General features: G+C 45.0%; 112 protein-coding genes and 2 pseudogenes. 101 read left to right on the forward strand and 13 right to left on the reverse strand.

Features of this window, described 5'->3' with window-relative positions:
• Positions 1 to 88: 88 nt before the first annotated feature.
• The 6 genes and pseudogenes from OCV54_RS04820 to OCV54_RS04845 form a co-directional block, all read left to right on the forward strand.
• Positions 89 to 1,396 (forward strand): annotated as a pseudogene (locus OCV54_RS04820) (VirD4-like conjugal transfer protein, CD1115 family); the annotation flags it as partial.
• Positions 1,389 to 1,556, forward strand: a complete 168-nt coding sequence (locus OCV54_RS04825) for a hypothetical protein (protein WP_002610319.1) — start codon at positions 1,389 to 1,391, stop codon at positions 1,554 to 1,556. The pseudogene OCV54_RS04820 and the gene OCV54_RS04825, both read left to right, overlap by 8 nt.
• A 199-nt stretch (positions 1,557 to 1,755) precedes the next feature.
• Positions 1,756 to 1,914 (forward strand): Maff2 family mobile element protein, encoded by a 159-nt coding sequence (locus OCV54_RS04830; RefSeq protein ID WP_070099084.1) that lies wholly within the window; start codon positions 1,756 to 1,758, stop codon positions 1,912 to 1,914.
• A gap of 136 nt (positions 1,915 to 2,050) precedes the next feature.
• Positions 2,051 to 2,260, forward strand: a complete 210-nt coding sequence (locus OCV54_RS04835) for a helix-turn-helix domain-containing protein (protein WP_015514784.1) — start codon at positions 2,051 to 2,053, stop codon at positions 2,258 to 2,260.
• A gap of 221 nt (positions 2,261 to 2,481) precedes the next feature.
• Positions 2,482 to 3,009, forward strand: coding sequence for a hypothetical protein (locus OCV54_RS04840; protein WP_007884079.1), 528 nt, complete (start codon positions 2,482 to 2,484; stop codon positions 3,007 to 3,009).
• Positions 3,010 to 3,184: 175 nt separating this feature from the next.
• Positions 3,185 to 3,478: a hypothetical protein gene (locus tag OCV54_RS04845; protein WP_006859269.1), complete on the forward strand. Its 294-nt coding sequence runs from the start codon at positions 3,185 to 3,187 to the stop codon at positions 3,476 to 3,478.
• A gap of 44 nt (positions 3,479 to 3,522) precedes the next feature.
• Here OCV54_RS04845 and OCV54_RS04850 read toward each other — a convergent pair whose 3' ends face one another.
• The gene (locus OCV54_RS04850) at positions 3,523 to 4,344 is read right to left on the reverse strand and encodes a helix-turn-helix domain-containing protein (RefSeq protein WP_006859270.1); all 822 of its coding nucleotides are present in this window, start codon (positions 4,342 to 4,344) and stop codon (positions 3,523 to 3,525) included.
• A gap of 535 nt (positions 4,345 to 4,879) precedes the next feature.
• Here OCV54_RS04850 and OCV54_RS04855 point away from each other — a divergent pair.
• The 23 genes and pseudogenes from OCV54_RS04855 (at position 4,880) to OCV54_RS04965 (ending at position 28,394) form a co-directional block, all read left to right on the forward strand.
• A complete protein-coding gene (locus tag OCV54_RS04855; RefSeq protein WP_033118356.1) occupies positions 4,880 to 5,065 on the forward strand; it encodes a hypothetical protein in 186 nt (61 codons plus the stop codon).
• Positions 5,066 to 5,398 carry a hypothetical protein gene (locus tag OCV54_RS04860; protein ID WP_006859272.1) on the forward strand — a complete coding sequence of 111 codons (333 nt, stop codon included), beginning with the start codon at positions 5,066 to 5,068 and terminating at the stop codon, positions 5,396 to 5,398.
• The gene (locus tag OCV54_RS04865; protein ID WP_006859273.1) at positions 5,395 to 5,697 is read left to right on the forward strand and encodes a DUF3847 domain-containing protein; all 303 of its coding nucleotides are present in this window, start codon (positions 5,395 to 5,397) and stop codon (positions 5,695 to 5,697) included. The genes OCV54_RS04860 and OCV54_RS04865 overlap by 4 nt, the downstream gene beginning before the upstream one ends.
• A gap of 287 nt (positions 5,698 to 5,984) precedes the next feature.
• Positions 5,985 to 6,344 (forward strand): SdpI family protein, encoded by a 360-nt coding sequence (locus OCV54_RS04870; RefSeq protein WP_006859274.1) that lies wholly within the window; start codon positions 5,985 to 5,987, stop codon positions 6,342 to 6,344.
• 152 nt (positions 6,345 to 6,496) lie between these two features.
• Positions 6,497 to 8,086 (forward strand): MobQ family relaxase, encoded by a 1,590-nt coding sequence (mobQ, locus tag OCV54_RS04875; RefSeq protein WP_006859284.1) that lies wholly within the window; start codon positions 6,497 to 6,499, stop codon positions 8,084 to 8,086.
• A gap of 64 nt (positions 8,087 to 8,150) precedes the next feature.
• Positions 8,151 to 8,792, forward strand: coding sequence for a CHC2 zinc finger domain-containing protein (locus OCV54_RS04880; RefSeq protein ID WP_014081132.1), 642 nt, complete (start codon positions 8,151 to 8,153; stop codon positions 8,790 to 8,792).
• Positions 8,793 to 8,805: 13 nt separating this feature from the next.
• A complete protein-coding gene (locus OCV54_RS04885; protein ID WP_007884071.1) occupies positions 8,806 to 10,098 on the forward strand; it encodes a virulence-associated E family protein in 1,293 nt (430 codons plus the stop codon).
• A gap of 242 nt (positions 10,099 to 10,340) precedes the next feature.
• A complete protein-coding gene (locus OCV54_RS04890; protein WP_006858666.1) occupies positions 10,341 to 10,538 on the forward strand; it encodes a hypothetical protein in 198 nt (65 codons plus the stop codon).
• 6 nt (positions 10,539 to 10,544) lie between these two features.
• Positions 10,545 to 12,209, forward strand: a complete 1,665-nt coding sequence (locus OCV54_RS04895) for a recombinase family protein (protein ID WP_007884068.1) — start codon at positions 10,545 to 10,547, stop codon at positions 12,207 to 12,209.
• Positions 12,210 to 12,298: 89 nt separating this feature from the next.
• Positions 12,299 to 12,382 (forward strand): annotated as a pseudogene (locus OCV54_RS04900) (Maff2 family mobile element protein); the annotation flags it as partial.
• 16 nt (positions 12,383 to 12,398) lie between these two features.
• Positions 12,399 to 13,268: a VirB6/TrbL-like conjugal transfer protein, CD1112 family gene (locus tag OCV54_RS04905; protein WP_002610323.1), complete on the forward strand. Its 870-nt coding sequence runs from the start codon at positions 12,399 to 12,401 to the stop codon at positions 13,266 to 13,268.
• Positions 13,269 to 13,289: 21 nt separating this feature from the next.
• Complete coding sequence (locus tag OCV54_RS04910) at positions 13,290 to 13,694, forward strand: PrgI family protein (protein ID WP_055222875.1); 405 nt, start codon at positions 13,290 to 13,292, stop codon at positions 13,692 to 13,694.
• Entirely contained in the window at positions 13,642 to 16,077 is a 2,436-nt protein-coding gene (locus tag OCV54_RS04915) for a VirB4-like conjugal transfer ATPase, CD1110 family (protein ID WP_055222877.1), read from the forward strand. Before OCV54_RS04910 ends, OCV54_RS04915 begins: the two co-directional genes overlap by 53 nt.
• 49 nt (positions 16,078 to 16,126) lie before the next feature.
• The gene (locus OCV54_RS04920) at positions 16,127 to 18,163 is read left to right on the forward strand and encodes a C40 family peptidase (RefSeq protein ID WP_055223216.1); all 2,037 of its coding nucleotides are present in this window, start codon (positions 16,127 to 16,129) and stop codon (positions 18,161 to 18,163) included.
• 31 nt (positions 18,164 to 18,194) lie between these two features.
• Positions 18,195 to 18,452 carry a DUF4315 family protein gene (locus tag OCV54_RS04925; protein WP_055153476.1) on the forward strand — a complete coding sequence of 86 codons (258 nt, stop codon included), beginning with the start codon at positions 18,195 to 18,197 and terminating at the stop codon, positions 18,450 to 18,452.
• A complete protein-coding gene (locus OCV54_RS04930) occupies positions 18,442 to 19,170 on the forward strand; it encodes a DUF4366 domain-containing protein (RefSeq protein WP_002610332.1) in 729 nt (242 codons plus the stop codon). The genes OCV54_RS04925 and OCV54_RS04930 overlap by 11 nt, the downstream gene beginning before the upstream one ends.
• The gene (locus OCV54_RS04935) at positions 19,167 to 19,355 is read left to right on the forward strand and encodes a hypothetical protein (RefSeq protein WP_002610333.1); all 189 of its coding nucleotides are present in this window, start codon (positions 19,167 to 19,169) and stop codon (positions 19,353 to 19,355) included. Before OCV54_RS04930 ends, OCV54_RS04935 begins: the two co-directional genes overlap by 4 nt.
• Before the next feature lie 67 nt (positions 19,356 to 19,422).
• Entirely contained in the window at positions 19,423 to 20,091 is a 669-nt protein-coding gene (locus tag OCV54_RS04940; RefSeq protein ID WP_055222878.1) for a hypothetical protein, read from the forward strand.
• Positions 20,092 to 20,157: 66 nt separating this feature from the next.
• The gene (locus OCV54_RS04945) at positions 20,158 to 22,248 is read left to right on the forward strand and encodes a DNA topoisomerase 3 (protein WP_055222880.1); all 2,091 of its coding nucleotides are present in this window, start codon (positions 20,158 to 20,160) and stop codon (positions 22,246 to 22,248) included.
• Positions 22,249 to 22,489: 241 nt separating this feature from the next.
• Complete coding sequence (locus tag OCV54_RS04950) at positions 22,490 to 26,875, forward strand: antirestriction protein ArdA (protein ID WP_139352966.1); 4,386 nt, start codon at positions 22,490 to 22,492, stop codon at positions 26,873 to 26,875.
• Between the two features lie 3 nt (positions 26,876 to 26,878).
• Entirely contained in the window at positions 26,879 to 27,823 is a 945-nt protein-coding gene (locus tag OCV54_RS04955) for a hypothetical protein (protein ID WP_055222883.1), read from the forward strand.
• A 2-nt stretch (positions 27,824 to 27,825) separates the two neighbouring features.
• Positions 27,826 to 28,032: a transposon-transfer assisting family protein gene (locus OCV54_RS04960; protein WP_055222885.1), complete on the forward strand. Its 207-nt coding sequence runs from the start codon at positions 27,826 to 27,828 to the stop codon at positions 28,030 to 28,032.
• Positions 28,029 to 28,394: a cysteine-rich VLP domain-containing protein gene (locus OCV54_RS04965; protein ID WP_055228079.1), complete on the forward strand. Its 366-nt coding sequence runs from the start codon at positions 28,029 to 28,031 to the stop codon at positions 28,392 to 28,394. Before OCV54_RS04960 ends, OCV54_RS04965 begins: the two co-directional genes overlap by 4 nt.
• A 144-nt stretch (positions 28,395 to 28,538) precedes the next feature.
• Here the strand turns inward: OCV54_RS04965 and OCV54_RS04970 are convergent, their stop codons facing one another.
• From OCV54_RS04970 to OCV54_RS04990, 5 genes are all read right to left on the reverse strand, one after another.
• Positions 28,539 to 28,928 (reverse strand): hypothetical protein, encoded by a 390-nt coding sequence (locus OCV54_RS04970; protein ID WP_231299101.1) that lies wholly within the window; start codon positions 28,926 to 28,928, stop codon positions 28,539 to 28,541.
• Positions 28,879 to 29,148: a helix-turn-helix domain-containing protein gene (locus tag OCV54_RS04975; RefSeq protein WP_055222887.1), complete on the reverse strand. Its 270-nt coding sequence runs from the start codon at positions 29,146 to 29,148 to the stop codon at positions 28,879 to 28,881. The genes OCV54_RS04970 and OCV54_RS04975 overlap by 50 nt, the downstream gene beginning before the upstream one ends.
• 60 nt (positions 29,149 to 29,208) lie before the next feature.
• Positions 29,209 to 30,558, reverse strand: coding sequence for a relaxase/mobilization nuclease domain-containing protein (locus OCV54_RS04980; RefSeq protein WP_055222889.1), 1,350 nt, complete (start codon positions 30,556 to 30,558; stop codon positions 29,209 to 29,211).
• Positions 30,519 to 30,848, reverse strand: a complete 330-nt coding sequence (locus OCV54_RS04985; protein WP_021421432.1) for a plasmid mobilization protein — start codon at positions 30,846 to 30,848, stop codon at positions 30,519 to 30,521. The genes OCV54_RS04980 and OCV54_RS04985 overlap by 40 nt, the downstream gene beginning before the upstream one ends.
• A 248-nt stretch (positions 30,849 to 31,096) precedes the next feature.
• On the reverse strand, positions 31,097 to 31,450 hold the full coding sequence (locus OCV54_RS04990; protein ID WP_016728880.1) for a helix-turn-helix domain-containing protein: 354 nt from the start codon (positions 31,448 to 31,450) through the stop codon (positions 31,097 to 31,099).
• Positions 31,451 to 31,611: 161 nt separating this feature from the next.
• Here OCV54_RS04990 and OCV54_RS04995 point away from each other — a divergent pair, with 161 nt between their 5' ends.
• From OCV54_RS04995 to OCV54_RS05100, 22 genes are all read left to right on the forward strand, one after another.
• Positions 31,612 to 31,800 (forward strand): MerR family transcriptional regulator, encoded by a 189-nt coding sequence (locus OCV54_RS04995; RefSeq protein WP_009905249.1) that lies wholly within the window; start codon positions 31,612 to 31,614, stop codon positions 31,798 to 31,800.
• On the forward strand, positions 31,793 to 32,485 hold the full coding sequence (locus OCV54_RS05000) for a response regulator transcription factor (RefSeq protein ID WP_016728879.1): 693 nt from the start codon (positions 31,793 to 31,795) through the stop codon (positions 32,483 to 32,485). The genes OCV54_RS04995 and OCV54_RS05000 overlap by 8 nt, the downstream gene beginning before the upstream one ends.
• Positions 32,486 to 32,491: 6 nt before the next feature.
• Positions 32,492 to 33,409 (forward strand): sensor histidine kinase, encoded by a 918-nt coding sequence (locus OCV54_RS05005; RefSeq protein ID WP_021434669.1) that lies wholly within the window; start codon positions 32,492 to 32,494, stop codon positions 33,407 to 33,409.
• A gap of 136 nt (positions 33,410 to 33,545) precedes the next feature.
• A complete protein-coding gene (locus OCV54_RS05010) occupies positions 33,546 to 34,472 on the forward strand; it encodes an ABC transporter ATP-binding protein (RefSeq protein WP_055222891.1) in 927 nt (308 codons plus the stop codon).
• Positions 34,465 to 35,250, forward strand: coding sequence for an ABC transporter permease (locus OCV54_RS05015; RefSeq protein WP_055222893.1), 786 nt, complete (start codon positions 34,465 to 34,467; stop codon positions 35,248 to 35,250). The genes OCV54_RS05010 and OCV54_RS05015 overlap by 8 nt, the downstream gene beginning before the upstream one ends.
• Positions 35,251 to 35,261: 11 nt before the next feature.
• Positions 35,262 to 36,080 carry an ABC transporter permease gene (locus tag OCV54_RS05020; protein ID WP_021434678.1) on the forward strand — a complete coding sequence of 273 codons (819 nt, stop codon included), beginning with the start codon at positions 35,262 to 35,264 and terminating at the stop codon, positions 36,078 to 36,080.
• Positions 36,077 to 36,535 (forward strand): hypothetical protein, encoded by a 459-nt coding sequence (locus OCV54_RS05025; RefSeq protein WP_009904720.1) that lies wholly within the window; start codon positions 36,077 to 36,079, stop codon positions 36,533 to 36,535. Before OCV54_RS05020 ends, OCV54_RS05025 begins: the two co-directional genes overlap by 4 nt.
• Before the next feature lie 19 nt (positions 36,536 to 36,554).
• A complete protein-coding gene (locus OCV54_RS05030; protein WP_009904718.1) occupies positions 36,555 to 36,818 on the forward strand; it encodes a hypothetical protein in 264 nt (87 codons plus the stop codon).
• Positions 36,819 to 37,274: 456 nt separating this feature from the next.
• Entirely contained in the window at positions 37,275 to 37,715 is a 441-nt protein-coding gene (locus OCV54_RS05035; protein ID WP_055222895.1) for an RNA polymerase sigma factor, read from the forward strand.
• On the forward strand, positions 37,696 to 37,953 hold the full coding sequence (locus tag OCV54_RS05040; RefSeq protein WP_055222897.1) for a helix-turn-helix domain-containing protein: 258 nt from the start codon (positions 37,696 to 37,698) through the stop codon (positions 37,951 to 37,953). Before OCV54_RS05035 ends, OCV54_RS05040 begins: the two co-directional genes overlap by 20 nt.
• A 418-nt stretch (positions 37,954 to 38,371) precedes the next feature.
• Positions 38,372 to 38,575, forward strand: coding sequence for an excisionase (locus OCV54_RS05045; protein ID WP_009905235.1), 204 nt, complete (start codon positions 38,372 to 38,374; stop codon positions 38,573 to 38,575).
• Between the two features lie 79 nt (positions 38,576 to 38,654).
• Positions 38,655 to 39,848, forward strand: a complete 1,194-nt coding sequence (locus OCV54_RS05050; protein WP_021388559.1) for a site-specific integrase — start codon at positions 38,655 to 38,657, stop codon at positions 39,846 to 39,848.
• A gap of 326 nt (positions 39,849 to 40,174) precedes the next feature.
• Positions 40,175 to 41,704 carry a glycoside hydrolase family 32 protein gene (locus OCV54_RS05055; protein ID WP_082431264.1) on the forward strand — a complete coding sequence of 510 codons (1,530 nt, stop codon included), beginning with the start codon at positions 40,175 to 40,177 and terminating at the stop codon, positions 41,702 to 41,704.
• Positions 41,705 to 41,965: 261 nt separating this feature from the next.
• A complete protein-coding gene (locus OCV54_RS05060; RefSeq protein WP_242859629.1) occupies positions 41,966 to 42,778 on the forward strand; it encodes a glycine zipper domain-containing protein in 813 nt (270 codons plus the stop codon).
• 50 nt (positions 42,779 to 42,828) lie between these two features.
• The gene (locus OCV54_RS05065; RefSeq protein ID WP_055222898.1) at positions 42,829 to 43,038 is read left to right on the forward strand and encodes a helix-turn-helix transcriptional regulator; all 210 of its coding nucleotides are present in this window, start codon (positions 42,829 to 42,831) and stop codon (positions 43,036 to 43,038) included.
• A gap of 37 nt (positions 43,039 to 43,075) precedes the next feature.
• On the forward strand, positions 43,076 to 43,873 hold the full coding sequence (locus OCV54_RS05070; protein ID WP_262563262.1) for a DUF3169 family protein: 798 nt from the start codon (positions 43,076 to 43,078) through the stop codon (positions 43,871 to 43,873).
• A gap of 222 nt (positions 43,874 to 44,095) precedes the next feature.
• Entirely contained in the window at positions 44,096 to 44,554 is a 459-nt protein-coding gene (locus OCV54_RS05075; protein WP_055147620.1) for a ferritin-like domain-containing protein, read from the forward strand.
• Positions 44,555 to 44,811: 257 nt separating this feature from the next.
• A complete protein-coding gene (locus OCV54_RS05080) occupies positions 44,812 to 45,963 on the forward strand; it encodes a DNA/RNA non-specific endonuclease (protein ID WP_055222903.1) in 1,152 nt (383 codons plus the stop codon).
• On the forward strand, positions 45,935 to 46,135 hold the full coding sequence (locus OCV54_RS05085; protein WP_071849520.1) for a hypothetical protein: 201 nt from the start codon (positions 45,935 to 45,937) through the stop codon (positions 46,133 to 46,135). Before OCV54_RS05080 ends, OCV54_RS05085 begins: the two co-directional genes overlap by 29 nt.
• Before the next feature lie 249 nt (positions 46,136 to 46,384).
• On the forward strand, positions 46,385 to 47,014 hold the full coding sequence (locus OCV54_RS05090; protein WP_055147614.1) for a TetR/AcrR family transcriptional regulator: 630 nt from the start codon (positions 46,385 to 46,387) through the stop codon (positions 47,012 to 47,014).
• Positions 47,015 to 47,137: 123 nt separating this feature from the next.
• Positions 47,138 to 48,901 carry an ABC transporter ATP-binding protein gene (locus OCV54_RS05095; protein WP_055222906.1) on the forward strand — a complete coding sequence of 588 codons (1,764 nt, stop codon included), beginning with the start codon at positions 47,138 to 47,140 and terminating at the stop codon, positions 48,899 to 48,901.
• A 1-nt stretch (position 48,902) separates the two neighbouring features.
• Positions 48,903 to 50,636, forward strand: coding sequence for an ABC transporter ATP-binding protein (locus OCV54_RS05100; RefSeq protein WP_055222908.1), 1,734 nt, complete (start codon positions 48,903 to 48,905; stop codon positions 50,634 to 50,636).
• Positions 50,637 to 50,725: 89 nt separating this feature from the next.
• Here OCV54_RS05100 and OCV54_RS05105 read toward each other — a convergent pair whose 3' ends face one another.
• On the reverse strand, positions 50,726 to 50,962 hold the full coding sequence (locus tag OCV54_RS05105) for a hypothetical protein (protein WP_015533578.1): 237 nt from the start codon (positions 50,960 to 50,962) through the stop codon (positions 50,726 to 50,728).
• 103 nt (positions 50,963 to 51,065) lie between these two features.
• Positions 51,066 to 51,752 carry a Crp/Fnr family transcriptional regulator gene (locus OCV54_RS05110; RefSeq protein WP_055222910.1) on the reverse strand — a complete coding sequence of 229 codons (687 nt, stop codon included), beginning with the start codon at positions 51,750 to 51,752 and terminating at the stop codon, positions 51,066 to 51,068.
• A gap of 145 nt (positions 51,753 to 51,897) precedes the next feature.
• Here OCV54_RS05110 and OCV54_RS05115 point away from each other — a divergent pair, with 145 nt between their 5' ends.
• The 16 genes from OCV54_RS05115 (at position 51,898) to OCV54_RS05190 (ending at position 66,021) form a co-directional block, all read left to right on the forward strand.
• Positions 51,898 to 52,737 (forward strand): ATP-binding protein, encoded by an 840-nt coding sequence (locus OCV54_RS05115; RefSeq protein ID WP_055147605.1) that lies wholly within the window; start codon positions 51,898 to 51,900, stop codon positions 52,735 to 52,737.
• A gap of 34 nt (positions 52,738 to 52,771) precedes the next feature.
• Complete coding sequence (locus tag OCV54_RS05120) at positions 52,772 to 53,320, forward strand: hypothetical protein (protein ID WP_015533581.1); 549 nt, start codon at positions 52,772 to 52,774, stop codon at positions 53,318 to 53,320.
• A gap of 207 nt (positions 53,321 to 53,527) precedes the next feature.
• Positions 53,528 to 54,970 (forward strand): MATE family efflux transporter, encoded by a 1,443-nt coding sequence (locus tag OCV54_RS05125; RefSeq protein ID WP_055222912.1) that lies wholly within the window; start codon positions 53,528 to 53,530, stop codon positions 54,968 to 54,970.
• A gap of 60 nt (positions 54,971 to 55,030) precedes the next feature.
• Positions 55,031 to 55,741: an ABC transporter ATP-binding protein gene (locus tag OCV54_RS05130; RefSeq protein ID WP_055222914.1), complete on the forward strand. Its 711-nt coding sequence runs from the start codon at positions 55,031 to 55,033 to the stop codon at positions 55,739 to 55,741.
• On the forward strand, positions 55,738 to 57,336 hold the full coding sequence (locus tag OCV54_RS05135) for a putative ABC transporter permease subunit (protein WP_055222916.1): 1,599 nt from the start codon (positions 55,738 to 55,740) through the stop codon (positions 57,334 to 57,336). Before OCV54_RS05130 ends, OCV54_RS05135 begins: the two co-directional genes overlap by 4 nt.
• Positions 57,337 to 57,458: 122 nt before the next feature.
• The gene (gene trhA / locus OCV54_RS05140; RefSeq protein ID WP_055222918.1) at positions 57,459 to 58,205 is read left to right on the forward strand and encodes a PAQR family membrane homeostasis protein TrhA; all 747 of its coding nucleotides are present in this window, start codon (positions 57,459 to 57,461) and stop codon (positions 58,203 to 58,205) included.
• 369 nt (positions 58,206 to 58,574) lie between these two features.
• Positions 58,575 to 59,219, forward strand: coding sequence for a sugar O-acetyltransferase (locus OCV54_RS05145; protein WP_055222920.1), 645 nt, complete (start codon positions 58,575 to 58,577; stop codon positions 59,217 to 59,219).
• Complete coding sequence (truA, locus tag OCV54_RS05150) at positions 59,213 to 59,956, forward strand: tRNA pseudouridine(38-40) synthase TruA (RefSeq protein ID WP_055222922.1); 744 nt, start codon at positions 59,213 to 59,215, stop codon at positions 59,954 to 59,956. The genes OCV54_RS05145 and truA overlap by 7 nt, the downstream gene beginning before the upstream one ends.
• A gap of 14 nt (positions 59,957 to 59,970) precedes the next feature.
• The gene (locus OCV54_RS05155; protein WP_262563263.1) at positions 59,971 to 60,633 is read left to right on the forward strand and encodes a DUF6709 family protein; all 663 of its coding nucleotides are present in this window, start codon (positions 59,971 to 59,973) and stop codon (positions 60,631 to 60,633) included.
• Between the two features lie 42 nt (positions 60,634 to 60,675).
• Entirely contained in the window at positions 60,676 to 61,488 is an 813-nt protein-coding gene (locus tag OCV54_RS05160) for a threonine/serine exporter family protein (RefSeq protein ID WP_055222927.1), read from the forward strand.
• A 13-nt stretch (positions 61,489 to 61,501) separates the two neighbouring features.
• Positions 61,502 to 61,966, forward strand: coding sequence for a threonine/serine exporter family protein (locus OCV54_RS05165; RefSeq protein ID WP_055222929.1), 465 nt, complete (start codon positions 61,502 to 61,504; stop codon positions 61,964 to 61,966).
• 46 nt (positions 61,967 to 62,012) lie between these two features.
• A complete protein-coding gene (locus OCV54_RS05170) occupies positions 62,013 to 62,291 on the forward strand; it encodes a hypothetical protein (protein ID WP_015533590.1) in 279 nt (92 codons plus the stop codon).
• Positions 62,292 to 62,464: 173 nt separating this feature from the next.
• Positions 62,465 to 63,943, forward strand: coding sequence for a DUF6034 family protein (locus OCV54_RS05175; protein ID WP_055222931.1), 1,479 nt, complete (start codon positions 62,465 to 62,467; stop codon positions 63,941 to 63,943).
• Positions 63,944 to 64,013: 70 nt separating this feature from the next.
• Entirely contained in the window at positions 64,014 to 65,456 is a 1,443-nt protein-coding gene (locus tag OCV54_RS05180) for a DUF6034 family protein (protein WP_015533592.1), read from the forward strand.
• 116 nt (positions 65,457 to 65,572) lie between these two features.
• On the forward strand, positions 65,573 to 65,779 hold the full coding sequence (locus OCV54_RS05185) for a hypothetical protein (RefSeq protein WP_015533593.1): 207 nt from the start codon (positions 65,573 to 65,575) through the stop codon (positions 65,777 to 65,779).
• Between the two features lie 26 nt (positions 65,780 to 65,805).
• On the forward strand, positions 65,806 to 66,021 hold the full coding sequence (locus OCV54_RS05190; protein ID WP_015533594.1) for a hypothetical protein: 216 nt from the start codon (positions 65,806 to 65,808) through the stop codon (positions 66,019 to 66,021).
• A 121-nt stretch (positions 66,022 to 66,142) separates the two neighbouring features.
• Here OCV54_RS05190 and nrdD read toward each other — a convergent pair whose 3' ends face one another.
• Positions 66,143 to 68,338 (reverse strand): anaerobic ribonucleoside-triphosphate reductase, encoded by a 2,196-nt coding sequence (gene nrdD, locus OCV54_RS05195; RefSeq protein WP_022216859.1) that lies wholly within the window; start codon positions 68,336 to 68,338, stop codon positions 66,143 to 66,145.
• Between the two features lie 422 nt (positions 68,339 to 68,760).
• Here nrdD and OCV54_RS05200 point away from each other — a divergent pair, with 422 nt between their 5' ends.
• The 14 genes from OCV54_RS05200 to OCV54_RS05265 all read left to right on the forward strand — a co-directional run bounded on the left by OCV54_RS05200 (position 68,761) and on the right by OCV54_RS05265 (position 84,484).
• On the forward strand, positions 68,761 to 69,636 hold the full coding sequence (locus OCV54_RS05200; protein ID WP_015533595.1) for a phosphoribosylaminoimidazolesuccinocarboxamide synthase: 876 nt from the start codon (positions 68,761 to 68,763) through the stop codon (positions 69,634 to 69,636).
• Positions 69,637 to 69,945: 309 nt separating this feature from the next.
• Positions 69,946 to 71,937 (forward strand): NAD(+) synthase, encoded by a 1,992-nt coding sequence (locus OCV54_RS05205; RefSeq protein WP_055222933.1) that lies wholly within the window; start codon positions 69,946 to 69,948, stop codon positions 71,935 to 71,937.
• A gap of 22 nt (positions 71,938 to 71,959) precedes the next feature.
• Complete coding sequence (locus tag OCV54_RS05210; RefSeq protein ID WP_015533597.1) at positions 71,960 to 72,301, forward strand: phenylpyruvate tautomerase MIF-related protein; 342 nt, start codon at positions 71,960 to 71,962, stop codon at positions 72,299 to 72,301.
• Complete coding sequence (locus OCV54_RS05215; RefSeq protein WP_015533598.1) at positions 72,301 to 72,813, forward strand: phosphatase PAP2 family protein; 513 nt, start codon at positions 72,301 to 72,303, stop codon at positions 72,811 to 72,813. Before OCV54_RS05210 ends, OCV54_RS05215 begins: the two co-directional genes overlap by 1 nt.
• 33 nt (positions 72,814 to 72,846) lie before the next feature.
• Complete coding sequence (locus OCV54_RS05220) at positions 72,847 to 73,848, forward strand: helix-turn-helix transcriptional regulator (RefSeq protein WP_015533599.1); 1,002 nt, start codon at positions 72,847 to 72,849, stop codon at positions 73,846 to 73,848.
• A 117-nt stretch (positions 73,849 to 73,965) separates the two neighbouring features.
• Complete coding sequence (locus OCV54_RS05225; RefSeq protein ID WP_055222937.1) at positions 73,966 to 75,486, forward strand: hemoblobin-interacting domain-containing protein; 1,521 nt, start codon at positions 73,966 to 73,968, stop codon at positions 75,484 to 75,486.
• A gap of 313 nt (positions 75,487 to 75,799) precedes the next feature.
• Positions 75,800 to 77,551: an ABC transporter ATP-binding protein gene (locus OCV54_RS05230; RefSeq protein WP_055222939.1), complete on the forward strand. Its 1,752-nt coding sequence runs from the start codon at positions 75,800 to 75,802 to the stop codon at positions 77,549 to 77,551.
• Positions 77,552 to 77,611: 60 nt separating this feature from the next.
• Positions 77,612 to 79,528, forward strand: a complete 1,917-nt coding sequence (locus OCV54_RS05235) for an ABC transporter ATP-binding protein (protein ID WP_201309366.1) — start codon at positions 77,612 to 77,614, stop codon at positions 79,526 to 79,528.
• 144 nt (positions 79,529 to 79,672) lie between these two features.
• Positions 79,673 to 80,176, forward strand: a complete 504-nt coding sequence (locus tag OCV54_RS05240; protein ID WP_055222940.1) for a DUF2798 domain-containing protein — start codon at positions 79,673 to 79,675, stop codon at positions 80,174 to 80,176.
• A gap of 305 nt (positions 80,177 to 80,481) precedes the next feature.
• Complete coding sequence (locus OCV54_RS05245) at positions 80,482 to 82,614, forward strand: TaqI-like C-terminal specificity domain-containing protein (protein WP_055222942.1); 2,133 nt, start codon at positions 80,482 to 80,484, stop codon at positions 82,612 to 82,614.
• A gap of 39 nt (positions 82,615 to 82,653) precedes the next feature.
• Positions 82,654 to 83,472: a pyridoxamine kinase gene (locus OCV54_RS05250; protein WP_055147575.1), complete on the forward strand. Its 819-nt coding sequence runs from the start codon at positions 82,654 to 82,656 to the stop codon at positions 83,470 to 83,472.
• The gene (locus OCV54_RS05255) at positions 83,469 to 83,747 is read left to right on the forward strand and encodes a TIGR04076 family protein (protein ID WP_055222944.1); all 279 of its coding nucleotides are present in this window, start codon (positions 83,469 to 83,471) and stop codon (positions 83,745 to 83,747) included. The genes OCV54_RS05250 and OCV54_RS05255 overlap by 4 nt, the downstream gene beginning before the upstream one ends.
• Before the next feature lie 120 nt (positions 83,748 to 83,867).
• Positions 83,868 to 84,287 carry a hypothetical protein gene (locus tag OCV54_RS05260; protein ID WP_055147572.1) on the forward strand — a complete coding sequence of 140 codons (420 nt, stop codon included), beginning with the start codon at positions 83,868 to 83,870 and terminating at the stop codon, positions 84,285 to 84,287.
• 35 nt (positions 84,288 to 84,322) lie between these two features.
• The gene (locus tag OCV54_RS05265) at positions 84,323 to 84,484 is read left to right on the forward strand and encodes a hypothetical protein (protein ID WP_022216273.1); all 162 of its coding nucleotides are present in this window, start codon (positions 84,323 to 84,325) and stop codon (positions 84,482 to 84,484) included.
• Between the two features lie 85 nt (positions 84,485 to 84,569).
• Here the strand turns inward: OCV54_RS05265 and OCV54_RS05270 are convergent, their stop codons facing one another.
• A complete protein-coding gene (locus OCV54_RS05270) occupies positions 84,570 to 85,931 on the reverse strand; it encodes an MATE family efflux transporter (RefSeq protein ID WP_055222946.1) in 1,362 nt (453 codons plus the stop codon).
• 255 nt (positions 85,932 to 86,186) lie between these two features.
• On the opposite strand from OCV54_RS05270, the gene OCV54_RS05275 reads away from it, so the two are divergent.
• From OCV54_RS05275 to OCV54_RS05290, 4 genes are all read left to right on the forward strand, one after another.
• Positions 86,187 to 87,233 carry an SGNH/GDSL hydrolase family protein gene (locus tag OCV54_RS05275; protein WP_055222948.1) on the forward strand — a complete coding sequence of 349 codons (1,047 nt, stop codon included), beginning with the start codon at positions 86,187 to 86,189 and terminating at the stop codon, positions 87,231 to 87,233.
• 68 nt (positions 87,234 to 87,301) lie between these two features.
• Complete coding sequence (locus OCV54_RS05280) at positions 87,302 to 88,456, forward strand: SGNH/GDSL hydrolase family protein (RefSeq protein WP_055222950.1); 1,155 nt, start codon at positions 87,302 to 87,304, stop codon at positions 88,454 to 88,456.
• Between the two features lie 210 nt (positions 88,457 to 88,666).
• Positions 88,667 to 89,146: a cyanase gene (locus OCV54_RS05285; RefSeq protein WP_015533612.1), complete on the forward strand. Its 480-nt coding sequence runs from the start codon at positions 88,667 to 88,669 to the stop codon at positions 89,144 to 89,146.
• 109 nt (positions 89,147 to 89,255) lie between these two features.
• Entirely contained in the window at positions 89,256 to 90,608 is a 1,353-nt protein-coding gene (locus OCV54_RS05290; RefSeq protein WP_055222952.1) for an MATE family efflux transporter, read from the forward strand.
• Between the two features lie 92 nt (positions 90,609 to 90,700).
• Here OCV54_RS05290 and OCV54_RS05295 read toward each other — a convergent pair whose 3' ends face one another.
• Genes OCV54_RS05295 through OCV54_RS05305 form a run of 3 tightly spaced genes read right to left on the reverse strand, consistent with a single transcriptional unit; the run spans position 90,701 to position 93,128 of the window.
• Positions 90,701 to 91,579, reverse strand: coding sequence for a YitT family protein (locus OCV54_RS05295; RefSeq protein WP_055147563.1), 879 nt, complete (start codon positions 91,577 to 91,579; stop codon positions 90,701 to 90,703).
• A 38-nt stretch (positions 91,580 to 91,617) separates the two neighbouring features.
• The gene (locus tag OCV54_RS05300) at positions 91,618 to 92,277 is read right to left on the reverse strand and encodes a TatD family nuclease-associated radical SAM protein (RefSeq protein ID WP_055147560.1); all 660 of its coding nucleotides are present in this window, start codon (positions 92,275 to 92,277) and stop codon (positions 91,618 to 91,620) included.
• 23 nt (positions 92,278 to 92,300) lie between these two features.
• Positions 92,301 to 93,128 carry a pyridoxamine kinase gene (locus OCV54_RS05305; RefSeq protein ID WP_022216280.1) on the reverse strand — a complete coding sequence of 276 codons (828 nt, stop codon included), beginning with the start codon at positions 93,126 to 93,128 and terminating at the stop codon, positions 92,301 to 92,303.
• A 192-nt stretch (positions 93,129 to 93,320) separates the two neighbouring features.
• Between OCV54_RS05305 and OCV54_RS05310 the strand changes: the two genes are divergently transcribed.
• From OCV54_RS05310 to OCV54_RS05390, 16 genes are all read left to right on the forward strand, one after another.
• Positions 93,321 to 96,440: a diguanylate cyclase domain-containing protein gene (locus OCV54_RS05310; protein WP_055222954.1), complete on the forward strand. Its 3,120-nt coding sequence runs from the start codon at positions 93,321 to 93,323 to the stop codon at positions 96,438 to 96,440.
• Positions 96,430 to 98,139 carry a histidine kinase N-terminal 7TM domain-containing protein gene (locus OCV54_RS05315; protein WP_055222956.1) on the forward strand — a complete coding sequence of 570 codons (1,710 nt, stop codon included), beginning with the start codon at positions 96,430 to 96,432 and terminating at the stop codon, positions 98,137 to 98,139. Before OCV54_RS05310 ends, OCV54_RS05315 begins: the two co-directional genes overlap by 11 nt.
• Complete coding sequence (locus OCV54_RS05320) at positions 98,136 to 99,389, forward strand: hypothetical protein (RefSeq protein WP_055222958.1); 1,254 nt, start codon at positions 98,136 to 98,138, stop codon at positions 99,387 to 99,389. The genes OCV54_RS05315 and OCV54_RS05320 overlap by 4 nt, the downstream gene beginning before the upstream one ends.
• A 76-nt stretch (positions 99,390 to 99,465) precedes the next feature.
• Positions 99,466 to 100,095: a response regulator transcription factor gene (locus tag OCV54_RS05325; protein ID WP_055222960.1), complete on the forward strand. Its 630-nt coding sequence runs from the start codon at positions 99,466 to 99,468 to the stop codon at positions 100,093 to 100,095.
• 170 nt (positions 100,096 to 100,265) lie between these two features.
• On the forward strand, positions 100,266 to 101,108 hold the full coding sequence (locus OCV54_RS05330) for a hypothetical protein (RefSeq protein WP_055222962.1): 843 nt from the start codon (positions 100,266 to 100,268) through the stop codon (positions 101,106 to 101,108).
• Positions 101,109 to 101,162: 54 nt separating this feature from the next.
• The gene (locus OCV54_RS05335) at positions 101,163 to 101,810 is read left to right on the forward strand and encodes a TM2 domain-containing protein (RefSeq protein ID WP_055222963.1); all 648 of its coding nucleotides are present in this window, start codon (positions 101,163 to 101,165) and stop codon (positions 101,808 to 101,810) included.
• Positions 101,811 to 101,910: 100 nt separating this feature from the next.
• Positions 101,911 to 102,435 (forward strand): DUF3592 domain-containing protein, encoded by a 525-nt coding sequence (locus OCV54_RS05340; protein WP_022216286.1) that lies wholly within the window; start codon positions 101,911 to 101,913, stop codon positions 102,433 to 102,435.
• A 15-nt stretch (positions 102,436 to 102,450) separates the two neighbouring features.
• On the forward strand, positions 102,451 to 103,746 hold the full coding sequence (locus OCV54_RS05345) for a zinc ribbon domain-containing protein (protein WP_055222964.1): 1,296 nt from the start codon (positions 102,451 to 102,453) through the stop codon (positions 103,744 to 103,746).
• A gap of 82 nt (positions 103,747 to 103,828) precedes the next feature.
• Positions 103,829 to 106,537, forward strand: a complete 2,709-nt coding sequence (locus OCV54_RS05350; protein WP_055222966.1) for a fibronectin type III domain-containing protein — start codon at positions 103,829 to 103,831, stop codon at positions 106,535 to 106,537.
• 197 nt (positions 106,538 to 106,734) lie between these two features.
• Positions 106,735 to 108,378 carry an InlB B-repeat-containing protein gene (locus OCV54_RS05355; protein ID WP_242849702.1) on the forward strand — a complete coding sequence of 548 codons (1,644 nt, stop codon included), beginning with the start codon at positions 106,735 to 106,737 and terminating at the stop codon, positions 108,376 to 108,378.
• Positions 108,379 to 109,521: 1,143 nt separating this feature from the next.
• Entirely contained in the window at positions 109,522 to 110,859 is a 1,338-nt protein-coding gene (locus OCV54_RS05365) for an aspartate kinase (protein WP_055222970.1), read from the forward strand.
• 209 nt (positions 110,860 to 111,068) lie between these two features.
• Positions 111,069 to 112,028 carry a hypothetical protein gene (locus OCV54_RS05370; protein ID WP_055222972.1) on the forward strand — a complete coding sequence of 320 codons (960 nt, stop codon included), beginning with the start codon at positions 111,069 to 111,071 and terminating at the stop codon, positions 112,026 to 112,028.
• Entirely contained in the window at positions 112,013 to 112,759 is a 747-nt protein-coding gene (locus tag OCV54_RS05375; RefSeq protein ID WP_055222974.1) for a hypothetical protein, read from the forward strand. Before OCV54_RS05370 ends, OCV54_RS05375 begins: the two co-directional genes overlap by 16 nt.
• A gap of 270 nt (positions 112,760 to 113,029) precedes the next feature.
• Entirely contained in the window at positions 113,030 to 113,884 is an 855-nt protein-coding gene (locus tag OCV54_RS05380) for an endo alpha-1,4 polygalactosaminidase (RefSeq protein ID WP_082431270.1), read from the forward strand.
• Positions 113,885 to 114,075: 191 nt separating this feature from the next.
• A complete protein-coding gene (locus tag OCV54_RS14700; protein ID WP_330377946.1) occupies positions 114,076 to 114,231 on the forward strand; it encodes a tyrosine-type recombinase/integrase in 156 nt (51 codons plus the stop codon).
• A 223-nt stretch (positions 114,232 to 114,454) separates the two neighbouring features.
• On the forward strand, positions 114,455 to 115,276 hold the full coding sequence (locus tag OCV54_RS05390) for a hypothetical protein (protein WP_022216295.1): 822 nt from the start codon (positions 114,455 to 114,457) through the stop codon (positions 115,274 to 115,276).
• Positions 115,277 to 115,343: the final 67 nt, after the last annotated feature.

Here is a 115,343-nt window from a genome sequence, read left to right on the forward strand (position 1 = left end):
ACGCTGAGAGGTGTACGTCCGGTTTGGGAGGCGGCTCCCTGAAACCTACTGATGAAAGTCAGCAAGGCGCAGGGTGCCTACCTCATACTTAATGCAAATGCACTCAAGCTACGTTGTAACTGACCCGAAAGGTACGGTTTTAGTCGAGTGTGGGAAGCTCTTACAGCGCGGCGGGTATCGGATAAAGGTGCTGAACACGATAAATTTTAAAAAATCCATGCGTTATAATCCCTTTGCCTATATCCGCAGCGAAAAAGACATTTTGAAACTGGTAAATACCTTGATTGCCAACACCAAAGGGGACGGGGAAAAAGCCGGGGAGGATTTTTGGGTAAAATCGGAACGGCTCTTTTACTGCGCCCTTATCGGCTACATTTGGTACGAAGCCCCGGAGGAAGAAAAGAACTTCACGACGCTGCTTGAAATGATAAATGCCAGTGAAGCCCGCGAGGACGACCCGGAATTTCAGTCCCCCGTTGACCTCATGTTTGAACGGTTGGAGGAAAAAGACCCGGAACACTTTGCCGTCCGGCAGTACAAGAAATTCCTGTTATCTGCGGGAAAGACACGAAGCTCTATTCTCATTTCCTGCGGTGCGCGGCTTGCCCCTTTTGACATTAAGGAGCTGCGCGACCTTATGGAAACCGACGAAATGGAGCTTGACACCATAGGCGACCGCAAGACCGCCCTGTTTGTTATCATCAGCGACACCGACGATACTTTTAACTTTGTCGTGAGTATTCTTTACACGCAGCTTTTCAATCTGCTTTGCGACAAGGCAGATGATGAATACGGCGGCAGGCTGCCCGTCCATGTGCGCTGTCTGTTAGACGAGTTTGCAAATATCGGGCAGATACCGAAGTTTGAAAAGCTCATAGCCACCATACGAAGCCGGGAAATCTCCGCGTCGATTATCTTACAGTCGCAAAGCCAGTTAAAGGCAATCTATAAGGACAACGCCGATACCATAGTCGGCAACTGCGACACCACCCTTTTCTTGGGCGGCAAGGAGAAAACCACCCTCAAAGAAATGTCGGAAATCTTGGGGAAAGAAACCATTGACAGCTTCAACACTTCCGAGAACCGGGGGCGCGAGGTATCGCATGGGCTGAACTATCAGAAGTTAGGCAAGCAGCTTATGACGGAAGATGAAATAGCGGTTATGGACGGCGGGAAATGTATTTTACAGCTACGAGGGGTGCGCCCGTTCTTCTCTGATAAGTACGACATTACAAAGCACCCCAACTATAAATATCTTTCCGACTATGACAAGAAAAATACTTTTGATATGGAAAAGCATTTAAGGCGCAGACCCGCCCTTGTGAAGCCGGACGAAGTATTTGACTACTACGAAATCAGCGAAAGCGATTTGCAGGAGGACACCGACCATGAATAGACGTATCAGAAAGAAAAAGGACAAGAAAATCACAGAAGCCATAAACGGGCTTGTTTCGATTGCTGAACGACGGGAACAGCAGCGGCAGGCTGCTATCCGGCAGTTTGTGAAACGGTGTGAAGCCCTGTATGAGCAGCAGCGAAAAGAAAGGAGGAATTGACGCAGTAACAAAGAAAAAGACAACTTGCATGATACGCGCCCCTACAAAAATTCCTATCGCCCACACTGACAACTGAATACCGCCGCGCAGCAGACATTTAGGCAGCGCGGGGACTTATGACCGCGGCAGTTTGAAAACTGACCGCCGTTTTTTATGCCCTTTTACGGGGCAAGCCGCATTTGCGGCAGAAAGGAGTTTTATGGAATTTTTCAACAGCGCAATCGGCGTATTACAGACTTTGGTTATCGCTCTTGGAGCAGGACTTGGCATTTGGGGCGTTATCAATCTCTTGGAGGGCTACGGAAATGATAATCCGGGCGCAAAATCACAGGGCATTAAGCAGCTCATGGCTAATTAGATGTAATAAAAGCGGAGAAAGGAAAAGCACAATCCAGACGGAACCGGCGGTGTAGTCAAGAAATATTGTGGAAACGCAAGATTTCTGCTATAATGGGTATAAAACACTTGACGATGGAAAGAAAGGCGGGAAGCCTATGCACATTAGTTATCAGCCACTATGGAACACACTGAAAGAGCGTGGCATGAGGAAAGAGGATTTGCGGCTTGCCGCCGGTCTTACCACAAATATGATTGCCAACATGGGCAAGGGAAAGAATATCAGCATGGAAACGCTGGTTCGCATTTGTGAAGCCTTGAATTGTGGTATTATGAATGTGATTAAATTAGAACAGGACAATATCTAAAGCGATATAATTTTATATTTGATTCGATTTGCACAAAAAATTAAATTTTAATGGTGTATATTTTCTATTGTACCCAATGTAAATAAGTGCTATCATAAAATAAAACAAGTACATTTGAAACATTTTATGATTTGAGAGTGTGCTTGCAGGTTAGTAGCATATTGCCAATAACTGAATACAAAAAATGTAGGTTCTGGTCATTTTAGAAAGGAGCATTGTTTATGAAAAAATTTAGTAAAAGATTGTTTACCTCGTTGGTAGCGTTTTGTATGCTTTTTTCTGTGAGTGCGGTTCCTGCTTTTGCAGCGGAAACAACAACGGAAATAACGGATACTCAACAGCCGGTAGTCATTGGAGAATATGACGGATACTTAACCGATGTTATGATTTCCGATGGTGTCACCAAAAGAGCAGTCGCTAATGTTCGTATTAACTCTTATGCAACTTATGATGAGGATGATGGGATTCAAGTTCATGTGAAGTTGTATGTACCGTGGTATGAATCTCCAAAACCGGAGTTCACTGGTATGACTGGTACAGTTAATGTGCTTATGAACAAAAAATCCACCAATACGGCATTTGCAGAATTAGCCGACGGTGAAGAAACAATCGAAACTGATGTGGATACTGGAAGAACAGGTAATAGCGGAGATAAGGGAACGGTTTCTGTTTCTGGTGTTGCTACCGCTAATAATGCCTTGGCAGGCGGTGGAGCTTTCGCTATTTCTTACCCTGTGACACTTCCCTAATTAAATGCAAAACAGTTGTGAATTAAGGTTGGTAATAGGTAAAATGAAACGGTTATTGGCAATATGCGTATGTTTTTTTATGTGTGTAGGCTTATGTTCGTGTGATTCTTCCCAAACTCGGTCGGTATCATCATATAACTGGTCTTTAGAATTTATTACTGATTTAGATGGTAATATGTTATTCTCAGGTTCAGTGCATGATGACATACCAGTATTGGATTTGACATTGAGTTTTGAAGAAAAAAGTTTTATCTTAACAGATAACACTCATAAACAAGAATGGACAGGTACATATTCGCTTGAAAAGATTGACAATTCTTCTTCGAAACTCGGATTAACTTTTGAAAATTTAGAGGAGCCTGTTACAGGCGTATATGGAACAAGAGTTTATTCTGATGATTCAGAAAGCGCAACAATTACATTACAAACTGATGAAAATATCCTGTCTTTTGTTGGAGAAGATTCATAAATAAAAACAGCCGCTGTAGGAACAAAATCCTACAACGGCTGTTTTTATTTCCACGGCCTGCGCCGGAAGTTCATACCAGACTGTTTTATCAGCGGGGATTTCTTGAACAGCTTTTTCAAAAGGCTTCGTTCCTCTTGTGAGAGCCGCTTGTATTTGAGCCGGAACGCCTTGCAGAATATCTCCGTGAATTGCTGAACCCTGTCCCCCGGAGATTGCATGGCCTTTTGTACTTCCCGTATAAGTTCATCGGCAGGCGTGGTATCCGGCGCACTTTCGCTGTCATTTTCGTGCGCCTTGCGTATATCATGGAGAATGACGTCCCATGTTTTGTGCGTCACATGGCAGAAAAAATCTTCTTCCTCTATCTGACAGGCTTCCAACACTTTGATTGCCCGGTCTGCCGCAGCTTCGGGGTGTTCTTCCAGTACCATAGCCCGTAAAGCAGCCAGTGAGCTGTTTGTGTCATGGAAGTGCATGGTTGCTATCCCGTCCACATAGATTTCTGCGTCTGCCAGCAATTCCTTAAATTTTTCATGGGAGATAATCTCACACAGCAGCCGGTTATTGAAGCGTTCACTTTTCAGCAGTTCCACGACTTCATCACTCAAATGTAATTCTTCTATCGGGGTGTTTTCATATCTCCGATTATTGGTAAGGCCGAGCAGATAGTCAACCGACACCTGATAGAAGTCTGCCAGCTTCAACAGGCTGCCGTGGTTAATTTCCTTGTATTCGTCGTTGTCGTTTTCATAACTGCCGAGGGCTGATTTTGAAATGCCGGTTTCCTGTGCCAGTTCTTCCAGATTCAAGCCCCGTTCCACCCGTAAATCTTTCAGGCGTTCCTGTACGGAAATGCGGGTTTTCATAAACACATCGCTCCTTCCTGCGGCTGGCTGCCGCTGTTATTCCTTATTATACCATATACCGTTCCGAAATCGTGGAATTTTTCGATTTTGGGGCGGTTTTCCTATTTTATGGACATACGGGAAAGGGTTCAAAAATGAGCTATGATTAAGTCAGTTCATCGATGGATTATTTCCAATCGAATGACCGGCCTGATGGGATATGCTCCCCGGCGATGTAGCGCAACGACCTGCGGCAAGGAAATGGAGGAACCTTGACCGCAGCGAGCGTACCAACGGGAACGAAACGCCGCTGTGAGATTCAGGGGCAGGAACGACAGCAGGACAACCCGGCAGAACTGATACCAAAACGCTACCCAAACACGACAAATCGGCGGGGTGTAGTCTGCCCCGTCCGTAATACTATGGGGCATTTCAAAGCGGCTCTATGGCCGTATTTTCCTTGAAAATCGCCCCGAAACATGACACCAAAAACCTTTATCCGCCTGTTCCCGTTGTTACGGCTGAAATGGGCGGATTTTCTATGATAGGAGGCACTATGCCGAGAATGAGCAAGAAACGGAAGTTGGAGCTTTCCTTCTTCCTCAATGACCGGGGGCGTGTGGCCTACAACGACCTGTGCCGGAAGTGCCAGCATAAGTGCAAGCAGAGTTTCCGGGCTGTCGTGATAGACTGCCCCCATTACCTGTCAAAACGAGCCAAGCGAAAGGAGAAAATCAGTTAAATGGAATTTGAATTTATGAGCGCAGACACGGTTCTGCCGCCTTGTATGCCGCTACCCGCCGCAATGCTTCGGCTGCCGATCAGCAGCACAGCAAAAGTCATGTATGCCCGTCTGCTGAACACCACCCTTACGGCAGGGATAGAGGATAGCAACGGCATTTTGTTTGTCCGTTTTCCTATCATGGAATTAGCGGCAGCCCTCTCCCGCAGCCCCGTCACTGTGAAGCGTTCCCTGAAAGAATTGGAGGACATCGGGCTTATCCTGCGGGTGCGCCGGGGTGTGGGAGAACCAAACCGCATTTACACGCTGCTTCCCAAAGGAGGGCTGCCATGATAAATGAGAAGCTGGAAAAGCTGAATCAGGAGATTGCCAAAGGCGAAGCCAGACTGCGGCGGGCGCAGCATGAAGAAAAAATACTGGAACACCAGGTGAAGCAGCTTACCCGGAAGGAACGGACGCACCGGCTCTGTACCAGAGGAGCTATGCTGGAAAGTTTCCTTTTAAGGCCGGAAGTGCTGACAGACGAGGATGTGATGGACATTCTGAAACAGGCATTTTCTCAAAGTGGCATGAAGGAAATAGTTGCAGAAAGCGTGAAAGGGCGGGTAGCCGGGGAATCCCTTACGGAGTAAGGGCGCAACTATACACCGGTCAAGCCGGTGCGTTGCGCCCTGCCGGGGGCTTCCTGCGGAAAGTGGATGATTTTCAGCACCGTTGCGGCTGCTTCCAATCATCACAGGGGACGCTACACTTCCCCTGCGCTGGCTGCGCCAGCTACCCCTTTGTGGACTTGCCGCCCGGGAACACCTTGCGCTGCAAGCTGTTCCCGTCCAGCAAGTTTACAATTTATCTATTCCAAAACAGGACTGCCCGTAGTATAATAAAGCTAATGACGAACACTATCTAAGGAGATGGTTTTATGTATGGATTGATTGCTTTGAATTTCATCATACCCTTTGTTATGGTTTTTGTAGGATATATCTTAAAGAAGCACCCGGTAAAAGATATGACATCCGGTAACGGATACAATACGCCTACATCTCGGAAGTCACAAGAGCATTGGGATTATGCACAAAGCATAGCACCTAATATTTTTATTGGTATTGGCAAAACATTAGGTTTGGTAGAAATCGTTTTGTGTATATCCTTACTTCTTCTTAATATTTCTACACAGACTACCGTATTTGCAGGAGTAGTTGTTGGAATTATTTTTCTGATTTTTGGATTTTATAAAACAGAAACTGGAATTACAAGTAAATTTGCGAACAAAAACTTTTAAGCTATTAGACAGCTTTCCATCATCGAGCCAACCTGACCCGAACCTTCAAAACTGAATACTAATCGCCTACCAGCGACACCACTAAGCAGGAAATCAGAAACGGTTTCCTGCTTTTCTTTTGCCCAAAATCAACCACAGGAAGGAGGAACGCTATGCCCTGTCCACACCATGATATAAAAATAATCCAGCGCAGCAACCACCAGTCAGCCGTTGCGTCTGCCGCCTACCAGAGTGGGGAACGGCTGTTTTCCGAGTACGACCAGAAGCAGAAATACTATTCCCATAAAAGCGAGATTGTCCATACAGAAATCATGCTGCCGCCCCACGCCCCACCAGCGTATGCAGACCGCAATACTTTGTGGAACGCCGCCGAAGCTATCGAGAAGCAATGGAACTCCCAGCTTGCCCGGAGAATCGTGCTTGCCATACCGAGGGAAATCCCCCCGGAACAGCACGCCGACCTTATCCGGGACTACTGCCGGGAGTTTTTTGTTTCTAAAGGCATGATTGCCGATTTTGCCATCCACGACAAAGGGAATGGGAATCCCCACGCCCACATCCTGCTGACCATGCGGGCAATGGACGAAAACGGGAAATGGCTTCCCAAGAGCCGGAAGGTTTATGACCTTGACGAGAACGGCGAGCGTATCCGGCTCCCGTCCGGGAGCTGGAAAAGCCACAAGGAGGATACCGTGGACTGGAACGACCAGAAGTACGGAGAGATCTGGCGGCAGGGCTGGGCGGCTACCGCTAACCGCTATCTGGAAGCCAACGGACGCCCGGAGCGCCTTGACCTTCGTTCCTATGAACGGCAGGGGCTTGATAAAATCCCCACCGTCCATATGGGGCCAGCAGTCAGCCAGATGGAGAAACGAGGGATACAGACCAACATCGGCAACTTGAACCGGGACATCAAAGCCGCCAATTCCCTTATGCAATCTATCCGGCAGATGGTACGCCACCTGAAAGGCTGGATTGCAGACCTGAAGGAGAAAAAAGCCGCCCTGCTGGAAGCCTTGCAGGAATCGAAGGAACCCACCCTGCCGGAGCTGCTGGGGAAATATCTGGATTTGCGCCGGGAGGAACGTACAGGCTGGACAAGCAAAGGCCAGCTTACAGGCAGCGTTGCCGATTTCAACAAGGTTATGGAAGCTATCCGCTATCTGCGGGAAAAGGAGCTGTCCACTGTGCAGAGTTTGGACGCTTATCTGGATACCGTCAGCGGGCAGGCCGTTTCCATCCGGGCAGAGATGAAGCCGAAAGAACAGCGTATGAAAGAAATCAACACCCTGCTTTCCCATATCGCCAACTTTGAAGCCCATAAGCCGGTTCATGTGGAGTATGCTGCCATCCGGTTTAAGAAGCCACGGGAACAGTTTGCCGCCGCCCATCGGGACGAGCTGGACGCCTATAATGCCGCTATCCGTTATTTCAAGGTGCATTTGAAGGAGAAGAAGTACAGCATTAAAAAGCTGAATGAGGAACAGACACAGCTTGCCGGAGAAGTTGCCGGATATAAGGAACGGTTGTCCGCATTACAGGAGGATGTGAAGATTCTCCGGGATGTGCGTCACTGGCTCAATCAGGTTCTTCCGTCTGAACAGTACCGCCAGACCGCCGAGCCGGGAAAGAAACCGTCCATCCAGCAGGCAGTCAAAGGCCGGACGCAGCGTATCCGGGAAGAACAGGCCGAGAAACGGAAGCAGCCCCGCACAGAGAAAAAACAGGATATGGAACTTTAATAGGCGCTTGCTATTTTCTTTTTCGAGAATGACAGGCGCTTTTCTTATTTTCAGGAGGATTTATTTGAATGTATTTAAAGCTGTCAAGCAGTCTGTTACCACCCGGCAGGCTGCGGAGCATTTTGGAATCCGGGTGGGACGAAACGGGATGTGTGTCTGCCCCTTCCATGCTGATAAAAACCCCAGCATGAAGGTTGACCGGCGCTTTCACTGTTTCGGCTGTCAGGCAGACGGGGATGTGATTGACTTTGTTTCCCGTCTGGAAGCTGTCAGTCCGAAGGAAGCCGCCCTCATGCTGGCGCAGGAGTTCTCCATCCCCTATGAGGACAGGGAACCACCCGGCAGGAGAAAACCCAAACCCCGGCAGGAAACCCCGGAACAGCGGTTTTGCCGCATGGAGCGTTACTGCTTCCGGGTGCTGTCCGATTATTACCATCTTCTGCGCCGCTGGAAACGGGACTATGCCCCTAAGATGCCGGAAGAAGCATGGCACCCGCTTTTTGTGGAAGCCTTGCAGAAGCAATCCCATGTGGAATATCTGCTGGATGTGCTGCTCTCCCCGGATATGGAGGAACGGGCAGTCCTTATCGTTGACTATGGAAAGGAAGTGAGCAATCTTGAAAGACGAATGGCAGAGCTTGCCGCCCAAGATACGGCAGGCCGCAGAACAGACCATACAAGAAGCAGCCCCGCCCCGGAGCATTGAGGAAGTAAAGGCCATGCTGGAAAGCACCGAGAAAGGCAGCGTCCGCAACAGTATCCGCAACTGCCTGACCGTCTTTCAGAATGACCCGCTGCTTTCCGGGGCAATCGCAAAAAATCTGCTGACCGAGCGAGTGGACATTGTAAAGCCCATCGGCTACCACCGCATCGGCACCGCCATCACGGACACGGATATGAACTATCTGCTCCTGTATCTGGAAGAAACCTATGGGCTTACCAGTGAGAAAAAGATTACCGCCGCCATCGGGATTGTTGCCAATGAAAACGGCTACCACCCCGTCCGGGACTACCTGAACGGCCTTTCATGGGATGGGCAGGAGCGTATCCGCTATTGCCTGCGCCACTTTCTGGGAGCCGACACCGACCAGTACACCTATGAAGCCCTGCGGCTGTTCCTGCTGGGAGCCATCCACCGGGCATTTTGCCCCGGCTGTAAATTTGAAGTCATGCTCTGTCTGGTGGGCGGTCAGGGAGCCGGGAAATCCACCTTTTTCCGGCTGCTGGCAGTAAAAGACGAGTGGTTTTCCGATGATTTGCGGAAGCTGGATGATGATAACGTGTACCGCAAGCTGCAAGGCCACTGGATTATCGAGATGTCGGAGATGATTGCCACCGCCAATGCCAAGAGCATTGAGGAAATCAAGTCATTTTTAAGCCGACAGAAGGAGGTCTATAAAATCCCATACGAAACCCACCCGGAGGACAGGCTGCGGCAATGTGTGTTCGGCGGCACTTCCAATGCCCTTGACTTCCTGCCCCTTGACCGTTCCGGCAACCGGCGCTTCCTGCCGGTCATGGTGTACCCGGAACAGGCCGAGGTTCACATTTTGGAGGACGAAGCCGCTTCCAGAGCCTATCTTGCACAGGTCTGGGCAGAAGCCATGACGGTTTACCGCAGCGGGGATTTTAAGCTGTCTTTCAGCCCGGAAATGGTGCGCTATCTCAAAGAACACCAGCGGGATTTCATGCCGGAGGACACCAAGGCCGGGATGATACAGGCATACCTTGACCGCTATACCGGCGGCATGGTGTGTTCCAAGCAGCTTTTCAAGGAAGCCCTGAACCACCCCTTTGACGAGCCGAAGCAATGGGAAATCCGGGAAGTCAACGACATCATGAACCATTGCGTGACGGGCTGGAATTACTTTTCCAACCCCCGTGTGTTCCCGGAATACGGCAGGCAAAAGGGCTGGGAGCGTGAAACGAAAGCAACGGACATCAGCAACGGAGCTGAAAAAATCCCGGAAGGATTTGAGGAAGTCACGGAACAGATGGAGCTTCCCTTCTGAAAAATGCAGCCGGTTGCCGACCCTGTTGCACTCCCGTTGCCGAGCCGGTTGCCGGGAAACCCCCCGTAACTGCGGGCTTTTCCCCTTATCAGCAACCAAAACAACAGAAAAATAAAAGAAAATAAAAATAAGAGCCAAACTGCCAGACAGAGATAGTTTTCAGGTTTTTTGAAGCCCGTTGCCGGACTTCGTTGCCGACCTTCTCCTTGTCTGGCTTATTCTATTATGGAGGATAACTGCCTATGGCAAAAACGAAAACAGAGATTCATGTTACCACAGTTTTTGACGGCGAACTGGACGCCACAGACGTCTTTGTGAGCCTGATTGCCCAAAAATATGGGCAGAATACCAGCAAAGAAAATCTTGCGAAAACACAAGATTTAGAGTATAATAAGGATGAGGTTCAGAAGAACCGTGTTCCGTCTGGATTGTGCGGGTAAACGGTTATGATGAACGGATATGAATATACAGACATGGACGCAATACTGGCAGGCAGCTTCCGGGCAGCCATCTATTGCAGGCTTTCCAAAGACGATGACCTTGACGGGGAGAGCGCCAGTATTGCCAACCAGCGGGATATGCTGGAAAAATACTGCGAAAAGCAGGGATGGGAGGTTGTGGCAGTCTATCAGGACGATGGCTACACGGGGCTGAACATGGAGCGCCCCGACCTGAAACGGATGCTCAAAGCCATCGAGCGCAGGCAGATAAACCTTGTCATAACGAAAGATTTATCGAGGTTGGGCAGAAATTATTTGCAGACCGGCACACTCATTGAGGACTTCTTTCCCCGCCACGGCGTCCGCTATATCGCCATGAATGACGGTATCGACACCATGCGGGAGAATAACGACATTGCGCCGTTCAAGAACATCCTCAACGAGATGTACAGCAAGGATATTTCCAAGAAGGTACATTCCTCTTACCTTCTGAAAGCCCAGCAAGGCCAGTTTACCGGCTGTATCGCCCCTTTCGGGTATCAGAAAGACCCGGAGGACAAAAACCATCTGCTGGTGGACGAGGAAACCGCCCCCATTGTCCGGCAAATCTTCCGCTGGGCGCTGGAAGGACACGGCCCGAACTTTATCCGGCGCAGGCTGGAAGAACAGAAGGTGCCTTGCCCTACATGGTGGAACCGGGAACGGGGCTTCCGCAATGTCCGCACTAAATGGGAAAAGAAAGACCCGGTAAACGGGCGGTATATGTGGGATTTTTCGGTAATCAAGGACATCCTGATGAATCCCGTCTATACCGGGGCTATCGCTTCCCAGAAGAAGGACTACCGCTTCAAAATCGGCACCATCGGGGAAAAAAAGCCGCAGGACTGGATTGTGGTGGAGGAACGGCATGAGCCGATTGTTGACCGCAAGAGCTTTGACATCGTGCAGGACAAGCTGAAATCCCGGCAGCGTTCCCGCCAGACCGGGGAAATCAGCCTGTTTGCGGGGCTTCTCAAATGTGGCGAGTGTGGGAAATCACTGACTATCCGCTACACCAACGACAAGCACCCGAAGCAGATTTATTCCTGTAAGACCTATAATGCCTATGGGAAACAGCACTGTACCCAGCACCGTGTGGAGTACGAAACCCTTTACCGCCTTGTGCTGAACAAAATCCGGGAATGTGCGAAGGCCGCCCTGATGGACGGGGAAGCTGTTGCCGGACGGCTTACCAACACCTGTGAAGCCGAGCAGAAAGGCCAGCGGGAAGCGTTGGAGCGTTCCCTGACGAAGCACGAGGAACGGATTGAGGTACTGGAAAAAATGGTGCTGCGGCTCTATGAGGACATGGTTGCCGGACGTATCAGCGAAGCAAACTTCAATCTCATGCTGGATAAGACGCAGAAGGAACAGGCTGAACTAAAGGAACGGGTTGAACAGGGGCGCAGGAAGCTGGCTGATGAAATCCGCCTTGCCGTGGACGCCAAGCAATGGGTGGACGCCATTCAGGAATACGCCGACATCACGGAGCTGGACGCTGCCACCCTCAACCGTCTGATTAAAGAAATCGTTGTCCATGAACACATCGACAGCGATAAGACACGACACATTTCTATTGAAATTCATTTTAATCTCAAACCCATCCCGGAGGTGGAACAGGTCACGGCCTGACCTGTTCCCGCCGGGGCGGTTCTAAAAAAATTCCATAAATTTCTTGACACGCCGCCGCCCGCCATCGAGCAGAGTTTTACACCTATTTTGGTATGAAACAGCTCATGGCGGGCGGCGGCGTTGCCCTTATCGGCACTATCCTTGTACCTCTGCTTTCCGGCTTGTTCGGTTAAGCGCGGGTAGCTGCCTATGCAGAGCATACTTGACGCGATTAACGAATGGATAAAGGAAATCCTTATCGGAGCGATAAACGGTAATCTGTCAACTATGTTCGGGGACGTAAACGAAAAAGTAGGGACTATCGCAAACGAGGTAGGACAGACCCCGCAGGGTTGGAACGCAAACATTTTCAGCATGATACAGACCCTTTCTGAAAATGTAATCGTCCCGATTGCGGGGCTTGTCATTACCTATGTCCTATGCTACGAGCTTATCAGCATGGTAACGGAAAAGAACAATATGCACGACATAGAAACATTCATGTTCTTTAAGTGGATATTCAAAGCCTTTGTCGCGGTGTTTATCGTAACCAACACGTTTAACATCACAATGGCGGTCTTTGATATGGCGCAGCATATCGTTTCCGGCGCAGCGGGGGTTATCGGCGGCGATACGAATATCGACGTTGCCGAAGCCCTTGCCGCCATGCAGGAGGGGCTTGAAGATATGGAAATCCCCGAACTGCTCTTACTTGTGCTTGAAACAAGCCTTGTGAGCCTTTGCATGAAAATCATGTCCGTACTGATAACCGTTATCCTCTACGGCAGAATGATAGAGATTTACCTTTACTGTTCGGTATCGCCTATTCCATTTGCAACCATGACCAACAGAGAATGGGGACAGATTGGAAACAACTACCTAAAAGGGCTGTTCGCTCTTGGTTTTCAAGGCTTCCTCATTATGATATGTGTCGGCATTTACGCCGTACTGGTAAACGACATGATAATTGCAGACAATCTGCACAGCGCGGTATTTTCCCTTGCCGCCTATACGGTTATCCTCTGTTTTTCTCTATTCAAATCCGGCACACTGGCAAAATCCATATTCAACGCCCACTAAGGGCAGAAAGGAGGTTTTTTCTTGGCGTATGTACCTGTACCCAAAGACCTATCCAAAGTCAAAACAAAAGTCGCTTTCAATCTGACAAAGCGGCAAATCGTTTGTTTTGCGGCGGCACTCTTAATCGGACTGCCGCTGTTTTTTTTGCTCAAAGGCAGCGCAGGGACAAACCTTGCGGCTATGGCGATGATTGTCGTCATGCTCCCCTGTTTCCTGCTTGCCATGTATGAAAAACATGGGCAGCCCCTTGAAGTGGTGGTTAAGAACATCATTCAGACAAAGTTTACCCGCCCAAAGGAGCGACCTTACAAAACCGAAAACCTATACGCTGTCTTGGAAAAGCAGCGAAACTTAGAAAAGGAGGTATCAGCGATTGTCAAAAGGACAAACAAAAAAGACGCGGGAAGCCGCAGGAAACAGGCGTAAGCTGACCCGCGCCGAAAAGAAACAGATTGCCGAAGCTATCCGAAAGGCAAAAGGCGACGGCAAAGCCCGCACCGCACAGCAGACCATTCCCTACCTTGCCATGTACCCGGACGGTATCTGCAAGGTTACGGAAAAGAGATATTCAAAGTGCGTCGTGTTCGAGGACATCAATTATCAGCTTGCACAGGCAGACGATAAGACCGCCATTTTTGAAAACTGGTGCGATTTCCTCAATTACTTTGACGCGAGCGTGAGCGTGCAGCTTTCTTTCATCAATCAAGGGACGCAGCGGGAACAGGCAGAAAAAGCTATCTCTATCCCCGCACAGGAGGACGCTTTTAACTCTATCCGCACCGAGTATTCCGATATGCTGAAAAATCAGCTTAGTAAAGGCAACAACGGGCTTGTGAAGCACAAATACATTACCTTTACCGTTGAAGCCGATAACAAGGCGGCTGCAAAGTCAAGGCTTTCCCGTATCGAAACCGACGTGCTTAACAATTTCAAAGTGCTTGGCGTAACCGCCCGCCCCTTATCCGGCTATGAACGCTTAAAGGTGCTGCATGGGGTATTCCACCCGGAGGGCGAGCCGTTCTCCTTTTCCTTTGACTGGCTTACCCCGTCGGGGCTGTCTACAAAGGACTTTATCGCCCCGTCCTCTTTCCGTTTTGGCGAGGGCAGATATTTCCGCATGGGTAAGAAAATCGGCGCGGCGAGCTTCCTTGAAATCCTTGCACCGGAACTCAACGACCGTATGCTTGCCGACATACTGGACTTGGAAACGGGTGTAATCGTCAACTTACATATCCGTAGTATCGACCAGTCGGAAGCAATCAAAACCATTAAGCGCAAAATCACAGACCTTGACAAGATGAAGATTGAGGAACAGAAAAAAGCGGTTAGAAGCGGCTATGACATGGATATAATCCCGTCCGACCTTGCCACCTTTGGCAGCGAAGCAAAGAACTTGTTGCAGGACTTACAGAGCCGCAACGAGCGAATGTTTCTCCTTACATTCCTTGTGGTAAACATGGCAGACACGAAGCGGAAACTGGAAAATGACATTTTCGCTGCGGCGGGTATCGCACAGAAATACAACTGCCGCCTGACACGCCTTGACTATCAGCAGGAAGCGGGGCTTTTATCCAGTGTGCCGATTGGGAAAAACCTTATCCCGATACAGCGGGGGCTTACCACATCAAGCACCGCTATTTTCATTCCCTTTATCACGCAGGAGCTTTTTCAGACGGGGCAAGCCCTGTACTATGGCTTGAACGCCCTTTCTAACAATATGATACTCTGCGACAGAAAGCAGCTCAAAAATCCCAACGGGCTTATATTGGGAACGCCGGGAAGCGGAAAATCTTTTGCGGCAAAAAGGGAAATGACAAATGCTTTCCTCATTACCGACGACGACATTATCATCTGCGACCCGGAAGCCGAGTATTTTTCCCTTGTGCAGCGTCTTAATGGGCAAGTGATACGTCTTTCCCCTACGGGCAGGGGCATTGACGGCAAGCCCCAGTATGTAAACCCTATGGACATAAACCTTAATTACAGCGAGGACGACAACCCCCTTGCGCTGAAAAGTGATTTTATCCTTTCCCTTTGCGAGCTTGTTATCGGAGGCAAGGAGGGTTTGCAGCCTGTCGATAAGACCGTCATTGACAGGGCTGTAAGAAATGTGTACCGCCCGTTCCTTGCAGACCCCGACCCGGCAAAAATGCCTATCTTGGGCGACCTTTACGACGAGCTGTTAAGACAGCCGGAGCCGGAAGCTGCCCGTATCGCGGCGGCATTGGAGCTGTATGTTTCCGGCAGCCTTAACGTATTCAACCACAGAACCAACGTGGAACTTTCTAACCGCCTTGTCTGCTTTGATATAAAGCAGCTTGGAAAGCAGCTTAAAAAGTTAGGTATGCTCATTGTGCAAGACCAGACATGGAACAGGGTAACGATAAACCGGGCAGAGAAAAAGGCGACCCGCTACTATATGGACGAATTTCACTTGCTCTTAAAAGAGGAACAGACCGCCGCTTACAGCGTGGAGATTTGGAAGCGTTTCCGTAAATGGGGCGGTATCCCAACAGCCATTACGCAGAACGTCAAAGACCTTTTGGCAAGCCGCGAGGTGGAAAATATCTTTGAGAACAGCGATTTTGTCCTCATGCTCAATCAAGCGCAGGGCGACCGTACTATCCTTGCAAAGCAGCTTAATATTTCCCCGCAGCAGATGAAGTATGTTACCCACACCGAAGCGGGCGAGGGGCTTATCTTCTATGGAAATGTGGTGCTGCCTTTTGTAGACCGCTTCCCGAAAGATACCGAGCTTTACAGGGTAATGACAACGAAGCCGGAGGAAGTTTCCGAAAGCGGAAAGTGAGGTGCAGACCATGAAGCAATATAAATCCCGCGATAAAATCACACAGAAAATGACCCGCGACGGGCTTATTGAGGTAAACGAAACACAGCAGACCGCCGAGCGTATCAGTAAACGGGAACAGGACGCGGATTTTCAAAAGTCCCCGGAGCAGCAAGCGGCGCAGGACGGGACGCAGCTTCAAGGTGTAGCGTCCCAAACTTCCCCGTTACCCCACGCACCGGGAGCTTCCCCCGCAAGGGACACCGCCACAGCAGAGCGCGTTATGGAGCATATCGAAGCAGCACAGACCCGCAGAGCCAGTAAAAAAGCGGTACATAAAGCACAGGAGGAAGTTACCGTACAAACAACATCTTCCCGCTTGCAGTTTACCGAGGAAGAACTTGCCGTCCCGGAACTGGAATGCTATATTGAGAAATCAAACAAAGCCGCTGACCGACTGGACGCAGCAAAGGCAGCTATCCCGAAGCAAAAGAAACTGGTTAAGGAGCGCACCTTTGACGAAGCCGCAGGAAAGGCAAAGACCCGACTTCACTTTGAAGAACAGGAAAAACCGATACCCGGCGGCAAAAAAGGAAACCCGCTGTCCCGCCCCGCACAGGAAGCAGGGATTTTCGTCCACAACAAGATACATTCCGTTGAAAAGGACAATTCCGGCGTTGAGGGGGCGCATAAATCGGAGGAACTTGCCGAGCGCGGCGCGAAATACGGGGCGCGGAAGTTAAAACAGGGCTACCGCAGCCATAAGCTGAAACCTTACCGGGAAGCGGCAAAGGCAGAAAAGGCAGCATTTAAGGCAAACGTCAACTTCCAGTATCACAAAACCCTGCACGACAACCCGCAGCTTACTTCTAACCCGCTTTCCCGTTTCATGCAGAAACAGCAGATAAAACGCCAGTATGCAAAGGCGGCAAAGAAAGGAGGGGCAAAAGCCGCAGCGGAAGCCACAAGAAAGACGGCGAAGAAAACCGCCGAGGAAACGAGGAAAGCCGCCGCATTTGCGGCAAGACACCCGGCGGGCATTTTGATTGCAGTTGCCGCGCTGCTTCTCTTTATTATGATTTCCGCAGGGCTGTCCTCTTGCGGGGCTATGTTTTCGGGCTTGACAAACGGGGTGCTTGGCACTTCCTACACATCCGAGGACAGCGACCTTGTGGCAGTTGAAAACAACTATGCCGCATTGGAAAACGGGCTGCAAAGTGAGATTGACAATATCGAAAGCACCCACCCCGGCTATGATGAATACCGCTACGACCTTGACAGTATCGGGCATAACCCCCACGAACTTGCGTCTTACTTGACCGCCCTCTTGCAGAGCTACACCCCGCAGAGCGCACAGGCAGAGCTTGAACGTATCTTTTCCATGCAGTACACCTTGACGCTGACCGAGGAAGTGGAAATACGCTACCGCACCGAAACAAGCACCGACCCGGAAACCGGGGAAACCACCACCGAGGAAGTCCCTTATGAGTATCACATCTTAAATGTGAAACTGACAAACAAGCCGATTTCAGAGCTTGCGGAGGAACTTCTTACGCCACAGCAGCTTGAAATGTACCGGGTGTATTTGGAAACAAGCGGCAACAAACCGCTGATTTTTGGCGGCGGTTCTCCCGACGGAAGCCCGTCCGAGGATTTAAGCGGTGTGGAGTTTGTAAACGGTACGCGCCCCGGAAATCAAGAGCTTATGGAGCTTGCAAAGCAGCAAGTCGGAAATGTGGGCGGCTACCCTTACTGGTCTTGGTACGGCTTTAACAGCCGCGTGGAATGGTGCGCCTGTTTTGTATCATGGTGCTACAATCAAGCCGGAAAAAGCGAACCGCGCTTTGCGGGCTGCGAATGGCAGGGTGTCCCTTGGTTTCGGTCAAGGGGACAATGGGGCGCACGCGGCTATGAGAATATCGCACCGGGCGACGCTATCTTTTTCGATTGGGATTTAGACGGCGTTGCCGACCATGTGGGGCTTGTGCTTGGCAGGGACGGCAGCCGCGTCTATACCGTTGAGGGCAATTCCGGCGACGCCTGCAAGATAAAGAGCTATGACCTTAACTATCAATGTATCAAAGGCTACGGGCTGATGAACTGGTAAAGCAACCCCAAAAAGAAAGGAGAAATGACTTATGGCAAACAATAAAATTGACCGTATCAATAAGGAAATCGCAAAGACCCGCGAGAAAATCACAGAGTATCAGAACAAGTTAAAAGGACTGGAAGTGCAGAAAACCGAAGCGGAAAACCTTGAAATCGTGCAGCTTGTACGAGCTATGCGTCTGACCCCGCAGGAACTGAACGCTATGCTGTCCGGCGGCGGTATTCCCGGCATGACTGCCGCACCCGCAGAAGAAAACGAACAGGAGGAAAATGCAGATGAAGAATAAACTGAAAAAGACCATGACTGCCCTTTGTGCCGCCCTTATCCTTATGGGCGGTTTTTCTGTCCCTGCCTATGCACAGGGCGCAGCCACAGAGCCGCCCGCCGGGGACGCGACCAACGACAGTAATGTAGTTGTGGAGGAAAAAGAGGAAACGCCGCCCCTTACCCCAAAGGGAAACGCTACACTGGTTGACGATTACGGCGGCAATAAGCAACTTATCACTGTTACCACCAAAGGCGGCAACTATTTCTATATCCTCATTGACCGCGCCGCCGAGGGCGAACAGACCGTACATTTCCTAAATCAAGTGGACGAAGCCGACCTTATGGCACTGACCGAAAACGGCGAAGCTGCCAAAAAGCCGGAAATCTGTAACTGTACGGAAAAATGCGAAGTCGGAAAGGTAAACACGTCCTGCCCGGTATGTGTTACCAGTATGACAGGCTGCACAGGCAAAGAACCTACCCCAACACCAACGGAGCAGCCGGAAGAACTGAAAGAAAAAGGCGGCAATCCCGGTGTGGTGCTTGCCTTAGTCCTCTTTGCCCTGCTTGGTGGCGGTGCAGCGTTCTACTACTTTAAGTTTCTAAAGCCGAAGCAGAATGTAAAGGGCGATACCGACCTTGAAGATTTTGAATTTGAGGACTACGACGAGGACGAGCCGGAAGCAGATACCGGGGAAACTCCCGAAGATGAAGAAACGGAGGAAGAAACCCTATGACCCTGTTTACCAACAATCCCTTTGAAAAGATGATGATACAGAAACCGAACGGGCGGCGTGATAATGCGCCGCCTGTTCCTTATCCCCCTGCTTGTGCTTCCTGCCCTTACAAGGGACAGTCCCCTTGTGTGGGGTACTGTCTGAAACAGGTACAGGAGAAAAAGAAAACCGAGCCGGAACGCTGAAAGGAAATGTGGAGAAACTTCTTTTTGTGTGGTAAAATAATTATCATATAGCAAAGGAGCTGATGAATTGGGAAATAAATTAACAGACGCTTTAATAGCAACTGGAAAAGGGGCTGTATCATTATTCCCCGGAGGTGGTTTTTTAGCCGAGTATATAAGTTTGGCACAAGGGTATGTGGCTGATAAACGAATGAATGAGTGGAAGCAAAGAGTTGAGGAAATATTAGAAAAAATTCCACGCTCAATAGATGAATTGGCACAAGATGAGGCGTTCTATTCTTGTGTTCAAGTTGCAACTATGGGAGCAATGAGAGCATATCAGAAAGAAAAGCAAGAGCTTTTTGCTAATGCACTTTATTCTTCTGCAAACAATATAGATATACCAACGGATAAAAAACTTTTTTACTTGTCATTACTTGGAAGTTATACATTAAGTCATATAATGTTGCTAAAATATTTCGCACAAGATAATTACAATGAAAAGGTTATTAAGCGAAGTGGAACAACAATTCGGACGATTGGTGGAACAGAACACCCGATAAAAGGAATTATTGAGAAACTTCCTTGCTTTGCAGATGATATAATGTTTGTAAAACATATTGCAGGACAGCTTTGTTCAGACAGTTTAATAAGCATTGTAGATTTTGATACACCTGTTTCAACAGAACTTGCAAGAGCAAAAAGAACCACAAAATACGGAGATGAATTTTTAAAATTTATTCAAGACTATCAATAGATAGCTTATTTGTAGAGTAGCCAGAAATGGCTGCTCTTTTCTTTTACCCGAAAGGAGGATTTATCATTGATTTTAGTTATCGCAGAAAAGCCCAGTGTGGCACAGACAATCGCTGCCGTACTTGGGGCAAAGGAAAAGAAAGACGGATTTCTCACAGGAAGCGGCTATCTTGTTTCTTGGTGCGTGGGACATTTGGTAGGGCTTGCGGAAGCTGCCACCTACGGGGAACAATATAAAAAGTGGAGCTATGACAGCTTACCGATTTTACCGCAGGAATGGAAGTACACCGTTTCCGCTGACAAGGAAAAGCAATTCAAAACCTTAAAGGAGCTTATGCACCGGGCAGACGTTTCCGAAGTCATCAATGCCTGCGACGCAGGGCGCGAGGGAGAACTCATTTTCCGTTTTGTCTATGAAATGGCGGGCTGCAAGAAACCTATGCGCCGCCTTTGGATTTCTTCTATGGAGGACAGCGCAATCAAAGAGGGATTTTCCCGTCTGAAGAACGGCGAAGAATACGACGCGCTCTTTGCTTCCGCATTATGCAGGGCAAAGGCTGACTGGCTTATCGGTATCAACGCCACCCGCCTTTTCTCTGTCCTTTACAACCACACCTTGAACGTGGGACGCGTACAGACCCCGACCTTAAAAATGCTTGTTGACCGGGACGCAGCGATTACCACATTTAAGAAAGAAAAATACTATCATGTTCGCCTTACCTTATCCGGCGCGGAAGCTGCAAGTGAAAGAATTTCAGATAAGGCAGAAGCCGACGCATTAAAAACGACTTGCGAAGCGTCAAAAGCAGTCTGTACTTCCCTTGTGAAAGAGAAAAAGACCGCAGCCCCGCCGAAGCTCTTTGACCTTACTTCTTTACAGAGGGAAGCAAACCGCCTGTTCGGATATACGGCAAAGCAGACCCTTGACCTTGCACAAGCCCTGTATGAAAAAAGACTTCTTACTTATCCGAGAACCGACAGCGCATTTCTGACCGACGACATGGGCGACACAGCGGCGGGCATTATCAAACTGCTTTGTGGAAAGTTTTCTTTTATGGCGGGAAAAGACTTCACGCCGGAGCTTGGAAAGGTTCTGAACAGTAAAAAGGTATCAGACCACCATGCCATTATCCCGACTATGGAGCTTGCAAAGACTGACCTTGCCGCGCTGCCGGAAAGCGAAAGGAATATCCTTACCCTTGCCGGGACGCGTCTACTTATGGCGACCGCTGCACCGCATACCTTTGAAGCGGTTACAGCAGTTTTTGAATGTGCCGGACAGTCTTTTATCGCAAGGGGAAAAACGGTGCTGTCCGACGGGTGGAAAGAGATTGACCGAAAATACAGGACAGCCTTAAAGAACAAGCCCGAAACGGACGACGCAGACAGCGACATAGAAAATACCCTGCCACAGTTTACCGAGGGACAGACCTTTGAAAATCCGACGGCAAAGGTAACGGAGCATGACACAACACCGCCAAAACCTCACAACGAAGCGTCGCTGCTCTCTGCTATGGAGCGCGCCGGAAGTGAGGACACCGACCCGGACGCAGAACGCAAAGGGCTTGGAACTCCCGCCACCCGCGCCGCCGTCATTGAAAAACTGGTAAAGGGCGGCTTTGTGGAGCGAAAAGGCAAGCAGCTACTTCCCACAAAGGACGGTATCAATCTTGTGTGTGTCCTGCCGGACACCTTGACAAGCCCGCAGCTTACCGCAGAATGGGAAAACAATCTGACGCAGATTGCCAAAGGCAAGGCAGACCCCGCCGCATTTATGGAGGGTATCGAGGATATGGCGCGGGAACTGGTAAAGACCTATCCGTTTCTTTCTGATGATAAAGCGCAGATGTTCAAGCCGGAACGGGAAGCGTTGGGAAGCTGCCCCCGCTGCGGTTCTCCTGTCTATGAGGGAAAGAAAAACTACTATTGCAGCAATAAGGAATGTAGCTTTACCATGTGGAAAAATGACCGTTTCTTTGAAGAACGAAAAGTAACCTTTACCCCCAAAATTGCCGCTGCACTCTTACAATCCGGCAAAGTAAATGTGAAAAAGCTCTATTCCCCAAAGACGGGCAAAACCTACGACGGAACTATCGTATTGGCTGATACAGGCGGGAAATATGTCAACTACCGCATTGAACTGTCGAAGAAGAAATAACTGAATAGCAAGCATAGGAAAAGAGTACCCTTTTCCGTAAAATCCCTGCTTTCTCTACCGAGAACGGCGGGGATTTTTGCTTGTTGGGAAGTGTCCCAAACCCTCTGTTTTGTGGAGGGTTTTACCCTCTGAAATCTTGAAAAAATCTATAAAATCTTTGGCAAAAACGCGGGCGCGGGGTACTGAATGATGAAACCGGAACATTCAGCGTCCGCGCTGCCCTTTGGAAAGGAGGTTACACATGGCAAGTTTACGGGACACCGTAAAGGACTATCAAGAAGAATTACGGGACGGTATCGCTTGGGTGGCGTTTTGGAAAACGGGACGTTCTTGGAACGCCGAATATTTCCACCTTGAAATGGGCGACTACCTTTACCCGGAGGACAGAAGCCGCATGGAAGAAATCAAGCAGGCTGACCCTGCCGCCGTTGTGGTAAACGGCTATTATTCCGGCTATCTTGGCGAGGACAGGAACCTTGACGAACTGACCGCCGGGGTGCGTCGCCACTACGAAAACGGATATAGCAATATCGGGGAATTTATCGAAGCCCACGACGACAGGCTGCCGCCGGAGCTTATCGAGGAAGCAAGAGCCGCCGCCCACGCTGCGGGGCTGCCTTTCTCTGAAAAAGCCTACCGGGACGGCGAAGAACCCGACCCCTATCTATTTGACGGGAGCATGAGCATAGAGGACTACGAACTTATGCACCGCATGATTGAAAACGAAAGGAGTGAACGCATGGCAGAAACGATTTTAAGCGGGTATCTTTCTAATCTTGGAAAGTACACCGAGGGCAGACCTGCGGGCGAATGGGTATCATTCCCCACGACTGCCGAGCATTTGAAAGAAGTCTTTGACCGTATCGGGATAGACGGCAAAAACTACGGGGAACTGCATATCACAGAATACCAGTCCTCTATTGCAGGACTGGCAGGGAAATTGACCGAGCTTGAAAGCCTTGACGAACTGAACTATTTGAGCGAACTTTTAAAAATGCAGTTTGACGACGACCGGGAAAAATTTGCTGCGGCTATCACATACGGCGACCATACAAGGGACTTGCAGGACATTATAAACCTTGCACAAAACCTTGACTGTTACTGGATTTATCCGTCCGTAAAAACCGAGGAAGATTACGGGCATTATCTGATTGAAGAACTGGACGAGTTGGAGCTGCCGGAAGAAGCAAAAAATTATTTCATGTATGAGGAATACGGGAGGGACGCTGCTATCAATGACGGGGGCAGATTTACCGAGCAGGGATATATCTACAACAACCGCAACACCTTTACACAGTGGTATGACGGGCGCGACGTGCCGGAGGAATACCGGGTAACGCCGCAGCCGCAGGAACAGGCAGACCTTGACGCTGCCGCAGCCATACCGACCACTGCCACAGAGCAGCCCCCGGTTCTCCCGATTATCCTATCTTCCGAAAAGCCCGCTGACAAAATGAAAGAGATTACCGACCGACTGGAACAGGGCATTTTGGGGATTTATGAAAGCGACCGTTACGCCGACTATCTGCGTACTATGTCTAAATTCCATGATTACAGCCTAAACAATACAATCCTTATCGCCATGCAGGGCGGCAACCTTGTAAAAGGCTATAAACAATGGGAAAAGGAATTTGACCGCCATGTAAAGCCGGGAGAAAAAGCTATCAAGATACTTGCGCCCGCGCCCTTTACCGTTAAGAAACAGGTGGAAAAAATCGACCCGGACACGCAAAAGCCTGTTTTCGATAAGAACGGGAAAGCCGTTACCGAGGAAAAGGAAATCCAAATCCCCGCCTTTCGTGTGGTATCTGTTTTTGACGTATCGCAGACCGAGGGTAAGGAGTTGCCCGACCTTGGGATAAAGGAGCTTACGGGCGACGTGGAACAGTATCAGGATTTTTTCGCTGCCCTTGAAAGGACTTCCCCGTTTGTTATGGGATTTGAAGCACTAAGCGGCGGCGTAAAAGGACGCTGCAATTATGAGGAAAAGCGTATCTCTATCAACGAGGGTATGGACGAATTGCAGAACATCAAGACCGCAATCCATGAAATCGCCCATGCAACACTCCATGACATAGACAAAGACGCGCCGGAACGTCCCGACCGCCGCACCCGCGAGGTACAGGCGGAAAGCGTTGCCTATGCGGTCTGTCAACATTACGGGCTTGATACGTCCGACTATTCTTTTGGGTATATCGCCGGGTGGAGCAGCGGAAAAGAACTTGCAGAACTGAAAGGCTCTCTTGAAACAATCCGCAGCACCGCCGCAAGTCTGATTGATACCATAGACGGACATTTTGCGGAAATCCAAAAGGCACAGGATAAGGAACAGACCACCGAACAGGCACAGACCCCACAGGAAGCTACCATACAGCCCGAAGCAGAAGTAGCCGCGCCGGAGCTTCCCGAAGAAACAGCCCCGGTACAGGAAAAAGAAGCACAGACCGAGCCGGAAGCTGATACAGGCGCAAACAGCGAAGCACCGCAGACTACACAGCCGGGACAGGCAGCCCCCGCCGCACCTTATTACACAATCAATGAAGCTGCCGCCAAACGTGCAAAGGATATGAACAGCTTTTCTGATTATAAGCAAGGCAGCGCGACGGCTGAATACAGGCACTATGTAGATGAAGCCGTACAGCTTGCAGAAAGGCAGAAACAACGGGTAGACCCGATGTACCATGAGAAAATCGACAGCCTGCTTGACACTTACGCCCGGAAACTGGCGGCGAACATGAACAAAGGCTATGAGATTGACGCGCGTGTTCCCTCTATCCTCATTGCGGGCGGCTCTAACTTCCCCACAAGGAAGAAAGAAAAGCAGAACGCAGCCCGCGACAGCAATTACCGGGAATGGCAGGACATACAAGGACTTCTTGATAAAATCCGCAGCACCGGCATGGGCGGTATCAGCGCAGACGACCCGCAGGCAGTACAGAAGTTGGAGAAGAAACTGGAAAACCTTGAAAAATCGCAGGAAACCATGAAAGCCGTAAACGCCTACTACCGCAAGCATAAGACCCTTGACGGCTGCCCGCATTTGTCGCCGGAACAGCTTGAAAAACTGAAAGCAGACATGGCGAGCAGTTGGCATTTGGGGGACAAGCCTTTTGCGACTTGGGCGTTATCCAACAACAGCGCAGAAATCAGGCGCGTAAAAGACCGTATCAAATCCCTTTCACAGCAAAAGGAAATCGGTTTTGTGGGTTGGGAATTTGACGGCGGCAAGGTGGAAGCAAACACCGAAGCGAACCGTCTGCAAATCTTCTTTGAAGATAAGCCGGACGAAGCCACGCGGGAAGCCTTAAAAAGTAATGGCTTCCGTTGGTCGCCCAAAGCAGGGGCATGGCAGCGGCAGCTTACCAGTAACGCCTACTATGCGGCTGATTATATCAAGGCGATTGCACCCTTTACCGGGGAAAAGCCTACCGAGTTACAACGGGCGCATATCCGGGCGCAAAAAGAAGCGGCGCAGAAAAAGCCCGAACAGGAAGCCATTTACAAGGTACACGCAAATCCCCGCAGCGACAGCAGGGACAACCTGTATCTGCTGCAAGCCTACATTCCGCAGGAGGACGGGAAAGCAAAGATAGGCGACGTTTTGTATATCGGAACGCCGGAGAAATGCCGAGAGCTTATGGCGCAGCTTACCGCCGGGGAGCTGACACAGGGAGAAGTCAAGGAGCTTTACGCAAAGACGCAGACCGCCGCGCCGGAAATCCCTATGCCAGACCCTACAATCAGCGTCAAGGATATGCAGGAATACGGCTATGCTTGGGACGGTATGCTTCCGCTTCAGCAGGAAGCCGCTGAACGCCTTTTCCATGAGGATATGTCCGTTTATCTTCTCTATGAGGACGGCACAGAGGGGCTTGTTGATACCTTGGAGGATTTACAGGCACACGCACAAAAAGGCGGCTTGTTCGGCGTGGAAAAGGAAACATGGGAAGCCCTGCGGGAGTACAACGCCATGAAGCAAGAACTACGGGAAAGCGAGCCATCAAGGGAAGCTCTCTTACTCTATGGGAACGAGGACACTTTCGGAATTTATCAGCTAAAGAACGGCAAAGAAACGCGGGACTTGCGCTTTGAGCCTTACGACCGCATACAGGCGGCGGGAAACAGCATTGACAGAGGCAATTATGAGCTTATCTATACCGCACCCCTTACGCCGGGAATGTCCCTTGAAGATATTTACACCCGCTTCAATATCGACCACCCGAAAGATTTTAAGGGACACAGCCTTTCCGTTTCCGACGTGGTGGTGCTTCATCAGAACGGGCAGGACACCGCCCACTATGTAGACAGCTTGGGGTATAAGGACGTGCCAGAGTTTTTGCAGCCGAAAAACTATTTGAAAGCTGCCGAGCAGACCACCGAGCAAAATTACAACATGATTGACGGGCAGATAAACAACACCCCGACCGCTGCGGAACTGGAAGAAAAAGCAAAAGCCGGAGGACAGATTTCCCTTGCAGAATACGCCGAAGCATTGAAAACCGATAAGGAACGTGGCAAGCCTGCCAAACAGGAAAAGCCCTCTATCCGGGCGCAGCTTAAAGCAGCGAAAGAACAGACACCAAAGAAACAGGCAAGACAGAAAACACAGGATTTGGAAAGGAGCTGACCTATGAAGTTACAAAAATTTGAAAATGTGGACGTTATCGCTTCCCTTGAAGCCATAATGAAACAGAATACCGCTTTTTATCAGAGCGATTTTGACATAGACAAACAGATTTTGCAGAAAGCGGCGGTAAGCCCTGTCCCGGAGGACAAACGGCTTTTGTGGTTTTCCCGCCCGTCCGGGACGTGCTGCTTCCGGGAACGGGACGTTTTTCTAAAGGACACAAGGCAGCATAATACATGGCGGTTTTACGGGGAACAGACCCGCGATACTATCCTTGCCTATGCGGTGGAACTGACAGGCACAGAGCAGGAAAAAATCAAGGGCAATCTTTATGAACTGGATTATTTGCAGCATTTCCGGGAAGTAATCGAAAAATCAATCCCTGCCGACAACTACACGCTGATTTATGAGCATGGGGAGCTGACAAAACCTGCCGGACAATATTTTGACGGGAACACTGACCCGCAGCTTGGAAAGTTTATACGTTTTGAAGCACAGCCAAACGACCCAGAAGCCTTAAAAAGCATTTTGAGGGAACAGCAGAAAAAACGAACACCGCATACGCAGGGGGATTTTCAGTTACATATCGCCGCCCTGCATGACAGACGGATTGAAGCAGAAGCCCGCCGGATTGTGGAAAATGTAAAAGGGCTTGGAGAACCGGACAGCCCCGAAAAAAACCATTGTGCGGTAGAACTTTCTCCCTACTTTGTTCCACTGGCAACGGATAAGGATATGGAACGGCTGCTTTCCATGCTCCCTTACAAAAGCCTTTCCTTTTCTACGTTGGAGGACAGGCATGGCGTTTATGCGCTGATAGATAAAAGCGAGAGGAATAAAGAGATGAAAAAGTCCCGTCCCTCTGTCCGGGCGCAGTTACAAACAGAAAAATCCCCAAAACTCCCGAAAAAGACAGCAAAATCAAAACATCACGAATTGGAGGTATGAGCATGATTAGACTGACCGTTGAAGAAATGAACCTGTTGAGTATTTACCATGAGGGAAGCAAGGCACAGCTTATGGAAAATATGACGACTGCGCTACCATTCATGGACGAGGATATGCGTCCCTTTGCAGAACGCACCTTACAGAAAATTTCCCCACTAACAGAAAACGAGTATGCGGAGATTTCCATTTTCGCCGCTGATGAAGTATGACCGGGAGTAAGCGGCTCACGCCGCCACAGAGCCGGAAAGTCAACAGCCTTGTAAAAAAGGAGTGCTGCAACTGCGAGCGCGGACACTGTATCTTATTGGACGACGGGGAGGAATGTGTCTGCCCGCAGCTTATTTCCTATTCACTTCTATGCAAGTGGTTTCAGACCGCCGTACTTCCCCTTGATAAGTTGCTCTATGCAGAGCTTTTCAAGACCGAGGATAAAAAGCGTTGTACCGAGTGCAGCACGTTCTTTGTATCAAAATCAAACAGCGTCAAATACTGCCCGGACTGCCGGAAACGGATTACCCGCAGACAGGCAGCGGAACGCATGAGGAAACGACGCGCGGCGGTTACGCAATAAGGGCGAAAAAAGCCTTGATTTACAGGGCATAAACGGCGTGAAACTGGCATAGGCGATACAGAATACCTTTTCCCTTGAAATCGGGGTTCTACTGCGTAACATTCTAAAATCAGTACCTATAAAAGAACAGGGTGCGGGAGGTCATTACTGGCTTCCTGCACCCTGTTCTTTTTGTGTCTGACTGTCTTTATCCTGCATTTCCGGCTTCGGCTGTAATTCTTTTTCTATCCGGTTCCGGTAATGGGTTTTCCTGCGGTAAAAATATTTTGTTACTTCCTGTTCCGGCAGCCATATCCCCGCAGCTTCTATCTGTTCCATAACAGCGGCAACGATTTCCCGGTTGTTGCGTTTATGCGGCTCCTGTCCCTTTTCTATCCAAAGGCGGCGGTATTCCTCATAAAGCCATGTACTGATAGTTTCTTTTTGCCGTTGCTTCAAATGTCGAAACTGCTTATCTATCCGCAGCAGCTTCCCGTCTACCTTTTTATGATTTTTTGTCCCGATTTCTTTTTTCCTCTCTTTCCATTTCTTCAAGGGGAAATTGGGGGAGGGATTCTATCAGCTTCATTGTGATATACTGGCGCATATCTTCATCAATTTCCAGTTTGAATGTTCCGTCCGGCTGACGTTTCTTTACAGTTGCCTGCCTGTCGATTTCGTCCTTGTAGCACATAAGCACCTTTTCCACCGCCCATGTTTCTCCGGCAACGGCGGCGCGTATGGTTTCATAATCGGGTATTGTTTGGTCTGCCATGTTTTCACGCTCCTGTCTGTATTGGAATATCTTTATCCTACCACGCTTTTATAGATATTTCTACTGTAAGCGTTCGGTTTCCCTGCTCCGTTCCGGTTCTTTTTCCAGTCTTAAAATACTGTCTATGTTCTGTTTGATAACGTCGTATTCCTTGACCTGTTTTTTCAGCTTGCCATAATCAGTGTAAAGGGCTTCTTTCTGCGCTTGGAGCTTCCCGTATTCTTCCTGCATGGCGGCGAGATTGGGGAGCTTGGTAACGCCCGCCGCTTTCAGTGTCTTTGCCGCCGCTTCATGGAGTATCAGACTGCTTTCCTGCTTTGCCCGGTATGCGTCTTTATCCTTTGCCCTGCGGTATGCTTCATAGACTGGTTTTGTCTTTTGATAGGTGGTAACGTGCTTCATCAGCACCGCCATATCTGCAAGACGCTTTTCCACACTCTTTAATGCGTCTGCGGTCTTTTCGTTTTCCGCAGTTATTTCTTCAATCCGGCTGACTAAATCCGCGTACTGCTCAATCTGATGTTCTGTCAAGAAATTCATGGTCTTTGCCGCCAGTTTCAGATTATGGATTTTCGCCCACTGTTCATAGCCCCGGCTCTCTTGTGCCTTGATACTGTTTTCAATGTCGATAAGCAGCGATACGCCACGCTGCTCTTTGGGAGCTTTCGCCGCCTTTGTGCGCTTGCCTGCAATCCGTTCTTTGATTGCTTCCGCTGTATAGTCTGCACCGAGAGTTTTTAAGCGGGTAAACCGTTCCTGTCCGGGAGCGCGACAGGAGATATATTTTCCCGGCTTTATTTCATAGCCTGCCGCCTGTAACCGCTGCAACAATTCTTCAAAACTTGCCACTTGGGGGATAAGCGTATCAACGGCAATTTTCAGCTTGCCTTTCCAACTTGTACCGACCTTTTCCGCTTGATATTCTGCATAGCTTTTTCCCTTGCTGCCTTTGCCCGGAACGACAACAGACAGCCCGTTTTCCCGACACAGCTTATCGCTCATGTTCCGTATGCCGTAGTAGCTGCGCTTATTGGAATTGTATTTATGGTAGTCAACAAAATTGACCGCACAAAAAATGATATGGTTATGGATATGCCCTTTGTCTATGTGGGTAGTTAAGACGTATTCATGCTGTCCCTTTGTTACCGCGTCGGCAAGCTGCTTTCCGATTGCATGGGCTTTCTCACAGTCCACCTCTCCCGGTTCAAACGATTGTATCAGATGAAAGGCTAAGTTGTTCCCTTTCTGCCGAGCCTGCGACAAGGTATATTCAAACTCAATATCTGCCGTTTCATAGCTGCACCCAAAAGAGGACACAAGCGTTTTCCCGTCTGTCTTATCCGGATTTTGGATATAATCAAGGGCTTTGCTCAACGTGCTTTTAACAGGCTTAATCTTTGTAACCGCCATATCTCTGCAAGCACCCCCTTTATTTCCTCTATGTCCTCTTGGTAGACGCTGCCTGTCGCATTGACACGCTTTGCAATCTGATTGATGTTGACCCCGATTTTCTGTATCTCCGCTGTCATGGCTTTTATATCGCTATGGTCTGTCTGAATGATATAGCCGTCAATGGCAATCTTGCGAAGATACGCCGCCATGTTTTGGGTAGGGACGAGCTTCATTTTCTGCTCAATCAACACCCTTTCTTCCTCTGTTACATAGAATTTGATTTGTACTTTTCTTTTGCGTCCGTTCATGCAATCGCTCCTTTCCGCTTTGAGGGTTTGGGACACTTCCCAACAAGCAATTTTCAACCGACGCACCGCAGGACGGGAGGGCGAAAATACGGAAAAGGGTACTCTTTTCCTATGCTTGCTACGAAAGTTTTTTCCTCACTGGTTACTACAACGCAATGCTCTATATGCCAAAAAAGAGCAAAAGAAAAACGCTGCAATCTGTAAAGATTACAACGCTTCCTAAATCATATTCAATTTGCCGGACACATTTATTTGTCCTCTTTTTCGACTTCTGAAATTTCTTTTGCAGTTGCCGTTACAATCCGTATGCCATTATCGCTCATATCATCAAGGAGAGCGTCGAGCTGCCGCCGCTTTGTATCTTTTTGGGTGGGCGTATCTAAAAGAAACTGGTCTACGGATATATTGTAACGAAGCATAAGCTCAAAAAAGATTTGCAGACTGGGGTGCTGTCCTTTGTTTTCGATATTTGCAAGATAGCGAGGAGAAATATACATTTCATCACTTACCTGTTTGCGGCTTTCTTTGCGCCCCGTCCGCGCAGCTTTTATAGCTTCTCCAAATGCCTTGAAGTCATATTTTTCTACCGGTCTTTTTGCCATATTTATTCACCCAGTTACATTTCACTGTTCCCCTTTCTCTTTGGATATGTCTATACAGTTCCACTAAATAGCCATAATAATTCATATTTATATACTTGCTATTGTTCGTGTGTCCGACTATAATTATTATGATAAGATTTTCAGAAAGGACGGGTGTTGTTATGGAATATATGTCTTGCCCCGAAGCAGCAAAGAAGTGGGGAATTTCTGAAAGGCGGGTACAGATACTTTGCAGGGAGAAACGCATACAGGGTGTTTCAAAACTTGGGTATATGTGGTTGATACCAAAAGACGCGGAAAAACCGATTGACGGTAGAACCAAACAAGGAAAGGAGCTATACCATGAATAAAGTTTTGATTATAGATGATGATAAGGAACTTTGTGCGCTGATTAAACGCAGCGTGCTATCAGAAGATATAGAAGCTGATTTTTGTAATATGGGAAAAGAGGGATTACAAAAATTAAAAGAGAGAGAATATCAACTTGTGATACTGGACGTTATGATGCCTGGTATGGACGGATTTGAAACATTGGAAGAAATTAGAAAAGAAAGCAGCCTGCCGATTTTGATGTTTACATCAAAAAATGACAGTGCTTCTAAAGTACGCGGTTTAAGGGCAGGAGCTGATGATTATTTGACAAAACCTTTTGACATGGACGAACTGATAGCCCGTATCGTTTCCCTTATACGCCGTTATACCCGTTTCAATCAACAGGACGGAATATCACAGCAACTTGAATTTGACGGGTTGAAAATTGATATTGAAAATCGTTCTGTTACTACGGAAAATGGAACTTTTGAATTGCCTCCAAAAGAATTTGACTTACTCTTATACTGCGCGAAAAATCAAGGGAAAATTCTGACAAAGCAACAGATTTATGAAGAAGTGTGGAGAGAGGAATATTTCTATGATGACAGCAACATTATGGCGATTATCAGCCGACTTCGCAAGAAATTAGAGGTAAATCCCGGAAGTCCAAAATATATTCAAACGATTAAAGGTATCGGTTATCGTTTTAACAAGGAGGTTTGATTTTCTATGGAAGCAGTCATTTTTCTATCCATAATAATTGCACTTTTCTCTATTCTTGTTTCCTGCTTTGCTATTCGACGTGTTAAAAAACAGATAGCCGAGATAACAGACGCATTGATTGATGTAAAAAACGGAAATGGAAACAGGCGTATTTTATCTGCAACAAATGAACTGGTAGCCCCTCTTGCCTATGAAATAAATGAGATTGTTGTGTCTTATGAGAGCAGGCTTTCTACTGTCCGGCAGACAGAAGAAACAAACCGACAGCTTATGACAAGTCTTTCCCATGATGTTCGGACACCGCTTACAACGCTTATTGGGTATCTTGACGCTGCACATAAAGGAATTGTTACAGGAAAAGACAGGGACGACTATATCGAAACAGCCCGCCGCAAAGCTCACGATTTGAAAGAATATATTGATGTTCTTTTTGACTGGTTCAAATTAAATTCTAATGAGTTTGCTATGGATATAAATATTGTTGAAGCTGCGGAGCTGACACGAAATATCTTGATTGACTGGATACCCATATTTGAAGATAAGCAGATAGATTACAATATTGATATTCCCGAACAGCCTTTCAGGGTAAAACTTGATACGGACGGCTATATGCGGATATTGAACAATCTTATTCAAAATGTAATTTCTCACAGTCATGCGGATAAAATAGAAATAATCCTGTCAAAGCAGGAAAAAAATATGCAAATCCGATTAGCAGATAATGGAATAGGGATTGAAAAAGAAGATTTGAAGCATATTTTTGAACGGCTCTATAAATGCGATAAGGGACGGTCTGAAAAAGGCAGCGGTCTTGGGCTTTCTATCGCACACCAACTTGTAGAAAAGATGAACGGCACAATAACAGCAAATAGCATACAGGGAAAAGGAACAGAATTTACTTTGCTTTTTCCCTTAGCAAAGTAAGGTTCTCCCGTCCTTTTGACGGGAGCCTTAATTATTTGGGGAGAAATATTTCAAATTGCAAGGTTAATGCAAGGTTGCGGCAAGGTTAATGCAAGGTTGGTGTGATAGAATACTTTACAGAACAGGAGGTTTGAATATGGACAAAAATTATATCATTGAAACAAAAAATCTTACAAAACAGTACGGCTCACAAAAGAGTGTTGCTGACTTAAATATTCATGTGCAGAAAGGGAGAATTTACGGACTGCTTGGAAGAAACGGAGCCGGAAAAACGACCACTATGAAAATGCTACTTGGATTGACAAAGCCAACTTCCGGCGAAGTTAAAATATGGGGAAAGTCTTTGCAGGGGAATGAAAAGAAATTGTTGCCCCGTATCGGTAGTCTGATTGAGTCGCCCGGTTTTTACCCTAATTTGACTGCTACGGAAAACTTACAAATTTTTGCTACCTTACGGGGAGTACCAAACCGCCACGCAATCAAAGACGCTTTAGATTTGGTGGGATTGCCTTATAAAGACAAAAAACTGTTTTCCCAGTATTCTCTTGGTATGAAACAACGGCTTGCGATTGCACTTGCTGTTATGCACGACCCGGAGCTTTTGATTTTAGATGAACCTATCAATGGGCTTGACCCGATTGGAATTGCAGAGGTTCGTTCTTTTATTCGTGAACTTTGTGACGCGAGAGGAAAAACAATTTTAATTTCCAGTCATATTCTTTCAGAAATTTCGCTACTGGCTGATGATATTGGAATTATCGACCATGGCACACTACTGGAAGAAGAAAGTCTTGCGGAACTGGAACAAAAAAGCAGCAAACATATCCGATTTACTCTTTCTGATACCGCACAGGCAGCAAGAATTTTGGAACGTACTTTCCACGAAAACCATTTTTCTATACAGGACGACCACAATTTACGTCTACACAATCTTGATTTACCAGTAGGGAAAATTGTAACCGCCTTTGTAGAAAATGGATTGGAGGTATCAGAAGCTCATACTTGTGAAGAAAGCCTTGAAGATTATTTCAAGCGTGTGACAGGAGGCGAGGGAATTGCTTAAACTGATTAAATGCGAATTTTACAAATTTAAACGACGTTCTCTTTTTGTTTTGGCTACTCTTGTTGCTTTGGTTTTTCCGGTAGTAATGACTGCTTTATATTGGAACATTCCAACACAAGTTAATTATGATAATTTGTTTTCCGGCATTGTGGACTATGGCGATTTTCTTCTTTTGTTGCCGATATTGGTTGTTATTGCAACTTCTCTGTTCTTTACAGAAACAGATAATGACACTTTAAAGAACCTTACAACCATTCCTATTAGCAAAAGTAAAATAGTTGTAGCAAAAATAGGAGTAATGGCTATTATTTCAGTAGCTTATACTCTTTTAGGCTTTTTTGCCAGTGTGTTGTGTTCAAAAATCCTTGGTATTGCTATGGAAAACATGGCACAAAAATTTGTATTGAGTATAGGATTGGGAATAATGCTCCTAGCTGCGGCTTTACCTTGTGTGGCATTAGTTGTATGGTTCAATAAAAGTGACTTGATTTCTATTGTCATTACCCTTTTTTACACAATTATTAACTATGTAATTCATGTAACAGATATAGGAATGCTGACACCAGTAGGGGTAAATATAGGAACAATCTTACCTATACCTGTAATCAATCGTTGGATTTATCAATTTTACGACGAGGGGAATGGAGCCGCAGCTGAATTTTATAACACTATGCGTCCTTATTTTGTCCCAACTCATATATGCGTCTGTATTATTGCGCTCTTTCTGTTCGTATCAATTTATGCGATTATAAAAATTTATAATCGTCGTGAGATATAGGAGGTGTGAATATGCTTGCTTTTATTACAACAGAATTTCAAAAGCTAAAAAGATACAGTATTATTTTGGTTGGTATGCTTGGTGTAGCGTGTTCCCCTATTATTTCAATCGTTATGCAAAAAATTATGACAGATGAAGCTAAAAATGTCTTGAATTATACATTTCCTGATTTACTTAATAGTACGATTTGGAATAATATGACCATGTTTTTTCCTATGATTATAGCTTTGATTGGTGGCTATATGATTAACCGAGAATACACTGATGATACACTAAAAAATCTGCAAGTTATTCCTATTTCTTTTCCTAAACTGATGATTGGGAAGCTAACTACAATAGGACTACTTTCTATACTTTTAGGATTATGTAATTCATTTGTCACTATTATAGTCGGAATAATCGCTTGTCGTGAGAATATGACTTTATCAACAATTATAATTGGGACTATACAAATTTGTGGAATGGCATTATTTACATTTATTGGAGAAATGCCACTTATCGCACACTGTGGAAAAAAACAAAACTCTTTCAAAGGTGGGGCTGTTGCAGCTTTTCTATTAGGATATATTAGTATCTACTTCAAAAATCCTATTATCAGAAATTTGTATCCGCTCTCTGCCGGATTAAGTATAGTCGGCTTTAACGGAGAAGGATTTGTGACAGATACTACCGGAGCTTATTCATCTTCTCAAAGCATTTTATTAGGTGTTTTAACGATGTTAGCTATGCTTATATTATCATTGATAATAATTTCTATTCCACAAAAAGAAACTTTAGCTACCCCTTTATCTCAAAAAAGGAGAAAAACAGAAAGGAAGATTGCAAAATGAAAAAGCTGATACCTTTATTTTTAATGTTATGTTGTCTTGTTTCTGTAACTGCCTGTTCTAAAGATGAAATTGTAAGTAATTATAATCAAGCCTTACAATCTATTGGAGATAAGGGTTTAACAGATGATAAAGATTTGCAAGGAAAACGTGAATTTGGTATAGATAGCTATGTAGGAAATTATACCGCTGACTATGATGATTTTTCCGGTAATGAAATCATTTTCGGGGGAACAGCTCTTGAACGAGATAATGGAAATAAAATAGAAATTTCTTGTGATATAGCTGCTCAAACCGGGAATTTGAAACTAATTTTACAAACGGGAACTGATGAACCGAAAATCCTTTGTGATACAGAAAGCTCATATAATGATACTATTGAACTTCCGTCTGCAAGCAATTATGTTTTGATTGAAGCAGATAATTTTACAGGTTCACTGAAATTAAAACTCAAATGATAATAGAAAGGAAACCATTATGAAAGAAAAAATTTTAAGTATTATATCCCTTGTTACAATTTTTGTACCTCTTACTATGTTATTTGTTTGGAAGCCTACGGCTGCAAATGCAACAGCTATTGCTATTGGTTACGGTGTTTTTATTGTTGCCAGTTTTCTTTACGCACTATTCTTATTTCTCAAAAAACAGCAACGCGATATTTATGTAAAAGTTGGATTGGGTGTAAATGCCTTTTATCTACTTGGGATATTATTTATGGTTATAATCCCACGTCTTTTCTAAAATTTAAAATCTAAATATCTGCCGGACGACGGCAAAAGAAAAAAAGCCGTCGCAGAGCAGATACATTTTCACGCGCCTTTGAAGCGGTGGCTTTGATTTTTAAAGCCGCCGCTTCTTTTTGTCTACTGCTACCTATAACATAAATTAGCGGCATTTAGGAGGGCTGCCGCTATGGGAATTTCTTTGCTGTTATACAGCATACATAGGTTGCATTCATTAAAAAAAGTACAGTTCCACCACCGGGTAAGTCTGGTTATAGATATGAACTGTCAAATCAATTAAATACCGCTGTTATTTCCTATGCGCCTATCTGCGTTTTGCAGGCAGGCGCATTTTGCATTTTACAGAAGATTTTTCAAAAACTTTGCTCTCTTTTTGGCAAAGCAAAAAGTCGCCTGTATTATCCCGCGAAAAGGGGAGGTACTACCGCCTTTCGGCAGAAAGGAGGTGAACACCATGACACCTAATCGCAGGGAATTTGAAAAGCAATGTGCGTTTCAAAAGTTCTGTAAATCAGTGCTGCACAATGAAGCGTGCAACGCCCATGAAGAAATTCGTCGGCGCAGAGTTCGGGAGGTTACTTTTTCTGACCTTGCCTTGCATGAGGAACGGCAGCTTTATACCGTCGATAAGTATTTTCAAGACGAAGAAGCAGAGCCGTCTTATCAAATGGCAGGAAAAGAAATAACCCCAAAACTGCTGCTTGAAGCTATCCGGGCTTTACCCGAAGAACGGCGCAAAATTGTACTGCTGTATTACTTTGAGGGATTAACTGATATAGAAATCGGAAAGCAGCTCAATATCTCAAGAAGTACGGTACAGTATCGCCGGACAAGCTCCTTTGAGCAGTTAAAAAAATATTTGGAGGAAAACGCTGATGAATGGATTGAATGGTAAACCGACCGAGTACCCGGAGAACACCCTTGTACCTTATCCTGTCATACTGGCAGCGTCAAAGGGCGACCCGGACGCAATGAAGATTGTATTGCAACATTTCAGCGGCTACATAGCCCGTCTTTCCATGCGAAAGCTCTATGATGAGCGAGGAAATGTTTATTTTGGAGTAGACGAAGAAATACGCGAAAGGCTGCAAACAAAACTGATGAGGGCAATCCTCACATTTAAGGCTGAATAAACCAACGCGGTATTGGAGCGCTTCCCCCTTTTCTGTTCCATATCGCAGAACAGCCCTCTGCTCTTTGATAAAGAAAGCGGCGCAATAGAACGGCGACGCAGTATAAGGCAAATCGGATACGTTCCTTTTGTGCCGAGCCATGCGGTGGATACGCCATGACCTTTCTCTTAATAGAAAAGCGAGCGAGAAATACCACACCGTAAAGCAGAGATAGCAGCCTGCGGGCGATAACGCACAGAATACATAATGATACTTCCTTATAGCCATAGTCCGAGCGTTAGAAGCGTCGCAGGCAATGGGTAGGGCTTCGGCAGACCGCCGGAGGGGTGCAAGTCCCATGAGGTTACGCTAATAGCCGTCCGATTAAAGCCTATGTTACAGATTGATTTTTGACCCATTAAGAAAGGGGGACGACAAATTGAACAATAACGACGTGCCGATTTGGGAAAAGTACACGCTTACCATAGAAGAGGCAGCAAAATATTTCCGTATCGGAGAAAGCAAGCTGCGGAAACTGGCAGAAGAAAATCCCGTCCCGGACTGGGTAATGATGAACGGAAACCGTATTCAGATTAAGCGTAAGCAATTTGAAAAAATGATTGATACGGTGGACGCAATCTGATAGTGAAATCGAGCCTTGAATGTGGTACAATATAGTCAAGCATATCAAGGCTCTTTCCATTATGGAAAGGAGCATAACGATGTCGGAAAAAAGACGGGATAATAAAAATCGTATTCTCCGCACCGGAGAGAGCCAGAGAAAAGACGGGAGATATGCCTACAAATATATAGATACCTTTGGGAAACCGCAGTTTGTGTATTCTTGGAAGTTAGTGCCTACGGACAAAACCCCGGCAGGAAAGCGCGACGATATAGCGTTGAGGGAAAAAGAGAAAGAAATCCAAAAAGACCTTGACGACGGTATCGACCATATCGGAAAGAAAATGACGGTCTGCCAACTCTACGCAAAGCAGATACGCCACCGGGCAAATGTGCGGCATGGTACAAAGCAGGGGCGAAAACAGCTCATGCGGATTTTGCAGGAGGATAAACTTGGAGCCTGCCGGATTGAAAATGTGAAGCTCTCCGACGCAAAGGAATGGGCGTTACGCATGAAAGAAAAAGGTTACGGCTTCAAGACTATCAACAACCACAAGCGTTCCTTAAAGGCTGCCTTTTACACAGCCATACAGGACGATTGTATTCGTAAAAATCCATTTGACTTCCAGTTGAACACAGTCCTTGAAGATGATACGGAACCAAAGGAACCTCTATCCCCTACGCAGGAAGCGGCTTTTCTGTCCTTTGTGCAGCATGATAAAGTCTATCAGAAATACTACGACGAGATTATCATACTGTTAGGGACAGGGCTTCGCATTTCGGAACTCTGCGGACTGACGGAAGCTGACATTGACTTAGGCAAACAGCTTATCAATGTAGACCACCAACTTTTGAAGATTGCAGACGTGGGCTACTATGTGGAAACGCCTAAGACGAAAAGCGGCAACCGGGTTATTCCTATGAGTGAAAAAGTGTTAGAAGCATTTCAGCGGGTGCTGAACAAGCGGAAATATGCACAGCCTGTTATTTTAGAAGGCTACACAAAGTTTCTGTTCCTTAACCGGAACGGTTTGCCAAAAGTGGCAGTCAACTATGAAAGTATGTTCCGGGGGCTTGTAAGGAAATACAACAAAACGCAAAAGGTAGCATTGCCAAAGGTAATGACACCGCACACCTTACGCCACACATTCTGCACCACGTTAGCAAATGCAGGAATGAACCCAAAGGCATTGCAGTACATCATGGGACATTCCAACATCAATATGACGCTGAACTATTACGCGCATACGACTTCCGAAACGTCGATAACAGAAATGAAGCGGCTGATTGCCTAAGTAGTAAACGGAGAATTTACTACTCCACCTACTACTTTTGAACACCAAAACATACGGGGATATAAGAAGATTTGAGAGTATCTTCCACAATGAAAAATGCCGGAAAAGCCTGTAACAATAGGCTATACCGGCATATAAGAACTTTTGAAAAGATAATCAAAAATTACTTTGTGATTTATTATAAAATAGGAAATAAATTTATTTAGGGACATTTTCAAGAGATGCTATGTATGGTACAGTGGAAATGTCTCTATTTTTATTGATTTAAATGTGTTATTTGAAAGAACGCAAAATATAAACCATGTAAGTATAAAGGAGAAAAAGAGATGGATATAAATGGGAAGATGGCGGGAAAAAATGTGGTTAGCGAGGCACTTGCTGCATCGAGGAAATACGAAACTCAGAATGAAATAGATAAGAATGAGCGACCGTTGTTTCATGTGACTCCGCCTGTCGGTTGGATGAATGATCCGAATGGATTTTCTGTGTATAATGGTAAGGTGCATTTGTTTTACCAGTATCATCCGTACAGTACGGAATGGGGACCTATGCATTGGGGGCATCAGGTCAGTGACGATTTGATAAGATGGGAGCAGCTTCCTGTGGCGATTGCACCTGATACGATATATGATGCCGAGGGCTGTTTCTCAGGTACGGCCATTGAAAAAGATGGAGAGCATGTCCTGATATATACCAGTGTTATGAAAAATCCCGACGGTGATGGGGTATTGCAGAACCAGAGCATAGCGGTTGGTGATGGCGTTACATATAAAAAAATACAGAATAACCCGGTGGTGACCGGAGATATGCTGCCGGAGGGATTGAGCAGAGCGGATTTCAGAGATCCGAAGGCATGGCTTGAGGATGGCAGATACTATATGGCTGCAGGCTGTGTGGATCAGGATAATAAGGGGCTTGTGGTACTACTTTCGAGCGCTGATATGGAAAGCTGGACATTTGAGAGTATCCTTGCACGGAATGAAGATGATCTGGGCGGCATATGGGAATGCCCTGATTTCTTCAAATTAGACGATCATCATGTACTTCTCGTATCGCCTACGGGAATGAAGGCAGAGGGATATGAATTCCACAATGGAAATAATTCTATCTATTTTGTTGGAGAATTTGATAAAGGTGAGAAGAAATTTGACGGTGGAGAGCCATTATCACTTGATTATGGAACAGATTTCTACGCGCCTCAGACTACACTTTTGCCGGATGGCAGAAGGATAATGATAGCGTGGATGCAGTCATGGCATAATCTGTGGATACCCGGTGGACAGAAGTGGCAGGGAATGATGACGATTCCGAGGGAGATATCTCTGAAAAATGGACGCTTGATACAGAAGCCAGTGAGAGAGATAGAGAAGTATCATGCTAATATGGTCAGGTACTCAGATGAAGTAGTGAGTGGACGGCGTAGTCTGGAAGGTATAAGTGGAAGAAGTCTGGATGTGACATTTGTAATCACTGGAAACAAATACAGCAGATTTACCGTGAATCTGGCAAAGGGAAGCGGATATTATACTCGATTTATATATGACAGAGAAAATAATATAATAGAGATGGACAGGACTTTTGCCGGATTTGAGAAAGATGTGGTGTGTATCAGAAGGGCCTGCGTGAAATCAGCAGAATGTTACGGGGATGTCAAGGAAAAGGTTGATGAACAGCAGGAGGCTCAAGATAGTATAAAGCTCAGATTTATACTGGACAGGAATTCGATAGAGCTGTTTGTAAATGATGGAGCTATGACAATGAGCACGGCGATATATACACCTATTGAAGCGGATGGAATAGAGCTGTTATGTGAGGGACAGGCAGTCGTGGATGTGGAGAAGTATGATATAATTTAACAAAAGATGATCTTGCTCAATTGTTTAGTTGTTGCACTGCCAGGCATCAGTCTGGCGGTTCTCCAGGTTTCAGGTGCCTCCGTTCCAACATTGAGATGACAAGGAAAGTTGTCAAAAGTTATTGACAACTTTCCTTGTCATTTGTTATACTCCATTGTAAAAGAAATGACAACTATAGTTGTCATTTGGCATATATAATATATATAGCTTGAATTTGGAATGGGATTTTAGTGGTAAGAATTAAAATGGAGTTATGAGGATATGAGGGAAAAGCAAGGTGTAAATAAAAAGGACAATCTAAGTGAAAATGGCATGGATAAAGGTAATAAGAAATCTACCTGTGAAACACTACAAGCTATGTTTGGGGGCATGATCGTCTCCCAACCAGTGGACAAATTGAAGACACAGGTCAAGGGATATTCCGTGACACCGATCACAGAAAGAATGTTAAAGAAGCACAAGCTAGGGGATGTTATTGCTGAGATCTGTGATATGACTGAGCTTGAGCGCGAAATCCGCCAAGGTCTGGAAAATGGACTCCCTGTGTATGGTTTCTTCAGAAACAAGCAGATGTGGAGCTGCTTTATTTTTGAGAAAGAAGAGATTGCTAGGGATTCGTTGACGCCTGAACCAGAGAGTGGCAAGGATATGCTAAGTATATATAAGCTTAGAAAGTATTATATTCATCCTGATGTGGACAATCTGACGGAAGATATGATGGAGGCTGCACATGGCAATATGTATCAGAAAGTGATAGATGTATTTGGCGATGATAAGAGTGATGGATTCTTTTTGAGGGATAAAATATATGTGTGTAAGCGCGATAAAACCACTGGCGCACCACTTGGAATTATCATAGGTGTTGCACTTGGTATAGTGTATGGAATGCTGTTTGACAATTTGGCGCTTGGAATTTCCATTGGATTCTGTTTTGGAATAAGCTTTTCCATGATATGGGGGACATCCACACATAAGTATGCAGAGCATGGGCTGGCAGACAGAGCAGAAGCTGAAGATGCGGACAATGTAATAAAAGGATTGGGCTCTGATGGAGAGGACGGCATAAACAGATAATGGACCTGATTATGATGACAATACAGATTAACAAGCTGGAGGTGATATAGATGCCGCTGTACAACAGGCTGAAGGAATATCGGGCGAAGCTGGGAGTAAACCAGCAGGAGATGGGAGCGTTGGTGCAGACCTCGAGGCAGACGATAAGTCAGATAGAGAGGGGAGATTACAGTCCATCGGTGACTCTGGCACTCAAGATCGCAAAGGTGTGTGGTGCCAGTGTGGAGGATATCTTCCAATATGAGGAAGATGAGGAGTGACTTCTGACATATGGATAAGGTCGTGTTAATTCATAGAATGAAAAGAGGATATGAGATGAATGATACTGATAAAAAAGTGAACAAGAAAAGTAATCTGAAGATATATATAATATTTGCGATAATGATCCTGGTAAGTTTGCTTGGAGGGTTTCTGGCTGGAAGGCTTGCAGCGGTGAACAAGGATACACTGGATGGAATCAACTGGGATAATATATGGAGGATAGTGGCTGATACGCTGCCTATAGCATATGGAGTGCTCATGTTGGCGGTGTTCGTGGTGTCATTTGTCATGTATGGGAAGATAAAGAGGACGATCAGTGGCTGGGACGGAGAGAACGAGGATGTGATAGTGGATATAGAGAGTCGGATCACGACTGCCTCATATCTCCCGTGTGTCATCGTGTTCGTTGGACTTGTGTTGTTTCCGGTGTGTATATACGCTGTGGACAGGACGTACAGTGATGGGCGTGGCACATTCCTGACAGTGCTGTCCGAGCTCGTATTTCTGATATCTATGGCACTGTATTGTGTGGTTGAAAAGCTTGTCATCGATGAAGAGAAGAAGCTTAACCCGGAGAAAAGCGGAAATATATTCGATATGCATTTTCGCCGTGACTGGGAGAACACATCGGACGAGGCTGAGCTTATCATGATAGCCAAATCCTCCAAGAAGGGATTTATGACTGGAATTAAGGCAGGATTTGTCATGTGGATACTTACGTTTATGAGCATGTTTGCATTTGACACAGGAGTGATGCCAATAGTGGCTGTTGGACTTGTGTTGATTGTAATGTATGTGGCTTATTGCAGAGAGTTTGTGAGACTACAGAAATAAAATAAATATATGTGATATAATGGCGGATGGCTGTATGACAATTGCAGGGCATTCGCCTTTTATTGTATGACACGGTCCTGAGATTTTTCATTGCCATACATATATATAAATGACCAGAAGGCAGAAAAATATAAAAAAATAGAGATGTAGGAATAGAGCTGTACTATTTTGGACAATAATATCTATGCGATGGGATGAATTTTAATCGAAAGGAGTATTGCTATGATATTAAAGGAAAAAGAGAAAACAGTTATCCAGGATCTTCAGACACAGGAGAAGTCCTGTGTGGAGAAATATGGAAGATATGCGGAGCAGGCGAAGGATCCTGAGCTTAAGAATCTGTTCCAGACTATACAGAAGGAAGAGCAGAAGCACTATGATTCACTTACCCAGGTGCTTGACGGACAGGTTCCACAGTGTGACTGCAATGACAGCGATGGAAAAGATTATGAGCCAAAGCAGACATACAAGATGATGGACGATTCCGAGGATAAGAAGAATGATGAGTTCCTTGCAACAGACTGTATTGGAACAGAGAAGCTTGTGTCAGGCGAGTACAATGGAGAGATATTTGCATTTGGCGAGAGCGCGGTGAGAAAGCTTCTGGCGGATATACAGATCGAGGAGCAGAATCATGCGGAGATGCTCTACAAGTATAAGGTCGCAAATGGAATGGTGTAGGGAAAAGCTTACACAAGGGAGCATAAATTGTAAGGAGGATATGTATCACATGTGGTATATATCCTCTTTTTTGTTGCAATGATTCGTTAAAGCAGCTAGTGAAAACTCTTTGTTTTGAATTGAGGTTTTATGCGGGGATGTATTCACAAAACGGATGACAAAATGTAGAATGTTATTATACATTTTGGAAAAAGATAGCTAAATTTTAATAGGATGTATATAGGCAGGGATAACATTTTCAGAGAGGAGAATGTGACGTGAAAAGAAAATTTTACAGTGTACTGTATGTAGCAATATTTGCATTGCTGATGTCCGGGTGCAGTATGTCAGAAATTGCGGATGGCAGCAGGTCCGTGGTAAAGGGATATGAGAAGGAGACTGTAGAAGATACCTCAGAATCAGAGAATACCACAGCTGCGGAGAAAAAAGATAACACCGGCAACACGTCACCTGAAAGCAGTGCGGCAGCATCTGAGAATATTGCAGATCAGCAGGCTTCGAGCATGGAGATTGCTGATATTCCCATATATTCGGGAGAGGCATATTATGAGATAAATGGCAATGTGCCTTATTTCAGTGAGGATGAGATGGTGACGGAGGCATTTGAGAATTACAGCGACCTGGACTTTCTTGGAAGATGTGGAGTTGCCTATGCCAATATCTGTAAGGAGATTATGCCAACGGAGGAGCGCGGCGAGATCGGTATGATAAAGCCTTCAGGGTGGCATACAGTTAAATACAATGATCGTATAGACGGCAATTATCTGTATAATCGCTGCCATCTGATCGGATATCAGCTTGCCGGGGAGAATGCAAATGAAAAGAATCTGATAACTGGAACCAGATATCTGAATGTCACTGGCATGCTGCCATTTGAAAATGAGGTAGCTGATTATGTGGAAAGTACTGGAAATCATGTGCTTTACAGGGTTACACCTGTATACGATGGAGACAATCTGGTTGCGTCCGGAGTGCAGATGGAGGCGGAGTCCGTGGAGGATAAAGGCGCAGGAGTAAGTTTCAATGTGTATGTGTACAATGTACAGCCAGGCGTGATAATCGACTATGCTACAGGGGACAGCGAAGCGGATCCGGATTATGTGGTGCCGGGAGAGAATGCCAGCACTAAAGTATCAGAGGAAAAAGGAGATGATGACCAGACAGCAGAAGCTGGAATGATCGGAGAAACTCAGGATACGGAGTCAGATATTGGCAGTGATACATCGGAGATCCAGAAGGAGTCTGCGGATGAGGATACATACATAGTCAACACCAACACCGGTAAGTTTCATAAGCCATCATGCAGGAGTGTGAAACAGATGAAGGAAGCGAATAAATCTGAGAGAACGACCACAAGGGACGAGCTTATATCTGAGGGATATGAACCTTGTAAGAACTGCAATCCGTAGTTGGACTTTGCTTGGGATTCTGATACACTCAGAACAAATTAGGAGAGAGCTTCATCGGATAGTGACCGCAGTTAAGAAAGATGGAGAGGTAGGTCTTGAGTATATGAAGAGTGTGGAGATAGAGAAAAGAATAAGACAAGGGAGCAGAGAAGAAGAGAGAAAAACTAATTAGACAATCACTTGATATCGTATTGTATATCAGGTGGTTGTTTTTATAAGGGTAAAACGCATATTTTATCAAAAATTTGATATGGCTGAAAAAATATCAAAACAGCACTTGACAACAGGGGGATTATATATAAAATATAACAGTGTAATATAACACTGTTATATTTGCGCGTGTCTGATGGTTGGTATGGCACTTGCATTTGGAATCTGTTTCGGTCAGAAGCGAGGCATATTAAACGGGAGAGGAGTCTTTATGACAGAAAAAGCAGAGAACACAAGACAAAATATTTTGAAAACAGCACTGAATCATTTCCTTGAGTATGGATTTGCAGGGACATCGCTCAGAAGCATTGTGAAAGATGCCGGACTTACAACAGGTGCATTCTATAAATATTATCCTACAAAGGAGGCACTTTTTGATGCGCTGATAGATCCGTATGTGGAGGAGCTATATGGGATATATGACAGCGTTCTTGAGGAGTTTCAGAGCCTGCCACCAGAGAAGCAGACTGAGAATATGGCAAGCGCATCCGGAAACGGAATGGATCAGATGGTTAATTATGTGTATGATCATTATGATAATTTCAAACTTTTACTGCGGTGCAGTGACAATGAGAAGTATGGAGATATGATACATAATCTGGTAGGCCGTGAGATGAGATCTTCAAAGCAGTATGTGGATGAGATGCACAGAGCCGGTATAAATGTGCCGGACATAAGCGACAGCCTTTGTCATATGATATATAGTGGCTTTTTTTCGGCGATATTCCAGATCATAGAACACGACATGGATCGTGAGACTGCGATAGAGAATGTCGGCAAGCTCAAGAAGTTCTACACCGGAGGCTGGGAGAGACTATGGAAGGTGCAGTTTCCGGAGTAGTCAGTAGGTATGCGGCAAGGTAAAATACCGAACCGCATAATTTTAAACTATGAGGTTAGGTGAAACTAATGCAAATAAGTGAAAACGAACAAGTTTTTGCTCAAGATATAAGGAGGAGAAAAAGTGGAAGAAAAAAAGAAATCAGCGGTGAGCTGGGTCCTCACATGGGCGGGGCAGAAGAAGTCATCCTATGTGTGGAGCGTCATTTTGGCGGTTATCAATGTAGTATTCAAGATAGTTCCGTATTTCATCATTGCGGACGTGGTCAGGATGTTCCTTGACGGGGATAAGGATCTCAGGGAATATATGGTGAAGGCTCTTATCATAGCGGGATCATTTATACTTGCAGAGCTTTGCCACAGCGTATCAACGGCATGTTCCCACAAGGCGACATTTACCGTGCTTGCAAATATCAGAAAGTCATGCTGTGACAAGCTTGCAAGGGTGCCGCTTGGATATGTGAAGGACACTCCATCGGGATCATTCAAGAACATCATGGTGGAGAGAATAGACAGCATAGAGACGACTCTGGCACATGTTGTGCCTGAGTTTACATCCAACCTGCTGGCGCCTATCATTGTCATCGTGTATTTTTTCATGGTTGACTGGAGACTGGCGTTGTTCTCATTTATCCCGATAGTCGTTGGATTTGCAACGTACATGGGCATGATGATCGATTTCCAGGAGAACTACAACAGGACAGTTGAGAAGACCAAGGCGCTGAACGACGCAGCAGTGGAGTACATAGATGGAATTGAGGTCATCAAGGCATTTGGCAAGACAGAGAGCTCATATGCCAAGTTCACAAAGGCGGCAAAGGAGAACGCAGACTCGTATATCAACTGGATGAAGAAGTGCTCATTCTTCCAAGCAGCCATGTTCGTCATCACACCGTACACACTTGCAACGGTCCTTCCGATAGGTGCGCGCTATGTGTCAAATGGTTCGCTCACCACAGCGGATTTCGTTGTGTGTATCATCCTCTCACTTGGAATAGTCGGCCCGCTGCTCACCATCGGTTCATACACCGATGACTTAGGCAAGCTGTCGACAGTCATCGGAGAGGTGACAGGAATCCTGGAGCAGCCGGAGCTTGTGAGACCTGAGCGAACAAAGGCACAGCCGAAGGACAATGGAATAAAGGTTACAGATATTACATTTGGCTATCACGACAAGGAGATACTCCACGGCGTGAGCATGGATATAAAGGCGGGAACGGTAAATGCGATAGTCGGTCCGTCGGGAAGCGGAAAGTCTACAATAGCCAAGCTGATAGCTTCACTGTGGGATGTGAACAGCGGAAGCATAGAGATCGGAGGCGTGGACATAAAGGATATCGCGCTGGCGGATTTCAACGACAGGCTTGCGTATGTGTCACAGGATAATTACCTGTTCAACGAGACAGTCAGGAACAACATAAGACAGGGAAGACCGGATGCCACGGACGCCGAGGTCGAGGAGGTAGCCAGAAAGAGTGGTTGCTACGACTTCATCATGAACCTTGAGAACGGATTTGACACCGTGGTCGGCGGTGCAGGTGGACATTTGTCGGGCGGTGAGAGACAGAGGATATCCATCGCCAGGGCGATGCTGAAGGACGCGCCGATAGTTATACTGGATGAGGCAACAGCCTACACCTATCCGGAGAATGAGGCCATACTTCAGAGCTCTATCGCCAAGCTTGTGGCGGGTAAGACGCTGATAGTCATAGCCCACAGACTTTCCACCATCAAGGATGCGGATCAGATATTTGTGGTAAATGCAGGAAATGTGGAGGCTCACGGAACACATGAGGAGCTTCTTAGCAAATGCACACTTTACAGGGATATGTGGCAGGCGCACATCTCGGTCAAGGATACGGCAGGCGATGAAAAGGAGGGCGAGTAATATGTTTGGAGTATTAAAAAAGTTCTTCCTGTTCTCAGGTAAGGAAAACAGCCGCAAGTTCAAGCGTTCAATAGTGATAAGCCTGATAGATGCACTGGCATCGGCACTGAAGATCCCGGCTATAATGTGTGTCCTCATGGGCGTTATAGAAGGAAAAGACCTTGGAAAATATATACTTGGTTCAATAGCCATCATGGCGGTATCGATCGTAGTTGGAATACTGTGCAAGATGTCGTCGACCGTGCTGCAGACAGAGGGCGGCTACACCACAGCGGCATTCAAGCGTATAGAGATGGCGGAGCACCTCAGATATGTGCCTATGGGATATTTCAATTCCAACAGCATAGGTGAGATCGCATCAGTTACGACAAATACCATGGAGAATCTGGGAGATGTGGCTACGAGAGTAGTCATGCTCACGACCCAGGGACTTCTCGAGACATCCATGATCATACTCATGATCCTGCTCTGCGACTGGAGGATCGCGCTGGTATCATTTGCAGGAGTTGCCATATTCCTTGTGATAAACACGGTGATGCAGAATGCCGGCAAGCAGGCATCTTCGGCGAAGATTGACTGTGACACTGAGCTCATAAACCAGATCATGGAGTACATACAGGGCATATCGGAGGTCAAGTCCTACAACCTCATCGGCAAGCAGACGAAGAGACTCAATGCGGCAAATGAAGCCTGCGTCAGGGCAAATGTAAAAATGGAGCTTGCCTATGTTCCATATCATTTCCTTCAGAGCGTTGTGACAAAACTCACCGGAGCTGCAATAATAGGTCTTTCGGCTTATTTCTATATAAATGGCAGCATGAGCGTTCTGTATGCTGTGGGTATGTCGATCGCGGCATTCATGCTCTACGGGGGCCTTGAGACCATGGGAACATTTTCATCACTGATACATGTGGTCAGTGTGTGCGTAGACAAGGCAAATGTAGTGCTCGGACTTGACACAATGGATATAGATGGAAAGGAACTCAATCCAGAAAATCACGATATAGAGGTTAAGAATATAGAGTTCTCTTACGACAAGAGAAAGATAATAGACGGAATCTCACTCACCATACCGGAGAAGACAACGACGGCGATCGTCGGACCATCTGGCGGTGGAAAGACAACCCTGTGCAATCTGATCGCCAGATTCTGGGATGTGGATTCGGGTGAGATAACCCTGGGCGGAACAAATGTTAAGGATTACAGCATGAACAGTCTCATGAACAACTTCTCATTTGTATTCCAGAATGTATATCTCTTTGCTGATACCATAGAGAACAACATCAAGTTCGGAAGGCCGGAGGCAACCCATGAAGAGGTTGTGGAGGCTGCAAAGAAGGCGTGCTGCCATGACTTCATCAGCAAGCTTCCTGACGGTTACAACACTGTGATCGGTGAGGGCGGTGCAACCCTCTCAGGCGGTGAGAAACAGAGAATATCCATAGCCCGCGCCATCATGAAGGATTCACCTATCATCATCCTTGACGAGGCGACTGCAAATGTCGATCCTGAGAACGAGAAGGAGCTTACTCTTGCAGTGGACGCTTTGACAAAGGAGAAGACGATCATCATGATCGCCCACAGACTCAAGACCGTAAGACATGCGGATCAGATAGTAGTGGTGGATCAGGGAAGAATAGCCCAGAAGGGAACCCACGAAGAACTCATGAAGCAGGACGGAATCTACAGAAGATTTGTGGATTCGAGAGAACTGGCAGTTAGCTGGAAGATATAAGTGAAATGTATCCTGTGAAACACAGAAGACAGGTGTCAGATAATCGACACCTGTCTTTTGCTTTGGGATATTAGTTATCAGTTCGCAGCCTACTCAAAATCGTCCTCATCATAATCGCAGTCGCAGTTACAGCCGCCATCGCTGCAGTTGCCGTTGTATGAGCCAAATGTCTGGCTCTTTCTAGGAGAGCAGAGCATTCCGAGCACAAGCCCTGTGAGGAATGTGCAGATAGCGAAAAGCACGGCCTCTCTTGTTGAGTAGTCTTTATCCTTTACGACAACAGTGAATTTGTTCCATCCGTCTTTGATAGTTTTCATTGGTTTCATTGAAATCCCTCCTGATCATATTATATTGATAAATCCTGAATCAGGGAAAATCCCCCATCTGTAATGAATTTCCCTGAACAGTTAATTACATGATACATCAACATCACACATCAGTCCACCCCTGGGCAGGAGACTTAAGAACAAAATGAGATTTGTGGAAGTCGATCAGCCCATCAGTCTTCATCCTGCCAAGTTCAGTAGACAGTCCACTGCGGTCCACGGACAGAAAGTCAGCGAGCTGCTGTCTGGAAAATGGTATATCAAATTCGTTGCTGCCATGTCTGTGCATCTCCGATGACAGGTAGGAGAGCAACTTATCCCTGGTTGTTTTCTGGCTCATGTGCTTTGATTTTTCGCCGAGCTTCAGGTTCTTGCCGGCGAGATCGCACAGGAGATTTCTTATCATCTGATTATGTCTGCCACATGTTACCGGGCAGGTGGTGAGCATTTTTTGAACATTCAGAAACAATACAGAACTTGCAGCTTCAGCATATACGTTGACGTCGAGTACGGAGCCAGGGGTACAGGCATATGATTCCGCAAACGTGTGTCCGGGCAGGATGGCAGACATGACGCTTCGACCACCCCAGTAATCCTCCTGGATGACTATCGCTTTGCCTGTAAGCAGCAATCCTATATATTCTGTTGTGTTGCCAGCCATGAGAATACACTCATTTTTTTGGTATTTTTTGATGATTGCACCCAGACAGTCCAGTACGGAGTCAACGTCATCAGCGGTGATACTGGAAAAAAGACTGGATTTCAATAATGTGTCCATGTATTTGTTCATATTACCTCTTAGTGGGGACGCTTCTTTTGTCACAAGGATTGTCCCTGAAAAGTATAACATTTTTATGTTGAAAATTCAACATACACAAATGTTCTGACTGAATATAATGACGTTAAAAGCAGGAAAAAGATTGGAGGAAATATATATGATAAGAAGAGTTATACAGATAGACGAGGACAAGTGTAATGGATGTGGAGCCTGTGCAAATGCGTGCCATGAGGGTGCTATAGGCATGGTAAACGGCAAAGCAAAGCTGCTCAGAGACGATTATTGTGATGGACTTGGCGACTGCCTGCCGTCGTGTCCTACAGGAGCCATAACATTTGTGGAGAGAGAGGCGGCTGCGTATGATGAGGCGGCAGTCGTGGCAAACAAACAGGCAAGACTCGATGCAGAAAAATCCAGAAATATGGTTGGCTCAGGAGTGATGCATGAAAAAAGTCCGGCACACTCCGGTTGCCCTGGTTCCATGGCGAGAAGCATATTCAGGAGACCGGCAGCAGCTTCAGGTGAAGCAGTACAGGCAAGCTCATATGAACAGGCAGCAGTAGAATGCGTACAGAATACAACTGATAAAACAGTCAATCAGCAGGCGGGTGACATATATAATTATGAGCGCCCGAGCCAGCTCACACAGTGGCCGGTGCAGATCAAACTTGCCCCGGTAAATGCGCCATACTTTGATGGTGCAAAGTTGCTTATAGCGGCGGACTGTACAGCCTATGCCTATGCATCGTTCCACGAGAAATTCATAAAGGGACATGTGACTCTGATCGGCTGTCCGAAACTTGACAGTGTCGATTATTCAGAGAAACTTACAGAGATTATCAGGCGAAATGACATACAAAGTGTTACAATAGTCCGTATGGAGGTTCCTTGTTGTGGAGGACTGGAGATGGCTGCGAAGAAGGCACTTCAGGACAGCGGCAAGTTTATCCCATGGCAGGTTGCAACAATATCAATAGATGGAAGAATTCTTGACTGACATTCTCTTCACAGCACCATGAAAGGTAAAGACAATGGAAGATAAAATAAGAATTACAACTGAGACAGGCAGTCGTCTGGTCGGTGCTCTGATAGGGCTGGTGAGAGCCACTGATGGGATGATGCATGTGACTGATGATACAAATAACATAATAATAGAAGGTTTGCACATGTCTGATATTGCTCTTGGCATCTCTGATGCAGACATGAAGGCGATGATCGCAAGGGTGCATGCTGATAAGCATACAATTGTCCCTGACTGCAGTGTATGCGGTGCACCATGTGGCAGGACTGCAGATTATGACTGGGAGAGCGTGTACAGAGAAGAACGGACAGAGCACGAGGAAGGCAATAGAGATGGCAATGTGGCAGAGCCTTCTGTCATATCGGACGTGCGGATAGACATACTTTCCACACTTCAGAAGATATCCCACAGAGTGATCTCCGGGGAGATCAACGCAGATGGCGAGGTGAACTTCAGTGTGTGCAGGGCAGTATTTGCACTGGGGGAGAACTGGAGTGACGGCGAGCTTGAGAGAGTAGAGCGTGAGCTTGAAGATTTGTCAACCAACAACAGTATGTAACAATGGCACACAAAAATATAATACTTGAAAATAACAAGGCTTGGCGCATCACAGATGGAATAAAAGTGGTGCGCCTGTTAAAATTAATAAGAAAATACTTCATACTACAGGTATAAAGCCATTGCAAATACAATTATTCGGGAGTACAATAATCGGACGCATCAAATTAAATGATGAAAGAGATAATAACAGGAAAAGGTAACAAAAATGGGAAGTGCTGCTACGGGCTTTGTAAAAAATAATAAAAAGGTGACATGGAAAGAATTTGCCAGAATGCTGGCTGTGCTTGCTGTGCCTATTGCGATGCAGAATCTGCTGGCGACCACCGCTAGTATGGTTGATACCATCATGATAGGAAGTGAGGGCGAGATCGCCGTTGCGGCGGTTGGCGTGTGTGCACAGATAGGATCACTTTTGTTTTCAACATATTGGGGATTTGTCAGCTGCTCCCTTCTGTTCATGTCTCAATACTGGGGTGCCAAGGATCCAGAGGGAATGAACAAGGCATTTGGTCTGGCGATCATATGTGCGGGAATATTTGGAATAGCATTTGCGGTGGTGACTGTGGCTGCACCGGGGTGGATACTTGGAATATATACAGATAAAGTAGAGATCATAGCACTTGCGAAGCCATATATGAGAATAGTTGGATGGTCTTATCCGCTTCAGGTATTTGCCGCAATAATTACAGCACTCCTTAAGTCAACGGAGAGGGTGAAGGTGCCACTGGTATGCTCGGTCATCTCACTTTTACTCAACTTTTGTATAAATTTTGTGTTGATCTATGGTAAATTTGGTGCTCCCAAGATGGGAGTTGCTGGTGCGGCTATAGGTACACTGGTGTCTGGTATCGTGAACATAGCGCTGCTCATTCTGTATCTTGCAAAGAGCAGGCATGAGATAAAGTTCAGTGCGCGAAAGGCATTTGATATTGATATGGGATTTGTGAAGTCCTATGCGTCCAAGGCATTCCCGATCGTATGCAACGAGATCCTCTATGGCGTGGGCCAGATGATAATCAACGTTGTCATGGGACATCAGAGTGATTCCGCCATAGCCGCCATGGCTGCATTCCGTGTATGTGAAGGGTTTGTATATGCATTCTTTGGTGGTCTGGCAAATGCGTCCAGCGTTGCCGTGGGAAATGAAGTTGGCGCGGGTAATCTGGACAGGGGACTTTCCTATGCCAAGAGAGCTGCACTGGTATGTCCTGCCATCACATTCACAATTGTGCTCATCACGATGCTGCTGCACAATCCGCTGTTTGGATTGTTTGGACTCGGGGCTGAGGCGATGATGTACACAAAGTATATGCTTATAATATATCTGTTCTTCGGAGCAGTCAGAACATGCTGCTATATACAGAACGAGTGCTTCCGTGCAGGCGGTGAGGCCATCGTTGGAACAGTTATGGAGATCAGTGGACTGATGTTGTTTTCGGTCCCGGCTACATGGGTAGCAGGAATGGTGCTCAAGCTGCCATTCCTCGCAGTGTTCTCATTTGTTTACACGGATGAACTTCTGAGATTTGTCATACTGACACCGTACTTGTTAAAAGGAAGGTGGATCAAACCTATGACGGGACCTGGTCGCGCGGCACTTGATGAGTTCAGGGGCAGGATGAAGCGAAATAAGCATAGAGCGCGATAATCTATGGGGACGGAGAGGTCAGGTACCTCCGTCCCCTGTTTTGAAAAAGGAGAAAATAATATGCTGCAAATAAAAAATCTCACAAAGAGATATGGAGATAAGTTGGCGGTGGACAATCTAAGCCTACATATAATGCCGGGGGAGATATATGGTTTCATCGGACACAACGGGGCAGGTAAGACAACCACTGTAAAAGCGTGTACAGGGATCCTGAATTTTGAGGAGGGAGATATCCTTATAGATGGTGTGTCCATAAAGGAAAAACCGCTGGAATGCAAGAAACAGATGGCATATATTCCTGACAATCCAGATATGTATGATTTTATGACCGGAATCGGATATTTGAATTTTATAGCAGATATATTTGACGTGCCGGAGGAAGTCAGGGACGAGCTCATAGACAAATATGCTGACGCATTTGAGATAAAAGACAACCTAGGACAGCTGATATCCGAGTATTCCCATGGTATGAAGCAGAAACTGGCAATCATATCAGCATGGATACATGAGCCGAAACTTGTCATCATGGATGAACCGTTTGTCGGACTCGATCCAAAGGCTTCCCATATACTCAAGCAGATGATGAGAAAAATGTGCGATGACGGAGGGGCGATATTCTTCTCCACACATGTATTGGAAGTCGCAGAAAAGCTGTGCGATAAAGTGGCGATCATAAAAGGCGGACGACTGGTGAAGGCGGGCATAATGGAGCAGGTGAAGGGAGACGAGTCACTTGAATCCGTGTTCCTTGATCTGGAGGGTGAGTCATGATAAGGATATTGATGAAGAAACAGCTTAAGATGCTGTTCAGTGGATTTTTCGTTGACCGGAAGACTGGAAAGTCCAGATCCAAAGGTGCTGTAGTTCTGGGTATCATCAGTTATGTGGCAGTGCTGCAGGGCTGTATGGGAGCCATGTTCGGAATGGAGGCATATTCGGTGTGTGAGCCGCTTTGTTCTGCGGGGCTTGATTGGATGTACATGGCGATGATGTCTATGATGGCGTTGACCATCGGTATATTAGGAAGTGTGTTCAATACATATGCGAGCTTGTATCAGGCAAAAGACAATGACCTGATGCTGTCACTGCCCATCCCGGTCAGGGCTATATTATTTGCAAGACTGTCAGGAGTGTACATCATGGGTGCGATGTTCGCCGTGACCGCCATGGTTCCCGGTATCATAGTATATGGAATAGTAGCCCATCCCGGTGTGTGGCCGGTCGTGTCATCTATTATAGTACTGGTTCTTCTGACATTTGTCATACTGGTGCTCTCATGTATACTTGGCTGGGTAGTGGGGAAGATAGGCAATAAGACCAGAAATAAGAGCTTTGTGACAGTTGTATTGTCACTGGCATTTATAGCCGCATATTATGCTGTATACATGAATGCAAATAAGCTGCTCTCAAAGATCCTGGCAAACAGCGGAGAATACAGTGCAAAGATAAAAGGTGCTGCATATCCGCTCTATTCAATTGGTCGTGCGGCTACAGGAGATGGATTGCAGCTGGCGTTTGTGGCAACAGGCACATTGATCATCTCTCTTGCAGTGTGGCTGGTACTTGAGAGAACATTCATCGGAATCGTGACGACAAAAGCCGGACATACAAAAAGGAAGAATATAATAAAAGCTGCAAAGGCGCAGAGCCAGGATGCAGCACTTCTTCAGAAAGAGTTCAAAAGACTGGCAGCATCTGCCGTATATATGCTCAACTGTTCCCTGGGGACATTGATAATGATCGCTATGGCAGTGGTTTGTCTTGTTAAAGGACAGTATGTAGTAGATATGATTACGAAAACTCCCGGACTACCGGATGGTGTACTTATAATTGGGGCGTGTATAGCCGTATGTGCCGCCGCGTCGATGAATGATCTGACTGCACCATCGATATCTCTGGAGGGAAAGAATCTTTGGATCGTGCGTTCGCTTCCAGTCACATCGTGGCAGATACTTAGGGCAAAACTGAGGATGCATGTGATACTTACCCTGATTCCGGCGCTGATCCTTGATATAGTGATGCTTGTTTTTGTGACACCATCACTTGTAGATGGCGTGATGATGTTACTGATACCATGTCTTTATGTGTGCCTGACTGCATACATAGGGCTTGCAGTCAATCTCAAGATGCCAAAGCTTGACTGGACGTCGGAAGCATCGGTCGTGAAGCAGAGCATGGGTGTACTTGTTGCTATTTTATCGAATTTTGTATATATTATTGTACTTGTGGTGGGATATTTGTTATTCGGAGGTTTTACCGGAGCGACAATGTATCTAGCAATAAGCACTGCATTGACGGCAGCCGCTGCAGTTTTGTTTAGGATATGGCTGAAGAGACGCGGGGTGCAGGTGTTTGAGGCACTTTAGCGGTCTGCGATGATGATCCCAGGGCTGTACTCTGCACGGGAGCTGGAGACTGCGGTTGTAAGACAGTGTAGATTATAGATAGCAGTATAAATTATAGATAGAAAGAAGTTCAAAATTAAAATATGGCACAAATCAAGAATTCAGACATGAGCAGTCAGCAGAAAGCTGAACTGGACAAAGAGAAAAGCAAAGAAGAGAAGAAAGAGGCAAAAAGAGCAAAAAGGCAGCACTACAGGGAACTGAATGAGCCGCCAAAGCTCACCGTTCTCGAGGAGGTGGGAAATGCTGTTACCCACGGAATAGGAGCAGGGCTTGCCATAGCCGGCTTTGTCCTTCTTCTCCTGAAGTCAGACACAGGACTCAAAGTGATGGCATCGTGTTTTTATGGAATATCACTGATATTGATGTTTCTCATGAGCTGTCTGTATCACTCATACAAATCCGGTCTGGTAGTCAAGCGGCTCTGGAGAAGATTTGACTATTCCTCGATATATCTGCTGATAGGCGGAACATTTGCTCCGCTGTACCTTGTGTACTGGGGAAATGTGCTTGGAATAGTGTTGTTCTGTGTGCAGTGGGCGCTCATAATAGCGGGGATCACCATCATATGTGTGTTCGGACCGGGCAGGTTCAGACCGATACACTATACGCTGTACTTCGTTATCGGATGGAGTGCTATCATGTTCATTCCGGGCTGGTTCAGAAATGACAAGCCGCTTCTGGGATGGATCGTGGGCGGTGGTATTGTCTATACGCTTGGCATGATTCCATTTGTGAAGGACACCAAGGGGGCGCACTTTATCTGGCATATCTTTGTGATGCTGGGGGCTGCGCTGCATTGGTTTGGGATGTACCTTTATGTGTATTGAGGACGGACGAAAAAATGCTCTCCAGACATAATAAGCCGTGTGCCTGTATTCTGAATCACACTAATCTTCCGTCACTTCAGCTTGCTTATATTTGCACTGCGCTCTGCGCACGATAAGGGCGTTTGTGCGCGCCGCTCCGGCAATAAGCGCTGAAGTTCAGTCGATTACGCTATCGATTCAGAATACAGGCACGCGGCTTATTATAATATCTGGAGAGCAGTTTTTCTGTTAACGATAGCAGTTTATTGCTTATATTGGATTCGATTTACGAGTAATTATATTTGCGGTTGATTGCAGCCATAAAGAATGGTATCTTTTAGTCAGATATAAACATGATGAGTAAATATTATAATACGAGGAGAAAATTCTATGGATAGAGTAGAGAAAATGTTTGGCAGAATGAAAGCTGGCAAGTTATATAAATGTGTGGACTGGGATCCAGAGGGGAAGGCGAAGGATCTGGTTGATAAGTTCAATGGTGCTCCGAGGTCTGAGACAATGACAAGAACCGGCGAGTATCTTGGAAAATTATTCGCACACATGGGAAAGGAGTGTTACATAGAGCCGCCATTTTACTGCGACTATGGAACAAATATACATGTGGGAGACTATTTCTATGCAAATACAGGGCTGATAGTTCTGGATCAGTGTGACGTCATCATTGGAGATCATGCATTTCTGGGACCAAGGGTCAATATATACTGCGCAAGTCATCCGATAGATGCGATGATCAGAAATGCCGGTGTGGAGCTTGGCAAGCCGGTCACAATAGGCGATAATGTATGGATCGGCGGCAATACGGTCATCAATCCGGGTGTGACCATAGGTTCAAATGTTGTCATAGGCTCAGGGGCGGTTGTCACAAAGGATATTCCGGATGGTGTGATAGCTGCTGGAAATCCATGTAAAGTCATAAGACCGATAACAGAAAAAGATAAGCAATATTGGCTTGAACAGGTAAAGGAATTTGAGGCAGACACAGGCGAGCAGGTCCCTGGAGAGGACATATGGTAAATTACAGATTTACTTTCAGCTATGATGGCACACGTTATCACGGCTGGGAGAGCAAGACAAATGCGGATACAGTGGAGGGGCGAATAGAGGCGGTCCTCACCAGGATGGTCGACGCAAAGGTCGACATCCATGGTGCAGGCAGGACTGATGCGGGAGTGCATGCCAGAGCCATGGTGGCGAACGGAAGGCTAGAAACAGATAAGACTCCGGAAGAGATAAAAGATTATCTGAACAGATATCTGCCTGCGGATATCTGCGCGCTTGATGTTGCTGTGGCCGGGGACAGGTTTCATGCAAGGTTGAATGCAACCGGTAAAGTCTACGAATACACGCTGTATGTAGGTGCTGAGAAACCTGTATTTGACAGAAATTATGTGTGGTGTGTGCCGCAGGGCAGTGCACTTGATGTGGATGTGATGAAAAAGGCTGCATCGTATCTTGTCGGAAAGCATGATTTCAGATCTTTTTGTGGCAACAATAAGATGAAGAAATCCACGGTCAGAACCATATACGATGTGGATATAGTCAAGGAGGGAGACTACGTCCACATGAGATTCCATGGAAATGGCTTTTTGCAGAACATGGTGAGGATACTGACCGGAACACTGGTAGATGTTGGATATGGGAATATGAGTGCGGAGCATATTCCTGAGATCATAGCCGGGATGGACAGGCAGCTGGCGGGGCCTACGGCGCCTCCACATGGACTTTGCCTGATGAAGGTGGAATATGACTGAATACAATTAAGAAAATGGGGTTAAAACAGATGATAAAGAAGCTTGGAACAAAGTACAGGATAAAATGTATTATTGGAGCAGTGATATTTGCAGCAATCGGAATCTCCGGTGTTGCTGCAGCAATGGGGGTAGATGAAGGATCGATATGGATAGGGCTTGGATCCGCGATGTTCCTCGCATTTGCGGCATGGTTTGTATCCCTGGCAATAAGGCAGAGCAACATAAGAGACGTACTGGATTACTGCAAGAAGAAGCCAAATCCTGAATATGAGATGGAGAGGATAGAGCAGTTTTACAGATCAGGTGCTGCAGTGAATGGCCTCAGATTAAATAACGAGTTCTTCATGTATATCAAGGGTGACACGGTGAATTTTGCCGAGACCAGGGAGCTTATGTGGGTATATAAGCTCATAAACCAGAACAAAGTGTACGGAATTAAGGCGGGTAAGTCTTACCAGATCGAGGTCAGGCTGAATGATGGCAGCGGAATGGCGCTTCCGATGAGGAAGGAGAAGGACTGTGATGACACCCTTGCATACATAGAATGCATGGTTCCATACATAATAATAGGATACAACGATGAGATAAATAAGATATATAACCACAATCAGAAGGAACTGGAGAAAATGGTGGATGAGAGAAGACACCAGTACTTCCAGCAGGTTCCAATGAGATAGATAATGGCATGAGGTATATCTGTACAAAAAGGATGGTGGCATATGGGTATGGCGGATATTGACAGGCACAGCGGAATGGAGAAGCTGCGGGATATGCCTCAGGGAAGTCCGGAGGATGTGAAAATGCTCGGCCTGTTCATGGATGTGGGAGCCATGATGATCCGGAATGGCTCGGAGGTGAAGAGAGTGGAGGATACACTCAGACGAATGGGAGCTGCTTATGGAGCAGAGCGTATGGACGTATTTGCTATTACATCCACTCTGGTATGTACCATGAACATGCCGGATGGATCGGTGTGCTCCATGACCAGAGGAACCAGGGATGGGACAAAGACGGACTTCTGGAAGCTGGAGCGGATAAATGCCCTGAGCAGAGAGTATTGCAGACAGCCACTAGCCACTGAGGGCCTGAAAGAACGAATTGAAGAGATAGAGCAGGCATCAGCGCCGAGATTCCGGGTGTGCGTGGGAAGCGTGCTGGCGGCGGGAGCGCTTGCGGTATTCTTCGGCGGAACCATACTTGATGGAGCTATGGCGGCGGCATTTGCTGTGGGGATATGGCTGATGCAGATGTATTTCGCCCCGATATGTACCAACAACATACTGTTTAATTTTCTGTGTTCATTTGTCACAGGAGTGCTGATCGGACTGGCGGGGCGTGTGTTTCCAATACATGAGGACAAGGTCATGATAGGAGACATTATGCTGCTGATCCCGGGACTTGCGCTGACAAATGCAGTGAAGGACATGTTTGTAGGGGATACGATAACGGGAAGTCTGAGGCTGGTTGAGTCGCTGCTCTGGGCGGCGGCGATAGCGTGCGGATTTGCACTGGCGGTATTTATCACGATTTAGGAGGTGCAGACAAGTGCAGCAAACGATCATACAGGTTGTCACTGCTCTATTAGGTTCGCTGGGATTTGCTTTTATGTTCAATCTAGGAAAGAGAAATGTGATACCGGCGGCGGTCAATGGAATGTGCACATGGATAGTATACATTCTGGTCAGAAATATCATAGATGACGTATTTATCCCATCTCTTGCGGCAAGCCTGTGGGCTGCCATATATGCTGAGATAGCGGCAAGGATCATGAAAGCACCGGCAAATCAGTATCTCATAGTCGGACTTATCCCGCTTCTGCCGGGGGCTCCGCTCTATTACACACTGAGCGCGGCATTTGATTCAGACTGGAAGGCCGCAAGCGCATATGGCAATTCCACAATGCTGTTCGTGCTTGGGATTGCGGTGGGAATAAGCGCAGTCTGTGGATGTGATGACATAATAAGGAGGCTTAAGAACAAAAAGACGGAAAGCTTGAGTAAACACATATAAGGTGTTATGATACAGGTTAAGTGTTATATTAAGGAGATCGAGGGTTATGCTTGAGAAGTATGGAAAAAAGCTGTTTATATTGCTTGGATGTGATGTAGTATATTTTATATTGTGGGTTATACCGGCCATAAGGATACCTGCTTCATCTGCGATTTTTACCGGACTTGGGCTTATGACCATGACGGCACTCAGCTTTGTTGAGGTTGAGGATGATACATTTGACAGGGTGACAGGTGATGAGAAGTGGTTTAAGATAGCCTTTCTGGTGGGAGCGGCACTCACGCTTGTGGGAATCATACTCCTGCTGATGTTTTTCAAATTCTAAATATAATGTGGATTATAGATCCCTTCCGTATGATTAGGTACATCATACGGAAGGGATTTTTTCGTCTTAAGAATATCTTAAAGTTCCCGGCAATTGTTTCTTAATGTACACCCATTTTACAATACATTATGAGCAGAGACATTTCTGAAGTTTAATGTGAAGGGAGGCAGAAAATGTCAGGAAATTCGTGGCGGAAAACTGCGCTGGTCATGTCTGTACTTGCCGTATGTGGCATGTGTGGCTGTGAGAACAGGTCGAGCAGTGATGAGGACAGGACAGATTACATATATGGTGATTCCATTGAGGAGAATCATGGCGGAGGACCACTCGGTATAAGGCTTGGCGTTCCTGATAGCTGTGATCTAACATTTGATACCGGTCATTCAAAGCTTTCGGAGATAAGTCTTGTGGATGATGACATACAGGTTGCAAATGTGGACAGGGCGTATACTGTAAGCTTTGACAGGATGAGGATGGATACGTCGAGGATACAGGACATGGTGGAGAGTGTATTTGACAAAGACCAGGGAATATATTGCCGTGATGACGGCGACGAGAATATGACGAAGGAGGAGATACAGAAGGAGATAGACCTCATAGAGGTGTACAGGCAGCAGGCGCTGGAAGAAAGGCAGCAGGATGTTGCGGAGATATATGAGAGTGACATAGCAGAGACGAAGAATCGGATGAAGGAAGCCCCCGATTCGTATACGCCGGTCAGAGAATATACGACAAATAAGATATACATAGGCCAGCATGACGGTGAACAGTACAGCCTGTGGATATCCGGGGATGACACAGCAGATGCATCTGGCAGGGTAAGCATAGTATATGAGCCGGCGGGTGATCAGGAGCAGAAATATCTTGCAGATGTGGAAAATGCAGTGATGACGGAGACCGCCGGGGAAAACTATTTTGGCGGCGATATTGATGACCAGGAAAATAAATGTGGGATAGATGAAAATACAGCAGAGCATGAAGCTCAGGCATTTCTGGATAGGATGGGAATATCCGGAATGGCAAAATGCGGAAGTCAGGCTGTTGTGAGGTCGTGGCTGGACAGCGGATTTGAAATTATAAAAGCTGAAAAGAATGGGTACATGTTCGAATTTGGAATACAGATCGGCGGAGTGGATACTGCCTATATAGACCCGACAGGAGTGGATAACCTGAAGAATAAAAATGGTTACGTCATGTACGAGGGTGACTGGATATCCGTATGTGTGGATGACAGCGGAGTGTTTAATGTGAGAGCAACCTTAAGTACGGATACGGATTCATTTGTCAGGGAAAAGGTGGATCTCCTAAGCTGGGAAGATATGGTGAATAAGGCTGACGAGAGCATAGCGGAATATTATGAAAAATATCCTACCGCCTATTCAGAGGTGCGGTTTAACAATGTGGAATTTATGTATGTTCCCTGTATACAGGATGGAGAAAATCTTGTGTACATACCGGTATGGGTACTGACCCAGTCTGAAAATAATGACATCTCAGATGAGCATGGCGCATACGATAATATAGTGCAGCTTGTGTACATAAACGCAGTGGATGGAAGCTGTGTAGATATAATTGAGACTGCAAAATGTCTTGAGACATGGTACGGAACAGACCCGGAGACTGGGGCAGGAACAAAAACCATATCAAAATAAATGTGCTGATATGGTCAGATGAAATGTCTAATATATGAATATTTGCGAAATGACAAGGAGGAAGATAATCATGGGAAAGAGAGCGACAAGAATAGCGGCATGTGTGCTGGCAGGAGTGATGGCGATGCAGATGACAGGATGTGGAAATAAAAAGGTTGATTATACATTGGATGGAGAGTCGGGTTCGGCAAGTGGATACAGTGATGATGGCAGTAACGATGCGGGTGGCAGCCTTGCAAAGAGTCTGGGAATCCCGGAGAAGTGTGATGAGACATTTGATGTGGGCAATTCGGGCTTGTCAGAGATAAGCTGTTCCGGTTCGATAGATATTCCTGATACGGATTCCATGAAGAGGGTATATTACAGCACTATGAAGCTTGATGCTGCACAGATACAGAGCATTGTCGAGGGACTCCTGGACAAGTCCCAGGGCATATATATCCGCAAGGATGGAGTGCAGACCAAGGATGAGCTGAAGAGTATGATAGAGAGTACAGAGAAGTTTAAGAAGGAGGCTCAGGGGCAGGGGGATGATTCGTCGGATGCCTGGTATGATACCCAGATAGAGACATACAAGAAGCAGATGGCAGATGCACCGGATTCACTTCCTTTGCTGGAGAATTATGATGATCCGTATTCATCGTATACAGGCAAATATGGAGACAAGGAATATACGGTGAGTATATCACAGTATGGCGGTGAGGATGACAATACAGACGCAGGTGTGTATATATCATTTTACAAATCCGAGAGTGAGGAAAACAAGCTTTTGGATGGTGTGAGCGGCGCAACATACACCTATGTGACGGGCATCAGCAATGCCACAGACATAGATCTGACCAATGTCACAAATGAGAGCAAACTCACGGAGAACGATGCCATATCCCAAGCGATGAATTTCCTCTCAAAGATGGGGATAGACGGTATGGAGAGTACAAAGACAGAGCCGCTTGCCAGAATATGGTCGGATGACAATGGCGAGGTAAAGCAGACCAAGGTGAGTGGATACTCGGTAACGCTCAGCAGGTCTATATACGGAGCAAAGGAGAGAGAGGGCGAATTATATAACGTTGACAATCTCCAGACACAGAATGGCTATATGTTTGAGCCTGGTGACAGTGTAACATTAAATATTGATGATGATGGAGTTGTAGATATGTTTTCCCAGCTTTACACAGATCCTTCATCCCTGCAGGCGGAGGATGTGGAACTCATGAGCTGGAACGACATGATCGCAAAGGCAAATGAGGGCATTGCAACATATTATGAGAAATACCAGACCAGATATGGCAAGGTTCAGTTCAACAACGTGGCACTCAGATACATGGCGACAGCAGATGACGATGGAAAGCTCTGCTACATTCCTGCATGGATATTTACACAGAGCGAGGAGCTTCGGGGACAGGACACGGTAGGGGAGATATCCCAGATTATATGTATAAATGCAATTGACGGAAGCTGCATTGACATAGTGGATAATGCCAAGAAGATGAAGTTGTGGGAGACGTATTAAACGGATTATTACATCTAAATCTATCAAAAATTACATTTGCATTAATTATCACAAATTAGGGTATATAATATGTTTTGGTGTTAGCTTGTGTAATTTATGTGCAGATGATATTATGAATGATAGGAGAAGTTGTGAGATTTGTTTATAATACATTTATCTTGGATAGGGCAGAATATGCAAAAATCTGCAGAGAAATAAATACGAATTATAGTAAATACGAAGGAAAAACATACGCAGTACATATTTCGTATGGAATAGATAATAAACCATATTGGTATTATTTTGAGAATCATGGATATGATAACTATAATATATATATATGAGAATAGAAATGTAAGGGGGCGTAGTTATGGAAGAATTAAGAAAACTGCTCAACAATATAGATGATTCTTATTTTGAGTTTGTCTCGGCTATGGAGCATTATGCTCAGAAGAATGCAGCAAGATTAGAAATGCTCACTGCTTATATCAAAAGAAATCCAGGCGTAAAATCCGCAGATGTTATAAAGTTTGTTTCGGATCAGCCGGATTTTGCAGATGATGCCGCTTACATGAGGGTATGCTAGATATTGTAGTTATAAGAAAGTAATAAAAATACAGACAGTCAATTGTTTTTTGAGGTCACTTCATTCACAATTGTGCTGTCTGTATTTTTATCTGAAAGTATCAGTTTTAAGCTGACTAATTCTACAGGTGAAGGACTCTGTCCTTGATCTCCTGTGTACGTCCCTGATTCCAGAACTGGGTTCCGATATAACCGCAGGTACGTCTTGCAACGAAGAGAGTGTTCTGGTCGCGGTTGCCGCAGTTAGGGCACTCCCACACCAACTTGCCATAATCGTCTGTCACGATCTTGATCTCGCCGTCATAGCCACATTTCTCACAGTAGTCGCTCTTGGTGTTGAGCTCTGCATAGAGAATGTTGTCGTATATGAACTTCATGACTTCAAGGACTGCGTCTATGTTATTCTGGAGGTTTGGAACCTCAACATAGCTGATGGCGCCGCCCGGTGACAGCTTCTGGAATTCTGACTCAAACTTCAGCTTGCTGAAGGCGTCTATGTGCTCGGTTACATGTACGTGATAGCTGTTGGTTATGTAATTCTTGTCTGTTACGCCCGGGATGATGCCGAAACGCTTCTGCAGATTCTTGGCAAATTTATAAGTAGTGGACTCCATAGGTGTTCCGTATACGGAATAGCTGATATTCTCAGCAGCCTTCCACTCAGCACATTTGTCGTTGAGCTTCTGCATTACAGCGAGCGCAAATTTCTTGCCTTCCTCGGATGTATGTGTTTTGCCGATCATACGGACACACATTTCGCAGAGACCGGCATAGCCAAGGGAAATAGTTGAGTAGCCGCCGAAGAGCAGCTTGTCAATCTTCTCGCCTTTCTTAAGTCTTGCCAGCGCACCGTGCTGCCACAGTATAGGAGCGACATCTGATATGGTCCCGAGCAGTCTTTCATGTCTGCATCTGAGTGCCTTGTGACAAAGCTCAAGACGCTCGTCCAGGATCTTCCAGAATTTGTCCATGTCGCCGTATGATGAACATGCCACATCAACAAGATTAATGGTCACGACGCCCTGGTTAAAACGTCCGTAATATTTGCGGGATCCATCAGGATTCCTGATGCCGTCCTCCTTTGTAGGAAATGATCTGCAGCCCATGCATGGATATACGTCGCCGTCCTTCATCTCTCTCATGACTTTGGCGGAGATGTAGTCAGGAACCATACGTTTTGCGGTGCATTTGGCGGCAAGCTCGGTCAGATACCAGTATTTGGAATCTGTGGTGATGTTGTCCTCGTCCAGAACATATATGAGCTTAGGAAATGCCGGAGTGATCCAGATTCCCTTCTCGTTCTTAACTCCTTTGATCCTCTGATTCAGGACCTCCTCTATGATGAGTGCCAGGTCATCCCTTGTCTGTCCCTCAGGAACCTCATCCAGGTACATGAACATGGTGACAAATGGTGCCTGTCCGTTACATGTCATCAGGGTGATGAGCTGGTACTGTATAGTCTGTATTCCACTTTTGACCTCGTTCAGAAGTCTCTTCTCTGTTATCTTGTCGATAATGGCATCATCAAGGGATTCGCCACAGTCCTTGCGCTCCTCGATGACCTGTGCACGGAGCTTCTTCCTGCTAACATCCACAAATGGTGCCAGATGGGACAGGGTAAATGTCTGTCCGCCGTACTGGTTGCTGGCAACCTGTGCCACGATCTGCGTGGTGACGTTGCATGCCGTGAAGAAGCTGTGCGGCTTCTCGATCATGGTCTCACTTATCACTGTTCCGTTCTGCAACATATCCTCAAGGTTGATGAGGTCACAGTTGTGCTCCTTCTGAGCGTAGTAGTCAGAATCATGGAAATGTATGATTCCGGCCTCATGTGCCTCAACTATATCCTCAGGCAGAAGCATTCTCTTGGTCAGATCTTTGGATACCTCACCGGCCATGTAGTCACGCTGTGTCGAGTTGATCACCGGATTCTTGTTGGAGTTTTCCTGATTGACTTCCTCGTTCATATGGTCTATGAGCGCAAGGATTCCGTTGTCCGTGGTGTTGGACTTACGTGCGAGCTCTCTCTTGTAACGGTAACGCACATATTTCTGTGCAACCTCATATCCTCTCATCTCCATGATACCGGTCTCGACCATATCCTGAATGTCCTCCACGTGAACTGCGTGGGACATTGATTCTATCTGTTTCTCCAGGTTGTCCGCGATGGCGTGAACCTGATATTCGTTGAGCTGGTGGAGTTTGTCAACCTCATTGTTGGCAGCTTTGATGGCATTCTCGATCTTTGACAGGTCAAATGTCACCTCTTCTCCATTCCTTTTGATTACGTGTACGTGTGTTTTAGCTTCCTCTGACACAGCAATAGCCTCCCTCTTCCAATTCAATGGTAAATTTAATCGTAATATTCCAATCATTCAAGTTAACTGAAATCAGGCCAATCAGGTCTGGTTCGACGTAATATAGTAGATGCGGCTGCCTGTGCCGCATGGAATTATTTATAAAGAAAAAATATGTAAACACAATATATTTGGTGGAAATAATGTGAAGCACCCACTAGATATTGTGCTCTGTTATTATAGCCATCACAAATGATATTGTAAAGATGAAAAATGTGCTTTTACACAATAAAAATCCCGTGAGGCGCATAAACCTTGACAAATTTTGAGAAAAAATTTTTGAGGGCTGTCAAAGCCTTGACAAGCAACCATAAAAAGTGATACACACTTATATGAATACAATTTCTAACAGGTATTAATACAAATATCAAGGAGATAAAAAAATGCAGGAATTAAAGCCAATCAAAGAAGGTAAGGTACGTGAGATTTATGACAATGGAGACAGCCTGATCATGGTAGCTACAGACCGTATAAGCTGCTTCGATGTCATCCTCGACAATGTAATTTCCAAGAAGGGAACAGTTCTGACACAGATGTCAAAGTTCTGGTTTGACATGACACAGGACATTCTTCCTAACCACATGATCTCAGTTGATGTAAAGGATATGCCTGAGTTCTTCCAGCAGGAGAAGTTCGACGGCAACAGCATGATGTGCAGAAAGCTTGAGATGCTTCCAATCGAGTGTATCGTTCGTGGATACATCACAGGAAGCGGCTGGGCAAGCTACAAGGAGAACGGCACAGTATGTGGAATCAAGCTCCCAGAGGGATTAAAGGAGTCTGATAAGCTTCCTGAGCCTATCTACACACCATCAACAAAGGCCGAGATTGGCGATCACGATGAGAATATATCATATGAGCAGAGCATTGCTCACCTTGAGAAGTACTTCCCTGGCAAGGGCGAGGAGTACGCTTCAAAGCTCAAGGAGTACACCATCACACTTTACAAGAAGTGTGCAGAGTACGCACTTACAAGAGGAATCATCATTGCAGATACAAAGTTTGAGTTTGGTCTCGATGAGAATGGCAATATCGTTCTCGGCGATGAGATGCTTACACCTGACAGCTCAAGATTCTGGCCAGCAGATGTATATGAGCCAGGTCATGGTCAGCCATCATTTGACAAGCAGTTCGCACGTGACTGGCTGAAGGCTAATCCTGACAAGGGCTGGAAGCTTCCTGATGATGTCGCACAGAAGACCATCGACATCTACCTTGAGGGCTATGAGAAGCTCACAGGCAAGCCACTTGGAAAGTAATCAGTACATTATAATATATAGATGCAGTGTTGAGTGATGGCGGATAAACCGTATGTCACTGGATGTCTGCATGGCAGAAAAAAGACTCCCGGCGCAATGATATGTCCGGGAGCCTTTTTTTAAAGCATTTTCGCCAAAAGATAAAAACACAAAGTTATCTGACACCCGGCGGACAAGCCCTGAACTGGGAAATGACCGAAAATAGAGACTCATCAGGTTGTGAACTTCGTTGAAATAAATGTCTCCGGGTGGTAAAGTGTAAATGTTATGAAAAGGCAAAATCAAATGAGATTTTACAAGGAGGTAACAATGAAGAATATGCTGCGTGTGGCAGCCGTTACGCCGAAGGTCCACATCGGAAGTGTCAGCGGTAATGTCAGAGAGATAATGGATATATATGAAGAGTATAAGGATGCTGCAGATGTCATAGTGACGCCGGAGCTGTCTATCACGGGATATACCTGTGCGGATCTGTTTGAGAACAGAAAGCTCATAGATGGTGCGAGAAGAGGACTTCTTCAGCTTGCCATGGCGACTTGTACTGGTCAGTCGGCACTGGTGGTCGGTCTGCCATTTGAGGTGGACGGAGAGCTGTTCAACTGTGCGGCGTTCCTGCAGGGCGGAAGAGTCGTGGCCATCGTGCCGAAGACTTACCTTCCAAACTACGGTGAGTTCTACGAGAAGAGATGGTTCTCAGCCAGAAAGTATGATGCGGTGATGGTCAATCTCATGGACCCGGAAGATGATGGAGATGAGCTTGAATACAATGCCGGTTCAAAGAAAGCCGGGGACAGGGCTGTTGGCAGTGAAGTGCTGTTTGGCAACAATGTGATGATAGAGATGGGCAGCGGAGACCAGAGAGTCAAGCTTGGCATAGAGATATGTGAGGATGCCTGGACTCCGGTTTCGCCGGGAAGACTTCTTGCCATGGCGGGAGCAGAGGTGATACTCAACCTTTCCGCGTCAAATGAGGTCATCGGAAAGGCTGCATACAGGCACAAGCTGATAGGAAGTGTGTCGTCGGACTGCCTGTGCGGATATGTGTATGTGTCGGCTGGAATGTACGAGTCCACATCGGATCTGGTATTTTCAGGACACAATCTGATGTACGAGAACGGCAAACTCCTCGGCGAGGTAAAGCCATTTGAGGATGGAGTGCTGATAAGGGATATAAGTCTCACCAAGATCAGACACGACAGGATAGCCAACAAGTCATTTGCCGACTGCAAGCGTGATTTCGCATTCAGAAAGTATGAGACGGTGGTGTGTGATACCCCACTCATGGACAAAGGAAATGTGCTCATGAAGGTGAAGATGACACCATTTGTCCCATCGGGAAATAAGCTTGAGAGGTGCATGGCGATATTCAAGATGCAGGTTGCCGGACTTCAGAGAAGGATAGAGGCGACCCACTGTAAATGTGTGGTCGTGGGAGTGTCAGGTGGACTTGATTCCACACTGGCTTTGCTGGTTTCAGCACAGGCGGTGAAGAATGCGGGACTTCCACCCACAACTGTCGTGGGAATCACCATGCCGGGATTTGGAACGACAAACAGGACGAAGAACAACTCCACGGAACTCATGAGACTGCTCGGTTGTGACAGCAGAGAGATAAGCATAGCTGCATCGGTGAGACAGCATTTTGCCGATATTGGACAGGACGAGAGCGTGCATGACGTCACTTATGAGAACTGTCAGGCGAGGGAGAGAACACAGATACTCATGGATGTCGCCAACAAGAAGGGCGGATTCGTGGTTGGAACCGGAGATCTCTCGGAGCTGGCACTTGGCTGGTGCACCTACAACGGCGACCATATGAGCATGTATGCGGTGAATACAAGTATACCAAAGACGCTGGTGCGCTCACTTGTGAACGAAGTCGGACACTTCATGGAGGTTGATGGATTTGTGGGTATCGCGCCGATCATAGACGATATCATAGACACACCGGTCAGCCCGGAGCTGCTTCCACCGAACCCGGACGGAACCATCGCGCAGAAGACGGAGGACACCGTGGGATCATACATCCTGCACGATTTCTTCTTATATTATACATTGCGATATGGAATGTCACCTGAGGAGGTAAATGAGCTGTGCAAGGAGGCTGTAAGACAGAGTGACGAGTACAATTTCTCAGACAGCGAGATCGATAAATGGCAGAAGGTATTCTACACGAGATTCTTCCGCCAGCAGTTCAAGAGGAACTGTATGCCGGACGGTGTGAAAGTTGGAACCGTGTCGGTCAGCCCGAGAGGAGATCTGAGACTGCCGTCTGAGATAGAGTTTGAGGATTTTTTGTAATATAATTTAGGAGGACAAAGAAATGCCATTTATAGATTCAAAGGTTACAGTGAAGATGAGCGATGACCAGAAGGAGACTCTTAAGAGCAGTCTCGGTCAGGCGATAACAACGATGAACAAGACGGAGAGCTACCTTATGGTCGGCATCAACGATGGATACGACCTGTTCATGGGCGGAAAGAAACTTGATAAGGGTGCATATGTGGAAGTTAGCGTATTCGGTGATGTGACTCCTAAAGCGTGTGATGCCATGACAGGAAAGATCTGCGATATATTTGCAGATGTACTTGGAATCCCGGGAAATGCGGTGTACGTGACTTACCACGGCGTACATGACTGGGGCTGGAACGGCGGTAATTTCTGATGTGGGAGATAGAAGTCCTTGACGCTCTCCAGAATATACATACCCCATGGCTTGACAAGCTCATGGTGGCGATCACATCCCTTGGAAATGCGGGAATACTGTGGATAGTGCTGGCGGCTGTGCTGCTGATTATTCCAAAGACGAGGAAGGCAGGGCTGTGCATGGCCATCGCACTTATCCTTGATCTTCTTATAACCAACTGCCTGTTAAAGAATCTTGTCGCCAGAACAAGACCATATGATGTGGCGGATTTTACAGATCTGATAGTGAAGAAACCAACGGATTACTCCTTCCCATCGGGACACACGGCGGCGTCATTTGCGGCTGTCACGGCGTTGTTCATGAGCAGGAAGAAACTGCTGGGCGCAATATCCTGTGTGATAGCGATCCTCATAGCGTTCTCAAGAATGTATCTGTATGTGCATTTCCCAACAGATATCATTGGCGGAATAGTGGTAGGCGTGGCAGCTGGAGTGGCAGCAGGATTTATACTTAGAGCGATTGATAAATGATTTGGCGGATCGTTGGTTTGGAGGGATACGATTATGAGTGAATATACCATACTGCCGTTGATCAATGCAGCATTTCAGCCGGGTGAAGCGAAAAAGATGGTAGACAGTTTTGAAGACAGGGATTTTCAGGAGATAGCACGTGCTGAATACTATTATTTTACCGGGCAGGCGGAGGAGTGCAATCATATAGCAGAACGTTATCTGATGAGCCATAATATAAAATTGAAGATGTCATCCTGCCTGTTATATGTATACTCTAATCTGACACTTGGCAGAGAAGCTGCATCAAGGAAAGGACTGAGGGAGATTCAGAAATGTCTTGAAAAAGAGACGAAAAATCCTTCATCCGCTGAGGACAGGGCTGTCAGTGTATTTGCGGGATATATGTCCTCTGTGCTTTTGCATCTTTCGGTGGATGAACTTCCGGATGTGGAGCTTTATGCAGTAACATTGCCGCCTGGAATTAAGCTGTTTTCTGCCTATGTAATAGCTCACATGGCATATTTAAAAGGCGAGTATGGCAGGGCACTTGGAATTTGCGAGGCAGCATTGATGTTCAGGGATGATATATATCCTATTAGTATGATCTATCTGTATTGTATGATTGCAATGTGTCAGATGAATCTGAAAAATCAGCAGAAAGCAAAAGATGCATTGATGCTGGCGTGGAACGTGGCGAAAGAAGACGAATTTCTGGAACCTTTCGTTGAACATCATGGTTTGCTGCAGGGACTTCTGGAGTCATGTATCCGCAAGGAGGATTCAAAACTATATAACAAATTATCTGATAAAGTCATTGCCTTTAGCAGGGGATGGATGTCAATCCACAATCCTATGTCAGGAAATTCAGTGACGGATGCATTATCCACAGTGGAATTCTCGATTGCAATGCTGGCAAGCCGAGATTGGAATAATCAGGAAATTGCAGATTATCTGGGATTTTCACCCAATACGGTTAAAACTTATCTGAGCAGGATTTATGAAAAAATGAATATAAATAAGAGGGATGAGCTGAAAAATTATATGCTGAAATAGGAAAATATACATTTTCGTATCGAAACGGAGATTACATGGAAGAAGTCAAAATGATAAAATCTTTATATACAGAAATCACTAACCAAACTCAGATTTATTTTTAAGGGAGGGAACTATATGAAGAGAAGAATTTTGACCACCCTGCTCACTATGTGCATGGTGCTGATGCTGCTGCGGATACCGGCATATGCGGGCAGAGCCTATTGCGACATCTGTGGTAAATGGGTAAGTACAACCGGAACTTATGAATACAAAGACGCTGGATATCATTGGCATCACGTTTATTGCACAGAATGTGGCACTAATATCACCAATCCACGTTCTGCGCATGTGTGGAGCGGAACGGCAACCTGCACAAGCGGACAGACTTGCACGATCTGCGGAGGAACATCCACCCCTCTCGGACATGATTGGAACTCAAACTGGATTTCGGATGAAAACAATCATTGGCATGAGTGTAATGTCTGCGCAGAAAAGGGCGATGTTGGAATACATATTTGGGATAATGGCACTATAACTATTTCTCCAACCTGCACAACAGAGGGGGAGAGAAAGTATACTTGCATTGGATGCGGCAGAATAAAAACAGAGACGATCCAAGCTACGGGTCACGACCTCGTACATCACGATGCACAGGCGGCGACTTGTACCGCAAACGGTTGGGAAACTTACGATACCTGCAGTAACTGTGATTACACCACCTATACGGAGATTCCGGCAGTAGGTCATAGTTATGGAGATGTAACATACACATGGAGCACAGACAATCAACACTGTACAGCAGAAAGAAAATGTACAGCATGTGATGGCGTAGAAAGTGAGACAGCAGATACAACAGCAACAGTAATACAGGAAAAGAACTGCGTATTGCCAGAATTAACTACATACAGTGTGACATTTGAAAATTCTGCTTTTGAATCTCAAACAAAGGAAAATGTACGGACAGCAGAAAACGCCGGTCACGATATGGAAAAAGTAGAAAAGCAAGCTGCTACTGCTGCCAAAGAAGGAAACAGCACATATTGGTTCTGTGATAAATGTAATAAGTATTTTAGTGATGAAGAAGCAGAAAATGAAATTAAAAAGGAAGACACAGTGCTTGCGAAACTTGCCCCTGTTATTATCAAGGGAGACGGAGCGACAGTAACAGCAGGTGCGAAGAATGCACTATCATTCACATCTGATGCTGCATACAGGGATTTTATTCGTGTTGAGGTTGACGGAAAGACCATAGATGAGAGTAATTATACGGTGGAATCTGGAAGTATAATCGTAACATTGAAAGAGGATTATGTTGCCGGTTTTTCGGAGGGTGAGCATACACTTGGCATTGTCTCTGAGAGCGGAACAGCGACAGCTCATTTTACAGTAAACGAGAAGACAACGGGGACACAGGAGCCTTCGGAAGACACAACCGGTACAACACAGGAGCCTTCGGAAGACACAACCAGTACAACACAGGAGCCTTCGGAAGGTACAACCAATAAAACACAGGAGACAAGTACAACGGATAAAACAACACAATCATCTCCAAAAACTGGTGACAGTACAGACTTGCAGTTGTATGTGATTCTTATGTTTGTTTCAATAGTGGGGGTTGCAGGAATTTGTGTTAAGAAAAGGTTCAAGACCCATTGATGGCTTTGAATGAAATGGCTGTTAGAGCGGAAATTACATATTAGATCTCTATAAAATGAGGCATATGGACTAAAAAGATGTTCATATGCCTTATTTTAATATGTCTTTAAATACTTTAAATACACAGAAATTTCACAAACAAAACGCCTCTGTATACTATTGACATTAAAAAATAGAAGTATTAATATTTATGCAACTTGCGTTAAATCACACATAGCTGACGATCAGATATCGCATATCATAAATCAAGTTCCTGATTTTGTGCATCTGAGGATTCTGTCAGCATTTCAAACCGAAACAAGGAGGAAATAGAATGATCAAAACATTGCTTGGTCAGGTGGGCGAGTACAAGAAGGACTCAATACTCACACCTGTATTTACGGCGGCAGAGGTCTTTATGGAGATCCTCATTCCATTTGTGACCGCCAAAATAATTGACGAAGGAATCAACGGACAGGACATGAGCAAGGTGTATATGTATGGCGGACTCATGCTTGTGTTGGCTTTCCTGAGCCTTTTCTTTGGAGTGATGGCGGGCAAATTCGCTGCCAGCGCATCGACAGGATTTGCCTGCAACCTGAGGGAGGGCATGTACAGGAATGTGCAGGAGTTTTCATTTACCAACATTGACAAATTCAGCACCGCAAGTCTTATAACACGAATGACAACTGATGTGACAAATGTACAGAACGCGTACCAGATGCTCATACGAATCGCAGTCCGTGCGCCACTCATGCTCATTTGCAGTATGATAATGTGCTTTACAATCAACGTGGAGCTGTCACTTGTATTTGTGGCAGCACTTGTGGTTCTTGCATTTGGATTGTTCTTCATCATATTCAAGGTAACACCTATATTTGACGAGGTATTCAGGAACTATGACAACCTGAATGCCAGTGTTCAGGAAAATGTATCAGCGATAAGAGTTGTAAAGGCATTTGTCAGGGAAGAATATGAGGATAAGAAGTTTGGGAAGGCAGCAGAGGTTCTTGCGGAACTGTCCATAAAGGCTGAGAGTCTGCTGGCTTTCAACAATCCTATCATGATGTTTGTCATCTTTACATGTATGATGCTCCTGTCGTGGATCGGAGCACACTTCATAGTCAGTGGTAGCATGACAACTGGAAATCTTACATCACTTTTCAGCTATGTCATGAGCATGATGATGTCGCTGATGATGCTGTCCATGGTATTTGTCATGATCTCCATGAGTATGGCAAGTATGAGACGAATATCTGAGGTCCTTGAGGAGACACCTACCATGACCAATCCTGATGAGCCGATCATGGAGGTCCCTGATGGAAGAATAGATTTTAACCATGTTGATTTTGTATATAAGGCAGGAAGTGCAGAGGACACGCTGAAGGATATTGACATTCACATAAAGTCTGGAGAGACAGTTGGTGTGATAGGTGGAACCGGCTGCGGTAAGTCGACATTTGTCAATCTGATAAGCAGACTTTACGATGTGAAACCGGACGGTGGTTCGGTCTGGGTCGGAGGACATGACGTGCGTGATTACGATATGGAGGTCATCCGAAATGAAGTGGCGGTTGTGCTCCAGAAGAATGTGCTGTTTTCGGGTACGATACTTGATAATCTGAGATGGGGCAAGGCGGATGCCACGGAGAATGAGTGCCGTGAGGTGTGCGAGCTTGCCTGTGCGGATGAGTTCATAGACAGGATGCCGGATGGATATAACACCTGGATCGAGCAGGGCGGAAGCAATGTGTCCGGCGGTCAGAAGCAGAGACTCTGCATTGCCAGAGCGCTGCTCAAGAGCCCGAAGGTACTCATTCTCGATGATTCCACAAGCGCAGTTGACACCGCCACGGATGCGAAGATCAGACAGGCATTTGCAACCAAGATACCGAACACCACCAAGATCATCATATCCCAGAGAATATCAAGTGTGCAGGATGCTGACAGGATCATAGTTCTGGATAACGGAATGGTCAGCGGCTTCGACACACATGAGAATCTGTTAAAGAACAACACGATATATAAGGAGATCTACGACGTACAGATGTCTGGCGGCGGTGATTTCGATGAGAAGATGAATTAATTATGGAGGAAAGGAGGCAGTGTAATGACAGGAAATACAGAGAAATACAGTGAAAATAAGATGGATGATAAAGTGGATGCAGGGCTGAAGAGACCTGGAAAGGATCAGGGCAAAAATCCCATGAAGGCACTTGGAAGATTGCTCAGATATGTCCTCAAGGAATACAAGCTGGCATGCGTTACAGTTGTGGTCAGCATACTTATATCAGCACTTGCAATACTGAGTATATCGATGTTCATGCAGAAACTTATCGATGTATATATTGAACCGATGATGAAACAGAGCACGCCTGATTATGGACCTCTCGCCCACAGGATGCTGGGGCTTGGTCTTATACTTGTGCTGGGAATCATTTGCGCATACGCGTACAACAGGATCATGGTAAATGTGACTCAGGGAACCATGAAGAGGCTCAGAGTTCAGCTCTTTGAGAGAATGGAATCCCTTCCGATATCTTTCTTTGACACACATGCACATGGAGATATCATGTCGGTGTACACCAATGATGTTGACACACTCCGTCAGGTCATAAGCCAGAGTATGCCGCAGCTTATCAACTCAAGCATCACATTTATCTCAACACTCATTGCTATGATAGTTCTTGATATACCGCTCACGGTTCTGTCGGTTGTCATGGTACTAATCATGATAAAGGCGACATCAAGCTTGGGCGCGAAGTCGGGAAGATACTTTATGAAGCAGCAGCAGGATCTTGGTAAGGTCAACGGCTATATAGAGGAAATGATGAGCGGCCAGAAGGTTGTCAAGGTGTTCTGCCACGAAGAAAAGGCATATGACGATTTCTGCAAATTGAACAGATCTCTTCAGGACAGCGCCTACAAGGCAAATATGATAGCCAACATTACCATGCCGGTGAATGCGAACCTTGGAAACATAAGCTATGTTCTCTGCGCTGTACTTGGAGGTGTACTTGCAGTAAATGGATGGTCAGGTCTTACCATAGGAACGCTTGTGGCATTCCTGACGCTTAACAAGAGTTTTACGATGCCGGTTACACAGATAAGCCAGCAGATCAACGCCATAGTCATGGCTGCAGCCGGAGCCGACAGGGTATTTACCATGACGGATGAGAAGCCAGAGGAGGACGAGGGCTATGTTGAGCTGGTAAATGCAAAGAAGGATGCAGATGGCAATCTCACGGAGACCGAGGAGAGAACTGGACTCTGGGCATGGAGACATAGGCATGAGACTGGCGAGGTCACATACAGGGAGCTCACAGGCGAGGTTGAATTTGAGAATGTTGACTTCGGTTACAATCCGGATAAGATTGTTCTTCACGACATCAATATGTATGCAAAGCCCGGGCAGAAGATAGCATTTGTCGGAAGTACAGGTGCGGGCAAGACGACCATAACCAATCTGATAAACAGGTTTTATGATATACAGGACGGCAAGATAAGGTATGACAATATCAACATAGGCAAGATCAGAAAGCCGGATCTCAGACGAAGCCTTGGAATAGTGCTTCAGGATACACATCTGTTCACAGGAACAGTCATGGACAACATAAGATATGGCAAGCTGGATGCCACGGATGAGGAGTGCATCAAGGCTGCAAAGCTTGCAAATGCTCACGATTTCATAAAGCGACTTCCTGACGGCTACAACACGGTGCTCACCGGGGACGGTTCAAACCTCAGTCAGGGACAGAGACAGCTCCTTGCGATTGCAAGGGCAGCGGTTGCGGATCCACCGGCATTGATCCTTGATGAGGCTACATCATCCATCGATACGAGAACTGAGGCCATGGTATCAAGGGGAATGGATGCCCTCATGGAGGGAAGAACGTCATTTGTCATAGCTCACCGACTTTCCACGGTTAAGGACGCGGACTGCATCATGGTCATGGAGCAGGGACGTATCATAGAGAGAGGCACCCACGATCAGCTCATTGACATGAAGGGCAGATATTATCAGCTGTACACTGGCAAGAAGGCCGTGGCTGGGCAGGCGTAAGCACTTGAATTGTGTATAAAAAACTGAAAATTACTTGCAATATAAAAGTTTATGTGCTATTATAGGGGCAATTAATGGTAGTCGCAGTTAAGCTCAACGAGATGAAAGTTTCGTTGGGCTTTTTATTTTAAGGAGGAAATTATTATGCCACAAAACAAATTACAGGAATTTGTATTCACAACAATCATGGCCATGTTCATGGTCTATGGAATGATCTGCTACAATGTAGCATTAAGCACAGGAGGTTTCACCAATCAGACATTTGTCATGGCACTTCATGAGATGCCGATCATGTGGCCGATAGCTATTGTGCTTGAGCTTTTCGTGGTTGGAAAGCTTGCACCAATGCTTGCGTTCAAGATCGTGAGACCGACTGACAGACCACAGGTGATAACCTTCATGATATCATTCTACATCTGCATAATGATGTGTCCAACCATGGGCCTTATAGCAACTGTTTTGTTCAAGGATTCACCAAGTGTTGGTACATTTATCCAGACATGGGGAATGAATCTCCCTGTTGCACTGCTCTGGCAGCTCTGCTATTGCGGACCGCTTGTGAGATTGATATTTAGAACTATATTTAAGAGACAGCTTGCGGGTTCTGGCTGTGTAGAGCCATCAAAAGAACCTCAGCCAGAGTCATAATTCTCCGTTTTGGAGAGTTTTGCCTAAAGTATAGACAAAGGCTGGGCGAGGTGTTACAATCCGTTCAAAGCATAGGTTTCAAGTCGAAGGTTTCTATGAGTCCGAACGTAAGAAACGGACCATTCCAACGTATCTATAATTTGCGAATTTCTCATGCTTTTATATCACATTTTTCATAAGAGCAGGAATAATATTCTGGCTGATTTTTTGAAGAAGAATAAGGCGGAGATTTTGCGTATGAATATATTTGAATATGATCAGGAAAAGCATATGAGGCAGACATATGAAGAAACGAGGGGCTGTGTATGAGTGAGGAATACATAACGCTGGATGGATTGTGTCAGCAGCTTTCAATATCGAGGGCAACGGGGCGGAACTGGCTCAGACTTGGGAAAATTGAATCACAGGGCATAGATACGGCCGGTCAGATGTATTTCACAGAGGAGTACGTAAGTAATCTGAAACAGTCACTGGAAACTGGCGAACGAAGGTCGCTCAGAAGCCGGCGGAATAAGCGGTATGTGTCCGGCAAAGGATTGTATGACAGATATGTGTCAGACATTTGCGAGAGTACAGACACAGTAAAAAGTCTGGTGGATAAGCTGGAGAGGCAGAATATATGTGTGACTGAGATGGTCATGAGAACTCTGCTGGCGGATTGTGCACTCAAGCTGCTGGTAAGCAGTGGTGAGATTACTGTTGACAGAGAAATATTCCCTGCATATATAGATGGAAGCTTGACAATTGGTGTATGGAGTGCGCTGATCGATGATATAATTCAGGACAAAAAAGCAGCATTATCATGGGCAAATAATAACAAAAATCTTATGGACACCAATTACTATTATCAAAAGGGGGAGGACGTACTTGGACTTCTCTATATGTCTATAAGAGATGCAGGCAGCCGGAAGGCGGCTGGTTCATATTATACGCCGACAAAGGTAGTAAGAACGCTGATAAGTGATGTGACCGGTGATATGGGAAGCAGAATATCTGAGGGCGGTAAGCGATTATTCGATCCATGTTGCGGAACCGGTAATTTCCTTATACAGCTTCCGGATGATATAGAACTAAATAATATATATGCGTGCGATATAGATGAACTCAGTGTACAGCTTGCGAGGTTCAATCTGGCACTTGGGAGATTGTCCGGAAGAAGACATGTCAATGTGGACGAAGCGATCTGGACAATATATGAGCACATAGAGCGCAGAGACTTCATTTCAGAATACAGGAATGATTCAGAATGTGGTGGGGATGATAAGAAGCTCTTGGCTGATCCGGGATATGACATCATCATCGGTAACCCGCCGTGGGGATATACATTTGACAGGGAGACACGGACATTACTCAGGAAAGCATACAGAACTGCAGCCGGAAGGGGCGTGGAGTCGTCTGATGTGTTCGTGGAGTGTGCGCTGAAGCTGTTGACAGATGAAGGAGTTCTTGCATTTGTGCTGCCGGAGGCATTGTTAGATGTACATAATCATAAGACGATCAGGGAGATCATAGCCGAATCGGCAAATGTGAGCCGGGTGAGTTTCCTTGGCGATGCATTCTATGGTGTGCAATGTCCATCGTTGGTGCTGCAGCTTGAAAAGAGTTCTGATCCTGGACATAGCAAAGGTGCGGTGATCGAGAGAGACGGCAGAGAGTTTGTTGTAGGAACGGACAGGCCGCTTGGCAGTGAGAATTTTATGCTTAGGCTCACTGATGATGAGTACAGGCTGCTTTGCAGAATAGAAAATACAGATAACTGTGAATTTCTGCGTGGACAGGCAGATTTTGCACTGGGAATAGTGACCGGGGATAATGCGAAATATGTGTCCACAGAATGCGGAGAGGGAATGGAGGCAGTGATAACCGGAGCAGATGTATACAGATACAGATGCGGAAAAACGGAAAAATATATGTATCCGGAACTTACCCTGTATCAGCAGGCGGCGCCGCTGGAGCTTTACCGGGCTCCGGAGAAACTGATCTACAGGTTTATCAACAGACAGCTTGTATTTGCATATGACGACAGGCAGAGGCTTACGTTGAACAGTTGCAATGTGGTCATTCCACATATACCGGGACTTGATATGAGATATATCATGGCGATACTCAATTCAAGGGTGGCGCAGTACATATATGAGAAGCGGTACAACGCAGTGAAGGTTCTGAGATCCCATATAGAGAATATTCCTGTTCCAGTCGCAGACGAGGAGACACAGAGACGCATAATCTCAAAGGCAGAAGAGCTTATGGCAGAAGAACTTATCACAGAAAGTTCTGTGAATTCAGAAATGCAGACGTACAAGACAGGTAAAGACCATTTGCAGCGATACAGGTTGTATGAAGAGATAGATGACATTGTTAGGAAGCTGTACTCAGTTACCGATGAAGAGTACGAGTTCATAAAGCAGTCTTTATCCGGTGACAAATATATGTTATAAAAATAATATACTTTAATTGATCAGGAAGAGGAAGAGACTATGAATAATATACTGCTTATAAACGATATGGCTGGTTATGGCAAGGTTGCACTGTCAGCGATGATACCGATAATGTCCAACATGAAATTCCAGGTGTACAACCTTCCGACGGCACTCGTGTCAAATACACTGGACTACGGGAAGTTCGATATACTTGAGACGACCGGATATATGAAGAACAGCATGAGAGTGTGGGGTGAGCTTGGATTTACATTTGACACCATAGCAACCGGATTTCTTGTATCGGAGGAACAGACCAGGCTTGTGGCTGAGTTCTGTGAGAAGAAGAAAGACCAGGGTGCGTTTATATTTGTCGATCCGATCATGGGCGATGACGGAATCCTGTACAACGGTGTTACGGAGAATACGGTTGGCTATATGAGACAGATGTGCAAAGTGGCGGATCTCATAGTGCCAAACTGCACAGAAGCAGCATTTCTTGCCAGCAAATACACTGACAAGAGGATACTGACCATGGCGGAGGCCGAAGATCTGGCACATACGCTTCACGGATATGGAGCAAAGACCGTAGTTATTACCAGCGTGAATATAGATGGACAGACAAGCACTCTCCTGTTGGATGGCGAGACAGACAAAATGAACGTGTTCCCATATACAGAGATTCCTGTGAGATTTCCGGGAACCGGTGATATATTCTCTGCTGTGCTTATCGGAAAGTACAGAGGCGGACACAGCATAGAAGACAGTGTGCAGTTAGCCATGAAAGTGGTGGAGAAGCTTATAGCCTTGAACAAGGACAATGTTGACAAGTACAAGGGAATCCCTCTTGAACAGTACATAGAGGTGATAACGGAATGAGCAGACCGCAGATCAAGATAACACTCATAGACCGCAAAGGCCCTCACGGCTGCCACAGGGGGCATAAGATAGGTGACAGCTACGATTTTGATACTGAGCGAGGGCAGCTCTGTCCCATGGCCATGCATGTGGCATTTCCATATGTGGATATTCTTAGATATGGTGGAACCATCCCGGGAAATGAGCCGGGAACTGCAATGTTCTGTTGTCCTGATGTGGACACGATCAATGTGTTCAGGATAGAGGTTGTCCAGCCTGAGCAGGATAAGAATTGACAAATAAACGGCAAAGAGACAGCTAAAGAAGCGGTGTATCGGAAGAAAAAAACTCCCTTATATAATATAATACATGGTAAGTAAGACAGATGTATTTATCAAGTATGGGAGGTGGCACATATGGCAGGATGCAGAGCGCATTACAATATATATGCATGGATAATTGCTGTGGTTATGTGCGTCTCATATCTTGGAGTTTGTGGGCTTTACAACCCGAATGTCAGGAATTATTCTGCGCATTCGGTATCATTGCTTGGTGAGAGTCGGGGAATAGACGCCGGGAACAACGATGTGCTCATGGTTGACAGTTCTGCGGGGCTTGTGATCCAGACAAGAAACATACGGACTGGAAATTCAGAAGAATCCATAGACGATACATGGATGCTGTCGGCGGTTCTTGCGGCATTGCTGTTGAGTCTGATATTCTGTGTATGTGCATCTGCAGGCAGATATCCCGAGATGACAAACAGCCGCAGATGGATACTCCTGGAATATATACATAGGTCAGACGGGAAGAAACGCACCTTCATTGGGAATTAAATGTAATAGAGATTACCAGTGAAGGAGAGATAATTATGGCAATGGATATATTGGCTTATACATTTGGGGTTATAGCACTTGTAGCAGCAATCAAATGCTTTGTGGATGAAAACTGGGGTGAGAAGATGCACCGTGAATCAGAGGATATCACGGCTCCAGATGCAAAAGACATGACTCAGGATAAGAAGGCAGCTTAGATGATAAGCAGTTTAACCAGACAATAAAATAGAGAGAGAATTATTGATCCCACAGATATTATTATGGATATCTGTGGGATCATTTTTATTTTTTCATCCGGTTAAGCTCCGGTATTACGGTTAACAGCATTGTGAAAAAGCATGCGCTTCCTCCGAGTATATTTGATATAGGTTCAGCCATGAATACGCCATTTGTTCCGAGATGGAAAGCATACGGCAGCAGGTATGTAAGAGGGACTACGATGATCGCCTTTCTGAGCAGAGAGAAGAAAATCGCCTGCTTTTTCTTGTTCAGCGATTTGAAAGTAGTCTGGCCGATATACTGAAGCAGCATAAATGCAAATGCAGCGAAATATATTTTGAGAGCCGGGATGGAGTCACTTATAAGTGAACTGTCGGAGCTGAATACAGATATAAGTGCTCCCGGAGCAATCAGGATGATTCCCCATGCTATGACCATATATATCACTGCAAGCAGAGACATGATGGCTATGGATTTTTTGACATGATCGGGCTTTCTGGCTCCATAATTGTAGCTGATGACTGGGGAAGCACCTTCGGCTATTGACCAGATAGGAGTTTCGACGATCTGTCTGACGCTTGACACGATGGTCATGACTGACACATAGACATCGCCTCCGGTACGTGACAGGACACTGTTACAGCATATTGATACAAGGCTGTTTGTGAGCTGCATCACAAATCCAGCGGTTCCCAGACTGACAATATCCTTTGCATATGTCACACACTCCCTGAATTGTCCCAATGAAAGCAGCTTTACCTGCAATTCGGCTTTGTTCTTCAGAAAGTAGAGGACAAAAGCGGCAGACATGATCTGCGATATCACGGTGGCTATGGCCGCACCTCTGACGCCGAGATGTAGGACAAATATAAATACGGGATCGAGAATACAGTTGGCGGCAGCACCGACGGCCACTGTCAGCATACCTGTTACAGAATATCCCTGTGCATTGATGAATGGGTTCATGCCTGTTGATACCATGGATGGCAGAGTGCCAAGCAGATATATCATCATATATGGGTACGCATATGTGAGTGCGCTTTTCGATGCTCCGAACAGGACCAACAGCGGTCTTGCAAATATCATACCGACAGCCATGAGAATAATGGCAGCACCACATAACATAGTGAAGGCTGTATTCATTATGGTATCTGCGGTTTTATCATCCCCCATCCCTCTTCTGATTGAGAACAGAGGGGAACCGCCACTGCCAAACAGATTGCTGAAGGCAGTGATTATGATGGTGATCGGGAAACAGAGACCGACTCCGCCGAGAGCAGCGGTGCCCACATCAGGTATTCTTGCTATGTAGATCCGGTCGATCACGTTGTACAGAAGACTTATGAGCTGAGCCACTAGCATAGGCATGGCCACACCGAGTATATTTTGAGTTATCTTTCCATTTTCAAAGTTTACTCTTTTCATAGATTTCATTCCTTACAAAATGTATTGAATAGTTTACTTTCATATAATAGAACTGCAGTTAAAAATAATCAATAGACGTATATGGGGGTGTGTTATAGATATGAAACTACCTTCTCAATCATATTTTGTTTAAAGTGATTAAAAAATAATTAATATTTAACTAAATTAAGTTTGACTATTAGGTAGAGCTTAACTAATATGAAAACAGAAATGTATAATGTATATAGAACAAATGGAATGACAGGAGACAATATTATGAAGATCAAGCCAAATGATGTTATGATCAGGTATACAGGACGTATTGACTGGACAGATGCGGAGAAGCCGGTGTGGGTATATCCTTGTACATCTGCGGAGATGAAATTTACGGGCAATACTCTTAAGATAAAGGTGTCCAACAGGAATAACTACTGGGACAATTATCTTGGATGTATAATCGACCAGTCGCAGAGAAGTTATCTTTTAAATAAAGAGGGAATTACAGAACTTGATATAGTTGTTCCGGATAACGATACAAATGAACATTGTGTACTGTTCTTCAAGAGACAGGATGCATGCCATGAGGTAACAATACTTGAGTATGAGATTGGAGATGGGGAGAGACTTCTTCCTTTGAAACCGCTGTCAGGCAGGCGAATAGAGGTGTATGGAGACTCGGTGTCAGCGGGCGAGGTATCGGAGGCTGTCGACTGCGTTGGAAAGGAAGACCCAGTACACAATGGCGGTTATTCAAACAGCTGGTATTCGTATGCGTGGATTACTGCAAGAAAGCTGAAAGCACAGATTCATGACATAGCCCAGGGAGGGATAGCTCTCATGGACAGGATAGGATGGTTCCAAGAGCCGAATCAGATTGGCATGGAAAGTGTGTGGGATAAGGTTCACTACAACCCTACATTTGGTCCGGTGACACAGTGGGATTTCTCCCAGTACACACCTCAGGTTGTTATAGTTGCTATAGGGCAGAATGACAACCATCCGTATGATTTTATGAAAAATGACTATAACGGCAGGCAGGCGGAAACGTGGCGTGACCACTACATGAAATTTCTGGGAAAACTCAGGAAGACATATCCGGATGCACACATAATCTGCTGTACCACACTTCTCTGCCACGACTGTTCATGGGACAAGGCTATAGGTGAAGTGGTTGACAATATGAATGATAAAATGATAACTCATTACGTATATGGAAGAAACGGATTCGGCACGCCAGGACATTTGAGGATACCAGAGGCGTGTGAGATGGCAACGGAGCTGGCCGAATATATAGAAGGTCTCGAAATTGAGGGGTGGAATTAAATTATATCCTAACTTAGAGGTAATATAGGATTATTAATGAGCTGATGATCAAATGGGGAGGTTAAACCATGGAAAATTATGATCTTGAAAGAATAAAATCAGTTATACAGCGCGCCCAGAGTGGACAGGAACTTACAATAGGGTTCCTTGGCGGTTCGATAACGCAGGGAAGTTTGGCGACGGAGCATGAAAATACTTATGCATACAGGGTATACAAGTGGTGGTGTGATACATTTCCACAGGCAAAGTTCAATTATGTGAATGGCGGAATAGGCGGCACAGACTCATACTATGGTGTGTCCAGAGCTGTGACTGATGTGCTCATGTACCAGCCGGACTTTGTGGTTGTGGATTTCAGTGTAAATGATGTGGATAACATATACTGTGAAGAGACCTTTGAAGGTGTGCTGAGAAAATTGCTTTGCTGGTCATCAAGACCGGCGGTGGTGGTGCTCAATAACGTTTTCTACGACACGGGTGTAAGCACCCAGGATATTCACAACAGACTTGCAGATCACTATGGAGTGCCACATGTGAGCGTGCACGACACCATATACAGGCGGATGAAGGCGGGAGAATATAACAGGATCGACATAACCCCGGATGGACTTCATCCAAATGATAAGGGACATGGTCTGGTAGCCGGTGAGATAACAAAGTTTCTTGAGAGAATTATGGATGATCTCATACAAGATGAGAATTTGACTGATGACTCAAATACGGATGCCGCAGATGCTGGCGCGGACACAGAGAATGATATCCAGGACGAATCAGCCTGCTCATGTGTACTTCCGGCACCTGTGACCGCAAATGCTTATGAGTATGCAAAGAGGCTTACCATACGCGAGATATGTCCTAAGCTTTCAGGGTTCAGGGCTGATACTCATGAGAAGATGGGACACCTTGATCATTTCAAGAATGGATGGATCGGAGAAAATGCCGGTGATAGCATAATATTTGAACTTGAGGGCAACTGCATAGGAATACAGTACAGAAAGACCATATCAAGACCTGCTGTCAGGGCTCAGGCTGTGCTTGATGGAGATGTCGAGCATCCGGTTTTATTGGATGGCAATTTTGATGAGGACTGGGGTGACTGTCTGTATATAGAGCCTGTGCTTCATCATGGTGAGAAGAAGAAACACACACTTGAGATAACGGTTCTTGATGATGAGAGTGTGGGTACAACACCATTCTATCTTATGTCCATAATAGTTGCATGATAAGTATGCGATTAAGAGAATGACAATGTTCAGATTGGCATAGATATTTGAAGAATTAAATTAAAATAAATAATATTGTGTATTGCAATATTGGGGATAGAGGACTATTATTAGCTCAGATGTACAAAGAGGTACTGCAGAATCTTGCAGTGCCTCTATTTTTTTATGATGGATTTTATATCCGTACAGATTTTTGAGGAGGATGATATTATGACACCGATGAACAATGCAGATTATCTTATCAGATTGCAGCACGCAGATGAACTTGACGCTATGAAGGCAGCAAAAAAGGCAAGCGGACTCACATATGAGGCGCTGGCAGAGAAAATAGGTGTGAATAAAGTATGGCTCGCATCAGCATTTGAGGGACAGCAGTATGTGCCTGAAGAATATTGCGATAAGCTTGCAGAAGCACTGGGAATAGATAAGTCAGCCACGGCATTTCTCGCAGAGCACCCATATAAAGGCAACACGGATCCTATTCTCTACAGACTTCATGAGGTCATTGATACATATGGCCCTGCCATCAAGGACATAATCCATGAGCAGGGCGGAAATGCCATCATGAGTGCCATCGATTTTGGCCTTGACGTGGATGTGACTGAGGATGCCGAGGGCAACCACAGAGTCATCATCAAGTTTGACGGAAAACTCCTGCCATATGCCAAGAAAGGACAGTATCCTTGGTAGAGTTGATGTGTTGACATTACAATTGTTGTAAGGTTTAATATCATGTGGGGACGGAGGTAACGGACGCCCTCCGTCCACATCAACATGAAAGACGAGGCCATACAAATCAATGGAAAAGAACCTTACGACCGGCAGTGTGCCAAAGACGATGGCGTACTTTGCACTGCCTTATCTATTATCTTATTTTCTACAGACTCTATACGGGATGGCGGATCTGTTCATCATAGGGCAGTTCTGTGGCAATGATGCCGGAGCCACCACAGCGGTGGCAAATGGCTCCCAGGTCATGCACATGCTCACGGTTATTCTGGTGGGACTTGCCATGGGAACAACTGTTGTCATAGGAAAAGCAGTGGGGGCGAAGAAGCTTCAGGATGCACAGGCGGCCATAGGAAATACAGTCACCATCTTCATGATAATATCAGTATTGCTTACAGTAATGCTGCTCATTTTTATAAATCCAATAGTTGCAGTTATGGATACCCCGGAGGAGGCTGTCAAAGGAATCACGGATTATCTGATAGTATGCTTCATAGGAATTCCATTTATAACAGCATACAACGTGATAAGTTCCATATTCAGGGGACTTGGCGATTCTAAGAGTCCTATGTACTTCATCGCGGTTGCATGCGGCCTTAATATTGCACTTGATTATATATTTATAGGTGTCTGTGGCATGGGACCTCTTGGCGCTGCCCTTGGAACGACGCTGGCACAGACCTTTAGCGTTATAATATCATTTGTGGCGATAAAGAGAATGAACACAGGGCTGAGACTTACGAAAAATGATTTTGTTCCGAGAAGATCTGTGCTCGGAGAGATCGTAAAGATAGGTCTTCCGGTGGCTGTTCAGGACGGCTGTATACAGATAGCATTCATCATCATAACCGTCATTGCGAATAAACGTGGTGTAAATGACGCGGCGGCAGTGGGTGTTGTGGAGAAGATGATAAGCTTTATCTTCATAGTTCCATCGTCAATGCTCGCCACAGTGTCGGCGCTTGCCGCCCAGAATATAGGAGCGGGAAAGCACGACAGGGCGGAGCAGGTCCTGAGATACGCACTGGGGATCATAGTGGCTTATGGAGTCATTGCAATAGCTGTTGTTGAACTGTTTGCACCTGAGCTCGTGGGACTTTTCAGCAAGAACAAGGTGGTTGTGACCATGGGTGTCCAGTATATAAGCAGCTATATCGTGGACTGCGTATTTGCAGGAATCCACTTCAGCTTCACCGGATATTTCTGTGCATACGGCAAATCCTACATAGGCTTCATACACAACATGATAGCCATAGTATGTGCAAGGATTCCGGGATCTTACATTGCATCTATCATGTATCCTGACACATTGTTCCCGATGGGATTTGCGGCACCGGCTGGATCATTTATATCCATAGTGATATGCGTGGGAGCATTTGTGTGGATGAAGAGGCGCGGTACGCTGTATAAGGCCAACTTATAAGAGATATGTATTTGGTGATAGGAATGTTTATTGTGCGTTCATTTCGTAAAGGTATTATGATCGTTCGGATACAAGTGGCAGTTCATTGATCATCAGTCGTGAGGAATATCATGGAACCTTCCGTCCAGCTCCTCGGTCTTGACCACGTTGATAAATGCGTGCTCATCGATCCCACGGATCATCGGTATGAGCTCACGCTTCGCTTCCGAGTTGATGACGGAGTAGATGAGGGTTTTCTCCTTCTCCTCGTAACATCCGACACCCTTGAACAGAGTAGCGTCATGGTGAGTCAGGTCGCTGATGGCGTGGTAGATCTCATTTGACTTGTCGGAGATGATGAACAACGTTTCTTTCTTATATCTCTTATACAGAAGCTGGATCACCTGCGTGCTGCAGAACTGGTAGATGATGGAGTACAGAGCCTTTGACCAGCCGAACAGTGCACCGGCGGCGATCAGCATCACGATGTTTCCGAGCAGTATGTAGTTCCACGCATCTATACCCTTCTGGTGGGACAGGAATATGCTGATGAAATCAGTTCCCCCGGTGCTGGTTCCAACGTTCAGGCACAGGCTGATGGCGAGTCCGTTGATGAGACCGCCGAACAGGCTTACAAGCATTATGTCGTCAGTGAATACATATGATGGCAGAATATCCACAAATATACTCGACAGAAGAATGACTATGATCGAATAGAGGGTAAATCTTTTGCCGATATATTTGTATGATATGTATGTGGGAAACAGATTCAGTCCAATGTTGAACACTGCAAAAGGCACGCTTATGTGCAGAAATTTTATTCCAATGTTCTGGAGAAGCAGGGATGCTCCGGAGAACCCGCTTGGAAACAGTCCTGCGGTCTTGGCAAAGCATCGGAGATTCCATGCGTATAGTATAGATGCAAATACGACGATGAACAGGCGGAATATCTGATAAAATCTTGGGTGTTTTAACTCTAGAGATTGAAACATAGCGGTACCTCCTTTGTAAGTGTCACTGTAAAATGCGGTTAATTTTCAAATGGGCGAACCCTCAAAGTCACGCCTAAATCCTTGCATATCTGGCGGCATCGCTTGATCTTATCCTCGGGCATGACCTTGTCAACAACTGTCATGACAACGTGTGGCACGTACCTTTTTGCAAGAACGGCAAAATCCTTGATGGCCGCGTAGGACTGGATCCCATAGCGTGATCTGGTCAGTTCAAGAAATTCATTTTCATCAGGGGCGTTCAGGGATATTGATACAGTGTCGAATCGGCCCTCAAGCTCTGGTGTGACATCTCTCCCATATATAAGATTGGCAAGTCCGATGGTGTTGAGACGGACTTTGAGATTGGGATATGTGTTTTTCAGTGAATCGATCACCGCGCACACATCTTCAAGTCTCTCAAGAGGCTCGCCAAATCCACAAAATACAAGTTCATTTATGATATTCAGGTCATACTTTGAGAAAAGTTCCAGAACCTCCTCTATAGAAGGCTCGCCATCCTTCAGCCAGAGAGTATTGTTCTCCTGCTGCTTTTTTGTCTGCCTCAGGCAGAACACACAGCTGCATGGACATTTGTTTGTCATGTTTACATATATATTTTTGCCTGTGAGATCCCCGCTCTTTGCAATGTCGAGGTAACCTTCCTCACCGACTTTTCCGGTTACAGTGTATAAAACCATAGTTGAATCTCCAATCGTTTAAGTTATTCCTCAGTCAGATCCTTCATGTACATCTCAAAGCACAATCCCCAGTTCTCCGGAACATTGTTCTCAACGCAGTAGCTTATGCACTTTGATACATATGAAGCGGCCTTTTTCACGGACTCATAGACGCTGTGTCCGTTCAGATACATACCCGCAATGATGGCTGCGATCACATCTCCGGTGCCGCTCCTGTCGCCGCCGATCCTGTCAACCATGACCATCTGGAAATCCTCATCCTTGTTGTAGATGAAGTTGGCTATCTGAGTCTTATTGAAATGTATTCCTGTCACAACGATATGTTCCGGTCCCTGCTCCGCCAGGGTCATGCACATTTGCCTTAGCTCGTTCACGGTCACAGTGTGCTCCGGATATGGAAGATCAAGGAGGGTGCAAAGCTCCGTCAGATTAGGAGTGATAATGTCGGCATATTTTACAAGCTCCTTCATCTTGCTGCACATAGATGCGGTATAGGTTGGGTACAGCTTGCCGTAGTCACCCATGACTGGATCGACGATAACAAAATTCTTCTCGTTTTTAAAGTATTTGATAAAGTCGATAACTATATCAACCTGTTCCTCAGAACCGAGAAATCCTGTTGATATGGCATCGAACTGCAGCTCCAGATCTTTGTAGGTCTGGATGTAATCCCGCATTTTGGGTGTGTAGTCATCAAAGTAAAATATAGGAAACTGTGTATGTGTAGATAGTATTGCTGTTGGCACAGTGACAGCCTGGATCTTCATGGCGGACACTATCGGCGCCATGACAGCGATGGAACATCTTCCGAATCCTGTAACATCATTTATTAGAGCGATTTTTTTCTGCATCTTAGTTCTCCAAATTCAATAAATATAGTAGATTTTATCATCAAATACAGGTGTGTTCAATATTTGAATTCCGTCAGACCAAGTGAAATTTATGTTCAAAAGGGAGAGAATAGATAAAATTTCCACATTGCCCCATATCTTGATACGTAGTAAAATATAACCATATTTTGCTGCGCTTCAGGAGGAATGAGTATGAATGAAGTCGTTTTGAAGACATATGTCTTTTCGTCGATCATAATAGCCGCTACAGATATTATACTGGGTATGAAATCCATAAAAAAGAATAAGACGACGGGAAGGTTTCTGGGGCTTGCCTGCATAGGAGCAGCTATAGTTGATGTCAGTTATCTTATCAGCATTATAAGCGATTCGTATATGGCCATGTCCGTCATGTCGAGTATATATTTCGTAAGCATTGATTATATGCTGGTATGTCTGCTCATATTTATTGTTTATTTTACAAAAGGACGTTTTTCAAAGTATGGAAGAGCAGCGATAGGCGTCTGCTTTTTTTACTGTCTGTATGAGCTTGTAATATTTGCCATAAACCCATTCAAAAATATAGCGATAGGGTATGTCAGAAGAGACACCGTGATAGCAAAATACAGCTATGATATGAAACCGCTGTATGATATGCATCTGGTTTTTTCATATGCGCTGGTGGGAGTGGTACTCATACTCCTTTTAAAGAAGCTTTGCAAGATTCCACATGAATATCGTTTGCAGTACAGCAGTGTCATCCTGGGAATTCTTGCGCTTGTCGGGATAAATGCAATATTTCTCTACGTTCCGGGAGCGGAGGTATACAAACTTCTGGATTATTCCATCTGTGGCTACAGTCTTACATCATATATTCTGTACTGGAGCTGCTTTAATTATTCAACCCATGGAATGCTCAACAAACTAAAGACAAACATATTCGAGAATATAGGTCAGGGAATAGTTTTGTTTGATTATGACAATCATTTGATCCTGCACAATGACAGGGCGGATGATTTCCTTGGAAAGGAACTCCTCTGCAAATGTGAGAATCTGCAGCAGTTTCTTGAGACGTATGATCTGTCCGTTGATCTTGCAGCTGATGACGACAGTTTTTCTCTGCAGTGCTATATAAAAGGTGATGATGGAGACAGACCTTTAAGGTGCGATATCAGAAGGCTTGACAACAAGGAAGGCCGCAGACTTGGTCAGATGTTTGTATTTTCTGATATATCTCTGGAGACGGATATGCTTACAGGATTTCAGAAATGGGATAGCTTTCAGAGACTTGCCATGGAAGAGGTGGACCATTTTACGTTTCCGGTTGGAGTGGCAATATGCGATATCAACGGATTGTCTGTGATCAACAGCACTCGTGGTAATCAGGCGGGTGACCAGAGGATAAATGCACTTGCGGGCATCATGAGAAAGAACTTTCCGGAGAGAACATATTATGTCAGGGGTATTGATGCGCACCTGATAGCACTTTGCAGTCACAGCAGTGAGGAAGAGATGGCTGCATGTGTCGAAAAGGTCAAAGAACAGTATGATGGAAGTATACAGTATGCAGTGGGGGTGGCTGCGGATGAGGGACAGAGCATAGTCGCTGCAATCATTGATGCGGCAACAGCCATGAAGACAAAAAAGCTTGTGGACAGTGAATCATCGCACTCAGATATGCTGACATCACTCATAAGGGCTCTTGAGGAGTGCGACAGCGATACGGAACAGCATGTGCGTCGTACACAGGAGCTGGGGGCTGAGCTTGGCAGACGAATAGAGCTGTCAGATATCCAGCAGAGCAAGCTGGCGCTGCTCTGTCTGCTCCATGACATAGGGAAGGTAGGAGTTCCTATGGAGATACTCAACAAGCCGGGAAAACTCACGGATGAGGAATGGAAGATCATGCGTTCCCACGTTGAGAAGGGTTATGAGATCGCCATGAGCAACACAGAACTCAGACAGATCGCGGAGGAGATAAGGCATCATCATGAGAGATGGGATGGAAATGGATATCCGGATGGACTGAGCCGTGAAAGCATACCGGTTCTGTCACGTGTGATCGCGGTGGTCGATGCATTTGACGCAATGATCAATGACAGACCTTACAGAAAGGGTATGCCGATATCAAAAGCGATAGAAGAATTAAAGAGCTGCGCGGGCAGCCAGTTTGATCCATATATAGTTTCGGAGTTTATAAGGCTTGTATCAGAGAAGTATGCAGATTCGCTGGCAGCTGACTCAAAGCAAGGGGCTGCTGATGGTGGTGTCGGTGCAGATGGTAATGGAGAGAATGTTGGGGATCGAACTGCCCCAGGAGATGGTCTGGCGGACGCTGATGGTGATGGCGCCAGCACAGACGACGAACAGACAGAGATCCGGATTATGGCGCGCAGACAGATGGTGGATTTTACTGAATATGGCAAGGATGCGTTTCGTGTACATACAGTCAAATATAGCAGATATCTGGTGGATGAAAACTGGAGGATCATATCTGTAGACGATAATTTTGAGGAGCTTACGGGTTACAGCAAGGAGGACATAGAGAATAATATCATAACCCAGATCGACCTTATACCGGACGAGGATAAAACAGAATATCTCTGTCAGGTAAATGCGAATCTGGCAAAGAGCACATTTGTATTTCAGGAACACAAGATACATCGGAAGGATGGCAGGGATATATATGTATTATGCACTGGAAGAATGTTTTATGATTCGGCACTTCAGAAAGACAGAGGGGAAATAGTAATAGTGGATGTATCAAGTACATATGCTTTGAAGATGCTGACAGATGCGGAGCAGAATAAGGCAGATGTGAGACTCAGAAACTGGGAGAATACCTATCGTACAGATCCCCTCACAGGACTTTTGAACCATGCGGCATTTAGAAGTGACATGGAGCAGAGACTTCTTGAGTGTACGCACACAGCGGTGATGATCATGATGGATGTAGACAGATTCAAGCAGTACAACGACACCTACGGACATCACAATGGCGACAAATATCTTGTCCTTGTGGCACAGACACTGCAGGCGGCACTCCGCGGTGATGACCATGCATGCCGTATGGGCGGTGATGAATTTGCAGCCATGCTGTTCTTCAACAAGAGTGTGTCTGATGACGTGATAAGGGAACGTGCCCAGCAGATATTTGACAAGGTGAACCTGACTGTGAAGGCCACAGAGGGAGGAACAGGAATCTCCATGGGTGCGGTGATCGCAAGAACTGAACTGACATTCAACGAGATGTATGAGGAGGCGGATAACGCCCTCTATGATGTTAAGGAGAGTGGAAGAGGCAGGATTGAGGTGAAGAGGCATGGGGAGTAGATCGTATATCTTCAACATACTTCATAAAGATCTTCACAAAAAACTCCACAAAGAACCTTTGCTTCCTATGAGTCTGATCTTGTTTGCCGTAATTTTGGCATATTCTTTTCGACTTATTGGAAGAGGAAGTTTCTATCCTACTCTGTTTTCTTATCTGCGTAGTTTCATTTATATCGGGCTTTATGCCGCCTGGGGAATTTCAATCCGCCAACGTATCGTGCAGAAACAGGTCGGACAATATCTGGTAGGCGTTTCGGTGCTTTTGATTTTGTGGTTTACCTTTCGCTCAGCAAAATACTTTATATTCTGGCAGCCGGTTGCAATAAGATACCAGTGGTATCTATTCTATCTGCCAATGCTGTTTGTACCCATGCTTGCACTGCTGATCGCAATGTCTCTGGGCAAGCCCGATGAATATAAACTGCCAAAATCTGTCTGGCTATTGTCTGCCGTTTCGGGAGTTTTGCTTATTCTAGTGCTTACGAATGATCTACATCAATTAGTTTTCACATTCCCTAAAGATGCGGATGTCTGGTCTGATGCAGATCATGGCTACGGTGTGTGCTATTTTGCCGTGATCGTATGGCAGGTGTTTTGTGCCGTAGCAGCACTTATTTTTATGCTCTTTAAATGCAGGTTAAAGAACGGTAAGCATCGTTATTTGCCCGTAATTCCATTTGCGATATCGCTGGCTTATCTTGCATTGAACTATGTTGGTACGCCATGGCTGAAACATTTATTCGGTGACGTTACGGCATTTCAAAGTCTTATGTATATGCTCGGTTTCGAGGCTTGCATTGCTTGCGGATATATTCATTCAAACAGCCGTTACGCAGATCTTTTTGCCTCATCTGTCGGCACATCGGCAGAAATTACTGACAGAGACTTCAACATTCGCTATGCAGCGTTGAATATTGAACCTATATCAAAGGAAACAATGAGAAAAGCCGAGAAAGCTCCTGTCACAGTAGACGGTGGGCTGACCGTACATACTATGCCCATCGGCGGCGGTTATGCGGTATGGACAGAGGATGTGTCGGCGCTGCTTGCCATTAAGGAAGAATCAGAATGTCTTGCGGAAGAGCTTGCCGAAAGAAATGAGATTCTTCGCTATGAATACAGGCGGGAGTCGAAACGCCGCAAGGTGGAGGAGCAAAACCGACTGTTCGATCTATTGCAGTCGGCAACACAAAAACAGATCAACCGCATTTCGGCATTGACACAGGAATACCGCCGAATCTCAAAATCTGATACAGACAGAGTTAAAATGCTACTTGCCGAGATTGCCGTTTTATGCAGTTATATCAAACGCCGTAAGCATCTGACACTGCTTGCCGACAGAGATTGTAAGGTTGCAGTCAGCGAGCTTGAGAGAGCTTTTTCCGAATCGTTACAGACATTAAAGCTTTTAAATGTACGCAATACTCTGTATGTGGACAGTGAACTTTCCACGCTTTCGGGCAAAAATGCTGCTGCGATATTAGATTTTTATGAGGAAGTAATAGAAGCAGATCTTGAAAATTTAACAAGTGTGCAGATAAGCCTCGCAAATATAAACGGATTGCGGCTGTCGCTGAATGTCTGTTGCGAAGCCGACCTGTCGATCTTTTTAAATAAAGGTAACGTTCTTTATGAAATGGACGATGACGCAGGCTACCAGCATCTTGTATTTATTATTGAGGGAGGTGCCGCCGTATGAGTGCCTTTTCTTCACTTCCGGTCTTTTTGCAGACCTTAATACCACTTCTGCTGTTTGTGGAAGCTGTGCTTGAATTGGGACTTTATATATATCAACTTTCGCATCGTTCAAAATTGCATGATAATTTACCGAGTCTTGTGATTTTTGCGTTTTTGCTTACGCTTTTGTTCTCGGTAACACAGGGGGATCCGTTCAATGGCAAGGATGCATTTTTATTAGATGCGCCTTGGCTGATTTTCATTACAGTAATTTTCGTTGTTGTTGTTCATTTTGCCTTTGCTATGACGAGAGAGTATCGCCGCCGAAAGAACATGCTATCTCCATTTTCCGTTAAAGATGCCACAGACAAGCTGCCTATGGGGGTGTGCTTTGCCGATCCGAACGGGCGTATTGTCCTTTGCAATGACCGTATGCGCCGTCTGTCGTTTGCACTGAGCGGGCATGAGTTTCAGATTACCGACGATCTTGAAAAAGCGTTGGAGCACCCCGATAAAAGTATTATCGCTAACGGAGATTGTTACATACTGCCCGATAAGACAGTTTGGCAATTCCGCAAGCAGAATATAGCCGTTGACAATGATGAAAACTGGCTTCAAATGACAGCGCATAATGTCACTGAACTTTATAATGGCAACGTTCGTCAAACTGCTATTAACAATGAGCTGAAAGAGGTCAATCGAAAGCTCCAAAAAATGTATGAACGAATGGCCGATGATATAAAAGAAAAAGAAATTCTTGACCTGAAAATACATATTCATGACACAATCGGAAGAAGCTTGCTGACAATTCGTGATATAATGGAAAGCGACGAAAACACTGACAAAAAGCTTGAGGCTTTACAGGAAGCAACCGCAGTGCTTACAAGTGATCGAGTGACAGCCAGCGGAACGATGGAAGAGGTTGTTCAGACAGCGGAAATCCTCGGTGTAACGGTGATGATGGATGGATGCCTTCCGGCCGATTCACTTGCCGAAGAGCTTACCGTTGTCGCTGCAAAAGAATGTGTAACAAATTGTATCAGGCATGCCGGAGGCAATGAGGTATATATCAGCGTAAATGGGCGAAAGGATGTGTTTGATATTACGATAACGAACAATGGCGCTGCACCGTCGGACCCTATTAAGGAGGGCAGCGGACTCTCGTCGATTCGCCACAGCATAGAATCTGCCGGTGGAGAAATGCACACTGTATATAAACCACGATTTGAATTGCTGCTTATCATTCCAGAGGATGCGTCAAGTTTTATATGAAAACCTGACATGCAGCACCAGCTCTCGCCAAATACGATTATTAATGAGCTGATGTTCAATAAAAGGAGAACGATATATGATAAATACAATACTGGTTGAAGATGATTTATATATTCAAAAGCATTTTGCCGAGCGGCTGAAATCAAACGAAATCTTTCGCCTTGTTGGCGTATATCGTGACGCTTTTGAGGCAGAGAAAAACTGCAATTGTTCAATACAGCTTATTCTTATGGATGTACAAACACAGCACAAGCACTCCGGTCTTGCCGCCGCAAAACGTATAAAAAAGGCTTTTCCGAATATCAAAATAGTAATTGTAACCTCACTTGTCGACCCGCAGGTATTGGAACGAGCAAAGACAGGTGCAGCAGACAGTCTGTGGTATAAAGACCACGGCACAGAGGAGCTGATAAGTGTGATAAGGCGTACCCTTGCAGGCGAAAAAGTATTTCCTGACACCTCTCCTGCAATTGAAATGGAAGGCACAATGTCCGATACATTCTCGCCCCGACAGCTTGATATTCTCCGCTTATACATAAAGGGCTTTACATACCAGGAGATTGCCGATAAACTGGGCATCTCCAAAAACGGTGTGCGCTGGAACTTAGACGATATGGTTGAAAAAGGTAGATTTGAGAATCGAGAAGCGTTGGTTGTGACAGCTATTGAGAACAAGCTCATGGTGACCACTTTAAAAGACGAATAGAGTAAATGAACCCCTTGACTGACACGGTCAAGGGGTTTTTATGTCCCAAAGTCAAAAAAGTTTGAAAATAGTTTTTTCTGTCACTGGCACTTGTGCCAGTGACAGACCTCAAAAAATCCGTACAATAGAATGTGTAAGACTATAGTTGTAGTAGAAAGGGGGAGCAATGAATGTTGAAATATAACAAATACATTATGACCCTGTTGATGGTTTTAATTATGCCAGCCTTGGTTTCTGGATGTGTGGCAAAACCGTCAGAGGATTCTAATCTGACCGAAGATAAAACAACCGCCACAACCACAGAGGCGACCACAGAAGCAACCACAGAGGCGGCTACAGAAGCAACCATTGAGGCAACTACAGAAGCGACCACAGAAGCATCGGTACAAAAAGACACAGATTTATCAAAACTTCAAAACACCATTCTTGATAACAAAGAATCGGTTGGGATTGCCTATATCGGTTATGTCGGTTACGAGGCTGATGAGGAAGAAATCCTAAATTTCGTAAAAGACAGTCAGTATGCGGATAAATATGATTTTCTCTGCGGCGCGCCCCTTGTAAATGTAGGCGGTGCGGAGCTTTATGCGGTAGTTATTGCCGATACAAAATACAGTGTGTCTGTTTATCGGGCGGAAATAACTGATAATGGTGAATATTCTGTAAATACCGACAATACACTCTATAATTACAACGGAAATGGAATTGATTATTTTTTACTGCGCTGCAATGAAAGTGAAATACATTCAAATGTATCGCTGAGCTTTAAAAAAGGAAACGACTCTTTTTCGGTATTCCCGATGCTGTCAGGAATGGATGGGCAGCTTGTTGACGGAAATTACTATGATTTTTCAATATATTCCGATTATGTCAGCAGCGGTGAGTCCGAGGATAAGAATGTAGCAATAGCAAGGGAAATCCTTTTGGAGTCTCAGGCGGTGCAATACTACATAAGCATGGGTATGAGTGTACAGTATACGGGCCAGATTGATGAAATTGAGGGACGACCGTAATCTACCGTGTGAGTTAAAGCACGGAATAATAAAATAAAAAAGGAGGGAAAAAATATGGTAGATATTAAATCAATGGCAGCTGCAACAGCCCCGAGGGAGTTTGAACTCTCTTACACAACTACAATTGAAGACGTATACGAAAAGCTTAACACACATGCTTCGGCTTTTAAAATGCCTTTCAAAATCAAAGGGGGTATCCCTGGAAAGCGCATTTCCTTTGAGAAAGAACCGAACCTCGACGTTACGGTCTGGGTCTTTGTTAAGGATGGCAACAAAATTAAAGTCATGGCAAACATCCAGGAGAACACAACAACCGTCAATGGTATGCGAGTTGACAAAAACAGCGTAATTCAAAAAGGTGTAAGCGGAGTAGCTAATCTTCCTATTCAAAGAGGTGAGTATCTTGATGAGGTGACCGAAAATGTTAAAAAGATACTCAACGGCGAGCAGGTTGAAGATTATGTAGCGCCCGTTGGTGTAAACGGCAGTGGACAGACGGAAAAGGATTGGCTTGTAGCCCTTCTTCTCTGCCTTTTCCTCGGCGGAGTTGGTGGCCACCGTTTCTATGTGGGCAAAGTAGGATCAGGCATTCTCTATCTTTTTACCGCCGGCGTTTTTGGAATCGGTGTACTTGTTGATCTGATAAAGATCATTACCGGCAAATTCACTGACAAAGACGGAAATCCTATTCAAAAAAAATAGACAGGACTTCTTGACAGCCTTTAGACAAATATGGCTTAAAATTGGGAACTGTGCCTGAACTCTTTCGGGCACAGTCCTGATTGCGAAAGGAGAACTTGTTATGAGTAAAAGAAAAGAGCACATCAAAATGACCATATTTATTATGGTCGCCGGCATAGCATCGATGGTTTTGGGTGTATTCGGAATTGTCACAAGCAGAATTGAAAAGAAAGAATATGCAGCCTCAACTGATATACGGAAAGTTTCCGCTGTTATTGTTGACTTTTCAACCCACGATAGTAAGGATGACAATGGCGATGTAGATTATACAACATATAAATTCAGAATTTCATATGAAATTGACGGAAAAACCTATAAAGGGAAATGCGAAGAGCGTGTTTGGTCAAGAGATATCGCAAAAGGATACACATACGATAAATTGAGAAAAGGCGATACAATAAAAGTAGAGGTCTATAAAACTACAAAAGGAAATTACAAGCTTTCCCCGGAGGGGAATCCCGTTGATTTCCTTCTCTATTGTGCGGCGATCCCCTTTGGCTTTTTCCTCGTTGTTATAATGATATGTGACATTGTAAAAGACAAACGGAAAAAGAAGAACGAAAATGAGGTGGTCAGCAAGGAATAAATCAGAGGTGATTTTATGGATTTATCAGTATCGCTGTGCATTGCAGCCTCTTTTGCTATATTATGTACATTCTATATCGGTAAAAGTATACTTGTAATGGATTTTTCGGAATATCTTCCCAAGAATTTGAAAAAAGCTAAGCTGGAAAGATTGCTGGCAAAAAGGGAAACTCCTCTACAGGATTCGAAAATCCGAAAGGATATAAGAAAAGCATTTGAAAGAGTACTGATTCCGCTTGGAAAAGCGGATCAAAAGCTTCTTACGGCAAGAATGGACCTGGCTTTTCGAAAAAAAATCGTCAGTCAGATCGACGTACTTAATAAGAATAAGCTATGCCGCAAAATTTACGTCACGGATGTTGTTCCCATTCCTAAAAATAACTTTGAAACATGGAACGATGATGGCAGAGAATGGCGGGAATCGGTTTTGAAGTGCAGCACCCTGGAGCGTTTCGAGTCAATGCAAGGCAACAGGGTTCAGCATGAGATATACCGTAAAAATTCATATCTCCGAATACTTCAGTCGAGACACGTTCGCCGCACAGACAAAAAAGAGAATAAGAAAAGCTATTATCACGATATGTTGAGAATAACCTGCCCATCATGCGGTGCAAGAGTCAAGCTGAACAGTCAGCAGGTTACCTGTGAATATTGCGGCGCCGTTATAAAAAACGAGTTTTACGATTGGCAGACCGAATCGTTTGAGATTTATGAAACTATCAGTACAAATATGAAAAGATTTTTACAGCTTCTATTGTCCGGTTTCATACTTTTCTTAAGTGTCTTTCCATGCTTATACTTGATCGAGGATACGGAGATTTCCCTTGCAGCCGGCGTCGGTGCAGCGATTCTTGCTTTTGGAACGATTGTTACACCTATTATTTGTGGAAAAGTTAAACAAGACAATTTAGCGAAAAAGATCGTAGGATATTCAGAGAACTACCTCAGATCCTGCTTAAACGAATACTTTAGCAAAAACGAAAATGACAATGATCTGCTTGATTTCAGTATCGGCACGATCAAGCTTTTAAAAGTCTCTAACACAGATGAAATAACAACGGTTAAGTCTGAAGTTTATGGAACGAAAACCTTTCTTCCTGAAAATAAGAAACCGTTTACAAAAAAATTTAAAAAGAAACTGACCATGCAAAGGGCTAGATATCCAGAAAAAAGAAAGTCTGACGGTGAATTTTTTGTTGAAAAGGAATGTCCGAGCTGCGGAGCAACATTCTTGCCAGATGAAAACGAATGCTGTTCTTATTGTGGTTATAGCCTTCACGGAGATAGCGAAAAGTGGAAAATAAAAATCTGAAACCTGTTAAAATTCTGCATTGCCGATTAAGGTAGGGAAGGGAAACATTTACATATTATTAATTTTAAAAGGAGGGAAACCTATGAACAAAAAGAAAAAACTTTTGACTGTCGTAACATTAGTCATACTGATGCTCGAGGCATCAGTATTTACTGTTTCGGCAGCGGACAATCATTCGGTTGACGAAAACACAACCTATGTAACCAACTTTGCTGAGCTTGAAAAAGCTCTTGAAGCCACCTCAAACGAGACAAATCCACCCGATAAGCTTGTTGTTCTCAAAAATAACATAGATTACGAAGAGCAAGTTCCGAGCGATTGGAGCTATCAGGATGAGCAGGAGTGGTATTCCGAAATCACAGTTAGCTATCCCGGAAAAATCACCCTTGACTTGAACGGAAAAACCCTGAAAGTTACAACTGATATTCGTTCAGACGAGGAGACAAGGGATCTGTTTGTGGTTTTTTCGGGTTCCAAGGCAAACACCGACTTCACAATTACCACAACCCAGTCCGGCGGACAGATAATCTTTAACTCAACAGCCAACGAAACTTCAATGATCGCTGTGAATAACCCAAACGCAGATGTGAATATTCTTGGAAAAGCAGGGAAGTTTATCAACTATAATCTCACTCTTACAGCACAATCCGGAAGTGACACTTATATAAACGATAAGAACAGGCACCACGTTATTTCCTTCTATGATATAAACAATCTCTATATCACCGGTACTCTTATTCAGAATAATGCACGCGTCCCGTCTTGTATATATTCATACGGATTGGAGCCGCAGGGCAATGTTACAATAACAGGAAACTCAGAAATAGAAGTAATTTCAAATCAACTTCTTAATGAACAGCCGTTCAGCACAATATATTTCCAAAACACCCCATCCAGCAGAAAAGTAAGGCTTGGCGGCTGTTATATTGGACAAAAGGGAAATGTAAATTCAATCTATTACGGTGGCCAGCCTCCTCATTTCTATGACATAGTTCTATCACAATCTCTGGAAAAGCCGAACTATGTTAGTATGCACAACGGTACCAGGGTATACAATACCTGGCCTGACTTTGTTAAGTTGGATGCGGATATAAAAATTATCTCCTCCTGTCACGATTCTGAGCCTGAATTAGAGGAAAGGACATCACTTCTTGGTCACTACAAGTACTGTAAAAAGTGTGATGCTCTTGAAAGCTTCCAGGAGCATCAGTTTGGCAGAACTCTCGCTGCTAAAGAGGCAACATGCATCAGAAAGGGAAGAACGGTCGGCTATGAGTGCTTCGGCTGCAAATATTATGAGGGTTACACCGAACTGCCAGCACTTGGACACGATTTGAGCGACACCTATACGGTTGACTGGCCGGCAACCTGCGACAAAGATGGAAGGGAATCCAGACACTGCAAACACACTGGCTGTGAGTATGCAATTCAGAAAGTCATTCCGAAGCAGCATCAGAGCCTTGTATGTAATGGCACATACTGCCAAAGCTGCAATCAATATGTTAACCCGACCAAAATAGGTTACGGTGACAATTCCTGTAAAAACATAACCGCTTACTTCTTTACTCCGACGGAAACGAAGGTTTATCTTATCACCATAACTTCGTCAAATCTCGGCAGCGGAAATATTCAGGGAACAGAAGTAAACCTTGTTGAGAATAACCGGCTTAGTGAATCCGTCTCTAGTAACGATAAAGGCAAAATTACCGAAGTCAGACTTGAAAAAGACAAAACCTACGATGTTACACCGTATATCACTAATTCAGAAAGTCAAGACTGCATAGTTAACATCTCCTGTAAGGAACATAATGCGGTTATAGATAACGAAATTAAAGCAACCTGCACAAAGACGGGTCTCACCAAAGGTAAGCACTGTTCGGTTTGTAACACCGTTATAGTCGCTCAGACCAAAGTCAAGGCTCTCGGTCATAAGTACTCCAAGTCTGTTGTCAAGGCTACTCTTACCTCAAATGGCAAGATTACCAAGAAGTGCACTGTTTGCAGTATGATAGAACCAACAATTTCGATAGCGAGAATTAAGACAGTTTCGCTGAAAAAGTCGTCGTATACATATAACGGAAAGGTTCAGAAGCCTTCGGTCATCGTTAAGGATGCAAACAAAAAAACGCTTAAGAATGGAACAGATTACACCGTTGCTTACAGCAAAAACAAAAATATCGGCAAGGCAACAGTAACCGTTACCTTCAAGGGCAATTACAGCGGCAGCAAAAAGCTGAACTTCAACATTCTTCCCGCCGCGACGAGCAAGATCAGCGTTAAGCAGACCACAAACTCAATCACGGCTTCATGGAAAAAGGTTGCCGGTGTAAGCGGATACAGAGTATACCTTTACAAGGGCAAAAAGCTTGTCAATAGAGCTGATACAACGAAGCTCTCACACACATTTAAAAAGCTTTCAAAGGGTACGGAGTACAAGATTGTTGTCAAAGCCTATAAGAAGATTGATGGCAAAAAGGTTCTTTCTCTCGTTTCAAAGGAGCTTCTGACCGCAACAAAGCTTTCTGCGCCGACTTCGGTCAAGGTCAAAGCAGGAAATAAAATGGCAACCGTCAGTTGGACAAAGGTTAAGAGTGCAAACAGCTATACGGTATATTACAGCACAAAGAAAAACAGCGGCTTCAAAAAGCTCGCTGTTATCAAAAACAGCGCAAACATCAAAAAGCTTTCAAGCGGCAAGACCTACTACTTCAAGGTTGTTGCCAACAAGAAGGCTGGAAAGGCTGTTGTGGCTTCTGATTACAGCAAGCTTATAAGCGCAAAAATCAAGTAATGGTGTTATCTGAACCGGTCAACAGATAACCGCAAAACCCCGAAGCAGAAATACTCTGCAGCGGGGTTTTTTTGTGGCAAAAAAACGGTGTTTCTGTTATGCTAGATATATTAAGAGATTGATATGTAGTGATGTTATTTTGACATTAAGAAAGGTTCAAGGTACTGCTTATGATAAAAAGGAAATTAGCAACATTTATGTTGACATTAATACTGGTGATGACAGGTGTATCGACGATTCGAGTGATAGGCTATGCGCAGGAAGAATCTGTTGGTTCATTAACAAATCCCCAAGAGGGAGTTACAGAATATAAGTACAGTGCTGAAAGTGATTCTCAAAAAGGTGTCGCATTAAAGGTTGAATGGAACGAACCCAAATTAGGAGAGGATACAACATTCCACGTTTCGGCGGATGGTGGCAGTGGCCGGTATTTGTTTAGAATGGATGCACCGAGTTATTCCAATCCGGGTGAGTATAGTTTTGAATCCGTGGCGGATCCAAGCCGCGGAGCGTGGATTCAATATACAGATGAGTGCGAATCTCACGACTTTGAATTCACAATGACCGCTTCGGGAATCTATAACTTCAGGTTTTATGTAATGGACAAGACGTCAGGTGTCTATTATATGCGTGTGAGCACAAATATACAGGTATCGGACAGGGCTTATCCGAGCGTGGGTGACATCGTGAATGCTGCGGTAAAAAAGTGCAGCAAGGAGACGGATGGTTCGGACTATGAAAAGGCATTGTGGCTGCATGACTGGCTGTTGCAGCAGCTTGATTACGATCATTCCCTGAAATGGTCTTCGGCAGAGAGCGCACTGACACGAAAGCTGGGCACATGTCAAGCCTATGAGAGTGCCTATTCAAAACTGCTTACTGCAGCCGGCATAACAAATGCTGAGACAAGGGATACCTATGATGGACATACCTGGAATGCCATGAAGCTGGATGGCAAATGGTATCAGGTGGACTGTACATGGGATGATACAAAAGACAATTATTATAACTTTGATCCTACGCATTTGTATTTTGGACTGACGGATGAACTCATGGCGTTGGCACACAACGGTCATAATAAGATTTATACGGCAAGCGGTTATGGCACACGTTCCACAAGTCTGGCAGATAACTATTTTGTCAGGAACGGAGATGCCGCAAAGTGGGCGCGGGCTTACGCTGACAGGATTCAGAAAAATCTCAATGCAGGTAAAACCAAATTCGAAGTTAGCACTGACAATGCGTCATATCCGCCGAGCATTTCGGGTATTCAAAATGGGATTATCGCATATGCCTTAAATCAGATGACGTGGAAGGCGGGAAGTAAAAAGGTTGCATTGCGCGTGGCAGGGACATCCACCAAGCTTTCTTTTACTGCAAAATATACGGACACAGTAAAGCGCGTGAGAATAGTATTTGCTCCAAATGGAGGGCGTGTGAGTTCTGGAAGTAAGACTGTCATTTGTGGAAAAACTTACGGAACACTGCCGACACCTACCAGAAGGGGATATACATTTGCAGGCTGGTACACAGCAAAGAGTGGCGGCAGCAGGATCGGCAGCAGCTCGGTTGTGAGGACCACCAGGAATCAGACATTATACGCAAGGTGGAAGCTGGTAAAGTACAAGATCCAGTACAGGCTTGGCAAGGGGAAAAACAGCCGGTCCAATCCAGTCGGTTATACCGTCGCGTCTAGGACTATCGTCTTGAAGAATCCGGTCAGAAAAGGCTACACATTTAAGGGGTGGTACAGCGATCCAAAATTCAAGAAAAAGGTTACGAAGATTGCAGCCGGCAGCACCGGCAGCAGGAAACTCTATGCCAGGTGGGTGAGAAAATAAATTCGTATAAATCGATGCAATATCCCCCTTTGTTGTCGAATTGTGGATAATAAGTGCTGGAAAATATTTGGCGCCAAGGAGGCATAAAGGGGATTATGGCAAAAATTGCGACGAGGGAAATACAATGAAGTAAAGGATGCATTCCTTGAATATGCGTTTCAGAACAGGCACAGGCTTATATAACTGGAATCTGTAAGGAGATTGAGGCACAGAAAGTCCCAATATACTGTGAAAATGAGGCAGTGAATCTGATCCTATCTTCATTTGCGGGTAGAGCCAGGAAGAAAGAAATTGAAATAAAGATACAATGTGCAATTTCCGCAGATCTTTCTGTGCCGAAAAGCGATCTGTGTGTGCTCTTATCTAATGCCTTGGAAAATGCCCTGCATGCATGTGTGCCTTTGGCTGCAGAGGGAAGATCATGCGAGATTGATGTGAATTTTTATGAAAGAAATAAAGGTGTTCAGAGCATATGTGCGATCGTGCAGCGTTACGGCGGGGTTTTCAGCTTTGCGGAAAAGGATGGCAAGTTTACGCTCAGACTGTCATTGTAAAAGAGTGTCGATTCGATACATTTTTGGTACGATTCGTGCATTTAGACCTCACTGATTGCAAATACATAATAAAATATACTCAGATTATGTGATTGCAATAAAGAGGAGGAAATTATTATGAAAAAGACAATGAAAAAACTGATGGTTTATTATTAGATCATGTGGTGAAGACTGCATACCAGAGGGGCGGGCGCATTGGAGTGCCTGCCCCTTTTGGTTGTGTTTATTTGTTTTGAATGGGATTAAAAGTAAGAACATATAGGGAAACAGCCGGGTGTGGATACACTGGAGCGGGCAAAAGATTTCCATTCAGGGCTAAAGGAAAGGTGTATATTGCCTTTTTTAATAGCAAAAACTAAAATTCTCTTGCTATATTGCAAAAAGACGTATAAAATGCATGTGTATTTTTATGTTTTATATCTCAGTCTGGACTCTATTTTCGACAGAGATATACACTCCGTGAGGATTGCTGAGCCGCTGATATGATATATGTCAGCAGAGCTGACTGGCAGCTTGCGGCAAGATTCGCCAGCGAATCTTAAGAAGAACGACATTCAAATAAGAATATGGCAAAGGAAATAGTGGAATTATGAAAAAGGTAGTAAAATTTGGCGGAAGTTCATTGGCAAGTGCAGAGCAGTTTAAAAAGGTTGGAGCAATCATCAAATCAGATGAGAGCCGTGTATACGTTGTTCCTTCTGCACCTGGAAAGAGATTTTCAGATGATACAAAGGTAACAGATATGCTCCTTCATGTGTATGAAACTGCGAAGGCAGGGAATGATTTCACAGAGGAAGTGAAGGCGATCAAGGCCAGATATGATGAGATCATCACAGGCCTTGAGATTAAGGATTTTTCACTTGATAAGGATTTTGAGGAGATTACAAAGCAGTTGGAGGATCTTACCAATCCGGATCCAATGTGCACACTAGACTATGTGGCATCAAGAGGAGAGTTCCTCAATGGTAAGATTATGGCTGCATATCTTGGCTTTGAATTTATAGATGCTGCAGAGGTTATCTTTTTCAATGCAGAGGGCAACCTCAATAGCTATAAGACGGAGAAGGTACTTGGTGAGAGACTTTCCAAGGCACAGCATGCGGTTGTTCCAGGATTCTATGGACTTGGCAAGGATGGCAAGGTAAAGACTTTTTCCAGGGGCGGTTCAGATGTAACAGGCTCGATCGTTGCACAGGCAAGCAGAGCCGATGTATATGAGAACTGGACAGATGTCTCGGGTTTCCTTGTAGCTGACCCACGTATTGTTCCAGATCCAAAGCCGATCAAATATATTACTTACAGAGAGCTTCGTGAGCTTTCATACATGGGTGCATCAGTTCTCCATGAGGATGCGATATTCCCTGTACGCCACTGTGGTATCCCAATCAATATCCGCAACACAAATGCGCCTGAGGACGCAGGAACCTGGATAGTTGAGAGTACCTGCCAGAAGCAGGATTATGTTGTAACAGGTATTGCAGGTAAGAAGGATTTCTGTACAATCTTTATTACAAAGGCTATGATGAATTCAGAGATAGGATTTGGAAGAAAGGTGCTTCAGGCATTTGAGGAGAATGATATCTCATTTGAGCATATGCCATCAGGTATTGACACGATGACTATCGTAGTTCATGCTGATGAATTCGTACACAAGGAACAGAGAGTTATATCTGCCATCCATAGACTTGCAGAGCCGGATTCAGTTGAGATTGAGTCAGGACTTGCACTTATAGCTGTAGTAGGCCGTGGAATGAAGTCAGCAAGTGGTACAGCAGGCAAGTTGTTCAGCGCACTTGCAAAGGAAGGCATCAACATAAAGATGATAGACCAGGGTTCATCAGAGCTGAATATCATAATCGGAGTAAAGAACAGTGATTTTGATACAGCCATAAAGGCAATATATAACACATTTATAACAGACAAGTAATAACAGATTGCTAAGCATCGTAGGGGTGGGCACGTATTAGTGCTTGCCCCTATTTTATTGGTGGCTTTCTCTGGCAAAAGGAGTGGGATGACTCTTACGTCTTTTTTATTGGATTTTATGTAAGCATATATTACTTGAAAAATCAAATAACATATGATAAATTATAAATGTGACGTAAAAAGAGTCACATTTATAAAAAGGCGATTGATATGAAAGAATTTTTGGAAAAAGCATTACGGCAAAATGTAATAATGACGGAGAATAAAGAGGTTTATAAAAAGCTCCCGTTAGCATATCGTGGAAGATATGATATTTTTACAGTAGAGACGAACGGTGTATTATGGCTGGCTATTCATCCCAAAGAAGATGTCGGACTAGTTATGTTACGTAGAGATAGAGCTGGCGTAGAAAAAATAACAGGATTAAACTGTGCAATATTTCTTGATCGAACTACATTTTATATAAAAGAAAAATTGATAGAAGAAGGAATACCTTTTGTAATAGACGGAAAGCAAATATTTCTCCCGTTTATTGGATATTTACTGAGTAAGGAAAATGAAAGGGAATTGGCACCAGTTCATTTGATTTCGTTTTTGACGCAAAAAATGCTTCTGATAGCCATTTATGAACGATGGAATGAAGAGAAAGTGTCTGATGCGGCGAAACGAATGGGAGTGTCAACAAAATCTGCAAGCCGGTGTTTTGATGAACTCGAATATTTAAATATTGATGTGTTGGGCATGAAAGGTAAATCAAGAGTAATAAATATTCCGGATGACCGAAAACAATTATGGCAGCAGATTGAGAGTGTGTTAAGGAATCCAGTGATTCGAAGATTTATATTGAGAAAAGATATGAAACTTGAAAAGAAAGCAGGTATTTCTGCTTTATGTGAGTATTCTCTTTTGTCCGACAATGCTTATCTAACCTATGCGGTAACGAAGAAAGAACTGAAAGCTAGTGGAGTGAAAGAAGAAAAGCAAGTAAGTGAATTGGAAGAAATTGGCTGTGTTGTTTTGGAACTAGGATATTTCATTGATTTTTTAGGAAAAGGATTGCAGGATCCTTTGAGCGTAGTATTGTCACTGACAAGAGAAGAGCAAGAAGAGGAACGGGTAGATATTTCTATTAATGAGATGTTGGAGGAATATGTATGGTCAAAGGATTAGGTACATTTCAGAAGTACTTTGCAGATTATGAAGAACAGTATGTTTTAATAGGTGGTGCAGCCTGTGATATTCTGTTTGAAAGCAATGAAGTAAATTTCAGGGCTACAAGAGATCTGGATATGGTTTTGATTGTTGAAGCATTAACTCCGGAGTTTGGAGAAAAATTTTGGAAGTTTATTGTTGATGGAAAATATAGAAACAAAGCGACAAACGGTAGCAACCCTCAATTTTATAGATTTGATAAGCCAGAAGACGATAACTTTCCGAAAATGATTGAATTGTTTTGTAGAAGTGATTTTAAACTAAAAAATGCGAAAGGAATTACTCCAATTCACATTGATGATGAAGTTTCCAGTTTGTCGGCGATTCTTTTGAATGATGATTACTATAAGGCACTACTCAATGGAAAAGAAGTGAGAAATGGACTTTCTGTTTTAAGACCAGAATATATCATTCTTTTTAAAGCAAGAGCGTATCTTGATTTGAAAAAGCGAAAAGATTTAGGTGAAAAAGTGGATTCTAGTGACATAAAGAAGCATAAAAAAGATGTTTTGCGTATTGCTTCGGAGCTTATGCTTGAAAAAGTAGAAGAATTGCCGATAGCAGTAGATGCCGATATACATAGCTTTATTGACTTGTTGGAGCAGGAACCATTTGATCAAAATTCATTGAAAAAATATGGGCTGAAAAATGAGGATATTGTGGAATTGTTGAAGCAAGTATTCGGATAAAAATTGACGAAGCGGCACGAAATCGCATGGAGCTGATCGTGCGGTCACTGGCAGAGGAGATTGTGAAAGCGGAATTGATTTATGATTGAGCGAGAAAGTCCGGGCAGAAAACCGTTCGGACTTTTCTCATATATTCCAAAATGACGGTAGAACTGTTCACAAGTTTTAGGGTATAATTTGAATGCAAATTGAGCAACAAATCTGGGAAAACATAATTATCAATGTGTAAAATGTGATAGTCATGAGGAAAAAACGAGAATTACCGAAAGGGTGTGGGAGGCATTGTGCGGGAAGAGGACCAAACAACCAGTAGCCTTGGCTGTATTATTTGTTATAATGTTTATTGGTGTATGTTTTTTTGTGAAAGCTAATCAAGCAAAGGAATTTGAGAAAAACGATTATGGGGTGTTTTTAAATGCGGACGCCTCATCTTTGGAACGATTTAAAATGTATGAAATGATTGTAATTGATGCACAGTATTTTACAAAAAGGGATATTGAATTGCTCCATCAAAATGGAACAGTCGTATATACATATCTAAATATTGGGTCGATTGAAAACTTCAGGGAGTACTATACAACCTATGCGGAACTGGCAATCGGTGAGTATGAGCACTGGGATGAAGAAGAATGGGTAGATGTAGCAAACCCAGACTGGCAGAAGTTTATAGGACAGCTTTCTCAGGAACTATATGAAAAAGGTGTTGACGGATTCTTTATAGATAATTGTGATGTATATTATTACGATCCGCACGAGAGTATTTTTGAAGGCATTACAGCGATTCTACAAAACATAATGACGTTTGGAAAAGCGGTCATCATCAACGGTGGAGATACTTATGTGGCGGAATATAGGGAACGCTATGGGGCGATTGATCAGATTATGACAGGTGTAAATCAGGAATCAGTATGGAGCAGTATTGATTTTGATAGCGGAACTTTTCATGAACAAACGAGCGATACGAGAGATTATTTCTGCAAATATTTGGAAACGTGCAAGGCGGATGGGATGGAAGTGTATCTGTTGGAATATACAACTAATCAAAAACTGATTCAAAAAATAAAAGAATACTGCAAGGAGCAAGATTTCCATTTTTATATTTCCAATTCCCTTGAACTTAAATAATGAGTGTTGAGAAATACGAAAAAGATGAGCAAATTAAGTTTCGTCACTTTGTTCCGTCAAGGTGGCAACACCCCCTTGCGCCGCTAAAGCGGCTATCCCCTGTGGACTTGCCGTCCGCAAACAGCATAAAATGCTGTTCGCCGCCAGCAAGTTTGAAAAAGAAACATAAAGCTTTGGAGGTGCTTATTTGAATGAAAAAGTTGATAGCATTGCGAGCCGTCCGTCACATGGCGAAATCTGGCATGAATCCTAAGACATTGCAGTACCTCATGGGGCATTCGGATATTGCCGTGACACTTAATGTTTACACCCATGTTGGACTTGAGGATGCGGAGAAAGAACTTTAGAAGATGCAGGGGTTGGAAAATGCAAGAAAAGAGATGGGGATTTCGGACAAGGATGATAAACCTTTGAAACAGAATATGCTCAAGGTGATTTGATAATAGAATATTGGTGGAAACTGGTGGCACTCAGGCATATAGCTTGGGTGCCTTCTTGACTGGTAAAAATATGCCTTGGCCGATATAATGTAAATTGAAAACAAAAAATATTTTGTTAAGGAGAGATTTGATGGGAACATGGGGAGTAGGCATTTATCAAAATGACATAAGTGCAGATGTGAAAGAAGATTATATTGCAAAACTTAAGTCGGGGAAAAGTGATGAAGTTGCTCTGAAGGAAATATTATCAGAATATCAGGAGGACATGGAGGATATCGACTGCAAATATGATTTTTATTTTGGTCTGGCAGATACGTTGTGGAAAAAGGGAAGATTGACAGAGAAAATTAAAACAATAGCACTTCAGTTGATAGAAGAAGATAGAGTATCGCAACGTTGGCAAACAGAAAGAATTAGGTATGAGAGAAGTAAGGTATTGGACAAGTTGAAAGTGCAGTTAGAAGAGACGATGCCGGAATATAAAAAAATTCCTGTTCATAAACCATATGTCTTGGGATGGGAAGAGGGAGATGTATATTTTTTTCAAATTAAAGAGAAAATAGAGAGTTATGAAAAATATCTTGGTTGGTATGCTTTGTTTTATGTGAACAAAATATATTTGAGGGATTGGAATGTAAATGGAGTGGCTGATGAAGTAGCAGATGTATACTTTTTCTTAACTAAAGATAAACCCGAAAGTATAGATGCTCTTCGTACATCGAAAAGAGTATGCTTTCATATAGGAAAAACAGGTAATAGATACCAAATGCATATTTATGAGAGCTCGAGGAGAAATCGTCCAAAGGATTTAACTTTGCTTGGGAAGTGTGACGGAATTCATTATCCTTTAAATAATAGTAGTAAGGGAGGCCATTTTTGTTGGAGTAGAGTAGATATAAGGGAGATATTATATGGTTACGAAAATCAGTTGAAATTAGACAACGAGGATTAACATTAAAATTATAAATAATGCACACCTCCATCCGTAGTCTGACCCCCCTTAACTGACTACGATTTGA

Origin of the sequence: Coprococcus aceti, assembly GCF_025567285.1 — a bacterium.
In the GTDB taxonomy this organism is placed as follows: domain Bacteria; phylum Bacillota; class Clostridia; order Lachnospirales; family Lachnospiraceae; genus Coprococcus; species Coprococcus aceti.

Coding starts and splice junctions, on each gene's coding strand:
- OCV54_RS04825 (WP_002610319.1), top strand. CDS start 1,389: ATGAATAGACGTATCAGAAAGAAAAAGGACAAGAAAATCACAGAAGCC.
- OCV54_RS04830 (WP_070099084.1), top strand. CDS start 1,756: ATGGAATTTTTCAACAGCGCAATCGGCGTATTACAGACTTTGGTTATC.
- OCV54_RS04835 (WP_015514784.1), top strand. CDS start 2,051: ATGCACATTAGTTATCAGCCACTATGGAACACACTGAAAGAGCGTGGC.
- OCV54_RS04840 (WP_007884079.1), top strand. CDS start 2,482: ATGAAAAAATTTAGTAAAAGATTGTTTACCTCGTTGGTAGCGTTTTGT.
- OCV54_RS04845 (WP_006859269.1), top strand. CDS start 3,185: ATGTTATTCTCAGGTTCAGTGCATGATGACATACCAGTATTGGATTTG.
- OCV54_RS04850 (WP_006859270.1), bottom strand. CDS start 4,344: ATGAAAACCCGCATTTCCGTACAGGAACGCCTGAAAGATTTACGGGTG.
- OCV54_RS04855 (WP_033118356.1), top strand. CDS start 4,880: ATGCCGAGAATGAGCAAGAAACGGAAGTTGGAGCTTTCCTTCTTCCTC.
- OCV54_RS04860 (WP_006859272.1), top strand. CDS start 5,066: ATGGAATTTGAATTTATGAGCGCAGACACGGTTCTGCCGCCTTGTATG.
- OCV54_RS04865 (WP_006859273.1), top strand. CDS start 5,395: ATGATAAATGAGAAGCTGGAAAAGCTGAATCAGGAGATTGCCAAAGGC.
- OCV54_RS04870 (WP_006859274.1), top strand. CDS start 5,985: ATGTATGGATTGATTGCTTTGAATTTCATCATACCCTTTGTTATGGTT.
- mobQ (WP_006859284.1), top strand. CDS start 6,497: ATGCCCTGTCCACACCATGATATAAAAATAATCCAGCGCAGCAACCAC.
- OCV54_RS04885 (WP_007884071.1), top strand. CDS start 8,806: ATGCTGGAAAGCACCGAGAAAGGCAGCGTCCGCAACAGTATCCGCAAC.
- OCV54_RS04890 (WP_006858666.1), top strand. CDS start 10,341: ATGGCAAAAACGAAAACAGAGATTCATGTTACCACAGTTTTTGACGGC.
- OCV54_RS04895 (WP_007884068.1), top strand. CDS start 10,545: ATGATGAACGGATATGAATATACAGACATGGACGCAATACTGGCAGGC.
- OCV54_RS04905 (WP_002610323.1), top strand. CDS start 12,399: ATGCAGAGCATACTTGACGCGATTAACGAATGGATAAAGGAAATCCTT.
- OCV54_RS04920 (WP_055223216.1), top strand. CDS start 16,127: ATGACCCGCGACGGGCTTATTGAGGTAAACGAAACACAGCAGACCGCC.
- OCV54_RS04925 (WP_055153476.1), top strand. CDS start 18,195: ATGGCAAACAATAAAATTGACCGTATCAATAAGGAAATCGCAAAGACC.
- OCV54_RS04930 (WP_002610332.1), top strand. CDS start 18,442: ATGAAGAATAAACTGAAAAAGACCATGACTGCCCTTTGTGCCGCCCTT.
- OCV54_RS04935 (WP_002610333.1), top strand. CDS start 19,167: ATGACCCTGTTTACCAACAATCCCTTTGAAAAGATGATGATACAGAAA.
- OCV54_RS04950 (WP_139352966.1), top strand. CDS start 22,490: ATGGCAAGTTTACGGGACACCGTAAAGGACTATCAAGAAGAATTACGG.
- OCV54_RS04955 (WP_055222883.1), top strand. CDS start 26,879: ATGAAGTTACAAAAATTTGAAAATGTGGACGTTATCGCTTCCCTTGAA.
- OCV54_RS04960 (WP_055222885.1), top strand. CDS start 27,826: ATGATTAGACTGACCGTTGAAGAAATGAACCTGTTGAGTATTTACCAT.
- OCV54_RS04965 (WP_055228079.1), top strand. CDS start 28,029: ATGACCGGGAGTAAGCGGCTCACGCCGCCACAGAGCCGGAAAGTCAAC.
- OCV54_RS04975 (WP_055222887.1), bottom strand. CDS start 29,148: ATGGCAGACCAAACAATACCCGATTATGAAACCATACGCGCCGCCGTT.
- OCV54_RS04980 (WP_055222889.1), bottom strand. CDS start 30,558: ATGGCGGTTACAAAGATTAAGCCTGTTAAAAGCACGTTGAGCAAAGCC.
- OCV54_RS04985 (WP_021421432.1), bottom strand. CDS start 30,848: ATGAACGGACGCAAAAGAAAAGTACAAATCAAATTCTATGTAACAGAG.
- OCV54_RS04990 (WP_016728880.1), bottom strand. CDS start 31,450: ATGGCAAAAAGACCGGTAGAAAAATATGACTTCAAGGCATTTGGAGAA.
- OCV54_RS04995 (WP_009905249.1), top strand. CDS start 31,612: ATGGAATATATGTCTTGCCCCGAAGCAGCAAAGAAGTGGGGAATTTCT.
- OCV54_RS05000 (WP_016728879.1), top strand. CDS start 31,793: ATGAATAAAGTTTTGATTATAGATGATGATAAGGAACTTTGTGCGCTG.
- OCV54_RS05005 (WP_021434669.1), top strand. CDS start 32,492: ATGGAAGCAGTCATTTTTCTATCCATAATAATTGCACTTTTCTCTATT.
- OCV54_RS05010 (WP_055222891.1), top strand. CDS start 33,546: ATGGACAAAAATTATATCATTGAAACAAAAAATCTTACAAAACAGTAC.
- OCV54_RS05020 (WP_021434678.1), top strand. CDS start 35,262: ATGCTTGCTTTTATTACAACAGAATTTCAAAAGCTAAAAAGATACAGT.
- OCV54_RS05025 (WP_009904720.1), top strand. CDS start 36,077: ATGAAAAAGCTGATACCTTTATTTTTAATGTTATGTTGTCTTGTTTCT.
- OCV54_RS05030 (WP_009904718.1), top strand. CDS start 36,555: ATGAAAGAAAAAATTTTAAGTATTATATCCCTTGTTACAATTTTTGTA.
- OCV54_RS05035 (WP_055222895.1), top strand. CDS start 37,275: ATGACACCTAATCGCAGGGAATTTGAAAAGCAATGTGCGTTTCAAAAG.
- OCV54_RS05040 (WP_055222897.1), top strand. CDS start 37,696: ATGAATGGATTGAATGGTAAACCGACCGAGTACCCGGAGAACACCCTT.
- OCV54_RS05050 (WP_021388559.1), top strand. CDS start 38,655: ATGTCGGAAAAAAGACGGGATAATAAAAATCGTATTCTCCGCACCGGA.
- OCV54_RS05055 (WP_082431264.1), top strand. CDS start 40,175: ATGGATATAAATGGGAAGATGGCGGGAAAAAATGTGGTTAGCGAGGCA.
- OCV54_RS05060 (WP_242859629.1), top strand. CDS start 41,966: ATGAGGGAAAAGCAAGGTGTAAATAAAAAGGACAATCTAAGTGAAAAT.
- OCV54_RS05065 (WP_055222898.1), top strand. CDS start 42,829: ATGCCGCTGTACAACAGGCTGAAGGAATATCGGGCGAAGCTGGGAGTA.
- OCV54_RS05070 (WP_262563262.1), top strand. CDS start 43,076: ATGAAAAGAGGATATGAGATGAATGATACTGATAAAAAAGTGAACAAG.
- OCV54_RS05075 (WP_055147620.1), top strand. CDS start 44,096: ATGATATTAAAGGAAAAAGAGAAAACAGTTATCCAGGATCTTCAGACA.
- OCV54_RS05085 (WP_071849520.1), top strand. CDS start 45,935: ATGAACCTTGTAAGAACTGCAATCCGTAGTTGGACTTTGCTTGGGATT.
- OCV54_RS05090 (WP_055147614.1), top strand. CDS start 46,385: ATGACAGAAAAAGCAGAGAACACAAGACAAAATATTTTGAAAACAGCA.
- OCV54_RS05100 (WP_055222908.1), top strand. CDS start 48,903: ATGTTTGGAGTATTAAAAAAGTTCTTCCTGTTCTCAGGTAAGGAAAAC.
- OCV54_RS05105 (WP_015533578.1), bottom strand. CDS start 50,962: ATGAAACCAATGAAAACTATCAAAGACGGATGGAACAAATTCACTGTT.
- OCV54_RS05110 (WP_055222910.1), bottom strand. CDS start 51,752: ATGAACAAATACATGGACACATTATTGAAATCCAGTCTTTTTTCCAGT.
- OCV54_RS05115 (WP_055147605.1), top strand. CDS start 51,898: ATGATAAGAAGAGTTATACAGATAGACGAGGACAAGTGTAATGGATGT.
- OCV54_RS05120 (WP_015533581.1), top strand. CDS start 52,772: ATGGAAGATAAAATAAGAATTACAACTGAGACAGGCAGTCGTCTGGTC.
- OCV54_RS05125 (WP_055222912.1), top strand. CDS start 53,528: ATGGGAAGTGCTGCTACGGGCTTTGTAAAAAATAATAAAAAGGTGACA.
- OCV54_RS05130 (WP_055222914.1), top strand. CDS start 55,031: ATGCTGCAAATAAAAAATCTCACAAAGAGATATGGAGATAAGTTGGCG.
- OCV54_RS05135 (WP_055222916.1), top strand. CDS start 55,738: ATGATAAGGATATTGATGAAGAAACAGCTTAAGATGCTGTTCAGTGGA.
- trhA (WP_055222918.1), top strand. CDS start 57,459: ATGGCACAAATCAAGAATTCAGACATGAGCAGTCAGCAGAAAGCTGAA.
- OCV54_RS05145 (WP_055222920.1), top strand. CDS start 58,575: ATGGATAGAGTAGAGAAAATGTTTGGCAGAATGAAAGCTGGCAAGTTA.
- truA (WP_055222922.1), top strand. CDS start 59,213: ATGGTAAATTACAGATTTACTTTCAGCTATGATGGCACACGTTATCAC.
- OCV54_RS05155 (WP_262563263.1), top strand. CDS start 59,971: ATGGGGTTAAAACAGATGATAAAGAAGCTTGGAACAAAGTACAGGATA.
- OCV54_RS05160 (WP_055222927.1), top strand. CDS start 60,676: ATGGGTATGGCGGATATTGACAGGCACAGCGGAATGGAGAAGCTGCGG.
- OCV54_RS05170 (WP_015533590.1), top strand. CDS start 62,013: ATGCTTGAGAAGTATGGAAAAAAGCTGTTTATATTGCTTGGATGTGAT.
- OCV54_RS05175 (WP_055222931.1), top strand. CDS start 62,465: ATGTCAGGAAATTCGTGGCGGAAAACTGCGCTGGTCATGTCTGTACTT.
- OCV54_RS05180 (WP_015533592.1), top strand. CDS start 64,014: ATGGGAAAGAGAGCGACAAGAATAGCGGCATGTGTGCTGGCAGGAGTG.
- OCV54_RS05185 (WP_015533593.1), top strand. CDS start 65,573: ATGATAGGAGAAGTTGTGAGATTTGTTTATAATACATTTATCTTGGAT.
- OCV54_RS05190 (WP_015533594.1), top strand. CDS start 65,806: ATGGAAGAATTAAGAAAACTGCTCAACAATATAGATGATTCTTATTTT.
- OCV54_RS05200 (WP_015533595.1), top strand. CDS start 68,761: ATGCAGGAATTAAAGCCAATCAAAGAAGGTAAGGTACGTGAGATTTAT.
- OCV54_RS05205 (WP_055222933.1), top strand. CDS start 69,946: ATGAAGAATATGCTGCGTGTGGCAGCCGTTACGCCGAAGGTCCACATC.
- OCV54_RS05210 (WP_015533597.1), top strand. CDS start 71,960: ATGCCATTTATAGATTCAAAGGTTACAGTGAAGATGAGCGATGACCAG.
- OCV54_RS05215 (WP_015533598.1), top strand. CDS start 72,301: ATGTGGGAGATAGAAGTCCTTGACGCTCTCCAGAATATACATACCCCA.
- OCV54_RS05220 (WP_015533599.1), top strand. CDS start 72,847: ATGAGTGAATATACCATACTGCCGTTGATCAATGCAGCATTTCAGCCG.
- OCV54_RS05225 (WP_055222937.1), top strand. CDS start 73,966: ATGAAGAGAAGAATTTTGACCACCCTGCTCACTATGTGCATGGTGCTG.
- OCV54_RS05230 (WP_055222939.1), top strand. CDS start 75,800: ATGATCAAAACATTGCTTGGTCAGGTGGGCGAGTACAAGAAGGACTCA.
- OCV54_RS05235 (WP_201309366.1), top strand. CDS start 77,612: ATGGATGATAAAGTGGATGCAGGGCTGAAGAGACCTGGAAAGGATCAG.
- OCV54_RS05240 (WP_055222940.1), top strand. CDS start 79,673: ATGCCACAAAACAAATTACAGGAATTTGTATTCACAACAATCATGGCC.
- OCV54_RS05245 (WP_055222942.1), top strand. CDS start 80,482: ATGAGTGAGGAATACATAACGCTGGATGGATTGTGTCAGCAGCTTTCA.
- OCV54_RS05250 (WP_055147575.1), top strand. CDS start 82,654: ATGAATAATATACTGCTTATAAACGATATGGCTGGTTATGGCAAGGTT.
- OCV54_RS05255 (WP_055222944.1), top strand. CDS start 83,469: ATGAGCAGACCGCAGATCAAGATAACACTCATAGACCGCAAAGGCCCT.
- OCV54_RS05260 (WP_055147572.1), top strand. CDS start 83,868: ATGGCAGGATGCAGAGCGCATTACAATATATATGCATGGATAATTGCT.
- OCV54_RS05265 (WP_022216273.1), top strand. CDS start 84,323: ATGGCAATGGATATATTGGCTTATACATTTGGGGTTATAGCACTTGTA.
- OCV54_RS05270 (WP_055222946.1), bottom strand. CDS start 85,931: ATGAAAAGAGTAAACTTTGAAAATGGAAAGATAACTCAAAATATACTC.
- OCV54_RS05275 (WP_055222948.1), top strand. CDS start 86,187: ATGAAGATCAAGCCAAATGATGTTATGATCAGGTATACAGGACGTATT.
- OCV54_RS05280 (WP_055222950.1), top strand. CDS start 87,302: ATGGAAAATTATGATCTTGAAAGAATAAAATCAGTTATACAGCGCGCC.
- OCV54_RS05285 (WP_015533612.1), top strand. CDS start 88,667: ATGACACCGATGAACAATGCAGATTATCTTATCAGATTGCAGCACGCA.
- OCV54_RS05290 (WP_055222952.1), top strand. CDS start 89,256: ATGGAAAAGAACCTTACGACCGGCAGTGTGCCAAAGACGATGGCGTAC.
- OCV54_RS05295 (WP_055147563.1), bottom strand. CDS start 91,579: ATGTTTCAATCTCTAGAGTTAAAACACCCAAGATTTTATCAGATATTC.
- OCV54_RS05300 (WP_055147560.1), bottom strand. CDS start 92,277: ATGGTTTTATACACTGTAACCGGAAAAGTCGGTGAGGAAGGTTACCTC.
- OCV54_RS05305 (WP_022216280.1), bottom strand. CDS start 93,128: ATGCAGAAAAAAATCGCTCTAATAAATGATGTTACAGGATTCGGAAGA.
- OCV54_RS05310 (WP_055222954.1), top strand. CDS start 93,321: ATGAATGAAGTCGTTTTGAAGACATATGTCTTTTCGTCGATCATAATA.
- OCV54_RS05315 (WP_055222956.1), top strand. CDS start 96,430: ATGGGGAGTAGATCGTATATCTTCAACATACTTCATAAAGATCTTCAC.
- OCV54_RS05320 (WP_055222958.1), top strand. CDS start 98,136: ATGAGTGCCTTTTCTTCACTTCCGGTCTTTTTGCAGACCTTAATACCA.
- OCV54_RS05325 (WP_055222960.1), top strand. CDS start 99,466: ATGATAAATACAATACTGGTTGAAGATGATTTATATATTCAAAAGCAT.
- OCV54_RS05330 (WP_055222962.1), top strand. CDS start 100,266: ATGTTGAAATATAACAAATACATTATGACCCTGTTGATGGTTTTAATT.
- OCV54_RS05335 (WP_055222963.1), top strand. CDS start 101,163: ATGGTAGATATTAAATCAATGGCAGCTGCAACAGCCCCGAGGGAGTTT.
- OCV54_RS05340 (WP_022216286.1), top strand. CDS start 101,911: ATGAGTAAAAGAAAAGAGCACATCAAAATGACCATATTTATTATGGTC.
- OCV54_RS05345 (WP_055222964.1), top strand. CDS start 102,451: ATGGATTTATCAGTATCGCTGTGCATTGCAGCCTCTTTTGCTATATTA.
- OCV54_RS05350 (WP_055222966.1), top strand. CDS start 103,829: ATGAACAAAAAGAAAAAACTTTTGACTGTCGTAACATTAGTCATACTG.
- OCV54_RS05355 (WP_242849702.1), top strand. CDS start 106,735: ATGTTGACATTAATACTGGTGATGACAGGTGTATCGACGATTCGAGTG.
- OCV54_RS05365 (WP_055222970.1), top strand. CDS start 109,522: ATGAAAAAGGTAGTAAAATTTGGCGGAAGTTCATTGGCAAGTGCAGAG.
- OCV54_RS05370 (WP_055222972.1), top strand. CDS start 111,069: ATGAAAGAATTTTTGGAAAAAGCATTACGGCAAAATGTAATAATGACG.
- OCV54_RS05375 (WP_055222974.1), top strand. CDS start 112,013: ATGGTCAAAGGATTAGGTACATTTCAGAAGTACTTTGCAGATTATGAA.
- OCV54_RS14700 (WP_330377946.1), top strand. CDS start 114,076: ATGAAAAAGTTGATAGCATTGCGAGCCGTCCGTCACATGGCGAAATCT.
- OCV54_RS05390 (WP_022216295.1), top strand. CDS start 114,455: ATGGGAACATGGGGAGTAGGCATTTATCAAAATGACATAAGTGCAGAT.